Raw genomic sequence first — 115343 nt, 5'->3', positions numbered from 1 at the left:
CGACGGCACCCGGATCGTCCGGGCGGCCGTGCACCTGATGCCCGACCCGTCGATCCCGACCGAGGAGTCCGGCACCCGGCACCGCACCGCGGAACGGGTCGCCCGGCAGACCGGGTACCCGGTCATCTCGGTCAGCCAGTCCATGCGGATCATCAGCCTCTACGTCAACGGCCAGCGGCACGTGCTGGACGACTCGGCCGCGATCCTGTCCCGGGCCAACCAGGCGCTCGCCACCCTGGAGCGCTACAAGCTGCGGCTCGACGAGGTCTCCGGCACCCTCTCCGCCCTGGAGATCGAGGACCTGGTCACCGTACGGGACGCGGTCGCCGTGGTGCAGCGGCTGGAGATGGTGCGCCGGATCGCCGACGAGATCGCCGGTTACGTGGTGGAACTCGGCACCGACGGCCGCCTGCTCGCCCTGCAACTGGACGAGCTGATGGCCGGTGTCGACGCCGACCGGACCCTGGTGATCCGCGACTACCTGCCCACCGGACGCAAGGCCCGTACGCTCGACGAGGCCCTGGTCGAGCTCGACCTGCTGACCGCCACCGAGCTGATCGACCTGGTCGCGGTGGCGAAGGCGATCGGCTACCCGGGTGCCTCCGACGCGCTGGACGCGGCGGTCAGCCCGCGCGGCTTCCGGCTGCTCGCCAAGGTGCCCCGGCTGCCCGGCGCGGTGGTCGACCGGCTGGTCGGTCACTTCGGCAGCCTCCAGCAGTTGCTCGGCGCCACCGTCGAGGACCTCCAGGCGGTCGACGGGGTCGGCGACGCACGGGCCCGTGGCGTACGCGAAGGTCTGTCCCGGCTCGCCGAAGCGTCCATCCTGGAGCGGTACGTCTGACCCCGGCCCGCCGCCCAGCGTGAGTGGCGACCCAGGGTCGGTACCTGCTGAAGCCGGTGCTCAGTTGGTGATGGTGAACGTCACCGGGTCGCTGTGCTTGGTGCCGAGCCGAGCGAAGATCTGATACTCGCCGGCCTCCGCGTCCGGCCCGGCCGCCAGGGCACCGCTGCACTTGGTGTCCCGGTTGCCGTTCCAGTCGGCCTGGAAGGTGTGTTTGACGTTCGGTGCGAGCGACACCACGCTGGTGCCCTTCGCCCCGCAGGTGTCGGAGGACCAGACCCGCTCCGCACCGCGCTTGATGAACAGTTCCTGGAGGTCGGCGCCCAGGTCGCGGCTACAGGTCCGGTTCGACGTGTTCTTGACCTCGAGTTGCAGGCCGACCGTCCCGCCCTGCCGGATCGACTTGGCCAGCGGCACCGGCACCACCGAGATCTCCTCGTCGGTGCACGAACCGGCGGCCGGCGGCGGCACGTCCGGAATCGTCCCGGCCGGCGGGACCACCGGGTCACCGCCCGCCGGATCACCGCCAGCCGGCTGCTGCGGGTCCCCCGCTGCCGGGTCGACGCCGGCCGACGGGTCGACCGCCGGATCCGAGGCGGGCGCACCGCTCTCCGGGGTGAGTACCGACGAGGTGGGCTGCACCTCGGCCGGTGTCGTCGGCGTGGTGTTGGCCGCGTTCGAACCGGGCTTGTCCGGCTGCTGGGTGCACGACCAGAGCACGACGATGAGAAAGAGCAAACCCGCGCCGAGCACGACGGCTCGACGCCGCCAGTAGACGGCGGGTGACAGGGGGCCAACCGTCAAACGCATGATGCGTTCACCGTATCGGGGTGCACTCGGCGGACTCGGGCGACGCGCCGGGGTTCGCGGGGCCGGAATCGCCGGTTCGAGAGCCCGGAATCCCCTGTGGGCCAAGCCGATCCGCCCATGATCACAGGTAGACCTTACGTTGGTACACCGCGTGCGCACCGGCCACCCGGTCGAGAAACAGTAAACCGGCACAGTGGTCGATTTCGTGCTGCAACGCCCGTGCCTCGAAGCCGTCCGCCACCAGCCGGACCTGTTCGCCCGTACCGGGCAGTTCGCCGGTCACCACGAGCCGGCTGGCCCGTTTGACGTCACCGGTCAGGTCCGGCACCGACATGCAGCCCTCCCGGCCCGGCCGCCACCGACTCGCCTCGGCCACGGTCGCGTTGCAGAGCACGAAGGTGCCGTGCACGGTCACCGCCTTGGGGTGGCCGGTCACGTCGACCGCGAACACCCGCGCCCCGACGCCGACCTGCGGCGCCGCCAGCCCGACGCACCCGGGTGAGGCACGCATGGTGGCGATGAGGTCGGCGGCGAGCTGCACCACCTCGTCCGAGGTCGGGTCGACGGCGGCACCGGCCCGGCTCAGCACCGGGTCGGGCGCGCAGACGACGGGGAGCACGCGTCCCACCACACCGAGCGCAGTCAGCGTCGCTGGTGTCCAACCCGCCAGCCCGACGTCCTGTACGACCGCCGCCGGACTTCCCCCGGCCGGGGCCGTACCGCCGGCAGGCACCGCGCCGGTCTCCTCGGCGGTTTCCTCCGCGGTCACCTTGCCGGTGTCCTCGGCGGTCACAGCAGGTCCGAGTCGGCTCGCCGTAGCGTCACCTCGACGTCCAGGCCGGCGGCCACCTCGGTCAACCGGTCGGCCAGCGGGCCCGCCGTGCCGGGCGGCAGGTCGACCTCGGCCACAATCAGATAGAGCGGCCCGGTGAGCCGGGTGGTGAGGTCGGTGACGTTGCCGCCGTACTCGGCCAGCACCCGGGTCACCGTGGCGACGATGCCGAGGCGGTCGGCGCCGTGGACCGCGAGCACGTACGGCTCTCCGGTCGGCGGCTGCTCCCCGTCCGCCTGCACTGACCGTACGGTGGCGAGCAGTTGACCGTCCGCGCGCAGCGGGACGAGCGCGGCCTCGACCTCGTCGGCGGTCGGGCCGACGCAGATCAGCGTCATCGCGAAGTGCCCGCGCAACCGGGTCATGGTGGAGTCGGTCAGGTTGGCGCCGAGCCGGGCGAGCAGCTCCGCCACGTCGGCCACGATGCCGGGCCGGTCATGACCGATGACGGTGATCGCGAGCTGACTCATCCGGGCATTCTGCCCGATCGGCGCCCGTCTCCCGCCCCCGCCCGGCCCGCCCGTCCACGCTGCGGGACGGTGCCCGACGGCCCGGGCGCGTACCGGCCCGCTGTCGCACCCCCGACGGCCATGACAGGATCGGGCGCGATGTCCGAACCAACGCTCGCCACCGTGACCATCCGGTGGTACGACAAGAACGCCCGCGACCTGCCGTGGCGGGAGCCCGGCGTGACCGCCTGGGCGGTGCTGGTCAGCGAGGTCATGCTCCAGCAGACCCCGGTGGTACGCGTCCTGCCCGCCTGGCGGGCGTGGCTGGCCCGCTGGCCGGGGCCGGCCGAACTGGCCGCGGATCCACCCGGCGAGGCGATCAGGATGTGGGGGCGGCTCGGCTACCCCCGTCGGGCGCTGCGGCTGCGGGACTGCGCGGTGGCGCTGGTGGAGCGGCACGGTGGCGCGGTCCCGACCGATCTGACCGCCCTGCTCGCCCTGCCCGGTGTCGGCGACTACACCGCACGGGCGGTGCTCGCGTTCGCGTACGGGCAGCGGCACCCGGTGGTGGACACGAACGTACGGCGGCTGGTGGCTCGGGCGGTGGCCGGCGCGGCCGACGCCGGTCCGGCAACCCGCCCGTCCGACCTGGTCGCCACCGCGGAACTGCTTCCGGTGGAGCCGGCCAGGGCGGCTCGGGCCAGCGCCGCGTTCATGGAGCTGGGAGCATTGGTCTGCACCGCCCGCGCGCCCCTGTGCGTGGACTGCCCGCTCGCGGACCGCTGCGCCTGGCTGGCCTCGGGCGCCCTGCCGCCGACCGGCCCGTCCCGTCGCCCACAGGGCTACGCCGGCACCGACCGCCAGGTACGCGGCCTGCTCCTGGCTGTCCTGCGGGACGCGACCGCCCCCGTCCCGATCGCCCAACTCGACCTCGTCTGGGCCGACGACGCCCAGCGCGTCCGCGCCCTGAGCACCCTGGTCGAAGACGGCCTGGTGGCCGCTCTCCCGCACGCCACCTACGCCCTCCCCGGCCACCCGACGGCCGACCTGGTGCCCGACCTGAGCGAACAGAACACCTAGCCTGCGGAGTCAGGACCGGGCTCTTGCCCGTCGGGCCCTCCGTGGGACCGCGCCAAAGGCGGGACCTGGCCCGGACAGGCAGCGCGGGGTGGCTGACGCAGAGCGGCCCCGGACCGGGCTTTCGCCGCTGTCCGGGGCCGCTCTGGTGATGCTGTGGTGCTTACTCGTCCGCGCCGGCCGGGGCCGTGTTGCCGAGGTCGGCGGGCACCGCGTCGGGCACCGGCACCGGCTTCTCCGCACCGCGGAAGACCAGCTTGGACTTGTCGATGTTCTCCGGGTCGCCCTCGCAGTCCACCACCACGATCTGACCGGGGGTCAGCTCGTTGAACAGGATCCGCTCGGACAGGTTGTCCTCGATGTCGCGCTGGATGGTCCGGCGTAGCGGCCGGGCGCCCAGCACCGGGTCGAACCCCTTCTTCGCCAGGTACTTCTTGGCGTTGTCGGTGAGCTCGAGCCCCATGTCCTTGTTGCGGAGCTGAGTTTCGATCCGCTGGATCATGATGTCGACGATGTGCAGGATCTCGTTCTGGTTGAGCTGGTGGAACACGATCGTGTCGTCGATCCGGTTGAGGAACTCCGGCCGGAAGTGCTGCTTGAGCTCGTCGTTGACCTTCTGCTTCATCCGCTCGTAGTTCGACTCGGAATCCTCAGAGGCCTGGAAGCCCAGCGACACCGCCTTGGCGACGTCCCGCGTACCCAGGTTGGTGGTCAGGATGATGACCGTGTTCTTGAAGTCCACGATCCGGCCCTGGCCATCGGTGAGCCGACCGTCCTCCAGGATCTGGAGGAGCGTGTTGAACACGTCCGGGTGGGCCTTCTCGATCTCGTCGAAGAGAACCACCGAGAACGGCCGCCGACGCACCTTCTCGGTCAGCTGGCCACCCTCGTCGTAACCGACGTATCCGGGGGGCGCACCGACGAGCCGGGACACCGTGTAACGGTCGTGGAACTCCGACATGTCCAGCTGGATGAGGGCGTCCTCGCTGCCGAAGAGGAACTCGGCGAGCGCCTTGGACAGCTCGGTCTTACCCACACCCGACGGGCCGGCGAAGATGAACGAGCCGGAGGGCCGCTTCGGGTCCTTCAGGCCGGCCCGGGTCCGCCGGATCGCCTTGGACACCGCCTTGACCGCGTCCTCCTGGCCGACGACCCGCTTGTGCAGCTCGTCCTCCATGCGGAGCAGCCGGGAGGTCTCCTCCTCGGTCAGCTTGTAGACCGGGATACCGGTCCAGTTCGCCAACACCTCGGCGATCTGCTCGTCGTCGACCTCGGACACGACGTCGAGGTCGCCGGCCTTCCACTCCTTCTCCCGCTGGGCCTTCTGGCCGAGCAGCTGCTTTTCCTTGTCCCGCAGCTGCGCGGCGCGCTCGAAGTCCTGCGCGTCGATGGCGGATTCCTTGTCCCGACGTACCTGGGCGATCCGCTCGTCGAAGTCGCGCAGGTCTGGCGGCGCGGTCATCCGGCGGATGCGCATCCGGGCCCCGGCCTCGTCGATCAGGTCGATCGCCTTGTCCGGCAGGAAGCGGTCGGAGATGTACCGGTCGGCCAGCGTGGCCGCCGCGACCAACGCGGCGTCGGTGATGCTCACCCGGTGGTGGGCCTCGTACCGGTCACGCAGACCCTTGAGGATCTCGATGGTGTGGGCAAGCGACGGCTCACCCACCTGGATCGGCTGGAACCGGCGCTCGAGCGCGGCGTCCTTCTCCAGGTGCTTGCGATATTCGTCGAGCGTGGTGGCACCGATGGTCTGCAGCTCGCCACGGGCCAGCATCGGCTTGAGGATGCTTGCCGCGTCGATCGCGCCCTCGGCGGCGCCAGCGCCGACCAGAGTGTGGATCTCGTCGATGAACAGGATGATGTCCCCGCGGGTGCGGATCTCCTTGAGCACCTTTTTGAGGCGCTCCTCGAAGTCACCGCGGTAGCGCGAGCCGGCCACCAGGGCACCCAGGTCAAGCGTGTAGAGCTGCTTGTCCTTGAGCGTCTCCGGCACCTCGCCCTTGATGATCCGCTGGGACAGCCCCTCGACGACCGCGGTCTTACCGACCCCGGGCTCGCCGATCAGGACGGGGTTGTTCTTGGTACGGCGGGAGAGCACCTGCATCACCCGCTCGATTTCCTTCTCGCGCCCGATGACCGGGTCGAGCTTGCCCTCGCGGGCGGCCTGGGTCAGGTTCCGGCCGAACTGGTCCAGCACGAGGCTGGTGGACGGCGCGGCCTCACCCGGCGCGGCTCCGGCCGCGGCCGGCTCCTTGCCCTGGTAGCCGGAGAGGAGCTGGATCACCTGCTGGCGGACCCGGTTCAGGTCGGCGCCGAGCTTGACCAGCACCTGGGCGGCGACGCCCTCACCCTCACGGATCAGACCGAGCAGGATGTGCTCCGTACCGATGTAGTTGTGGCCGAGCTGCAGCGCTTCGCGCAGAGACAGCTCCAGCACCTTCTTGGCCCGCGGCGTGAACGGGATGTGCCCACTCGGCGCCTGCTGACCCTGGCCGATGATTTCCTCGACCTGCTGGCGGACGCCCTCCAGGGAGATGCCCAGGCTCTCCAGAGCCTTTGCGGCGACGCCTTCGCCCTCGTGGATGAGACCCAACAGGATGTGTTCCGTACCGATGTAGTTGTGGTTGAGCATCCGGGCTTCTTCTTGAGCCAGGACGACAACCCGCCGCGCTCGGTCGGTGAACCGCTCGAACATGCCCTCGTGCTCCTCACGTGCCGTGCGCCATTGATCTTGGCGGGGCCAGCGCCCGGGCGTCCAGGTGACACCCGTGCCATCACTCTATCGCCGCGAACCGACTCTTCTGAGGTCGTGTGTTGCTGGAATGCGCCACGTCCGCGACGTTTTTTCCCAACTGCCCGCGCTCAGAGCGTGTTCCCCGGCCCCCGGCTCTACGCGTAGAGCGAAATCCAGCGGGGCGGTCTGACGTCCACAGGCAGTCCCGAGTCCATCCACAGCTTGTGGATAACTCTTCCACTGCCTGTGGACAACGTCGGCGCCGCCCGGTTCGTTCCCGACGACCGCAGATCTTTCCGGACCCTCCGGGCGCCGGATGGGAGATCTCCGCCCGTCACACGGCGAGCACCCGGAGACCACACATGGACAAGCCCCCCGGTCCCGGCCAAGCGACCCCCGCCCCCCACCCCCCCCCCACCCCGTCCCCACCCGCGACGTAGACGATCTTGCAGTTGTGGCGCCCGAATCGTGGCCTTGATGGGATTTGTGAACAGCCACAACTGCAAGATCGCCGCGCTGCTTTTGCGTGGGGGTGGCGTGGGGGTGGGGTGGGGGGTGCAGCAGGTGGGGCGGGTGGGGTCTCGGTGATGGTGAGGGGCGCAGGGGGGCGTGTTCCTGGTGATGCCGCAAATCGCTCATATGGGATGCTGGGGGAAAAAGTCCAGCGCCGGGCCAGAAGCGTCGCATTCGCTCCGGACCCGGCGCGGGGAGCCGGTCAGACCGTAGCCTCAGCGGCCGGCCTTGGCGTGGTACTCGTCGACGATCTCCTGCGGGATGCGCCCGCGGTCGGAGATGTCCCGGCCTTCCTTTTTGGCCCAGGCCCGGATCGCCTTGTTCTGCTCCCGGTCCGCGGTGGCGCCACCACGACCGCGGGCAGCCCGGCCACCGACGACAACGCCACCACGACCGACCTTCGAGCCGGACGCGACGTACGGCGCAAATAGGTCCCGCAATTTCCCGGCGTTCTTCTTCGACAGGTCGATCTCGTACTGAACGCCGTCGAGCGAGAACTTGACAGTCTCGTCCGCGTCGCCGCCGTCAAGGTCATCGACAAGCTTGTGAATGATCTGCTTGGCCACGTGCCGTAATCCTCTCGAGCAGGGTGTTCCGCAAACAAGAGCACAATAGCCCGCAACGCGCTCGTTGCGTCAATAGGACCCGGAAATTACTCAACAGGACTTACGTGACTACTCCGCGCGGATCAAGGGGAAGAGGATGGTTTCCCGAATTCCGAGGCCGGTGAGGGTCATCAGCAGCCGGTCGATTCCCATTCCGACGCCGCCGGAGGGCGGCATTCCGTACTCCAAGGCGCGCAGGAAGTCCTCGTCCAGGCGCATTGCCTCATCGTCGCCCTTCGCCGCGAGTTGCGCCTGGGCGAGCAGGCGGGCCCGCTGCACCACGGGGTCGACCAGTTCCGAGTAGCCGGTGCCGAGTTCGAATCCGAGCGCGTACAGGTCCCATTTTTCGGTGAGTCCTGGCTGCTCACGGTGGGCGCGGACGAGCGGGCTGGTGTCCTCGGGGTAGTCCCGTACGAACGTCGGCTCACGCAGTCCGGGCACCACCAGCTCCTCGAACAGCTCCTCGGCGAGCTTGCCCGGCACCCACTTCGGATCGACCCCCAGGCCGACCTTTTCGGCGTACCGCACGAGCTGTGCCCGATCGGTGGAGACCGTCACCTCCTCGCCGAGCGCCTCCGAAAGCGAGCCGAAGAGCGTCGTCGTACGCCACTGGCCGCTCAGGTCCAACTCGGTCCCGTCGGCGTGCGTCACGACGTGCGAGCCGCCCACCGCGTACGCCGCCTCCTGCACCAGTTCCCGGGTGAGCTTGGCCATAGTGTCGTAGTCGCCGTAAGCCTCGTACATCTCGAGCATCGCGAACTCGGGAGAGTGCGAGGAGTCGATGCCCTCATTACGGAAGTTACGGTTGATCTCGAAGACCCGGTCGATCCCGCCCACCACGGCACGCTTCAGATAAAGCTCCGGGGCGATTCGCAGGTACAGGTCGGTGCTGAGTGCATTGCTGTGCGTCACGAATGGCCGGGCGCTGGCACCGCCGTGCAGCAACTGGAGCATCGGGGTTTCGACCTCGACGAAACTCCGGGCATGCAGAGAATCGCGCAGGCTCCGTACGGCGGTCGCCCTGGTACGAACGGTGTCGCGGGCCTGCGGCCGGACGATCAGGTCGACATAACGCTGCCGGACCCGCGCCTCCTCGCTGAGTGGCTTGTGCGCCACCGGAAGCGGTCGCAGGGCCTTGGCGGTGATCATCCACGAGCCGGCGAGCACCGACAACTCGCCACGCCGGCTGGTGATCACCTCACCGGTCACCCCCACGTGGTCACCGAGGTCGACCTGACGCTTCCACTCCTCCAGCCGCTCCGCACCGACCCGGTCGAGCGAGATCATCGCCTGGAGTTCGGTCCCGTCGCCGTCGCGCAGGGTGGCGAAGCAGAGCTTGCCGCTGTTCCTGATGAAGATCACCCGACCGGTCACCGCGACCGTGTCCCCGGTCTGGGTGTCGGTGGGCAGGTCGACGTACCCGGCGCGGACCTCGGCCAGGGTCGCGGTACGCGGATAACCCACCGGGTACGGCTCGACGCCGTCGGCGAGCAGGCGGTCCCGCTTCTCCCGCCGTACCCGCATCTGCTCCGGAAGGTCGTCCACGGGTTCGGCGGGGGCGGGGATGTGCTCGGTCACGGCAGGCTTCCTCAGGACAGTGAGTTCGGCAGAATTCCCCGAGCCTACTCAAGTGCCTTCCGACCGGGCAGCGGATAACCCGGGGATAGCATCGGACCATGGCTGATCTTGACCAGGCGCTGTCGTTCGGGGCGGCCGCGGAGACCTACGACCGCTTCCGGCCGACGTACCCGGTGGACGCACTCGCCTGGGCGGTGGACGCTCCCGCCCCGGTCCGGGTGGTGGACCTCGCCGCCGGGACCGGCATCCTGACCCGGCAACTGCTCGGGCTCGGGCACCGGGTCGTACCCGTCGAACCGGACGGGGGGATGCGGGCCCAACTGGCGGTCGCCACCCCGGGCACGACGGCGCTGGCCGGCAGCGCCGAGTCGATGCCGCTGCCGGACGGCGACGCCGACGCGATCGTGACCGGGCAGGCGTACCACTGGTTCGACCGCGACCGGGCGCACGCCGAGGCCGCCCGGGTGCTCCGCCCTGGCGGACGTTTCGCGCCGATCTGGAACAGCCGGGACGAGTCGGTGGCCTGGGTGGCCGCGCTCAGCCGGCTGCTGGCCGACTTCGCCGGCCGGACGAGCGTGGACACCGCACCCGACCTGACCACGTTCGGCGACGACTTCGAGCCGCTGGAACGGGCCGAGTTCCACCACGGCACCGAGCACACCGCCGACACCCTGGTCGGGCTGGTCGGCACCCGGTCCTACTATCTGACCGCCTCCGAGCAGCGGCAACACGACCTGGAAACGGCCGTACGCGACCTGGCCCTGCACCACCCCGACCTGGCCGGACGGGACACCTTCGACCTGCCCTACCGGACCACCGTCTACCGGGCCCGCCGCCGCTGACCCGGGCGGGTCAGAGATTGCGCTCGTAGACCATCCGCAGGCCGATCAGGGTGATCATCGGCTCGTGGTGGGTGATGGTGGCGCACTCACCGATGACCAGCGGCGCCAGGCCACCGGTGGCGATCACGGCCCGTACCTCGCCCAACTCCTGGGTCATCCGCTCGACTATCCGGTCCACCTGCCCGGCGAAGCCGAAGTAGAGCCCCGCTTGGAGGCACTCGACGGTGTTCTTGCCGATCACCGAACGCGGCTTGGTCGGCTCGACCTTGCGCAACTGGGCGGCGCGGGCGGCGAGCGCGTCGAACGAGATCTCGATGCCGGGGGCGAACGCACCGCCGAGGAACTCGCCCCGGCCGCTGATCACGTCGAAGTTGGTGGTGGTGCCGAAGTCGACCACGATCGACGGCCCCCCGTAGATCGTGTACGCGGCCAGGGTGTTCACCACCCGGTCGGCACCGACCTCCTTGGGGTTGTCGATCGCCAGCTGGACCCCGGTCTTCACCCCCGGCTCCACGATCACGCTCGGTACGTCGGCGTAGTAGCGGCCCAGCATGCTGCGCAGCGACCGCAGCGCCGCCGGTACGGTCGAACAGGCGGCCACCCCGGTGATCTCCACCGCGTCACCGGCGAGCAGCCCACGGAACTTCAGGCCCAACTCGTCGGCGGTCGACCGGGCATCGGTCTTGATCCGCCACGAGTGGACCAGTTTGTCGCCGTCGAACGTCGCCAGGACGGTGTTGGTGTTACCGATGTCGATGCAGAGCAGCATTCGTCAGCCCCGGTGCTCCAGGTCCGTACCCTCGTCCCGGCCGTGATCTGCCGGCCGGAGGTCTAGTGCGATGTCCAAGATAGGCGACGAGTGGGTCAGCGCCCCAACCGAAAGGTAGTCGACCCCGGTCGCCGCGTACTCGGCCGCCACGTCGAGGGTCAGCCCACCGGTCGCCTCCAGTTCCGCCCGGTCGCCGACAACCGCCACCACCTCGGCCAGCAGACCGGTGGTCATGTTGTCGCAGAGCAGGAACTTCGCCCCCGCCTCCACCGCCTCGACCGCCTCCGCGACGTCTGTCACCTCGACCTGAATCGGGACGTCCGGGAACACCTCCCGGACCCGCCGGTATGCCGGGGCGATCCCGCCCGCCGCGAGCTTGTGGTTGTCCTTGATCATCGCGACGTCGTACAGGCCCATCCGCTTGTTCGTGCCGCCGCCGGCCCGGACCGCGTACTTCTCCAGCACCCGCAGGCCCGGCGTGGTCTTGCGGGTGTCCAGCACCGTCGACTTGCTCCCGACCAGGGCGTCCGCCCAGGCCCGCGTGTGGGTCGCCACCCCGGACATCCGGGTGAGCAGGTTCAGCGCGGTCCGCTCGGCGGTCAGCAGGACCCGGGTCGGCCCGGTCACCGTCGCCAGCACGTCGCCGCGGGCCACCCGATCGCCGTCGCGGGCATGCACGACCACCTCGACCGTACGGCCGGACGCCTCGTCACCGACCAGCTCGAACACCGCCGCCGCGACGGCCAGCCCGGCCACCACCCCGTCGGCGCGGGCCACCACGTCCACCGTGTCGACCTGCCCGGCCGGAATCGTCGCCACGCTCGTCACGTCGACCCGGTCCGGCCCGAGGTCCTCCTCCAGCGCGGTCTGCACGATCCGGGTCACGACCACCGGATCCAGTCCGGCCGTACGCAACGCGTCCTCGGTAGCGGTCCTCACAGCGCCTCCCAGGTGTCCACCAGTTCGCCGGCCGGTCCGATCGAACCGACCAGATGACCCCGCCACTCGTCGCTCACCGTCGGGAAGTCCTCCCGCCAGTGGCAGCCCCGCGTCTCCTGACGGGCGTACGCCGCCGTCACCAGTGCCGACGCCACGGTGACCAGGTTCGTCGCCTCCCAGCTCGCGGTCCGGGGCGCACCCCGGCTCAGGGCGACCCCGGTCAGTTCGGCGGCGGTCGCCCGCAACGACTCCGCCGACCGGAGTACGCCGGCACCCCGGCTCATCGCCCGTTGCAGGGTGGTCCGGGTCTCCGGCTGCACCACCCAGCCGGTGCCGCCCTGCCAGGCCCCGCCCGGCGCCGGCTGCACCTGCGGCGGCAGGTTGTGCGCGATGTCGTCGGCGATCCGCCGGGCGAAGACCAGCCCCTCCAGCAACGAGTTGCTGGCCAACCGGTTCGCCCCGTGCACACCCGTGCAGGCGACCTCGCCGCAGGCGTACAGGCCCGGGATCGAGGTACGGCCGTGCAGGTCCGTACGGACACCGCCGGAGGCGTAGTGCGCGGCCGGCGCGACCGGGATCAGGTCGACCGCCGGGTCGATCCCGATCGCCAGGCAGGAGGCGACGATGGTGGGGAAGCGCTGGTTGAGGAACTCCGCGCCGAGGTGCCGGGCGTCCAGGTAGACGTGGTCCTCCCCGGAGGCCACCAGCACCCGATGGATGCCCTTCGCCACCACGTCGCGCGGGGCCAGTTCGGCCAGCTCGTGCTGACCCACCATGAACCGCTTGCCGTCCGCGTCGACCAGGTACGCCCCCTCGCCACGCAACGCCTCGGAGACCAGCGGCTGCTGGGCGGCACCGAGCACACTGGTCGCGTCGGCCGGGCTGATCAGGGCGGTCGGGTGGAACTGGACGAACTCGAGGTCGGTGACGGCGGCACCGGCCCGGATCGCCAACGCCACACCGTCCCCGGTGGAGACCGCCGGATTGGTGGTGGCGGCGAAGACCTGCCCCATTCCGCCGGTGGCGAGGACCACCGCGCGGGCCAGGATCGCACCGACCCCGTCCTCGCTGCCCTCACCGAGTACGTGCAGCGTGATGCCGCAGGCCTGGCCCGGTGCGTCCCCCCAGCCGGGTGCGCGCAGCAGATCCAGCACCAGCGCGTGCTCGACCAGCCGGATCCACGGGTCCCGGCCGACGGCGTCGTGCAGGGCGCGCTGCACTTCCGCACCGGTGGCGTCACCACCGGCGTGGACGATCCGGTTGGTCCGGTGCCCGCCCTCGCGGGTGAGCATCAGCGACCCGTCCGCGTTGCGGTCGAACTCGGCGCCGATCCGGATCAGTTCGCGCAGCCGGGCCGGGCCCTCCTCGACCAGCACCCGGACCGCCTCCGGGTCGCAGAGCCCGACCCCGGCGACCTCGGTGTCGTACGCGTGCGCGGCGGGAGTGTCCAGCGGGTCGAGTACGGCGGCGATGCCGCCCTGGGCCCAGCGGGTGGAACCGTCATCGATGTTGACCTTCGTCACGACGGTGACGTGCAGACCCGCCTCACGCAACTGGAGCGCGGCGGTCAACCCGGCGATACCCGACCCGATCACCACCACGTCGGTGGTCTCCACCCAGCCCGGTGCGGGTGCGCCGAGCAGCGTGGGCAACACCGGCAGATCCAGGGTCGGCACATGCATCAGCACAGTGAACCCCGCTCGATGCGCGGCCCGACCGCCGGGGGCGGCGAGGGTGATCTGGATCCGATCGGGTCGCCGATGCGGCTACTTGGTGGGGATGGGCAGCGCCGCGAGACCGGCGCCCCGCAGCGGGCGGTTGACCGTGCCGTCGCCGTACAGGTCCAGGTAGCAGCGGATGCCCCGGTTGCCTGCCTGCCAGTCGTCGCGGGTGGGCGGCAGGGGAACCACACCGGCGCGGAACGCGAGGTTGACGTCATTGGGCGTCCCGATGTGCGTCGCCATCAACTTCTGGCACTCGCCGAAGATCGGGACCCAGTCGAGGTCCTTGGTCGGGTAGTTCATCTCGGGCGCCTTCCATACCCCGACGAACTCGCTGTTGTGCGCCTTGGCGCAGTCGACGGCCACCATCCCGGTGATGCTCCGGTTCGCCGCTCGATTGATCGTGTAGCAGGTCAGACCCAGCGGGGACGGGGTTTTCAGGGCACCCCGTACGCTCGCCGTCCGGCTGGTGACGACGCCGTTGGTGGGCTCGACCCTGGCCACCTCCGCCATGTCGCACCGGAACCACCGCGCACCACCCGTCCAGGCCACCGGGGAGGGAAGGGCCACCTCCAGCCGGAGGCGGCCGGCCCGCCATTCGTTGCCGACGTATTCCCGCGCTTTCCCGTCGCATTCGCCGAAGGCGGTACGAATCTCCGGCGAACCCTCCACCGGCGGCGCCTCCCGGCCGGCGGCAACACCGGCGAAGGTGCCGACGTGCACCGTCTCGGTCCGGTGCGGCCCGGTGCAGTCGACCGGCTCGTACGACGAGAGCGGGGCGACCTTGACCGGGTCGGCCGGATGGCAGGTGCCGACCGGCGGGACGAACGGTTTCGCCTCCGCCAGCGGAGCCCAGTCGTCCATCAGCGAACCGTCGATCCCGGCCGAAGTCCCGCACCCGCTGAGCAGCACGACCGCCACTCCCACCGCGACGGGGACGCTCCACCAACGACGCATCGCGTCCCTCCCCCGGGGCGGCACCAGTATGGACGGCTGAGTCATAGCGTAGCCGTCCGGTGCCGTTGCGTCGCCTCGGCGAAGTGGTCGATCGTGCTCGACCCATCAGCCCGGTGTGCTCACCCGGCGTCCGCCACCAGGTCGCCCCGGACCAGATCGTCGGCCATACCGGGGGCCACCCCGGCCGGGTCGGCACCGAGTTCTATCACCCGGTTGTCCGCGTCCACGTGCACCACCCGAGGCTGGTACGACCGCGCCTCGGCGTCCTCGAACTGCCCGTACCCGATGATGATGACCAGGTCACCGGGGTTCACCAGATGGGCGGCGGCACCGTTGATACCGATCACACCCGTGCCCCGGGCACCGGGGATGGTGTACGTCTCCAGCCGCGCCCCGTTCGTGACGTCCACAATGGCCACCTTCTCCCCGGGCAGCAGGTCGGCGGCTTCGAGCAGCTCCTCGTCGATGGTCACCGAACCGACGTAGTGCAGGTCGGCCTGGGTCACCGTGGCGCGGTGGATCTTCGACTTGAGCATGGTGCGGAACATCAGATTTCTTCCTTCGGATCAACGGCCGGGTGGCCGAGCGAATCAGTGGCCGGGTCGGCGAGCCGGACGGCCAGGTTGTCGATCAGGCGGGTGCCGCCGACCCAGGCGGCCACCACCATCCGGGCCGGGCCGACGAACGGGGCCGGAGCCAGGTCGGGGTCGGTCAGGACCAGGTAGTCGAGCTTCGCGCCCGGCGTACCGGTGGCTTGGAATGCCTCGTGGGCGGCGGCGAGCGCGGCGTCGGGGCCGAGCCCGGCCGCCGCGGCCGCCGCGCCCGCGCGCAGGGCGGCGGACAGGCTCAACGCGGTCACCCGCTCGTCCGCCGACAGGTAGCGGTTACGACTGGAAAGGGCGAGTCCATCCGGTTCCCGGACGGTCGGCACACCGACGATCTCCACCGGTACGTTCAGGTCGAGCGCCATCCGGCGGACCAGCGTGAGCTGCTGGTAGTCCTTCTCGCCGAAGAACGCGAAGTCCGGCCGGACCACCTGGAGCAGCTTGAGGACCACGGTGAGGACCCCGTGGAAGAAACCGGGGCGGCTGGCGCCCTCCAGTTCCCCGCCGAGCGGTCCGGGGTCGACCCGGACCAGCGGCGCCCCGGTCGGGTACATCTCCTCGCGGGACGGCGCGAACACCAGCTCCACCCCGGCCGCCGCGCAGATCGCCAGGTCGGCGTCGAAGGTACGCGGATACTTGTCGAAGTCCTCGGTCGGCCCGAACTGCAACGGGTTGACGAAGATCGTCACCACCACGTGGTCGGCCCGCTCGCGGGCTGCGTGCAGCAGCGCCACGTGCCCGGCGTGCAGCGCGCCGAGTGTCATCACCACCGCGACCGTGCCCGGCAGCGCGTCGCGCGCCGCCGCCAACTCGGCCCGGGTGCGTACCACCTCGGTCATGCCCGCTCCTCGCTTCCCTGCCCGCCGGCGCTTCCCCGGCTCCCGACGCTGCCCTGCCCGTCGACGCTGCCCTGCGCGGCGAGGTCAACCCGGCCGGTTGTCATCAGACCGACTGCCGTTGCCGGTCGGCCAGCACGCCGAGCAGCGACACCGCGTCGACCGGGCGGAGCCGGCCGGCGGCGATCGCCCGGTCGGCGGTGCGCCGGGCCAGCGCCAGGTAACCGGCGACCGACTCGGGTGCGGTCGCGGCCAACCGGTCCAGGTGCTTGGCCACGGTGCCGGCGTCGCCCCGGACGACCGGGCCGGTCAGCGCCGCGTCGCCGAGCCGCAGCGCGTTGTCCAGGGAGGCGTGCAGCAGCGGCCCGAGCACCTTCTCCGGCTGCGCCACACCCGCGTCCCGCAACCGGTCCATCGCCTCGTTGACGAGGGTGACCAGGTGGTTCGCGCCGTGGGCGAGAGCCGCGTGATAGAGCGGACGGTCGCCCTCGGCCACCCACTCGGGGACCCCACCCAGGTCCGCCACGAGCCGGGCGGCGAGCGGCCGGAGGTCCGCCGGGACCGTCACGCCGTACGAGATGCCGGGCAGTCGGGCCAGGTCGTCGGCGGTACCGGTGAAGGTCATCGCCGGGTGGACCGCGAGCGTACGGGCACCGACGGCGGCAGCGGGTGCGAGCACCCCGAGCCCGTGCGCGCCGGAGGTGTGCAGGACGAGTTGGCCCGGACGCAGGGCACGGGTCTCCGCCAGACCGGACACCACGGCGGCGAGCGCGTCGTCCGGCACCGCGATGATCAGCAGGTCCACGCCGGCGCGGGCGACCTCGGCGGCGGGCAGGTTCACGGCGCCGGGCAGCAGATGGGCGATCCGGGCCTTGGCCGCCTCGGAGACACCGGAGGCGGCGCGCACCCGGTGTCCGGCCCCAGCCAGCGCGGCGCCGAGTACGGCACCCACCCGGCCGGTGCCGATCACACCGACGGTCAGCGTCCTGGCAGGTACGGCGGCAGCGGTGCGGTGGGCCGGCGCGGTCACCCCGACAGGGGTGGCCGGACGCGGGCGCGGCGATGCGCTCATGTCTTCGATCCAGTCCTCGATAAGTGGTACCGGTCGATCGCAATTATGCGCCGTTGTTACGGATCTGCGACAAGCATGTGTGAAAACCTTCACCGCCGCCGGAACGGCCGGAATGCGGGACCTGAGCCGAACGCATTCCCGCTGCTACAGGCCCGTTCCGCCACCCCGCCGACCGTGGCGCGGGTCACCTCGACATCGCCGTAGGGTCTGCACCGTGACCTGCACCGCAGAACGGACGAACCCATGCCGATGACCTGGCGGGCGGCGATGACCACCGCCCTGTACGGCGCCGACGGGTTCTTCGTCACCGGCGACGGCCCGGCGGCACACTTCCGTACCAGCGCGAACGCCGCACCGGTGCTCGGTGCCGCGCTGCTGCGCCTGCTCGACCGGGTCGACACCGCCCTCGGCCACCCGGACCGGCTGGACGTGGTCGACGTCGGGGCCGGCCGGGGCGAACTGCTCCGTACCGTGGCCGCGCTCGCCCCGGCCGAACTGGGCCGCCGGCTGCGCCTGACCGGGGTCGAACTCGCTCCCCGACCCGACCCGCTGCCACCCGATATCGAGTGGCTCGACACCGTGCCGAGCGGCATCGTCGGGCTGCTGATCGGCACGGAGTGGCTGGACAACGTACCGCTCGACCTGGCCGAGGCCGGGCCGGCGGGCTGGCACCAGGTCCTGGTCGACCCGGTCTCGGGCATCGAGTCCGCCGGTCCGCCGACCGCCGCCACCGACCTCGCCTGGCTCTCGCACTGGTGGCCGGACCAGCCGGGCGGGCCCGGTTTGCCGGAGGAGGGTGCGGCGGGGCCGCTGCCGGGTGCGCGGGTGGAGATCGGCCGAAGCCGGGACGCCGCCTGGGCCGCCGCCGTCGGCGCGGTCGACCGCGGGCTGGCCCTGGCCGTCGACTACGGCCACCTCCGCACCGGTCGCCCGATCGGCGGTACGTTGACCGGCTTCCGATCCGGCCGGCAGGTGCCACCGGTGCCGGACGGGTCCTGCGACCTGACCGCACACGTCGCCGTCGACTCGGTGGCGGCGGCCGGCGAGGTGGTTGCCGGTGTGGCGTACACGCTGGTCAGTCAGGGGGCGGCGCTGCGGGCGCTCGGGGCCGACGGCCGCCGACCGCCGCTCACCCTGGCCGGCACCGACCCGACCGGGTACGTCCGGGCGCTCGCCGCCGCCTCGACGGTGGCCGAGCTGACCGACCCGGCCGGGCTGGGCGGGCACTGGTGGCTGCTCCAACCGGTGGGGATCGAACCCGGCGGCCTGCTGCCGGAGCAGACGGCCGCCGGAACGAGGTGACCGGCTCAGCGGCGGGTCATCAAGGCGTTGACCGTGCCCCAGTCCAGCGCACCCACCAGAGCGTTGTACGTCCCGGTGCCGAACGCCTCCTCGGCCACCCGCCGGGCCACTCCGTACGCCGCCTCAGCGGGTCCGGAGCCGAGGCTCAGCCGGCTGACCCCGAGTTTCGCCAACTCCGGCAAGGACGGGGCGCCCGGACCGGCGAGGATGTTCACCGGGGCGGGGATGTCCCGTACCAGGTCGGCGACCAGTTCCGGATCCACCACCCCGGGTACGAAGATCCCGTCCGCCCCAGCGGCCAGGTACGCGTTCGCCCGCTCCACCGTCTCCGCCAACCCGCCCAGCCCGCGCAGGAAGGTGTCGACCCGGGCGTTGACGAACAGCGGGATGCCGGCGTCGTCCGCGACGGACCGGGCGGCCCGCAGCCGGGCACACTGGTCGTCGACGGGTCGCAGCGCCGGGGCTCCCCCGTGCACCGCGTCCTCGATGTTGACACCGACCGCCCCGGCCGTCAGCACCGCCCGTACGGTCTCGCCCACCTGGTCCGGGGTGGCGCCGAAGCCGGACTCGATGTCCGCGGTCACCGGTACGGAGACCGCGCCGACGATCCGGGCGACCAGGTCGACGGCCAGGTCGCGGGCGAGCATGTCGCCGTCCGGGGCGCCGAGGCTCCAGGCGACCCCGGCGCTGGTGGTCGCGATGGCGCGGGCGCCGGCCGCCTCCACGATCCTGGCGCTGGCCACGTCCCACGCGTTGACCAGGACAACCGGCTCGCCTGCGTTGTGCAGGCCGCGGAACTGCTCCGCTCGATGCTGTTGCCCGGTCATGAGGTTCTGCTGCTCAGTCATGACCGCCAGTCTCCGGCCGGCGCCGGCCCCCGTCGTACTGTTTAAGCCCCAGCTAAAACCCCCGGGTACGCCCGGACCCCCGTCACCGAGGCACCGCTCGCCGCCTCGGGCTGATGGCTTCCGGCCCCACTGTTGTCCGGTGAGCGTCGTCGTTTGTCCAGTTCACCCCGATCACCCGCGTGCCGTAAGCGGATAAAGGGGTAGAAGCACCGCATCCTATTGGGATGCATCAGACGGATCTGGACACGGCCGAGCCGCCCGCTGCCGATACTGTCGGCCCACTCGTCGGTCGGGCGACGCCCACCTTCGCCACCGCCATCGCCGGGTACGCCCTGCTGGCCGCGGTCGCCCGACCCCTGACCCTGCCCGCCGCCTGTGCCGTACTGGCACCCGGACTGGTCCTGCTCTGGTGGGGGGCGAGACGGGTGCCGCACCGTACGCTGTTCGCCGGCCGGGCGACCGCGGTGACCTGGGTGGGGCTCGGTGCCGCCTTCTGCGTCTGGGAGCTGGTTGCCCTGTTCACCGGCAACGACGCGGCACATCCGACGTTCAGCATCCTGGCCGACCCGTTCCTGGACACCTATCCCGGCCGGCTCGCCGGCTACGTGCTGTGGCTGAGCACCGGAGCCTGGCTGGTGACCCGTTGACCGCACGCGCCGTACTCGTCGTCGGTTTCGCCCTGATCATCGGCGCCATGATCCTGGTCGACCTCGCCGGACGCCGCCCGAACAGTACGGTCGCCCCGCTGGGCAGCGCGCTCATCGCCGCCATGCGCAGCGGAACCGGGCGGGTGATCGTGCTCGGGGCGTGGCTCTGGATGGGTTGGCACTTCCTGGCCAGATGAGGGCTGGCCAGGTGAAGCGGGCTCCTGCTGTTTGCCGCCCTCCCGGGCGGGAAGCCAGCGGACACGTCAAAAGCAGATTTTGTCATCCGAACTCCACGGGCCGGACGAAACGGCCGATCGCCCCAGCGGAGGAAAGATGCCCGTTTTCATCAAGAAAGTGTTTGCCTGGGGAGGCCTGGCCTTCCTGATCTTCTTCATCGCGTTCCGACCGGACAGTGCCGCGCACACCTTCAAGACCCTCGGGGCGGGCTGCATGATGCTCGCCCAGGGTTTCGGCGACTTCATCACCAGCCTGATGACCTGACCTCCCGTCAGGTCATCGCCAGCGTGACCAGGCTGCCCAGGATGAGGAACGGGCCGAACGGCAGGTGGCCGGACCAGCGGACCCGGCCGGCGACCAACAGGACGACGCTGGTCAGCGCGGCGGCGACAAACGCCACCATCAGCCCGAAGAACACCATCTCCCAGCCGAACCACCCGAGCACCGCGGCGCTGCTCAGCGCCAACTTGGCGTCGCCCAACCCGAACCCGCGCCGCCCCAGCAGCACCGTCGAGGCGGCGAAGACGAAGGCGACCGCAAGCCCGGCGAGCGCCGACCGCACCCAGGCCGTACCGCCGGCCGTTTCCGTACCGCCGGAGAGTGCCGCGAGGCCGAGCAGACCCCAGGTCCCGAACGCGGCGGCGTAGGTGAGTCGGTCCGGCAACCGGTGTACGGCCAGGTCGACGAAGAACAACGGCAGTGCGCAGAGCACCCACCAGGCGAAGGCGACCGTCTCAAACGCCGGCCGGGCGGCCAGGGCCAGCACCCCGATCGACACGAGCAGGGCCAGTTCCACAGTGGCGGGCGGGGCGCCGATCCGATGGCCGCAGGTGCCGCAGCGGGCGAGCGGGGAGAGTGCCCGCAGTGGTCCGGCGAGCCCGATCGGCGTACCGCACCCGTCGCATCCGGTTCGTCGCTCCGTGCCGCCCGGCACCGAGTCGGCCGCGACGATCCAACGGATCAGCGGGGCGACGGTGGCGGCCGCCAGCAGCCGCCCGTGACCGGTCCGCGCGGGACCGGCCGGCACCGGCCGGCGCTCGGTCAGCGACATGAGGGCCTCCGTTGTGGGGTGGAACGACCCGGCCGGGCCGGATCTTCGACAACACGGTGCGTAACTTCATGATCAGCCAAGAGCGATCTTCGATCGGCGCTCACCGCTGCCGCGCGGCCGGCCCGGCGCCGGTCCCGGCGATCACGCGCGGCAGCCGGGGATCCGCCTGTACCGCTTCCGGACCGGGGTACGGAAACGGCCAGACCACCGCCATCCGCTGTATTTCGCAGTGCATCCGAACGTGCATCAGCACGCGCAGGGTGATCCACCAACCCGGACCGGAGCCCGCGAGCGAGTCGATAGGTATCGACCATCATCAAAGGACCTCAATGGATATCAGGATGGAAGATGGTGACCGTACGTGTTCTCTGCAATTGCCTCTGTTGCATCGTCGGCGGTCAGCCTATGCTCGCCCCTTGGGTGAAGCGCAACCGTAGGGTAAAACAGATCAACCAGCTCATCCGGCAAAGAATTGGCACATCGGTAAGATCCCGTTCAGATTGACACAAGTAAATGTCCGTACGGTGGCGCCGGGCTCGACACGAGCCGTCCGGGGCGGCCGTAACGTGTCCGCACCCAGCGGACACACACCCCTCACCAGCACAGACCGGTGAGACCAGCAGTCCGGTGTTGAGAAAGGCGAGCGGCGGAAAGGATGGACACACCGTTGCGCGCACAGCGATTGGGCAGGTTCTCCGCCGTCCTCATCGTGATCCTGTCGGTCACCATGGGCACCGGCTGCGCCAAGGACCAGGAGCCCGGTGCACCGGCGTCTCTCGACGGCGCTCCCGCCGCGACCACCGATGCCGCGCCGGAGACCGCAGCCGCCTCGAAGGCCGCACTTGCCGCCTATACCGGCTATCTGGACGCCGCTCGAGAAGCGGAGAAATCGGCAAACCCACTCGATCCGGCGCTCAAGAAGTATCTGGCCGACCCCCTGCTGACCCAGGTCCGGCTTGCCATTCGTGATGCGAAGGAGCACGGCGCGATGCGTACCGGCACGCTCATCTCCGATCCGCGAGTGACCGACGTACGGCTGGACACCGTCCCGGCCACAGCCTCGATCCAGGACTGCCTGGACGGCACCGGCTACCGGCTGGTCTACACCAAGGACAAGTCCGTCGTACCCGGCTCCACCAGCGGCCGGTACCTGGCCACCGCGACCGCGACCCGCTACTCCGACGGCCGCTGGCTGATCAGCGCCGGCACCGCCCACCAGGACCAGCCGTGCTGAGCCGGCGCCTGCTCACGGTCGGCGCCCTGGCAACCCTGACGCTCGCCCTCGGTCTCACCGGCTCGGCCTCCGCCCGCGACCCCGGTGCCGGATGTCCGCCCTCGTCGACCAACTGCGACGTCTGGGACGACATCCCCGGTGGTGGCGGCGGTCCCGGTGGCGGCGGCCCGGGCGGTGGCGGCGGCAACGACGGCCCGGCCCGCAAGTGCGTCCGCAATGGCGTCCCGCTCCCCTGCTACGACGATGTGCTCGGCTGGTTCAACTCCCAGGACGGCTGCTACTACAAGGTCGCCGAGCCGCAGCCAGACAACGTGCCGGAAGGCTTGACCATGTATCAGGCGAGCTGCGGCGGGGATGGCCTGATCCCGCACCTGTTGGACGAACCGCCCCCGGGCTTCGGCGCTCCGCCGGACCCGGCGGAAATCGCCGCCGAACTCCTGGCCAGCCTCGATCTCAAGCACCCGCGCGTCGGAATCGCCCCGCATCCCAGCAAGGGGGCCGGTCTGGTCGGACTCCCGGTGTGGCTGTGGACGGATCCCGGACCGGCGACCTGGGGGCCGCAGGTGAAGAGGAAGTCGGACCGTGGTGTGACCGTCTGGATCAGGGCCGAGGTCGAGAAGATGGTCTGGGACATGGGCAACGGCGACAAGGTGACCTGCACGACTCCCGGCGAGGTGTACAACCCCGAGACCGACAAGAACACCAAACCACCGTGCGGCTACCCCAACGGCTACAGCAAGCCGAGTGGCGACAGCAAGTACAAGGTCAGCGGGACCACGTACTGGAAGGTGCCGTGGGGCGTCGGCAGTAACGACGACCCCGAAGGGGTGATGACCACCCAGCGGTTCAGCCCCGAGGTGGAAATCGAGATCGACGAGCTTCAGGTGGTGACGAGGTGACCGTGGCACCCACCCGCAACGTGTCCGGACCGGTCGACGCGCCGGTGGCACCACCCAAGGTGGTCCGGCAGAGGCGGATCCGACCGGGCCTGCTCGGCCTGGCGGTCCTGCTGGTGGCACTCGGCGGGCTGGGATCCGCCTTCGCCGTCACCTCGGTACGGGCCACCGGCAGCTACCTCGCGGTGGCCCGGCCGGTCCCGGTCGGCGCGATCCTGACCGCCGACGACGTCGTACGGGTCGAGGTGGCCGGCGGCCAGGGTCTGGCACCGGTGGCCGCGAGCCGGCTCAACGAGGTGGTCGGGAAGCGGGCGACGGCCTCGTTGACCCCGGGCACTCTGCTGACCGCGGCTCAACTGACCGACAAGCCGCTGCTCGGCCCCGGACAGCAGCAGGTCGCCATCAGCCTGGACGTCGAGGCCGTGCCGGCGAAGAAACTCCGCCCCGGCGACAAGCTCCTGCTGATCGGGTTGCCCGACAAGAACAGCACCGGTGGCGCCGACGCGGCGAGCACCCGGTTCGAGACCACCGTGATCGACACATCGCTCCCGGACAACAACACGGTCGTGATCTACCTGGCGCTCGCCGTCCGGGATGTGCCGGCGGTGGTGGCCCTGAACGCCAGTGACCGCATCGCGGTTGTCCTCACCGCGACGGCCTGAGCATGGCCGTCGTCGCCTTCGTCTCCGCCAAGGGCTCGCCCGGAGTCACCACCGCCGCCCTCGCCTGCACGCTCTCCTGGCACCACCGGGTGATCCTCGCCGAGTGCGACCCGTCCGGCGGGTCGGTGCTCGCCGGCTACCTGGGTGGGGCACTCAGCGGTCCACGGGGAATCGGAGAACTTGCCGTCGGCGAACTCCGCGACGGCAGCCTCGACAGCGCGTTCTGGTCCCAGTTGGTCGACCTGGACGCGCCGAAGCGGGAGCGGCTGCTGTTGCCCGGGGTGGTCGATCCGGCTCAGGCCGGCAGTGTCACCCCGCTCTGGCAGCGCTTCGCCGACTTCTTCACCGATCTCGACCGTGGGCAGCCGGCGTACGACGTGCTGGTCGACTGTGGCCGGTTGCAGGTGATCGCGCCACCGTGGCCGGTGCTACGGGCGGCCGCCATCGTGCTGGTCGTCAGCGGGGCCCACCTCTCCGACATCTCCAGCACCCGCTCGACGGTCAAGGCGATCGAGCGGGACTTCGCCGAGCACCGGGTCCCGCCCGGCTCGCTGCGACTGTTGCTGGTCGGCAACGGGCACAGCCGGGGCGAGGTGAGCAGGGCGCTCGGCCTGCCGGTGATCGCGCACCTCCCGCACGACCCGCGTACCGCCGAGGTGCTCAGCCACGGCGGCACCGTACGGGCGAAGCGACCGCTGATGCGCGCGGCCGGTGCCCTGGAGGTGCCGATCCGTACCCTGCTGGACCGCCGCCGGGCCCGACTCTCCTGGCCGGCCCCCGTCCAGGAGGTGCCGAATGCGGTTTGAGCCGGTCTCGCACGACCCGCGCAGCCGGGACAACGGTGCCACCTCGACGGTGCCACCGATCCCGGCGAACGGCCGGCACCAGCGCACGGCCATTCCCCCGGCCAACGGCACCGCCCCGCCGGTCGGCGGCAACCCTCCCTATCCGATCCAGGGTGCCCGGGTGCCCGGCCCCACCGGAGGCGGGACGGTGGCGGGGACGCCGACCCAACGCCCACGGATCGACTTCGCGGTGGTCCGCGAACTCCGACGCGAACTCAGCGAACGGCTGACCCTCTGGCAGCGCGGCCGGGAGTTCAGCGTCGACGAGGAGGACACCGAGCGGGCCCGGCTGGCGGTCGCGGTGGTCGGCGAGTACGCCGACGCAGCCCGCCGCGCCGGCACTCCCATGCATGCCAGCGAGGAGCGGATCCTGCTCGACCAGGTCAGCGCCGAACTGGTCGGGCTGGGACGGCTGCAGACCCTGCTGGTCGACAGCACCATCGAAGAGGTGCACATCCTCGGCTGCGACCTGGTGCGGATCACCCGGCACGGCGGCGGGGTCGACTGGGCCGACCCGATCGCGGACAGCGACGAGGAGCTGGTGGAGATCCTCCAGGCCGCCGCCCGCCGGGCCGGCTCCACCGAGCGGTCACTGTCCACCTCGAAGCCGACGCTCGACCTCCAGTTGCCCGACGGCAGCCGGCTGGCCGCGGTCTACCTGGTCAGCCACCGGCCGTACGCGGTGATCCGGAAGCACAACACCCTCGACGTGAGCCTCGACGAGATCGCCGGTGGGCGGGGCGACCTCGACGAGATGATCGATCTGCTGATCCGTGACTTCCTCCGGGCGACGATGGCGGCCGGGCTGAACATCATGGTCGCCGGGCTGGCGGGCGCCGGCAAGACCACCGTGATCCGGGCCCTGATGGACGAGATCCCGGCGGACGAGCCGTACGTGGTGCTGGAGGAGAGCCGGGAACTGCTCCCCACCCGACGGGGGATCAAGCACCGGGCGGTGATGAGCTTCGAGTCCCGCGAGGGACACGGCGAACGCGGAGCCGACGGTCGACCGGCCGGTGAGGTGACCATCGCCGACCTGATCCCGCTGTCGCTGCGGATGGGCGTACTGCGGATCATCGTCGGCGAGGTCCGCTCGCGGGAGATCGTCCCGATGCTCCAGGCGATGACCACCAGCCGGGGTTCGATGTGCACGATTCACGCCCGTACGCCGGCCGGGGTGGGCGAGCGGATCATCGAGCTGGCGCTGGCCCACGGCCGGGAGATGACGGTCGACCAGGCCCGTCGGATGGCCGGCAACGCGCTCGATCTGATCGTCTACGTCACGGTCGAGGACGAGACCGCGATCGGTGGCCGCAAGCACCGGTTCGTCTCACACATCGAAGAGGTCATCGGCGCCGGTGAGACCGGTCGGATCACCACCACCACGATCTTCGGCCCGGGACCGGACGGCCGCGCGGTCCCGAAGCACCTGCCGGAGCGGATCCGTGACCAGCTCCTTCGGATCGGGTACGACGCCCGCCTGCTGAGCCGCTACATCGAGGCCGGTACGGGTGCCTGGCGCCGTCCGCGGCGAACCCGGCTGGGACGGCGCGGATGAGCGGGACCGTGCAGACGATCGGGGCGAGCCGGTGATACCCCTCGGCAACGTCGAACTGATCGCGGTGCTCGCCGGAGCGGCCTGCATGAGCGGGCTGGTTCTGCTGGTCGTCGCACTGGTCGGCACCACCAAGCCGACCCCGCCGCCCGGTGGTTCCGACCAGTGGCTGCGTCGCCTCTGGCAGGGCTCCGGCACCAGCCGCGCGGAACACCGGCGGCACCAGGCGCTGCTCGGCGCGGCGGCGCTGGTGGGCGTACTGGCGTTCCTGCTCACCGGGCTGCCGGTGATCGGTCTGCTGTTCGCGATCGCGGTGCTGGGCGTCCCGTGGCTGTTCAACGCCGGTAGAGCCGAGCAACGGGTGATCGCCCGGATCGAGGCGGTCGGCGAGTGGACCCGCCGACTCAAGGACATGTCCAGCACCGGGCAGGGGCTGCAACAGGCCATCACCGCCACCGTCGCCACCGCGCCGCCGGAGATCGAGGAGGAGGTGCGGCTGCTCGCCGCCCGGTTGCAGGCCGGCTGGCTGGGCCGCCCCGCGCTGCTCGCCTTCGCCGAGGAGATCGGCGACCCGGTGGGTGACCAGGTGGTGGCCGCGTTGATCCTGCACCTCACGGATCGCGGCGAGCGGCTGGGCGACGTGCTCGGCTCGATCGCGACGGCGGCGGCGGCCGAGGTCGCCACCCGGCGGGAGGTGGAGGCGAAACGCTCCCAACCCCGGTTCGCGGTCCGGTTCCTGAGCGGGATGACCCTGGCGGTCCTGGTGTACGGGCTGCTGAACCCGGCCTACATGCGCCCGTACGGCTCCCCGATCGGACAGATCGTGATGATCGTCCTCAGCGCCTCGTTCATCGCACTCCTGGCCTGGGTCCGGTCGATGAGTCAGCCGCCCCGCCCGGCTCGCTTCCTCGCCACGCCGAAGCCGGAGGAGGTGCTCGCATGATCCTCAACTGGCAACTCACGATCGCCGTGACCGGTGGATCGGCCGTCGGCCTGGGCCTCTTCCTGTTCGTCCGGGAGTCGCTGCCGGCCACCCCGGCGTTGGGGCCGGCGCTACGCCGGCTGCACCAACCGGCCGGCCCGGCCGCCGGGCAGTCCAGCCGGAGCGAGTCGGAGTGGCTCACCGGCGTCGCCCGGTGGCTGAAACCACCGAGCCGCGACCTCGCCCTGCTGGGCCGAACGCCCGAGCAGTACGCCCTGTCGATCGTGCTCTCGGTACTGATCGGACTGGTGACCCCGGCGGCGGCCGGAGTGCTGCTCACCGTGGTGGGCATCACCCCACCACTGGTGGTGCCGGTGCTGGCAGCAGTGGGGCTGGCGGCACTGGCAGCGTTCATCGCACACCGCGATGTGCTCGCCAAGGCCAAAAATGCCCGGCGGGAGTTCAGCCGGGCGGTCTGCACCTACCTGGATCTCGTCGCGTTGCAACTCTCCGCGGCGCACGGACCGGTGCAGGCGCTGGAACAGGCCGCTGCGGTCTGCGACGGCTGGGTCTTCGAACGGATCAGGGAAGCCCTGCGATTGGCCCAGTTGCAGATGCATTCGCCGTGGGACGAAATCCGGGACCTCGCCGACGAAATCGGGGTGCCGGAGCTCGGCGATGTCGGGGCCATCATGCAGTCCTCCGGATCCGACGGGGCTCAGGTGCACGAAACACTCCGCCAGCGGGCCGACTCGCTGCGGGATCAGATCCGGACCGACGAACTGGCCCGAGCCGAGACGGTGACGAGCCGGCTCGACGTACCCGGTGCACTGCTGGTTTTTGTCCTCATCGGTTTCATCCTCTATCCCTTCGTCGCCCGACTCTGAATCCGAACTTGCCAGGGAAGGAAAGAGCAATGTTCGTCTACGCCTACGTATACGCCAAGAACAGGCTCGCGGAGCTACGCGAGCACACCGACCGGGGTGACGGGCCGGTGCCGACCGCCGTCATCATCGTCGGGCTGGCCATCATCGCGGCCGCCCTCATCGTCACGGCCACCAACTTCGTGACCGAATGGACCGACGAGCTTCCCGGTCCGAATGACGCGCCTCCGGTGGAGTAGTAGCCCGATGCGTCGACGTCAGCCCGCACTGCCGCCCCCCACCGTCACAGCGGTGGGGGGCGGCAGTGCGGGCTGCCCGCCCGGGAACGGTACGCACGGCGGCACCGAACGAGGGGCCACTCCGGTCGAGTTGGCGATCCTGCTGCCGGTGATCTTCATGCTGCTGATGATGTCGATCCAGGCCGGCGTGTACTTCCTCGCTCGGGCGGTGGCACTCAACGCCGCGCAGATCGGTGTCAATTCGACCCGCACGCTCGCCGGCGACTCGGAGGCGGTCGCCGAGGCGAAGGTATGGGCCTACATCAACGGCGCCCCGGACTGGCTCGTCGCGACCAGCGTCAACGTCGACCGGAACGAGGCGACGGGTGTGGCCACGGCGACCGTCGAGGGATCGGTGTTGCAGGTGATGCCCGGGATCAACTTCACGGTCCGGCAGAACGCGCGGGGCCCGATCGAACAATTCACCGCAGGAGACTGAGAATGGCCGGACGGATCAGAGGCCGCTGGCCGGAACGCGGGTCGGTCTCGGTGGAGGTCGCCATTCTCGCCCCGGTCTTCGTGCTTCTCTTCGGCATGGCGGTGGTCGCCGGCCGGCAGGCCATCGCCGAGAACGCGGTCTCGGCGGCGGCCCACGACGCGGCCCGCGCCAGCAGCATCTCGCGTACGGCGGCCCAGGCGCAGGCGGCCGGCGACACGGCGGTGACGGAGCGGCTGGCCGAGCAGGGGTTGAACTGCGATCCGGCCGCCGCTGTCACGCTCTCGGGCAGGTCGCCCCTCAGCGCAGGCACGGAATGGTCCCTGCAGGAGGCGTTCGCGCAGCCGCTCGGTGATCCCGTCTTCATCGTCGCCGAGGTCACCTGCGTGGTGTCGTACCAAGACCTGGCCGGGTTGGGGCTGCCGGCGCCAGAACCGGTGAGGGCGTATTTCGTATCGCCGATCGACCGCTACCGGAGCCGGGGATGACCGGGCGGTGGGACCGGGACGCCGGTCGGGTCAGCGCCTTCCTCGCGATCGCCATGCTGGCGATCTTCATGGTCGTTGCCCTGTCGTACGACGGCACCCGGCGGCTCATGGCGCTGCAGCGCGCGCACAATCTGGCAGCCGAGGCGGCCCGCACCGGCGGCCAGGCGATCGACCTGGGCGCGGCGATCGACGGTGGGCCGAAACGGCTCGACGTGGAGGCCGCCATCGCCGCCGTCAACGCGTACCGGGCTGCGGCCGGGGTCGGCGGTCCGCCGCCGGTGATCCAGGGCGAGCCGCCGAACCAGACGATCACCGTGACGGTCGAGTTCGACTACCAGCCGATCCTGCTCAGCGCGTTCGGCCAGGGTGCGGTGCCGATCGAGGGCACCGCCACCGCCCGGCCACTCACCGACGAACCGTAGATAGGGAGGCGACGTCATGCCCGCAGCGCGCGTATCGGCGGCCCGGCGAACCGGGCAGTTCCTCACCGGTCTCTGCTCGCTCCTCGTTCTGGTCGGACTGATAGCCGGGGCGCCGATCGCGCTGCTGGCCTTCGCCGGCAACCCGCTACCGGACCACGTACCGACCCTGACGGAGGTCGGCAACACGCTGACCAGCCGCGACGACGGGCAACTGTTCCTGCGGGCGTTGGCGATCGTCGGTTGGGTCGGCTGGGCGACGTTCGCGCTCTCCGTACTCGTGGAGTTGCCGGCCCGGATCCTGCGCCGGCCGGCGGTCCGGCTGCCGGGTATGCGCCGGCAGCAGCGGGCGGCGGCGGCCCTGGTCGGGGCGGTGGCGCTGATCCTGGTCGCCAGCCCGGCCGCGACCGCGGCGACCTCGGTGGCATCCGGAACGGTCGCGACCGCACCCCACTCACCGATCGCCCGGCCGGCTCTGGCCATCGCCGGTCCGACAACGGCGACCACCACCGAGTACGCCCCGACCGCCTGGGCGGCGGCACCGTACGGTCGGACAGCGGCTGCGCCGGCCGCCGCCCCGGTGACCACGGCAGCGGCGGCACCCCGTGCCCTGGCCGCGCCGAACACCCCCGCCGACGAACCCGCCCCGGTCTACCGGGTGGAGGACGGCGACTACCTCGGCACGATCGCGGATCGTTATCTCGGCGACTTCGAGCGCTACCAGGATCTGGCCCGGCTCAACGAGATCCGCAACCCGGACCGGATCAAGCCCGGTCAACTGCTGCACCTGCCGGCGGACGCCGCCGACCAGGGCATACGCAAGCACGCTACCGGCATGGTGGCGATCCCTCCGCCCGCCGGTGGGCATGGCGACGCGCCCACGAACGGGTGGCCGACACCGGAGAAGCCGCCCGCGCCGCCCGCTCCACCCGCGCCGCAGCAACCCCGTCAGTCGGGCGAGGTCAGCACGTACGCGGTCGGGGCGTCCCGGGCCAGCGAGGTGAACAACCTGAACCGTCCGCTCGCGGTCAGTGCGGTGATCGCGGTGGCCAGCATCGTCGGCGCCCAGATCGGCGCGGTGCTCGGGTTACGACGGCGGCCCGCGGCCGGCACCCTGAACGACGCCGCCGACGGCGGCCGGCACCGACGCGGCTGACCGGCAACGGCGCAGCCGGGCCAGCGGAATCGAACCAGCGCCGGCCCGGCCGAGCCTCCGTCAGGGCATCGCTCAGGGCACCCGTCAGGGCATCCGGATTTCCAGGACGCCGCTCATGATCCGGGTGGGCAGGGTCTGCTGGTCGGTGGCGGCCGGTCCGTGCACGACCTCGCCGTTGTCCAGCCGGAACGTGCTGCCGTGCCACGGGCAGACCACGCAGACGTGTCCGTCGACCTTGGTCACGTCACCGGCGCCGAGCGGTCCGCCCTGGTGGGCGCAGTGTTCGAGCATCGCGGTGACGTTGTCCCCGTCGCGGTAGACCAGCACCGGAATGTCGTTGATCTTCCGGGTGACCAGGCTCGCCTCGGGCAGGGCGGCCAGGTCGGCGACCGGGTGCCAGCCCTCGTCCATCCGGTGCAGCTCGGGCGTTGCCTGGTTGACCCCGGCGCCCATCTTGTACGCGAGGTGCCCCCCGAGGAACGCGCCACCGCTCGCCGCCGACAGTCCGGCCCAGCCGAGGATCCGACCGATGCCGTGCAGACCGCTGAGCCGGGCGCCGAGCGAGCTCCCGTAGAGCGCCAGTCCGACCACGTTGGCCGCGGCGTGGACCAGGCCGACCCGGCGTTGCGACTGGGAGAGCGAGGCCCAGTCGTTCCACCCGGCGACCGCCGCCGGCAGGGCGCCGAGGGTGCCGATCGCGACGAGCGTCGTCGAGGCCCTGCGCTGGTTGGGCAGCAGGTCGAGGATCGCGCTGGCGGTCCAGGCACCCACCGGCACCTGCACCAGCACCGGATGGAGGGGGTGGCCCAGCCACACCCCGTGGAGGAGGTCCCGCATCCACCGCCGGGGCAGCGCGGACCAGATCCCCCGCTGAATCTGATCGCCCACCCGGTCCAGTTGGTTCGCCTGCTCGAGTTTCGTCAACGCCGCTCGCATCCGAGCCGGATTCCCCAATGTCCACCCGGCAAACCGGGCTTGTCCGTCTGATCCCGTCCCATCCCGCAACGCAGTGCCGGTGCGTGCAGGGATCCCCGACCACCTGCCCGGCGTCGATGCTCCGCGCAGGGCATGACCGGGCGGCGGTCGGGTAGAGGTTGACATGAGGATCGCCATCACCGGGGCCACCGGCAACGTCGGAACCGCACTCCTGCGCCGGCTGGCCGGCGAATCGGACATCGAGCTGGTCGGCATCGCCCGGCGTCCGCCGCCGGAGGGGGCCGGTGCGCCGTACGCCGGGGTGCGGTGGCATGCGTTGGACCTCGGCGAACCGGACAACCTCCCCCGGTTGACCGACGCGCTGCGGGGGATCGACGCGGTGGTGCACCTGGCCTGGCAGATCCAGCCCAGCCACCGTCGGGTGCTGCTGCGACGTACCAATCTCACCGGGACCCGGCATCTGTTGCGGGCGATCGACGAGGCCGGGGTGGGCACGCTCGCGTACGCCTCGTCGTTCGGGGCGTACGCCCAGGGTCCGAAGGATCGGCGGGTGACGGAGAGCTGGCCGGCGACCGGGATCAGCGGTTCGGGCTACAGCACGGACAAGGCGGCGGTCGAGGCGCTGCTCGACGGGGTGGAGCACGACCACCCCGAGCTGCGGATCGTCCGGATACGACAGGCCCTGGTCTTCCAACGCGACGCGGGTGCCCAGATCAGGAGGCATTTCATCGGACGGATCGTGCCGGTCGGTTGGCTCGGTTCGGGGCGGCTGCCGATCATCCCCCGGAACAAGCGGCTACGCGCCCAGGCGGTGCACGCCGACGACCTGGCCGAAGCGTACGTGCGGGCGTTGCGCAGTGACCGGGACGGCGCGTTCAACATCGCCGGCGAACCGGTGCTCGACGGGCCGGTGCTGGCTCAGGAGTTGGGCGGCCGGAGCATCCCCGTACCGATCTTCCTGCTCCGGATGCTGGCCAAGGTGGCGTGGCGGCTGCGGCTGCTGCCGACCGAGCCTGGCTGGATCGATCTCACCGCCGGGGTGCCGCTGATGGACTGCTCGCGGGCGGAGCAGGAGTTGGGATGGCGTCCCCGGCACGACGCCCGGGAGGCGGTACGCGACGTCCTCGGCGGCATCGCGGTCGGTGCCGGAACCGGCAGTATGGTCCTGCGACCGGACCGCCGCGCCGCTTCCGAGCTGCGGGGCCGCCCGGCGACCAACTAGCCCCGGCCACCCGCCGACTCCGGCCACCGGTCAGCCGACCGACTCCGGAGGACACGCACTTGTTGACCTCCGGGCGTGGAGCCGGAGTGACCGGGGTGGGGATCAGGTCAGGTCGGCCTCGTCGTCCGCGATGGGGCCGGGCAGTTCGCCGGTGCCGTACGGGTCGAGCACCTGACGTACGCGTCGACCCCAGCGCTCGTGCGCGGCCTGGCGGCTGATTCCGGCCGCCCGTGCGATCAGCTCCCAGGTCACGCCCCATCTGCGGAGCCCGATCAGGCTGCCCATCGGGTCGATGCCGGTCTTCAGCTCGATCCGGAACCGGAGAAGTTGGGCGGCCACCTCGCGTTGGGCGCCGACCGGGCTGTCCTGCTCGGCCTGCCACTGCTCCGAGCCGGGTACGGGTCGACCGCCGAGCAGCAGGTCGGCCTGCTGGCTGGCCTCGTTGGCCGCCGCGTGCTCCGCGGCCAGGGCTGCCGGTGCCACGTCCACGGTCAGCGCGGTGCTCATCAACTGATCCACTACGTCAAGGTATCCCTGACGCGCCCGACTGTCCACTATTTACCGCAACAACCCGGACCCGAGTCAGCCCAGCCGCCACTTCTGGTTGGGCTCACCGGTGCAGTCCCAGAGCTGCAACCGGGCCCCGTTCTCCGGATTGCCGTCGAGCACGTCGACGCACCTGTCGGCCCGTACGTTCACCAGGTCGGCGGAGCTGTTGAGGGTGAAGTCCTGGGAGGCGCTGCCGTCGCAGTCGGCGAGTTGGACCGTCGCCCCGTTGGCGGTCGACCCGTCCGCCACGTCGAGGCACTTGTCCAGCGACCGGACCGTACCGTCGGCGGGAAAGGTCCAGAGCTGACCAGGGGGCTGGTGGCAGTCCCACATCTGCACCCCCACCCCGTCGGCTGCGACGCTGTCCGGGACGTCGACACACCGGCCGCTGCCGACGTTGACGATCGAGTTCCCCGCCGGCAGGTCGGTCGGCCTGAACGGCGGTGGCCGTCCCGGATCCCCCGGCTGCCCACCCTGGCCGGGCGGCGGTCGGCCCGGCGGACCGGGCTGGCCCGGAGGTGGACCACCCGGTCGACCCGGCGGCGGACCGCCCGGCGGCGCCAACTCGTGGAAACCATCCACGATCAGGGCGAGGGCGCCCCGGCTGGTCGCCCACTCGGCGTCCGCGGTGGTCCAACCGATCGTGTACGCCTGCCCGTTGAAGCTGACGAACGTACGGCTGATCGCGTGCATCAGCTCGCCGTTCTCGGCGGCGTACGTCCACTCCCGTTCCGCCGCCCGTACGTGATAGTTGATCGTGCCGAGGCGGATCCGGCGGTAGTCGGGATACCGCCCGGCGTCCTGTTCCGCCTTCTCCCGCGCCTGTAACTCGGCAACCAGGTCCGACTTGATCGACCGGAGCTCCTCGATGGCGAGCACCCGGCTGCCCTCCGGCTCACGGAACTCGATCCGGTCGCCGTCGCGGTGCGACTGCCAGCCGTCCGGCACCGGTACGACCAGATTGGGGCTGTCCCGGTAGTAGTGCCAGCCCGCGGCCGGTGGCGGGACCACCCTGTTCATCGACGCCTCGGAGAGACCGGACGGGGAGGTGTTCGGCTTGGTCGGCGAGTTCGGATCCGGCTCGCCGCCGAGGAAACCAACCGTGCCGCCGTCCATCAGCGGCACGGTCACCCCGAGTACGAGCAGCAACACCGCCACCAACGCTCCGACCAGCCAGCCGCGCCGTCTCCGGCCAGGTACGAGATCCGCCCCCGCACCGCCTCCGGCACCGGACAGACCGCTGCCGTCCGACACCGGAAGACCGGACGGCGCGTCCGCCGAGGGCATCTCAGACACGGACACGGACGGGGACACGGACGGGGACGGGGACGGGGACGGCCCGCCCACGGAACCGAGCGAACCCGGCGGGCCGAGCGAACCGAGCGAACCCGGCGAACCGAGCGAACCGAACGAGTCGGGTGGGCCGCCGCCCAGGTCCACCGATCCGAGCAGGCCGATCGGGTCGACCGGGTCGACGGAGTAGTACGCCGTGGCCCGGCGAAGAAGGCGGTCGGCCTCCTCGGCACCGAGCCGCCGCTGCGGGTCCCGGCGCAGCAGCCCTTCCAGCAGCGCGGTCAGCAATCCCGCGCGCTGGGGCGGGGGTGGAATTTCGGTCGCGAGCGCGGCCAGGGTGGCGATCGCCGTCGACCGGTTGTACGGCGTACGGCCCTCGACGGCGGAGTAGAGGGTGGCACCGAGCGACCAGAGGTCGGCGGCCGGTCCGACGATTCCGTCGGTGGCCCGTTCCGGGGCGAGGTACGCGGGTGAGCCGAGCACCATGCCAGTACGGGTCACGTGCGGATCACCGGGCACCGTGGCGAGGCCGAAGTCGGTCAGCACCACCCGTCCGTCGTCGGCGAGCAGGACGTTGGCCGGCTTGACGTCCCGGTGCAGCAGCCCGGCCCGGTGCGCTGCCCGTAGCGCCGCCAGGACGCCCAGTCCGATGTGGGCCACCCGAGCCGGTGGCATCGCCCCGTCGGTCCGGAGGACCTCGTGCAGCGAGCGCGACGGTACGAGTTCCATCACGATCCACGGGTCTCCGTCGGCAATGAGCACGTCGAAGATCCGTACGACGTTGACCTGGTCGAGACGGGCGATGGCACGTGCCTCGCGCAGGGAACGTTCGCGCATCTCCCGGCGTTCGTCGTCGGTCAGCCCGGGTGGTGGCACCAGTTCCTTGATGGCCACGTCGCGTTCGAGCATTTCGTCGCGGGCCTGCCAGACCCGACCCATACCGCCCTGCCCGAGCGGCCGAACAAGCCGGTATCGGTCGGCGATCAGCCGTTGGGGGGTGTCGGGCACGACAGGACCGTACCCGTCGGTGTTATAACGCCCAATTTTCGGGGCGGCCGGATTGTCGACAGTCGGAAAGCTCACACCGTACGGGTGTCGCTTTTCCGATCAACGGCTCGACCATCCCATCCGCATGATCTAGAGCCGCACCGAAATGATCACAACCTGATCGATCCCCGACGATTTCGAAACGGAGAGTTCGAGCATCCACAGTGGACACAGGACGACCACTGCCGGCGGTACGGGTGTGCCATGCTCGTACACCGTGGTATCCGACGAGACGATCATGGGCATCCTTGCCGCGCTACGGCCGATCACGTACGCGAAGGTGCCGATCGAGGGGCGCTGGTTGCCGTCACCGTTGCCTGAACGCGCGATCGGGGAGCGGGTGGTCGCGGTGCTGTGCGAGGACCCGGACGTGGCCAGCCTGGTGGTCGACCGTACCGACGGGACAGTCCTGATCACCACCGAGGACGAGGCACCGGTGGTGGTGAACCGGTCGCTGGACCAGCTCGTCGAGTCGTCCCGGATCTACTCCCGAGCGGCGCGCCGGGCCCGGCGCATCGACGAGGAGGACGACGAGGCGCTGGAGGCACTGGCCGTCGCCACCGCCGAGCAGATCGGCCGGATCGACCCCGACGCCGTACGGGACGAGAACCAGCTCTGGGCGGTTGCCGCCGAGGAACTCGGCTACGGCCTCTGACCCGTGTCCATTGCGTACTGCTGGCGGTAGGTGGCCTTCTTGCTGCGGTTGCCGCAGGTGGACATCGAGCACCAGCGACGGGTGGCGGCGGGCGAGTCGTCGAGGAAGACGCCCCGGCAGGTCGGTGCGGCGCATCGGCGTACCCGCAGGGGTGAGTTGCCGATCGCGTCGACCGCATCGCGGGCGACGTCGGCCAGGACCTGGTCGACCGAGGTCGCCCGGATCCGGCTGTACGGCTGCCCCGGCGGCGCCACCACGAGCTGCGGTACGGCACCGGGCCGACCGGCCCAGTCGTTGATCAGGGCCACGTCGTCCCGGTCCGGCTGCTCGGCCAGGCTGACCGCCCGGCCGGTGGCATAGATCGCCTCGCGCAGCTCCAGGGCCGGCGCGAGGGCGGCCGGGGGTGGTCCGGCGGGATCGGCGAGTTGCGCCTCGACCGCCCAGAGGAGCAGCGCCTCGACGCTGGTCAGCCGCTCGATCGGGGTCTGCGAACCCCGGTCGCCCAGGGTGGCGCAGTACGCGAACGCGAGCCGACCGTTGCCCCAGCGAAAGTTCTCCGAGCGTTGCGGACGACGCCAGTCACCAACCATGGAACCACCTTAGCCGGTTCCATGCGCTAGTCTCGTCCCGCCGGTGGCCGGCAGCCCGCCGCGATCGGCGTTGGGGCCGCCCGTCGGCACCCTCGGATCGCCGCGACCAGGAGCGTGACCACCATGAAGATCGGATTTGTCGGACTCGGTGCCATGGGCAGTGCCATGGCCGGGAACCTGCTCGACGCCGGCTACCCGGTCCAGGTCTGGAACCGCTCCCCCGATCCGGTCCGGGAACTGGTCGCGCGCGGCGCCACCGCCGCCACCGAGCTGGCCGAGATCTTCGGGTCGGAGGTGGTGATCAGCATGTTGGCCAACGACGCCGCGGTGATCGAGAACCTGCTCGACGACCGGCTGCTGGCTGCGGCGCCCACCGGCGCGGTACACGTCAACATGGCCACCGTGAGCGCGGACCTGGCGGGCCGGGCCGACCGGCAGCACCGCGCCCACGGGCTGCACTACGTCGCCGCACCGGTACTGGGTCGCACCGAGGTCGCCCGAGCCGGCAACCTGACCATTCTCGCCGCCGGCGACACCGCCGCCATCGCGAAGGTGCAACCGCTGTTCGACGTACTCGGTCGCCGGACCTGGACGGTGGGTGACCAGCCCGCGCACGCCAACCTGGTCAAGATCCTCGGCAACTACCTGATCGCCTGTTCGATCGAGGCGATGGCCGAGGCGACCACGGTCGCCGAGGCCGCCGACCTGGACCCGAAGCTCCTGGTCGACATCCTCACCGAGGGGCTGTTCACCGGGCCGGTCTACCAGGGTTACGGGGCGATGATCGCCGCCCGGGACTACGAACCGGTCGCGTTCAAGCTGGCGCTCGGCCGCAAGGACGTCGAACTGGCGTTGGACACCGCCCGCTCACACCGGGTCCCGCTGGCCTTCGGCGGTGTGCTCCGCGATCTCTTCACCGAGGCGGTCGCCCACGGTCAGTCGGACCAGGACTGGGTCGCGGTCACCGAAACCACCCGCCGCCACGCCGGCCTCGACCACCGCTGAGTCCGCCCGGCCAGGTCAGTCCCGGTCGGTCCCGGCCTGCCGGCGGGCCTCGGCGGCGAGCCGGTCGAAGGTGCTGACCAGGGTCGCCCGCCGCTGCGTCACGTAGTCGCCGGTCGGCTCCAGCCCACCGATGCTGTCGTCCCAGACGGCCAGGTAACGCTGCTTCCAGTCGGCGATCGTCTGCTCCGACGGCAGCTCGACGCCCACGTACCGCTGCTCCGACAGGAGGCAGAGCAGCTCCAGGTTGCACGGTACGGCGACACCCCAGTACTCGTCCGGCTCGATCTCGACCGGATCCCCGGACATCGCCTGGGCCACCTCGTCCAGCAGCCGACCGGTGACGGCGCCGAGATGGTCGGCGGCGGTATCGCTGTCGAAGTTTCCCCTGCCCCAGCTACCCATCCGGCCCTCCTCCGCATCGCCGCGACACTGCTCGGCCCCGGCGACACTACTGCCTCGAGGCGCTCACCGCTGCTCCCCGACCGGGGGACGGCGGAGCACGCGGGCGCGAGGTGGGCAAAACCACGCGGCCGGTTCCGCGGCCGGCGGGTCCGGGGCATCCTGGACCGATGGTCGTACGGGTGGAACGCAACGGTCCGGTGACGACGGTGGTCCTCGACCGGCCGGAACGTCGCAACGCGGTCGACGGGCCCACCGCCCGCGCCCTCGCCGACGCCTTCCGTGCCTTCGACGCCGACCCGTCCGCCTCCGTCGCCGTGCTCTGGGGCGCCGGCGGGACGTTCTGCTCCGGCGCCGATCTGAAGGCCATCGGTACGCCGAGCGGCAACCGGGTCGAACCCGACGGCGACGGGCCGATGGGGCCGACCCGGATGCGCCTCGGCAAGCCGGTGATCGCCGCCATCTCCGGGTACGCGGTCGCCGGAGGGCTGGAACTGGCCCTCTGGTGCGATCTGCGGATCGCCGAGTCCGACGCGGTGCTCGGTGTCTTCTGTCGACGCTGGGGAGTGCCCCTGATCGACGGGGGCACCGTCCGGCTGCCCCGGCTGATCGGCGAGAGCCGGGCGATGGACCTGATCCTGACCGGGCGCCCGGTGCCCGCCGTCGAGGCGTACGAGATGGGGTTGGTCAACCGGCTGGCCCCGCCGGGCGGTGCCCGAGCGGCGGCGGAGGAACTGGCCGCGCAGCTCGCCGATCTTCCCCAGACCTGCCTGCGCAACGACCGGCAGGCCCTGCTCGCGGGCGCCGGCCAGCCCGAACCGGCCGCGCTCGCCACCGAACTCGGGTACGGCATGCACTCGCTGGCCGCCGACGCGGCTGCCGGTGCCGCCCGGTTCGCCGCCGGAGCCGGCCGCCACGGCGAGTACGCCTAAACGACGACGGCGGCGGCGGACGGTCGCCCCCGATCGGGGGAGAACCGTACCGCCGCCGCCTGTCGACGTGGTGCCGCGATAACTAGAAGTTACCGGCCGAGTTGCACTTCACGCCCTGGTCGAGGCAGTTGCGGACCCGTGCGGCGAGCGCGTCGTCCTCCCACGCGTTGAAGAAGTCCGCGTGCATCGAGAACGAGGTGCCGGAGGCGAGGGTGATCCCGTCCGTGTTGGCGCTCAGCGGGTACGAGATCACGAACGACACCGAGGGGACCGGGACCGGGTGGCTCTTCGGGCAGGCCCCGGTGTGGTCACCGTTCGCCATGTGCGCCTTGTGGTCCGGGCTGTCCAGGTGCTTGCCGTCCCAGCAGTCCGGGAAGGTGATCTGGCGGACGATGTGCGCGGTCTTGGCGCAGACCGGGAAGGTGCCGTCGGCGCTCCGGCCGACCTCGCCGCCGATGCCGGCGCACCAGAAGTGGTTGCCCTGCTTGTCCGGGGTGTCGACCTGGTTCTTCGCGTCACCGACGATCATGCGCAGGCCGAACGGGAACGGCTGGGTCTTGCTCGGGTCCTTGAGGCGGGAACCGTAGTAGACGGTGATCTCGTCGGGGTCGACGACCTTGCCGTTCTGGAGCATCGTCGGCACCCAGTAGGCCGAGTGGTCCTGGGGCGAGTTGCACGTGGTGGCGGTGGCCGCCCGCAGCGACTCCGCGGTCGAGTTCGCGTTCGTCGACTTGTTGCCCCAGAACGTGTGGTTGTGCGAGGCACCGGCCAGGTTCGGCAGCACGATCGGGTCGTCGCTGTTGTGGTGGCTGGTCGTACAACCGACGTTGAACTCGGGCACCTTGACCGGGTTGCCGGTCACCGGCTTGGGCTTGCGGGCGAAGAACGCTGCGGTCGCGGCGGCCTGCGCGGCCGGGTCGATCTTGATCCAGCCACCGACCGAGGTGGGCGGGTTGGTGCCGGTCGGCGGGGTGGCCGACGTACCCGGTGCGCCCGGGGTGGCCGAGGTGCCCGGAGCGCCCGGCGTGGCCGAGGGGCTACCGGGAGCACCGGTGGTCGGCGCCGAGGGGCCGGTCGAGCCCATGCCGGTGTCGCCGGACGGACCGGACGCACCGGGGGTGCCCGGCAGTTCCTTGCATCCACCGGCGAGCGCGACGCTCAGCAGCAGCAGCGCGGTGACGGAACGACGTTGTCTGGGAGTGGGTCGCAAATTCATGTGGGGGGCACACCTTTCTTCCGAGAACGAACACTACGAGTGCACCCCCGCTCGATTCGAGTCGGAACGATTATTTCTCCCTTAAGTCTCGCTTAGCGATTGCCGGATCGGCTTAACGGAGTCGCCGACCTGTCGTATCAATCTCATTTCCCTGATTTTTTTCTAAAATCCGTAATCAGCGCTCGGCCGACGACTCCACAGTAAGGTCGGCTCTCTTACCCGACCGGCACTCGACGCATTACCGGCCACGGGCCGTAGGCTTCCGGGCGGTCATGACGGACGGGCTGTCGTGCCGACGGCCGTCGTGTCGGACGCGGAGGAGACGACTGTGGCACGGGCGAGCAGGATCTGGCGACTGTACGCCGGGAACGAGTTGCTGGGCGACCTCGTCGTCGACGGCGGAGACTTCCCCTGGCTGCACGCCCGGTTCGAGCCGGTGCCCGCGTACGGGCGGTTCCGGGCGCTCTTCGACGAGGACATCCGGCTGCTGAACAGCGTCGACGAGGACGTACCCGCGCAGGTCGCCTCGTACGAGCGGATGCTGGCGGCGGGGATCGGACTGGTCGACCCGGACGGTCTCCGGGTGCCGGAGTTCCTGCTGCACATCCAGGACGAGCAGGCGTGGTGGCGGTGGAGCGACGAACCGTTCGACGACGACTGATGTCCGGCGGCGGCCGGTGCCCTGTCGCGGCTACAGACTGGTCTGGCCCTTGCGCAGTGGGACGACATGTTCGTGTCGGCCGTTGCCGTCGGTCCAGGTGAGCTTCGCCTGGTAACGACGCACCCCGTGATAACGCTTGTCCCGCGCGGCGAACTGCACCGGATAGCGTCCACCACCGTCGAGCCGGCCGAGTGGAAACTCGTCCTTGTCGACCCCGGCGAGATCCACCACCCGGCCGTCGGTGTCCATGACGACCAGTCCGACACGCAATGCCGATGCCGGTCCCTGGTTCCACACGACAAGGTTGTAACCGACCTGCACCGGCTCCTGCCCGTCGCCCAATGACACCTTTGCGAATGCCGCGTTCCAATGGAAGTACGCGGTCACCCGGGCGGTCTGCACGTCCTCCCGCCGATGCCGATGGGCGACGTACGCGGTGAGCGCGGAAACGAGCAGCGCCGCCACCGCGACCACCACACCGAGCCAGGTTGCCACGACGTACTCCCCTCGCCGACGCACCGGCCCTCCATGGAACCAGTCCGGGTCCACCCTCGGCGGTCCTGAGTGGACCGGAAGCTCACCTGGGCTTGCGTTCGCCCAACTGGAGCATTGCCTCGTGGACCTGGTCCGGGGTGAGCGGGGCGACCGGGAGCGGGTGGGCGGCTCCGGTACGCAGTCCGTCGAGAATGAAGCCGATGGCCCGACGCCAGGCGTCGGGGGCGACCCCCGCGGTGGCCCGGACCAGGCCCTGGGTCGACCAGAAGACGAGGGGCAGATCATCGGGCGTGAAGTCGGGGCGGAGCGTGCCGGCCCGCTGTGCCCGTTCGATGATCTGCCGGCCGTGGTCCACCTGGCCCGTGCAGAGCGCCAGCAACTGCTCGGCCTCGGGGAACCTGCGGGACACGACGTCGTTCAACGCCGGGTCGGTTGCCTGGAGTTCGGACAGCTCGGTGACGTACTGGGCGAAGCCCTGCCAGGGGTCGGCGCAGGCGTGGGCGCGGGCCGCGACGGCGTCGAGCCTGGCCGCCACCAGCCCGGGTACCACCGCGTCGATGAGCGCCTCGCGGCTGCCGAACCGGTTGTAGAGGGTGCCGGTGCTGACCCCGGCCCGCTGGGCGATCTCCTCCAGCGGCGCGTCGAGCCCACGCTCCCGGAACACGTCCACGGCGGCAGCGGTCAACTTCTCCAGGTTGCGCTGCGCATCTCGGCGCAATGCCGGCTTTGATGCCGCATCGCCCGCTTTACCCGTGCTCACCAGTACCCCCTGATGCCTAACTTGACGCTAGCCTCAAGTTAGGTGCTACCGTTGCCCCGAACTTGAGGCACCCCTCAAGATATCTCTTCTCCAGAGGAGCATCCCATGTCCAAGGTCATAGCCGTCTTCGGCGCCGGAACCGGGCTCGGTGTCGCGGTCGCCCGCCGGTTCGGCCGCGAGGGCTACCGGGTGGCGCTCGTCGCCCGACGCCGGGAACGGCTCGACACCCTGGTCGAGCAACTCGCCACCGAGGGCATCGAGGCGGCAGCCTTCCCCGCCGACCTCACCGACAGCACCGCCGTACCCACCCTGATCGCGGCGATCCGGGCCCGCTTCGGCCGGATCGACGTCATCGAGTACGCCCCGATCGGGGTCACCGGCTTCACCCCGGCGGCCGAACTCACCGGCGAGGAGTTGACTACCCTCACCCACCTCTACCTGCTGACCCCGGTCGAGGTGATCCGGGCCGTACTGCCGGAGATGATCGAACGCGGCGACGGCGCGATCCTGGTCGGACACGGACTGTCGGCCGTCCGGCCGATGCCGTACCTGAGCGGTGTCGGCCCGGTGATGGCAGCCACCCGCAACTACCTCTACTCGCTCCACGGCGAGCTGGCCGACCGGGGCGTGTACGTCGGCACCCTGGCGGTCAGCGCACTGATCACCGGCAGCGAGGCCCACCAGGCCTTCACCTCCGGCACCGTGGCAATGCCCGACGGCATGGAACCACCACTGGTCAGCCCCGACGACCTCGCCGACCGGTACTGGGAGATGTACGGCAAGCGTGACCGGGTCGAACAGATCCACCCGCCGGTCGACGCCGCCCCGGCAGCCTGACCCGACCGGCTTCCGCCGAGCGGCGGTGCGGTGGCAGGCGTCCGTGCTGTGGTCAGCGCCAGCCGTAGCCGGCGCGCAACGCCTGGCAGACCCGGTCGAAGCGGCCACGGTCGAGCACCGCACCCTCGCGCCGGATGCTGTCCTCGCGCATGGTGAGCACACGGTCGAGGCGAAGGAAGCTCGGCCGGTGGTCGCGGTCCCACTCGCCGGGGCCGAGGGCCAACCAGTTCCGCTGGCCGTGGCGCTCGCTCTGGCTGGAGAGCATCAGGCCGTACAGGGTCCGGCTCTGCCGCCCGACGACCAGTACCGGACGGTCCTTGCCCTGGCGGGGGTCGTCCTCGTACGGCACCCAGGTCCAGACGATCTCACCCGGATCGGCCTGCCCGTCCAACTCCGGCGCGTACGTCAGCTCCCGCCGTTGCAGGGTCGCGAGCTGGCGCCGACGTGCGACCTGAGCCGGGGTGGGTTGGCCGGGAACCGGGGCGGGTCCACGCCTGGCCATCCGACTGACCCTGGCCGCCACGCCCCTCAAGAGATTCGCCACGGCGGCACCTTACCCCTGCCGGTTCCGAGCTACGCGGGTCCGGTGTGGCCGGGCTGCGGCGAACACTCGAAGCCGGCGCAACGAATACCCAGGCCCTCGGGCCGCGCCCTAGACGCCGCCCTCGGCAGTTCGTTGCTGTGTCCTCACCGTCTGTGGTTCGAAGCTCTTCATTGCAGGCTCAAGGTACTCATCGAGACCACGGACGACCTCAAGAACCTCGTCCGGCGAGAGATCGCCCTCCTCGCGGGTCGCCGACCAGTCGTTTGCGTCCACGTAGTAGCCGGCGCGGTTCTCCGCATCGTTCGCGCCGGACCGCCTTCGCCGAGCCCTGTGGGACCTCACGATGTGATCGCCCGCCACCGCTACCAGGTGGCTCACCTGTGCAATCAGCCTGTACATGAGATTCTGCTTCTCACCCCTCGCCACCGATTCCGCCACGGTCACGAACACCCCATCTCTAATTGATTGTATCTATCAGATGCAACCGAGTACCCCTATGCTTCTTCGGCACCTCCGTCAAGGTGTCGACGTGACGAGAGACGCATAAACTCGCGTACACGGAGGATGTAAAGACGGAACACATAGGCCGACATGATGCAGGAGATCAATACGAGGATCCCCCACCACCGGTTCGTCACACCCAATACCGACACCCCGTACGGCATAACGGAATCGTTCCAGCGGGGTACCACCGAACCGTTCTTGACGTCGTCGGTGGCTTTGAAGGCCATGTACAAAGCGCTGGCGGCAACCGAGATGAGCGTCGTGCCGACGAGGGCCAGCCGGGCGGTGAGCGTCGGCTCCAGCAGACGACGCGACGGTGCCTCGAAGCCCAGCCACGTGGCGGCGACGGCAGGAAACGCAAGAAGGAAAGCCGGCGCGTCCGTGCCGGGATCGTGGCCGTGGGACATCAGATTTCCCACGACCAGCACCAGCAGGAAGCACGCGGAAGACGCCACGGTCGCACGGAACAGTGAACCCGGGGGCACTTCGATGAAGGTGAAACGTATGCGGGGCGGAGGACGCAACGGCACATTGGGCACCTCGGCGAGGAACCGGGCGTAAAAATGTGCGTACGACTGCCCCAGCCTCTGCCGGAAGCGGTAGTAGGGCGGTGTGGGCGCCTTCGCTGCCCTCCGTTTCAGATATTCCTTCGCATCCACGAACTCCTGGCTGCGCAGATAGAGGCCCTCGGGGCTCTGCACCTTGAGGTGGTAGCTCCGGCCGGTGCCGGCGTTCGCGAGCGAGACCGCGAGCTGCACGGGCCGCGCGCCCAGCAGGATCCGCATCCTCCCACCGATCCAGCCCAACGGACTCCACTTGCCTCTCCTGCTGAGCCGCAACCTCGGGATGACCGTCGCCTCGTAGTGCACGACAAACCTGCCGTCACTCGGCCTGGGCAGCCGCACCACGATCACGTAGTTGTCGGAGAGCTTGCGCACCAACTCTGCCGCCAGTCGGAGCTCCTTCTTGTTCGGAGCGTCAAGTTTGCTCAGCAACTCGTGCGGAGAGACAGCATCCAGCAGCTGGGCGATGGCTTTCTTCTGGTCGTCGGACTCAGGCTGCACAAACATCCTGAGTAGCTGGACCTCGGACTTCCCATCCAGCCTGGCGAGCTCCTTCTCGAGCCGACGAGCCGATTCCTCCTCGTCCTCGTCCTCGTCCTCGTCTTCGTCCTCACGAGGCTGCCGTGACACGGGGGCATGATTGTTGGCCATGCTCTCCGGAAGGTTGCGCCTGATGATCCTGGTCAGTGCCCGGTTCTCCGCCTCCAGCACGTCGGCGGCGAGCGGAGTCCGTGAATTACCGAGGTTGTACGCCTTGAGCAGCAGCATACGCAGGACACTCGCGACGAATTGCAGGCATTCAGGGTACGAGAGGACCGGCAGGTAGGTCCCTTCGACGTCCGACACCACGAAGTTGTCGTGTAGTTCGCCCTTCCGGGCAATGATCAGTGGGAAGTGGAGCGAAAGATTCTCTTCGCCGCCAAGCGGCGGCGCGGGCACGCCCGGTCGACCTTCAGCGGATGGGCCGGCCGGCTGATCGGCCACACCGGCTCTGGACGGCTCGCCGTCCCGAAGGTAGGTCTTCACCAACGGCTTCGGGAGCTGGACCTCGACCGTCACCCGCCGGTGCAACGTACGCTGGCCGGGCTCGTAAAGTTCGACGACCCGCTCGCGCAACATGAATGGCGTGGAAATGGCAAGGGCGAACACACTGGCCTGACCGCTTCCGATGATCCGGTTGGCGGACGCCAGTCTTTGCAGCTCCCGAGCACGCCGGGTAGACACTTGGACAATTTTACGCGGGTGCGACCGAACCAGGGGACGGATGTAGACAAAGTTGTCGTAGATCAGAAGGACCGCAAGCACGAGGGTGACAGCAACCGTGGCGCGAACCCAAGGGTCAACGCTCCAAGCCCCTTGCTGGGGCACGATGAGCACTCCGAGCACCAGAACACATATCGAGACCTGAGAGATCCTAAATAACGTCGTACGCAGCATCAAGATCCCTTCTCCTGAGGTGGAGCGCGGTCAGTATGACGCCGAGTTTTTCTTGATCGACACAACCGAATAGTCGAAGGTGAATCAGTTACTCGACCGTCACGGACCGCCCAACCGAGGGTTTCCCCGATCCCGGCCACCTCGGGAAGCTCGACGTCCCTCGCGAATCGTCCGATTTCTGGTCAGCTCATCGATCCGCGCCCAACGCCGTCCGATCAGCCGACTCCCAGACCCCCGCCGACGCACCAAACCAAACACACCCCCCTCATCTGACGGAAACCCGACCCACCGCGTCACCGCCCGAAGATCACCCCTCTTGTAGAGAAAAAGTGGCTAACGAACGCCGAATAAGCACTCTTTCTCTACAAGAGGCGCCTTGTGGGGTGGGTGGGTGAGGGTGGTCAGGTGGTACGGAGGCGGTAGCCGAAGCCGCGCAGGGTCTCGATCACGTCCTCGCCCAGTTTCTTGCGCAGGGTGGAGACGTACACGTTCACCAGGTTGGTGCTGGGGTCGAAGTCGTAACCCCAGGCGTGCGAGAGCAACTGCTCCCGGCTGAGAACCCGGCCGGCGTGCCGGATCAGGGTCTCCAGCAGCGCGTACTCCCGTCCGGTCAGGGTCACGTCCCGGCCGTGGACGGTGACCCGCCGGGTCCAGAGATCCAGGCGTACGGGACCGGCGGTCAGCACCCGTGGCTCGTCCGACCCGACGTCGCGGAGTCGGGCCCGTACCCGGGCCAGCAGTTCCTCGAACCGGAACGGCTTGGTCATGTAGTCGTCGGCACCCGCGTCGAGGCAGTCGACCACGTCGTGGACCCGCGCCCGGCCGGTGAGGATCAGCACCGGCAACCGCAGCCCTCGGGTACGCAGGGACCGGAGCACCTCCAGGCCGCTGCGTACGGGCAGGCCGATGTCGAGGATGAGCAGGTTGAAGTCGTCGGTCGAGCCGTACTGCTCGGCCTGCTCCCCGTCGGTGACGTGCACGGTCTGCCAGCCGTTGGCCGCCAGCCCCTTCCGCAGGAAGGAGGCGATCCGCAGGTCGTCCTCAGCGATCAGAATCCTGGCCATGTTGCCAGCCCTCCCTTGTCTGCCGGGGTATCACCAGGGTGAAGGTGGCGCCGGCACCGGGCCGGCTGACGAGTTCGACCCGCCCGCCGTGTGCCTCGGCGATCGCCCGGACGATGGACAGACCCAGCCCGGAGCCGGGGTAGCGCAGGTGCGCGTGGGTGCCCCGGCGGAACCGGTCGAAGATGTGCGGCTGGTCGTCCGGGGGCACACCGCACCCGGTGTCGCGTACCCAGAGCCGGAACTCGGTCCCGGTCACGGCCGCGCCGAGGGCGACGGTCTCGGTGTCCTCGGTGTGCCGGACGGCGTTGTCGGCCAGATTGATCACCGCTTCGGTGAGCCGGTGCCGGTCCGCGACGACGATGCCGGCGCCGAGGTCGTCGACGTGCCAGCGTCGGGGGGCGAGCGCACTGAGTTTCACCGCCAGTTCCGCGACGAACAATTCGACGTCGATGCGCTCCGGCTGAAGGAATTGCGGATGGGCGACGTCGGCCAGCAACTGGAGGTCGCCGACGATGCGGCCCATTCGTTCCAGTTCGTCGGTGACCAGGGCGATCGTGGAACGCCATTCCGGACGGTCGGTGTCCTCGGGATCGAGCATGCTGAGATTGCCCATGGAGATGGTCAGTGGTCCGCGCAGTTCGTGGCTCGCGTCGAGGATGAATTCCCGTTCCCGGCGGAACACCGCCTCCAGACGGTCGAGCATGGCGTTGAAGGTGAGGGCCATCTCGGCCGCCTCGCCCTGCCGGCCGACCGGAATCCGCCGGGTCAGGTCCGACTGCGAGATCAGCCGGGCGGTCTCGGTGAGCTGCCGTACGGGACCGAGCACCCGGCCGGTGACCAGCCAGGCGCACCCCGAGGCGAGCACCAGCACGCCGAGGACCGCGCCGGCTCCGTACGTCTGTAGTTCGGCAATCTCCCGGCGCTGGCTCACCGGCAGCAACGTGACCACGAAGGCCCCGCTGCTGGCGCCGACCCGTACCGGGAGGATTCCGTAGTAGGCGTCACCTCGGGCGGTGTCGTACCGGTCGATCGCGGGGCGGCCGTCGGCGCGGGGGTGCGAGCGCGCCGAGGTGGCGAAGACGTGCATGGTGTCGTCGGGCAACCGCTCGATCGGGAACCGACTCAGCGCGGCATGGTGCAACCTCCCGTCGGCGAAGGCGAGTACGGCCTCCTCCTGACTCGGTACGTTGCGCCGGAAGTAGACGTCGAACACCCCCTGTACGGAGGTGAAGGCGTCACCCGTACGCGGATCGCGGCCGTCGGCGATCAGCCGGTTGATTTCCTGGAACTCCTGCTGCACGGCCTCGCTGATCCGGGTCTCCAGACGGATCATCAGCACCTCGTGAATGGCGACCGTGCAGAGTCCGCCGGAGAGGACAATCAACGCGATGTACGACAGCAGAATGCGCGTGTGGATGCTCCTGGCGACACGGGACCAGCCGGAGCGACCCAGCATCGAACAATCTCCTCCACGAAGCCATCCGGCGACTGTGACGGGCACAGCCGGCCCGCCTCCACGTGTCGGCGCCCTCACGCATCGTACGTCCGAAGTGGAGGCATCGGGATTCATCGAATGGCTCGACCGGCTCGACCGGCACTCGGACGCGAATGGCCGTTCCGACTACCCTCTCTTACCCAAAGTCCCGCCGTGGTTAATGTGTTGTTCAGTCCACGTTCACCTCAGACTCGCGTTCCGCTCATCCGGGTGCGCATGGCGAACCGCCCCCTCCGATGGGTTTCGGAGGGGGCGGCTCTGGTCGACCGGCCGAAGTCACCCGGCCGGTCCGGTAACCGGACGGGATCAGCCGAAGGTGATCACCAGTCTGGGCGGGTTGTCACTTCCCTTCTCCCTGCTGTTGAACGCCTGCTCCATCCCGTTCGCGTTCTCGGCACTGTCCCGGATCAGGAAACCGAAGTTGCCGGCCGCGTACATGCCGCCCACCTGACCGGGGACCACCCACTCGCGGTAGCCGTTGCCCGAGGCCGTGGTGGCCGCCGTACCGGTGGTCGCCGGTTGGTTGTTCCAGCGGACGTTCGCCTCCGACCAGGTCGCCGCGAGCGGAATCGCCTGCAACGTCCGCCCCGTCTTGTACGACCCGGAGTAGAGACGCAGCCGCGCGTCGGTGACCTGGCAACCCGACGGGATCGCCGGCAGGTTGAACCGGACCAGGACCCGGGCGTTGTTGCCCGACTTGCTGTCGACCTTGATCGACGAATCCTGGCCGTAGTTGCTGGACGACGAGGACTGCAACACCCAACTGTCCTGGTTCGCCCCGAGCGTCACCGAACCCGGTGCCGCACAGCTCGGCGGCGCCGAAACCGTCCAGGAGTACGTCGCCGGGGTGGCGTCGACGTTGCCCGCCGGGTCGGTTCCGCGTACCCGGAACTGGTGGGTTCCGGCGGTCAACCCGGTGTGGTTGACCGGGGAGACACACGCCCCGAACGCACCCGCGTCGAGGGAGCACTCGAACGTCGTACCGGGTTCGTTCGCGGTGAAGGTGAACGCCGCCGTCGGGCTGGTTGTCGTCGCCGGCGGGGTGCTGCCGATCGACGTCTCCGGTGCGGTCGTGTCCGGCGGCGGTTGCACCGTCCACTCGAAGACCGCGGGACTCTGGTCCCCGGCCCCACCACCGTTGACCGCCCGCACCTCGAAGCTGTGGTCACCGACCGCGAGGTTGGTGACCGTACGGGGCGAGGTGCACGGCGCGAACGCCGCCCCGTCCAACGCGCACTCGAAGGTCGAGCCCGGCTGGCTGGAGGTGAAGGTGAACGTCGCCGTGGTGCTGGTGGTGGCGAGGTCCGGTGCGGTCGCGATGGTGGTCTGCGGGGCGGTGGGCGTACCGGCCACCGTCCACGCGTAGCTCGCCGGGGTCAGGTCGACGTTGTCCTCCTGGTCGACCGCCCGCACCTCGAACACGTGCGGACCGGGCTCCAGGTTGGCCGGCAGATCCAGGTTCGGATAGCCGTGCGGGCTCACACACTCCACGAAATCGGCCTCGTTCTGGCTGTCGAGGCGGCATTCGAAGATCAGCCCGGCGGGAGCCGTGACGTTGTCGGTGCCGGCGAAGGTGAAGCTCGCCGTACCGACCGGGCTCGGGTTCGCCGGCCCGGTGTTGACCACCGTTTCCGGCGGGGTGGCGTCCGGACCCGGGACCACCGCCCACTCGTGCTCGGCCCACTCCTGTTCACCCGAGGTCACCCCGTCCAGGTCCACCGCGCGTACCCGCAGGTAGTGGTCGCCGATGGCCAGGTTGGCGAAGTCCGCCGGGGAGACACAGGTGGTGAACGCACCCAGGTCGAGCGAGCACTCGAACCGGGTCACCGGCTCGTTCGCGGTGAAGGCGAACGTGGCGGTCGTACTCGGATCCTCCGCCGGTGGGGCGACGACCAGGGTGACCACCGGCGGGCCGGTGATCGTCCACGCCCGGGTGGCCGGCGTCGGTTCGACGTTGCCCTCCGCGTCCCGCGCCCGGACCTGGAACTCGTGCGTGCCCGGCAGCAGATCCTCGTAGAACACCGGCGACACGCAGTCGGCGAACACCGACCCGTCCAACGAGCACTCGAACGTGGCGTCTCCCTCGTTGGCGAAGAAGGTGAACAGCGCGGTCCGCGCGGCGGTCTGGGCCGTCGGCCCGGCACTGATCGTGCTCACCGGCGGTACGCCGGGCGGTGACAACGCCACCACCCAGGTGTACGTGGCCGGCGTCGGGTCGACCTTGTCGGACAGGTCCACCGCCCGTACCTGGAAGGTGTGCGTACCCGCGGTCAGGTTGCCGTACGTCTGCGGGTTCTCGCACTCCACCCAGTCGGCCTCGTCGGTGCTGTCCAGGCGGCATTCGAACCCGAGGTCGAACAGCGAGGTGTTGTCGTCGATCCCGGTGAAGGTGAAGCTCGCCGACGTGCTGTTGCTCGGGTTCGCCGGCTCGTCGACGATCAACGTGTCCGGCGGTGCGACCTCCGGCGGTGTGGGCGCCGAACCGTCGCAGGAGATCTGGTAACACTGCATCGGTTCGGTGTTGCCCGAGGCCCGGTTGCCGCCACCGTCGACGTTCCCGGTCTCGGCGTAGATGCCCCAACCACCGTTGTTGTTGGCCGTGTTGGCCGAGATCCGGTGCCCGGCCTTGTTGACCGAGATGCCGTCACTGCTGTTGCTGCCGGTGGTGTTCCGGTCGATGATGTTGCCCGGCTCGGTGCTCTCCGGCAACACCTCCGCCTCGACCGAGATCCCCTCCGCCGAGTTGCCGCTGGCCGTGTTCAGGGTGACCACGTTGTTCAGCGACTCCGAACCGAGGGCGATGCCGGTCGACGAGGAGTCGCTGGCGTCGTTGGACTCGATCCGGTTGCCCGACGACTGGTGCAGCTCGATGCCGGTGCTGTTGAACCGCACGTCGTTGCCGCGCAGCACGTTGTTCAGCGCCGCCTCCAGGCTGATCCCGCCGTCGCTGTGGTTGGTGACGATATTCGCGATGGCGTCGTTGCCGCTGGACTCGACGATGTTGATCCCGGCTTCGCTCTCGGTCAGCTCGTTGCCCTCCAGCTTGTTGCCGTTGGACGCCGCCTCCAGGGTCACCGCCGCGTCGGAGTTGTCGAGGACCGTGTTGCCCACGATCGTGTTGTTGCTCGACCCCTCCAGCCAGAGGCCCGTACCGCTGGACCCGCTGACCCGGTTCTCCTCGATCCGGTTTCCGCTCGCACCGACCAGGTGGATGCCCTCCAGTGCGCTCCCGCTGATCGTGTTGTCCAGCAGCAGGGTGCCCTGGGTCCCGCCGGTCAGCACGATGCCGGCGGCGTTGCCGGTGAGCGTGTTGCCGCGTACGAGGTTGCCGGCGCTGCCGTTGTCCGCGTCGGCGAGCTGGATGCCCGCCTCCTGGTTCTGGGTCAACGTCAGGTTGGAGATGATGTTGCCGGCGGTGCCCGCGTTCAACTGGAGGCCGTAGTCGAAGCCCCCGATGGTGCCGTTCGTGACGGTCACCTGGTCGTGACCGTTGTTCCGGATCCCGACCCCCTGCCCGATGCCGTCGACACCGAACCCGTTCAGGTCGACCGTGATGCCGGCCGCCCCGATCACCAACCCGTCGTTACCGCAGTTGGTCAGGTTGTTGGTCAGCAACACGCTCTGGGTGAGCGTCTGACCGCAGGTCACCTGCGTCGGCACCGGTGCCGGACGGATCGTCCAGGCGTGTGCCGCCGGGGTCGGATCGGTGTTGCCCGCCGGGTCGGTGGCCCGTACCCGGAACTCGTGGTCGGTCGCCCAGAGCCCGACGTGGGCCACGGGTGACGTACACGCGGTGAACGCCGAACCGTCCAACGAACACTCGAACGTCGAGTCCGCCTCGCTCGCCGAGAAGGTGAAGCTCGCGTCCGTACTGACGGTGGTGGCGTCCGGGGCCGAGTCGATCGTCGTCTCCGGCGGGGTGCTGTCCGCCGGGGCCGGGGAGATCGTCCAGGTGTACGCGGCCGGCGTCGGATCGATGTTGCCGGCCAGGTCCACCGCACGCGCCTCGAAGGTGTGCACCCCCAGCGCCAACCCGGAGTACGTCTTCGGGCTCAGGCACGGCCCGAACGGCGCCGCGTCCAACCGGCACTGGTAACTGAGGTTCGGGCCGGGCGAGGCGTTGTCACTGCCCCGGAAGCCGAAAACGGCGACCGGGGTGGTGCTCGCCTGGTCCGGCGTGGAGAAGATGGTCGTGTTCGGCGGGGTCGAGTCCGGGCCGGGCGGAACCGCCGCAACCGTCCAGGTGTACGTCGCCGGGGTCAGGTCCACGTTGTCCGACGGGTCGATCGCGCGCACCTCGAACCGGTGCACCCCGGCGAACAGGAAGTGGTACGAGGTCAGACTCACGCACTCGACCCAGTTGTCGACGTCCGGCGGCTGCGGCGGGTCACCGGGATCCGGCTCCGGGGCCGGCGGGTCCGGTGGCGGGTCCAGCCGGCACTGGAAACGCAGTGCGGTCGGCGGGGCCGCGTTGTCCGTACCGGTGAACCCGAAGTGGATGCTGCCGAGGCTGCTGCTCGGGTTCGGTGGCGTCGACGTCAGTACGGTGTCCGGCCCGGTCAGGTCCGGTGCCGGCGGTTGACCCGGGGTTCCCGTACCGCAGACCACACCCCGGCACTGCTCCGGCTCACCGTTTCCGCTGGCGACGTTGCCGCCGCCGTCGATGGTGCCCTCCTCGGCGGCGTCGATTCCGAACGCGGCGTTGTGGTGCGCCACGTTGTCGGCCAACCGGTGCCCGGCCTCCGGGACCGAGATGCCGTCGCCCTGGTTACCGATCACCTCGTTGCGCTCGACCACGTTCGCGCCGAGCGGCACACCCTCCGGGTCGACCGCCGCGCCCTCGACCGCGATCCCGCCACCGGCCGAGCCGTTGACGACGTTGTCGAGGATCCGGTTGCGCAGCGAACCCGGCCCGACCGAGATGCCGGCGCCACCGGAGAAGCTGGCGTCGTTCCGTTCGACCAGGTTGTCGCTGGAACCCTCCAACTCCACGCCGCCCGGGTTGTATCGGACGTCGTTGTCCCGGACCACGCTGTCGCTCGACCCGGACAGTCCGATGCCGGAGTCCGCCGCCAGGTGCGAGACGTTCCCGATCACCTGGATCCCGTCGGAGTCCTCCACCGTCACCCCGGCGTCCCCGGTACGGGTCATCGTGTTGTCCTGCACCAGGGTCCGGTGGGACCCCTCGGTGATCAGGATCCCGCCGTCACCGCTGTCGGAGAGGGTGTTGCCGATCAGCCGGTTGTCGCGGGAGTCCTCCAGCAGGAATCCACCGTCGCTGCCGATCGTCGGGTCGGCGGTCACCCCGCTGACCGTGTTCTCCTCGATCAGGTGGCCGCTGGCGTCCTGCATCCAGAGCGCCACCCCGAGGTTCCCGGTGAAGGTGTTCTCCGCCAGGACGCTGTTCTCCGAGCCGTTGACCAGGGCAACCCCGATCTCGTTGGCGTCGAACGTGTTGCCGCGTACCTGGTTGGCGTTGCGGCCGTCGTCGGCGTTCGACAGCTCGATCCCGGCGACCGCGTTCTCGCGTACGGTCAGGTCCTCGTAGCGGTTGAACCGGGTGCCGGCCATCGCCGAGATCCCGTACTCGAACTGCCGCACGGTTCCGCCGGTGATGACGACGTTCTCGAAGCCGACGTTGCGTACGCCCGCTGGTCCGCCCAGTTCGGGCAGCTCGATCGGGGCACCCGGCTGGCCGGGGAAGTAACCCGGCCCATCGACGGTGTGCCCGTCGAGGTCGACCTCGATGTTCGGCGCCCCGATCACCAGCCCGTCCAGCGGGCAGTTGGTCAGGTCGTTGAGCAGCCGGGTGCTCTGGGTCAGCACCTGACCGCAGGTGACCGTGGTCGCGACCGGTGCCGGCGGCGCGGGCGGCTGCGGGGCCCCCGGACCGTCGAACCGGAGCACGAGCTGCGGCACCAGCGGCGGCTCGGCGAGGGTGTTGCGGGAGGCGAACGACGAGTCGTCGCCCTCGCCCTCCTCGGCGGAGTCCCGGATCAGGAAGCCGTGGTTCGGCGCCCCGCCGAGCATCGCCGTGACCTGCCCGGTCACGTTCCACTCCCGGAACCCGGAACCGGAGCCGGTGGTCGCCGCGGTCCCGACGGTGCCGGGCTGGTTGGCCCAGGTCACCTGCATCTCCGCCCACGCGGAGCCGATCGGGATCGCCTCCAGGGTCCGACCGACCTCGCCGTCCGCGTGCAGCCGCAGGGTCGCCCCGGTCAGTTCACAGGCCGCCGGTACGTCCGTCGGCAGCGGGAACCGGATCAGCGTACGGGCGTCCTCACCGGGTGCCCGCGAGCGGACACCGAGCGATTCGGAGATGCCGAAGTTCTCCTGGGTGTTCGACTCGTCGACCCAGGTGTCCGCGTCCGCCCCGAGGATCACGTTCGAGGTGTCGCAGTCGACCGGCGAACCCACCGTCCAGGTGTACGTCGCCGGGGTCGGGTCGACGTTGTCGCCCTCGTCGATCGCCCGTACCTGCACGGTGTGCGAACCGGTGGTCAGGTTGGAGAAGCTCCACGGGCTGGCGCACTCCAGCCAGGCCAGCTCGTCGGTGCTGTCGATCCGGCACTCGTACTCGAGCAGGTTGGTCGGGGTGAGGTCGTCGGTGCCGAGGAACGAGAACGTCGCCGTACGGCCCGCGCTCGGGTTCGGCGGGGTGCTGGCGAACGTCGTCTCCGGGGGCGTGATGTCCTCGCCACCGGTGAACTCCCAGACCGCCGGGGACTGGTCCACGTTGCCGGCCCGGTCGATCGCCCGTACCTCGAGGGTGTTCTGACCCAGCTCGATGTCGAGCACCTCGTACGGGTTCGGGCAGCCGACGAACATGAACTCCGGGTCCGGTGGTTCGGTCGGGTCCGGCGGGTCCGGCGGCTCGGTCGGGTCGTTGACCAGCACCCGGCACTCGTAGAGCAGCTCGCCGACCGGGGTGGTGTTGTCCGTCCCGGCGAAGGTGAACGTGGCCCGCTCGGCGGCGAACGTCGGACCGGACACCACCGAGGTCTCCGGCGGGGTCAGGTCGGCCGCCGGGAACGGTCCCTCGTGTTCGAGCGCGCCGATGTCGCAGGTGGTGTTCTTCGGTCGGGTGACTCCCCGCTGGTCGACGGTGGCGCACGGGGCGACGCCGCCGTCCAGGGCGAAGCTGTCGTCCTGGATCGCGTGGGTCATCGACGGGCCGCCGTTGTCGGCGATCGCGTCGATCCTCGGGTCGCCCGCGTTCGACCGGTCCCGGCTGCCGCGCAGGTAGCAGGAGTCGGCGCTGTCCAGGTTGCCGCCCTCGGAACCGACCGCGAAGCTGCACTCGGGGCTGTAGAGGTTGCCGGCCACGATGGTGTTGCGCAGGATCACCGACTGGCTCGGCTCGACCGGGAAGTTGACCGAGCCACCCGGCTCGTCACCGATGCCGGCGCCGTGCGGGGCGACGTTGCGGTTGATGGTCACGTTGACCACCCGCAGGCCGGCGTCCGCGTCGGTGTACAGACCGCCACCGGCGACCTGGGCCACGTTTCCCGAGGTGGTGGTGTTCTCGATCAACGCCTCGGCGTCGCTGGCGTTGTAGATCCCACCGCCGTACTGCTTGGCCCGGTTGTCCCAGAAGGTGGAGCCGGTGATCTGGAGGGTGCCGTCGGCGACGTTGGCGAAACCGCCACCGTGCTCGGCGGTGTTCTGGCTGACCGTGGTGTCGACGACCGAGAACGCGCCACTGCCCTGGCTCTCGATGCCGCCGCCGTCGGCCGCCGCGGTGTTCCCGGTGATGGTCAGCCGGGTCAGGGTGACCCGCTGACCGTCGTTCTCCACCCCACCGCCGCCGGCCTCGGAGGTGTTGTCCCGGACCGTACTGTCGCTGACCGTGACCGCTCCGCCGGAGTGGATCGCGAGCCCGCCGCCCTCGGCGATCGACTCGTTCTCGGTGAACGACGCCCCGGTGACCGTCGCCCCGCCGCTGCCGCCGAGGTAGAGGCCGGCACCGCCGCCGTCACCGGAGACCGGGTCACCGGCGGAGTTGCCGGTGAAGACGGTGTTGCGGATCGTGCTGGCCCGCTCCGAGTCGGCGAGTACGCCGCCGCCGCTGCCGTGCGCGGCGTTGCCGGAGACGGTGCCCCGGGTGACGGTCAGCCGGGTCTTGGAGACGCTGCTGAGCCCACCGCCGTCGGCACCGGCCGTGTTCCCGGTCAGCGCGGTGTCGGTCAGCGCCAGCTCGACCTCGTGCTGGTTGGAGATGCCGCCCCCGTCGCCACCGGTGGCGTTCCCCCGGATGGTCGAGCCGCTGATCTCGACCCGGCCCTCACCGTCGAGGTCGATGCCGCCGCCGGAGACCCCGGCGTAGCTGTCCAGCACCGAGACGCCCTGTAGGCGTACCACCCCGGAGGAGAGACTGAGTACGGCACCGCCCTGCTCGGAGTCGTACCCCTCGCGGAGGGTGACCCCGGAGACGGTGACGTTGCCGGCGGTGTCGTGGATCTCCAGCAGCCGGTCCAACCCGCGACGTTCGGCCGGCGCCCCGGCCGGCGGCTGTCCGCCGTCCACGATGGTCCCGGCGGCGCCGGCACCGATGATGGTCACCGGGCTGACGATGTCGAGGTCACCGGTGTCGTCGCCGTTGTCACCGGCCGGCGCCCGGGTGATCTGGTACGTGCCGGCCGGCACCTGGATCGTGTCACCGGGCAGCGTCGCGTTCGCCTCCTGGATCGCGGCGCGCAGCGTGCACGTGTTGGCGCTGGTCCGGCAGATGCCGTTGCCGATGTTGATGTCGACCGCGTCGGCGGTGCTGTTGACGGTGAACGTGACCGCCCAGACCGGCTGGACGGCGATCATGGTGGTCAACAGGGATGCCACCCCGATGACCGGAATCAGGATCCGGCGGCGTCTGGTTCTGCCGCCGGATCTGCGTTTTTTCGATGTGGTCGATGGTCTGCTGTCGCTCATGCCCGCCCCCACGGTCGGTCTGCTGCCAGTGGCCGCCAGTGTTCAGCGGGCGCGTAAGCCGACGCTCAGCCGAAGGTGAAAACTTCTTTATCTGGCGGCCCGCCGCTGACCTGGGAAGATCCGTCGATGAGAGGCTTCTCATCCGGCTCTCACCGGTTGGTCATTCCCGACCGGCAACCTTGGTCCGATGAGCACACAGAAGGTCGCCACCGGCATCGGGCTGGCGGCGCTGGTGGGCCTGCTCACCGGTGTCGGCCTGCCTGCGCTGCTCCCGCCCGACCAGGTTCCACCGATCCAGATCATCAGCCCGGCAGCTCAGACGAGGACCGACGATGGAGCCGACCCAGCCGGCAGCGCGAGCCTCGGCCCGGCCAACCCCGGAGGCGACGATGACAACGACGCCGGCCGGCCCGCCACCGGAGACGACGACCAGCCCGCCACCGCCGCCGACGACGACGGACCGGCCGGCGGAGACGACGACGGCGCAACCGGTCGAGACGACGACGGACCCGCCGGTGGAGACGACGACGGACCGGCCGGCGATGACGACACCGAGCCAGCCGGCGATGACGACGATGACGATGACGACCGGTCCGGCGACGATGACGAGGACGACGACGGGGACGGGGACGGGGACGACTGAGACGGTCGTACGACCGTGGCGCCGGCCGCTCGGCCTCGGGTTGCGGCTGCGGCTGTTGGGGTGGGCCCTGGCCCTGCTCGCGGTGGCCAGCCTCGCCTCGGTGGTGGTGATCCGCCAGGTCCTGCTCAACCAGCTCGAGAACCGGATCGGCACCGACATGCGCCAGGAGGTGACCGAGTTCCGGCGGCTCGTCGGCGGTCGTGATCCGGCGAGCGGGCAGCCGTTCGGCCCCGACCTGCGGGCCATCGCGGACACGTACCTGCTGCGCAACGAGCCGCAGGCCGGGGAGGCGGTGCTGGTGCTGGTCGACGGGGCGTTCTACCGGGCGACCGAGGCGCCACCGTACGACCTCAGCGGTGACACCGAGCTGATGCGCCGCTGGGCCGGGCTGACCGAAAGCGCGTACGGGCGGGTCGACGGGGGTCCCGGCGGTCCGGCGCGCTGGCTCGCCGTACCGCTGATCATCGACGGGGCGGTACGCGGTCAGGTGGTCGTGGTCGAGTTCGGTGCCGAACGGCGGGCCGACATCGACGACGCCGTACGCCTGATGGCGCTCGCCTGCCTGCTGGTGATCGTGGTCGTCGCCGCCGGCGGTTACCTGGCCATGGGCCGGGCGCTGCGTCCACTCCGTACGGTCACCGAGACCGCGCGGACGATCGAGGAGACCGACCTCTCCCGCCGGATCGAGGTCACCGGCACCGACGAGGTGGCCGACCTGGCGCACACCTTCAACGGGATGCTCGGCCGGCTGCACCGGGCATTCGCCGCCCAGCAGGCGTTCGTCTCCGACGCCGGACACGAACTCCGTACGCCGATCACCATCGTCCGGGGTCACCTGGAGCTGATGGGTGACGACCCGGACGACCGGGCCGAGACCATCGCACTGGTCACCGACGAGCTGGACCGGATGAACCGGATGGTGAACGACCTGCTCATGCTGGCCAAGGCCGAGCAACCCGACTTCCTGCACCCCGACCCCGTGGAGGTCGCGCTGATGATGCACGACGTGTACGCCAAAGCCGTCGCCCTGGGCGACCGGGAGTGGCGGATCGGCACCATCGAGGAGGTGACCGTGCTCGCCGACCGGCAGCGGCTGACCCAGGCCCTGATGCAGCTCGCCCAGAACGCGGTCCAGTTCACCGGCCCCGAGGACACCATCGAACTCTCCGCCCGGGTGGAGCATCCCGGTCAGGCCGAACCGGGCCGGGTGCTGCTCTCCGTACGGGACACCGGGGTCGGCATCGAGCCCGAGGACCGGGAACGGATCTTCGCCCGGTTCGCCCGAGCCGAACACGCGCACGCGCGGGCCGAGGGCGCCGGGCTGGGTCTGGCGATCGTGGCGGCGATCGCGGAGGCGCACCGGGGAACGGTCGCGGTGGACAGCATCCCCGGCGCGGGGTCGACCTTCACCCTGGTCCTGCCCGCCGCCTCGGTCGTACCGGGAGGCATTCGGTGAACCGGGTCCTGATCGCCGAGGACGAGCCGCGGATCGCCTCGTTCCTGACCAAGGGGCTGCGCGCGGCCGGGTACGTGACCACGGTGGTGACCAGCGGGGTCGAGGTCGCCGTGTCCGCCCGCAGCGGTGACTTCGACGTGTTGATCCTGGACCTCGGGCTGCCCGGCCAGGACGGGCTGGCCGCACTGGCGCAGCTCCGGGCGCGGGGCGAGCGGTTGCCGGTGATCGTGCTCACCGCCCGTGACGCGGTGCCGGACCGGGTCGCCGGGCTCGACCTGGGCGCCGACGACTACATGACCAAGCCGTTCAGCTTCGACGAACTCCTGGCCCGGGTCCGGGCCCGGCTGCGTGAACACGGCCAGGCCACCCCGACCGTGGTCCAGGCCGGCCCGATCCGGCTCGACCTGGTACGCCGTACGGCCACCGTGAACGGGGACCTGGTCGAGTTGACCGGGCGGGAGTTCCTGCTCGCCGAGACCCTGTTGCGCCACCCCGGTCAGGTGCTCAGCCGGGAGCAGTTGCTGGACCGGGTCTGGGGGCTGGCCCACGATCCCGGCTCGAACGTGGTGGACGTGTACATCGGTTACCTGCGTCGCAAGCTCGGCACCGACCGGATCCAGACCGTACGCGGGATCGGGTACCGCCTGGCCGGCTGACCGCCACCGGCACTTGACCTCAACCGTTGTTGAGGTTGCAGGCTCCGGGGACAGGAAGCGAGCCGACGCCGGAGGAGTGGTTATGCGTGCGGTGTGGTTGACCGGATTCGGCGGGCCGGAGAAGCTCGTCCCCGGCGAGGCCCCGGACCCGGTCGCCGGGCCGGGACAGGCCCTGATCGAGGTGGCGTTCGCCAACATCACCTTCGTCGAGACCCAGTTCCGGGCGACCGGCGCCGGCCCGTTCCGGCCGGAACTGCCGATGATCCCGGGCAACGGGGTCGGCGGAGTGGTCAGCGCGGTCGGCACCGGCGTCGACCCGGCCCTGGTCGGCCGGTCGGTGGTGAGCAGCACCGGCGGCTCCGGCGGGTACGCCGAACGGGCCTCGGTGGACGCCGCCGGTCTGCTGCCGGTGCCGGACGGGTTGGCGCTGGACGATGCGGTGGCGTTGCTCGCCGACGGGCGTACCGCGACATGGCTGGTCGGGTCGGCCGGGCTGGTCGCCGGCGAACGGGTACTGGTGGAGGCGGCGGCCGGTGGGGTCGGCTCGCTGCTGGTGCAGCTCGCCAGGGCGGCCGGCGCCACGGTTGTCGCGGCGGCCGGTGGCCCGTACAAGGTAGGGCTGGCCCGGGACCTGGGAGCGGATGTCGCGGTCGACTACCGGGAACCGGACTGGACCGATCGGGTGCGCGCCTCCGTCGGCGGGGTCGACGTGGTCTTCGACGGTGTCGGCGGTGCCGTCGCCCGCGCGGCCTTCGAGTTGCTGGACCGGGGTGGCCGGATGCTCAGCTTCGGCCTGGCCAGCGGCGAGTGGGTGGAGATCTCGGAGGAGGCCGCCGAGCGGCGTGGCGTACGGGCGTTCCGCCCGGCGATGAACCCGACGCAGATACGTGGCTTCGCACAGAGCGCCCTGGCCGAAGCGGCAGCGGGCCGGCTGCGACCGACGATCGGGCAGCGTTTCCCACTGGAACGGGCGGCGGACGCGCACGCCGTCATCGAGTCCCGGGCCGGCTTCGGCAAGACCCTGCTGGAGGTACGTCGACGCGGGAGCGCCGGCCACCAACTGACGTGATCACGCGTTGATCGACCTCAGTACGCTGCGGCGGTGAGCCGACCCCACCGCGACTCCCGCGCCTGGTGCCGCCCGTTCACCGGGCTTGACCTGACCTCGGCGGCAAAGCTCGGCTTGGTGGTGTGCTTCGGCGTCGCTCTCGTGGTGACCGGGGCCGGGCGGGCCTATGCGTTCGTCGCCGGGGTTCCTGGCAGGGTGACGGTCGTCGAATGCCACTTCGAATCCGGCGACAAGCGCGACGGTTGGGCCTGCCGTGGGGCGTTCACGGCCGACGACGGCAGCGTACGCATCGACCGGGTCCGGATCCACCCGTTGCTCCGTGACCGACCCACCGGCCCGGTTCCGGTCAAGGTCACCGGACCGGGGGCCTCCTCCGCCTGGGAGCCGGACCCATGGTCGCTACTGCCGGCCGGGGCGGGCGTGAGCGTCCTCGTGTTCTGCGCCGCCGGTTTCTGGTGGATCGGCCGTCCCGATCGGGAGGAGGCGGCCCGGCTCGCCGCCTCCCGCGCGGAAATGGACCGGGTGCGGCGGGAAGTCGCCAAGCTACGCGCCGAGCTCGACGATCTGCGGCACGACCCCGGCCCCGACCCGCCGCCCCCGACCCCCTAGATCGCGCCGACCTACTGACCGGGTGGGTCGAGCCGCTGGCCGAGGCCGCCGTCGACGGGGAGTTTCACCCCGGTGGTGTAGGTGGCGTCGAAGGCCAGGAAGAGCGCGGCGGTCGCCACCTCCTCCGGCGTACCGTGGCGTTTCATCGGGGTGATCTCGTCACCGAGCTGCGAGAAGGCCGCCTTCTCCGCCTCCGTGGCGTCCACCCCCATCGACGGCGTCCTGATGAAACCGGGACTGACCGCGTTGACCCTGATCCCCCGAGGCAGGAGTTCCGCGGCGAAGCCCTGGGCGAAGGACCAGAGCGCGGCCTTCGACCCGGAGTAGAGGATCAGACCGGGCGTGCCGCCGGTGTCGGCGACGGAACTGGTGAAGACCACCGACCCGCCGGTACGCAGCAGTGGGGCCAGCCGTTGCACGGTGAAGAACGCGCCCTTGGTGTTGACGTCGAAGGTCCGGTCGTACGACGAATCCGTGACGTCGGTCGACAGCTCCATCCTGGAGTAGCCGTGGTTGACGAACAGGGCGTCGAACGTACCGAACCGGTCGCCGACCTGCCGACCGAGCGCGTCGATGTCGGCCAGGCTCGCCGCGTCGGATCGCACCACCTGGACCGACGGGCCGAGGTCGGCACGCGCCTTCTCGATGTTCTCCTCGTTGCGGCCGGTGAGCAGCACCTCGGCGCCGCCGTCGAGCAGTGCCCGGACGATCGCCAGGCCGATTCCGTGCGTACCGCCGGTGATGACGGCCTTCCTGCCCGCGTACCTGGTCATGCCGGGGTTCCTTTCGTCGGTGCCGTGGACGTGAGTAGTTCGACCAGGACGGTGAGGTCGGCGTTTCCGTGGCCGCCGGTCACCCCCCGGTCGAGCAGGGCCTGCATCGGGGCCATCAGGTCCGGGCTCACGCCCTGGTCCCGGCTGGTCCGGATCAGGTTGGGGAAGGCGGTCGCCTGCATGCCGAGGTTGGACACCACGCCGGTGGTGTGGTCGCCGCTGTCGATCCGTTCGGCCCACTCCGGCAGACCGGCCAGCATGGCGTGCAGCAAGGGCGTCAGCAGGGCGACGAACCCGGTGGCCCGGATGTTCTCGCTGCCGGCCAGGGCGAATGCTTGGACGAATCCGGCGAACATGCCGTACACGCCGCTGAGCAGCGCCAGGTCGTGCAGGGCCGCCAGGCCGGGGTCGGTGCCGAGGTAACTGGCCGCCCCGAGCAGGTCCAGCTCCCGGCGGTACGTCACGAAGGCGTCCTCCGAACCGCTGTAGAGCAGGAACGCGGCCGAGGTGCCGATGCCGGACGGGACCGCCATGATCCCGCCGTCGAGGTAGTCGACGCCGTGTCCCGCCGCCCAGGTGGCGGTCTCCCGGGCCTGGGCCGGTGTTCCGTTGGTGAGATTGACCAGAACCCGCCCGGACAGGGCCGCCCCGATCGGGTCGAGCACCTCGCGTACGGCCGGGTAGTCCAGCACGCACGCGATCACCAGCGGGCTCGCCTCGACCGCAGCGGCAACCTCGGGCACCTCGACGGCTCCCCGCGACACCAGGTCACCGGCCCTGCCCCCGGTCCGGTTCCAGACCGTGGTGGGGTGCCCGGCGGACAGGTACGCCCCGGCCAGGGCGGTACCCATCGCTCCCAGACCGATGATCGTCACCGGTGCTCGTGAACTGTTCCCGTCAGACATCGAACTCCCCTCGTTCGTTCCGGTGCGCTTTCCGATCCCCACCCTGCCGAGCGGCCCTTCGGATCCACTTCGGGTGCGCTTCGGCCGCGGTCGGCAGGGCGGCCGGTCTGCGTACGGTGGGGTGGTGCGTTTCGGGGTGCTCGGACCGGTGGCGGTGTGGACGGCGGACGGTGAGCCGGTCCGGGTCCCCGAGCTGAAGGTCCGCGCGCTCCTCGCCGCCCTGCTGGCGGACCCGGGGCGACCGGTGTCGACCGACCGGCTGGTCGACGGCCTGTGGCCGGACCGGCTGCCGACCAACCCGACCGGCGCGCTCCAGGCCAAGGTCTCCCAGTTGCGGCGGGCGCTGGCGGACGCCGGGCCTGCCGGCCGGGACCTGGTGGTCTTCCAACCGCCGGGTTACCTGCTCCGGATCCCCGCCGACGCGGTCGACGCCGGCCGGTTCGCCGACCTGGTCGCGCGGTCCCGGACAACCCCCGATCCGGGTACGCGCACCGCGCTGCTCACCGAAGCCCTGGCACTCTGGCGCGGCCCGGCGTACGCCGACTTCGCCGACGAACCGTTCGTCCGGGCGGCCCGCGAACACCTGGACGAGCAGTGGCTACTGGCGATCGAGGACCGGGCCGAAGCCCTGCTGGCGCTGGGCGAGCACGCCCCGCTGATCGGAGAACTCGGCGAGTTGGTACGCCGGCACCCGCTCCGGGAACGGCTGCACGCCGGCTACCTGCGGGCGCTCTACCAGGCAGGGCGGCAGAGCGAGGCGCTCGCCGATTACCGCCGGTTGCGCGACCGCCTCGCCGAGGAGCTGGGGCTGGAGCCCGGCCCCGAGCTGAACCGCCTGCACGCGGCGATCCTCCGGCACGACCCGGCCCTGCTGGCACCACCGCGCGCCACGGCAATCGCCCGGCCCCAGCTACCCGCCCCGCTGACCGAACTGGTCGGCCGGACGGAGGCGGTCCGGGAGGTGAGCACCCTGCTGGCGAGCAATCGCCTGGTCACCCTCACCGGGGCGGGCGGCGTGGGCAAGACCCGGCTGGCGGTGGCCGTCGCCGCTCGGGTGGCGGCCACCCTCGCCGACGGCGTGTGGCTGGTGGAACTCGCCGGACTCGTACCCTGCGACGAGCTGGTCCGGCTGGTCGAGGTGGTAGCGGGCGTGCTGGGGATCGGCGACGAGACGAGCGGGCAGCGCGGGTCCGGCGGTGGACCGGCGGATCCGGTCGGTCGGCTCGCCGGGGCGCTGCGGGATCGGCGGGTGCTGCTCGTACTCGACAACTGCGAACACGTGGTCGGGTCGGTGGCGGAGCTTGCCGAACGGCTGTTGCGGGCCGCGCCGGAGGTGCGGATCCTGGCGACCAGTCAGGAGCCGCTGCGCTGTGCGGGTGAGGTCCGGTGGGGCGTACCGCCGCTGGCCCTGCCGGACCCGGCCACCGGTACCGACCCCGGCGCGCTGCTCCGGTCCAGCGCCGTACGGCTCTTCGTGGCGCGGGCCGCCGCCGCGGCGCCGGGCTTCGCGCTCACCCCCGCAAACGCCGACGCGGTCGGTGCGATCTGTCGGCGGTTGGACGGCATCCCGCTGGCGTTGGAGCTGGCCGCGAGCCGGGTACGGGTCCTCGGGGTGCACGAACTCGTGGCCCGGCTCGATGACCGGTTCCACCTCCTCGCCACCGGTCATCGGGGCGCTCCGGCCCGGCAGCAGACGCTTCGTGCGATGGTCGACTGGAGCTGGGAACTGCTGACCGAAGCCGAGCGGGTGGTGCTCCGGCGGTTGGGCGTACCGGCCGACGGGTGCACCCTGGACGCGGCCGAGACGATCTGTGCGGGTGCAGGCGTACGGCCGTCGGAGGTGCTCGACCTCCTGGCCCGGCTGGTGGACCGGTCGCTGGTGGTGGTGGACGACCCCGGCACCGGTGCACCTCCCCGGTACCGGCTGCTCGAATCGGTGGCCGCCTACTGCGGGGACCGGCTCCGGGAGGCCGGCGAGTCCAACGGGGTACGGCAACGCCACGCCCTGTACTACGTCGGGTTCGCCGAGCGGGCCGAGCCGGTGCTGCGCGGTCCGGCTCAGCGAGAGTGGCTGGAGCGACTCGACCAGGAGACCGCGAACCTCCGTACGGCGCTCGACGCGACGACCCGGCAGGGAGCGGCGGACCTGGCGTTGCGGCTGGTCAACGCGCTGGGTTGGTACTGGTTCCTGCGTGGACGGCTCAGTGAGGGGCATCGCTGGGCGGGTCTGGCCCTGGCTGTGGCCGGTGAGGTGTCCACCGTCCCGCGGACACGGGCGGAGACCTGGCAGGCGGCCCTGGCGATCCTGATCGGTGACGGGAACGACCTACCCGGTCGGGCCGAGCGGGCACTGAAGCGGTACGCCGACGTCGACGACCCGGCCGGGCAGGCGATGGCGGAGTGGTTGCTGAGCTACGCCCTGATCGGCTCCGGTGACCTGGCCGCGCGGGCGGACGGGGTGGATCGGGCGTTGGCCGGGTTCCGCGCCGGACATGATCGGTGGGGGGTGGCGGCGGCGCTGACCTCCCGTGCCGCCCAGGCACGGCCGTTGGGCGATCTGACCGCCAGCCGGCGGGACGCGGAGCGGGGCCTGACCCTGTTCCGGGAGCTCGGTGACCGGTGGGGGCAACTGAAGGCGATTGAGGTGCTGTGCTCCCTGGCCGAGATCGCTGGGGAGTACCACGAGGCCGACCGGCTGCACCGGGACGGGCTGCGGATGGCGGAGGAACTCGGACTGTGGATCGAGGTGTCGTACCAGCTCTCCGGGTTGGGGCGGATCGCCCTGTTGCGGGGTGATCATGTCCGTGCCGACGCATACCACCTGCGGGCGATGCGGTTGGCCGCCGAGCGGTCCCACCGGCGCGGGGAGCAGTTCGCCGAGATCGGGCTCGGCCTCGCCGCCCGACGACAGGGCCGGTTGGATGTTGCCGAGGCGCACCTGCACCGCTGGCTCGACTGGTGCCGGCAGGTGGACGGCGACCTCGGGGTGGCGTTGATCGTGGCCGAACTCGGGTTCATCGCCGAACAGCGCGGTGACGCCGAAGCGGCCCTGACCCTGCACCTGGAGGGACTCGACGCCGCCCGTACCAGCGGCGATCCCCGGTCGATCGCCCTCGCCCTGGAGGGTCTGGCCGGAGCCCGTGCGATGACCGGTCACCACGAGCAGGCGGCCCGCTGGCTGGGGACCGCCGCGTCCGCGCGGGACTCGGTCGGCGCACCGCTGCCGCCCGCCGAACGCGGCGACGTCGACCGGATCCGGTCGGTCGTGCGGACCGCGCTGGGCGACGAACGGTTCTCGACCGAGTACGACCACGGCCGTCTACAGGGGCTGGACACGCTGGCGAACTGGCCGGTGGGTGTCGTACCGGGGCGGTAGCGTCGGCGACGACCGATCAACGCAGCGTGATGGGACTGGTGATGGACACTCTGGAACCCGTGACCGACCTGGACGCCCGGTACAGCGACGACACCGCCGAGGCCACCGGCTGGGCCGAGGCTCGGGAGATCCTCACGGCCGCCGAACTCTACTGGCTGTCGACCGTACGCCCGGACGGGCGACCACACGTCACCCCGCTGCTCGGGGTCTGGCTGGCCCACGCCATGTACTTCTGCACCGGCCCCGACGAGCGCAAGGCCCGCAACCTCGCCGACAACCCGCACACCGTGCTGACCACCGGGAGCAACGCGCTGCACGAGGGTCTGGACCTGGTCCTGGAAGCTGAGGCGGTCCGGCTCACCGACGAGACGCGGCTGCGCCGGATCGCCGACGCCTACGTCACCAAGTACGGCGAAGACTGGCGGTTCGACGTACGCGACGGGATGTTCCACCACGCCTCCGGCGCCGGTACGGCACTCGTGTTCGAGGTCGCCCCGACCACCGCCTTCGGCTTCCGTAAGAGCCCCTACAGCCAGACCCGCTGGCGCTTCCCGCGCTGACCCGCCCGACGCTGAGCGGTTTCTCATCAGCGGCTCACCTGCCGCTCATCGCGCGCCGGGATCGTCGGCGGTATGTCGACGACCATCAGCACCGCCGGGCCGGGCGGTCACCCCGACCCCGATCCGAACCTGCTCACCGGGCCGGGTGATTGCTCCGACCCCGATCTGGACCTGCTCACCGGGCCGGGAGCCGAGCAGTTGCTGCGGACTGCCCTGCGACCGGCCGGTGGCGAACTGCTCGCCTGGCGGGCCGTCCAGGTCGAACACCAACCGGGGCGCCGGTCCACGGCCGCGTACCGGGTCCGGATCCGTTGGCCGGACGGATGGGTCCGGGAGGAACGGCTGGCGGCCTGCACCGGTCGTCCACCACGCGGCACGATGGTGCTGGAGGACGGGACCGACCGGGTGGCCGCCTGGCGTTTCCCGTACGACCCGGATCTGCCGGCGCTGCGCACCGCGTACGACGAGCGGGCGGTTGCCGTACTCCTGCGCGACCTCGGCCTCGGTGACGGCGGCCCGGTACGGCTGGGGGTACGGGCGTACCGGCCGCGACGGCGGGCGGTGATCGAGGCGATCGGGGGCCGGCACCGGCTCTTCCTGAAGGTTGTCCGCCCCGATCAGGTACGTGACCTGCACGAACGACACCGGCTGCTGGTCGATTCGGGCCTGCCGGTCGCGCCGAGCCTGGGCTACACCCCGGACGGGCTGCTGGTGTTGCAGGCGCTTCCCGGCCGTACGCTCCGGCAGGCGCTGCACGCCCGGCAGCCGCCACCGCCGGGGCGGGCGGTGCTGGCCATGCTCGACCGGCTGCCCGCCGAGTTGGCGGACGGTCGACCCCGGCGGTCCTGGCGGGAGAAGTCGCCGCACTACGCCTCGGTCCTCGCCGCCGCCCTGCCCAGCGTGGCGGAGCAGGCGCGAAGCCTGGCCGAGGCGATCATGTGCGAGTCCGGTCCGGAACCCGGCACCGTTGTGCACGGCGACCTGTACGAGGGCCAGTTGCTGGTTTCCGGCGGCCGGATCTGCGGCCTGCTCGACGTCGACACCGCCGGGCCGGGCGAACGGTTGGACGATCTTGCCTGCCTGCTCGGGCACCTCTCCGTACTGGCCCAGATGAACGGGGACCGGGCCGGCACCATCCTGCGGGCGGGGGCGGCGTACCTGGCCGCGTTCGAACGGGTGGTGGACCCCGCCGACCTGCGTTACCGGACCTCGGCGGTGGTGTTGTCCCTGGCCACCGGCCCGCACCGGGTGCAGGAACGGGACTGGCCGACCAACACCCGCGCCCGGCTGGACCTGGCTACCCGGTGGTTGGACAGCGCCCGCCGACTCCGCCCGCCCACCTGACCGCGCGGGTGCGGCTCGGGGCACGGATGAAGGAGGTCTCACGTTGCGTTCAGTCGCACCTCATCGACGGGGCCGAGGCTGGAGGCACAGGCAGACAGACACCGAGGAGGATGCCATGCACATCAATCGACCGTGGCGGATCATCGCCGGAGCGGGGGCCGCCGCACTGGTCGCCGGGCTCACGGCCGGCGCCGCGACCGCCGACGCCGGCATCGAACTGCGCGACAAGGTCAGCCCGATCCAGGTGAACACCCAGGTCGACCAGGTAGCCGCCGACGACTCACCGGAGTCCGCCGACAGCCCGTACCAGTCGCCGTTCGACTCCACGAACTCGGCGTCGGACAGTCCGGGTGACCCGCAGTGGGTGGATCCGTCACCCGAGTCGGCGGACAGTGCGAACGCCTCGGCCGCCGACTCCCCCGCCCCGCCGCCGGCCAAGAAGGCAACCGGGACGGGCGACAAGGGCAAGCCGGCGCCGGCCAAGCCGAAGGCGGGCAACGACAGCCCGGACGACTCGCCGGCCCCGGTGCGCAAGCGTGGCGGCGGGGGTGGCGATTCGGCGAACTCCGGCGGTTCCGCCGACTCCGGCGACTGACCGACCCCGGATCCCGGCCGCCCACGCGGTCCGACCATCCCGGTCGGGCCGCGTTGTCGTCAGAAAATTCCGGGTACGACGGTCGGGCCGAGCAGCCGGCCCAGTCCGTACAGCGCGAAGCCGATCGCGATCCCCAGGACGATGAGGAGCGCGAAGCCCTCGAAACCGTTGGAGCGCCTCCTCGCGATCGGCCCGTCGATGCCGACGAGTTCCTGCGCGAGCGCGGTCTGCGGCCCGTAAAGCCAGGGTTCCCGGGTGACCCAGGCCAGGACGCCCAACCCGAAGGGGATCCAGGAGAGCCAGAACCAGTACCACTTCGTACCCCGGATCGGCGCCGGCCCCGAGAACAGGGCGATCAGGAACACGGCCATCAGGGACACCGCGAGCCAGTACGCCGTACGGATGAGCGGGTGAACCACTCCCGTACCGTTGACGCCCGCCGCGGCCTGGAGTTCCGCGACGAGCGGGCGGCCCCGTGCCGGGATGCTCCCGTCCGGGGCGGCCAATGTCCCGTCGGGGTACCCGTAACCGACCTCGGTGTACCGGACCCTGCCGGTCTCCGTCGTCCAGGCGACCTGGCTTCCGTCGGGCCCACCTTCCAGGATCCGTTTCCGGCCCCAGAACTCACCGTCGTCCCAGTACGTTCCGATGTCGACACTCGTCACCGAGCCGGCGGCGATGTCCCGTCGCGCCTGGTCGGCGTCGGCCGGACGGGGTGCCGACCACCAGGCAAGCATCGCCCAGAGCAGCCAGAGCACCACCAGCGTTCCGCGTACGCCCACGACCAGGATCCGCCGCCAGTCGCGTACCGCCAGGTCCCGTGGCCCGATCGCGCCCGGAGCCGCCCCGCTCACCCCGCCCACCGCATGCCATCGATCACCACCCCAGGTTGTCAGCCCCCGGCCACCGACGCCGCCCCGCCGACCTCACCGGTCCGGCTGGAGCTTCGGCAGAAGTCGATCGACGTGGTGCAAGACTGGGCGACGTGCGGGATCACTTGCTCGATGACGCGGCGTTGGAGTCTTCGGCGGTGGTGGCCAACTCCGCGATGAACCGGGAACGTCAACTCGACGGTGTCAACAGCTACACCAGGGAGCTGGGCTTCAACCCGTTGGACTGGATGATCGCCCACGGCCGTCGCGGTCTGCCCGATCAGACCGCCGACGGGCCCGTTCGTTGGCTGGATCTGTGCTGTGGCACCGGACGAGCGTTGATCCAGGCGGCGAATCGGCTCCGCGCCGCCGACCTCGATCGCCGGGTGACCATCACCGGAATCGACCTGGTCGACTTCTTCGATCCGGTCCCGACGCCGAACCCCGCGCTCGAACTGATCTGCGCCTCGGTGACATCGTGGAACCCGTCGCACCGCTTCGACCTGATCACCTGTGTGCACGGCCTGCACTACCTCGGCGACAAGCTGGCGGTGCTCGCGCGGGTCGCGGACTGGCTGACCGAGGGCGGGCGGTTCGTCGCCGACCTGGACCTGCGCAGCGTACGACTTCCCGATGGCCGTCCCGCCGGGCGGAGGCTGGCCAGCGCCCTCCGCTCCGCCGGATTCACCGTCGACACCCACCGCCACCGCATCACCCGTACCGCCAACGCCACCGTCACCCTCCCCTACACCTACCTGGGCGCCGACGACCAAGCCGGCCCCAACTACACCAACCAACCCGCCATCAACTCCTACTACAACCCGCCCCCACCACGCCGTTGATCATGAAGTTAGCAACGTCGCCGGGCACATTTCTCGTCGCTAACTTCATGATCAACGAGGGAAGGGGGGTCAGGGGAGGGGGATGGTTTTGGCTTGGGTGGCGCTGGTGTGGGCGGCGGCGAGGACTTCTAGGCTGGCTACGGCGTCGCGGGGGTTTACCGGGACGGGGGCGGTGTTGCGTACGGCGGCGGCGAAGGCGGGGTAGTAGGTGTCCCACCGGCCGCGTTCGGTTGGTACGACGGTTGTCGTCTCGCCGCGGTGGATCCGGCCCCACCGGTGCTCGGGCTCCACGCCCCACCGGTCTGCCTCGGTGGCGGGCGACCGGCCGGCGATGAGCGCCTCCTCCTGCCCGTCGACCCCGTCGACCAGGTAACTGCCAGTGCTGCCGGTGACCCGGAACCGAGGACCGGGCGCACCCTGGGCCCAGCTACCCCACAGGTGGGACCGGACCCCGCCGGTGTGCTGCAACGCGACGAAGAAGTCGTCGTCGCGCCCACCGAGATCTTCCCGCAGCCGCATCTCGGCGTAGACCCGGTCGACCGGTCCGAACAGCGTCATCGCCTGGTCGACCAGGTGGCTGCCGAAGTCGAGCAGGGTGCCGCCACCGGCGGCGGGCGGTCCCGGCTGCGGGGCGAACCGCTCGAACCGCGACTCGAACCGGGTGACCGTGCCCAGTTCCCCGTCCGCAATGAGCTTACGTACGGTCAACAGGTCCGAGTCCCACCGGCGGTTCTGGTACACGCTCAGCACCACGCCGGTTCGCTCGGCCAACTCCACGGTCTCCCGTGCCGCGGCCGGGTCCAGCACGAACGGCTTGTCCACGACCACCGCCAGTCCGAGCCCGATCGCCTCCTGCGCCAGCGCCAGGTGGGTGGCCGCCGGGGTGGAGATCGCCACCGCCTCCACACCTTCCGCCACCAGGGCGGTCAGCGAGTCGAAGGCGGGCGTACCGGGCTGGTCCCGGGCCAGTTCCTCCCGCCGGGACGAGGAGGTGGTCACCACGCCGACCAGCTCGCACTCGGCGGCCGAGGCGAGCAGCGGCGCATGGAAGTAACGTCCGCCGAAGCCGTAGCCGACCAGGCCGAACCGTACCAGGGATGCTGACATACCGTGATCCTACGACCGGTCACCGAGCGTGACAGTCTGCCCCGACCTGCAGCGCGACACGACGGCCGGACGTGACGGTGCCGCCGGGAGGAATGACCTCCCGGCGGCACCTGGTTACCGCCTGACTACACCTGCCGTCCCCCGGTTACGGGTTGACGGTGATGGTGAAGGTCGACGTGGTGTTCCGGATGTTCTGGAAGTTGTTGCTGAACCGCAGGTTGTTGAAGGTGGCCGAACCGACCGCCGGGCCCTGACCGGGCTCGGGCAGCTCGTTCGCCCAGATGCCGAAGCCGGACTTGGCGTCGAACGCGTCACCGCTCTTCTGGGCACCGCTGATCGAGATGTTGGTGAAGACGGTGTCCGTGACGGCCTGGGTCGCCTGGCCGCCGCTGTAGTTCGACTGGAACATGATGCCGTGGTACGTCGGATCCACGATGTCCACGTTGTTGATGCGGATGGCGCGGAACTCCTTGGACGCCGCGAACATCCAGATCGCCGGGAAGGTCTGCGACCCCCAGAAATGACCACCGGCCCGGACGATCGAGGCGTTCTCGATCGTGGTGTACCCGGGACCGAATCCGATGAACGGGTAGCCGAAGTCCAGCGAGCTGACGGTGATGCCGGAGTAGGTCAGCATGTCCGCGATGTACAGGTTGCGGAACACGTTGTTCTGCCCGCCGTACACCGCCAGACCGGCGGCACGCCAGGTCAACGTGGCCGTCAGGTTCTCGAACACGTTGCCGGTGTTCGCCCCGCCACCGCCGTCGATCGCGGAGAAGAGCGCGAACGCGTCGTCACCGTTGGTCCGACCCTCGACGTTGCTGATCAGGTTGTTGTTGCTGCTGTTGGTCATGTTCAGGCCGTCGGCGTACGTGTTCCGGATCCTCGAGTTCTTGATCGTGGTGTTGGTGACCCCGAGACCCCAGAACATGCACATCTGGTGCTCCACCCAGATGTTGTCGAACGTCATGTTCGACGTACGGGACAGGTCGAAGACCTTGCCCGGACCGTCGTTGCGGCTGGTGTAGTTACCGAAGTACGAGAAGCCGGCGAAGGTCGAGCCGTTCGCTGACGCCTCGGCCCGGAAGCCGACGTCGGTGTTCTCCTGACCCGTGGGCGCGGCGAACCGGGTGTACCAGGGACCGGCCCCGACGACCTGGAGCGCCTTGCCGTACACCTGGAACTTCGACTGGGTCGGGTAGGTACCCGCCGGCAGGTAGACACCGATCAGGTTGGCGTCCTGCCGCGCCCGGTCCAGGGCGTTCTGCACGTCCTGGTGGGTGAAGCCGGCCGGTACGGCGTACCGCGCCGGATCCGGGTTGCCGGCCGCGGTGACCAGCTCCGTGTTGATGAAGTCGATCGCGTACGTGGTGGTGTTGGCGGCGTCCTTCTGGAGCTTGATCTTGCTGCCCGCCGGGATGGTGGCGTCCAGGAAGATGTTCGCCTCGTCGTAGATGTGCCGCGGGCTGCCCGCGCTCGGGGAGTTACCCGGGCTGGCCTCGGCGCCGTAGAGCCAGATGTACTTCGAGGTCAGCGGGAGCGCCTTGTGGAACACGTTGTTGACGTAGACGTTGATCGTCGAGTTGATCCCGCCACCGCCCGGCGCGTCCGGGATGGAGAAGCGGGTGACCAGCGTGTTCGTGCTGGCCTTGGTGGTGAACTCGACGAAGTTGCCGGTCGAGTTCAGGGTGACCGCCCGACGTCCGGACGCCTCACCGGCCAGGTCGCCGATGATCCGGTTCGGCCCGACGACCTGGGCCCCGCCGCCGACCACGCCGTCCTCGGCCTCGTACATCTCGTACGGCAGGTTCGCCCCACGACCGGAGAAGAACCCGGTGACGCTGGTGTTGTTGGTGCGCTTCACCGGCAACTCGTTCGCGTCGTCGGCGAGGACCACCCGGACGTCGTACCTGCCGTTGACGGCGGTCCAGGTGCCCAGGTTGACCGGGGCGGTGGTGGCACCCGCCGCGATCGCACCGGTGTACGAGCCGGTCAGTGTACGGACCACCGCGCCGTTGGCCGGGTTGACCACGGTGAGCGTGATGCCGTGGGCGCCACCGGCGGAGGCGATCGTCCCCTGGTTCTTGATCGCCACCGTGAAGGTGACCGTGCTACCGGCCGCCGGGTTGCTCGGCGACCAGCTCACGTTGGCCACCAGGTCGGAACTGGCCACCTGCGCGACGACCAGCGACGACGGGTTGGTGTAGCTGTTGTTCGCGTCGTTCTGCTCGATCACCGTGTTGGCCTCGTCGACCTTGGCGCTCAGCGGGTACGTACCCGCGTCGCGCGGACCGACGTTCGCGGTCACCGTGCTGGTGGCACCCGCCGCCAGCGCGCCGACCGAGGCGGTCCCGGCCAACGTCGTACCCAGGTAGAAGTTGACGTTGGTGGCCGCCGAGGCCGCGGACCCGCCGTTGCGGACGGTCGCCGACAGGGTGACCGCGTCGGTCTCCACCGGCGAGGCCGGGGTGAACGACATGCCGGTGATGGTCAGGTCCGGGTTCGGCGCGGGCACGCCGATGATCTGGAACTCCGCCACCTGTCCAGCCGGAGCGCCGGAGTTCGTGGTGATCTGGAGCCGGACGTCCGCGACCGTGGCGCTGACCGGGATGGTCACCGTGTTACCGGTGGACGGGTTGAAGCTGTACGACTGCGCGGCGGCCAGGCTGGTGAACGTGCTGCTGCTCTGCTCACGCCCGAGCACCTGGATGGTCTGCGTACGCGGACCCCACGAGCTGTCCGGGTTGAGCTTCACCACGACCGAGCTGACGCTCGCGTTGGCCCCCAGCGCCACGGTCAGCACGCTCGGGTAGTTGTTCCCCTCCCAGTAGGTCGCGGTGCTGTTGTCGTTCGCGTTGGTGGGCACGAAGGTGAAGATCGAGCCCGACGCGGTGACCGGCTTGCCGACGGCCAGGTTCGACCCGCCGGGGTTGGTGCCGGTACGGGTGACCGTGTTGCTGTTGCCGGAGACGTTGCCCGCCGCGTCCTTCGCCCGTACGTAGTACGAGACCGTCGCGGTCGCCGGCTGGCTGTCCGTGTACGTCAACACGTTCCCGGCCACGCTCGCCCGCACCGTTCCGTTGGCGTAGATGTCGTACCCGGTCACGGCGGTGTTGTCCGAGGACGCACCCCACGCCAGTCGGATCTGACCCGAACCCGGCTCGGTGAACGACAGCGTGCCCGGCGTGGTCGGCGCCTGCGTGTCCCCGCCCGGCGTGCCGGTACGGGTGACCGTGTTGCTGTTGCCGGACTGGTTGCCCGCCGCGTCCTTGGCCCGTACGTAGTACGAGACCGTCGCGGTCGTCGGCTGGCTGTCCGTGTACGTCAACACGTTCCCGGCGACGCTGGTGCGCAGCGTCCCGTTGGCGTAGATGTCGTACCCGGTCACCCCGACGTTGTCGGTGGAGGCGTTCCAGGTCAACCGGATCTGACCCGACGCAGGCTGGGTGTACGCCAGGCTCCCCGGCGCCGACGGTGCCTGGGTGTCGCCCTCGGTCGGCCCGTAGACCTCGAACTCCGAGAGCTGACCGGCCGGCCAACCGGTGTTACCGGTGATGTTCAGCCGGACGTACCGGGCGGTGGTCTGGTTGAAGTTGATCGTCACGGTGTTGCCCGAGGCCGGGTTGAAGGTGTAACCGGCCGACGCGACGATGGTGGAGAACGGGCCGGTGCTGGTGGTGCTGCTGCCCTGCACGCTCAGCGTCTGCGTACGGGTCGCCCACGCGGAGGCCGGCGGCAGCTTCAGCACCACCCGGTTCACCGCGACGGCGGAACCGAGGTCGGCCTGGATCCACTGCGGGAACGCGTTGTTCGCACTCTCCCAGTAGGTGTTGGCGTTCCCGTCACCGGCGTTGCCCGCCCCGTAGACGTCGGCGAAGCTGCTGGCGCTCAACGACACCACCGCTGCCGCGGCGGCGAGGTTGACGTTCGACACCGCCGCCGGGTGGACCTCCAGCTCGGCGAGCTGACCGGCGGAGGCGGCGCTGTTCGCGGAGATGTCGGCCCGCACGTACCGGGCGTTGGTGGCCGGGAACTTGACCGTCACCAGGTTGCCCGAGGTGGGGCTGAAGGTGTAGCTGGCCGAGCCGACGATCGTGCTGTACGACGTACCGTCGGGGCTGCCCTGGAGGGCCAGGGTCTGGGTCCGCTTCGCCCAGCCCTTGGGCAGTTTCAGGGTGACCCGGTCGATGCTCTTGCTGCTGCCGAGGTCGACCGCGGCGGCCTGCGGGAAGGCACCGGTGCCCTGCCAGTAGCTGCCCTGGTCGCCGTCCTTGATGTTCGCGGCGGCGTGACCGGTGCTGGCGCTGGTTGCCGCGGCGGTCTTGCCGGCGGCGAGGTTGGTCGCACTCGCCTGGCCGGCGGGTGCGGCGGAGGCGGGGATCGCCGGGGCGAGCGCCGCGACCATGCCGGTCGCGAGGATCGCCGCCAGCGGGCGCCAGGGGACGGGGTTGGTTCTCATTGCGTTCCTCCAACTTCGGGCTGGAACGTCAGATGGGGGTGGTGGTGCGTAAGCCCGCAGGGGGCGGCGGGGCGGGCGGACGTTGCCCGATCCCGATTACTGCTGAACCTGGACATACGAGACAGCACCTTCCTGCGCCGGGTACACCGACGGCACTCTCCGAACCGATGGGTGTGATCCGGTCCCCTCCCGCCACCGAGGGTGGCGGGAGGGGACCGTGCCGTACGCCTAGACGGCGTAGACCTCGTACTCGGAGAGCTGGCCGGCGGGCCAGCCGGTGTTGCCGGTGAAGGTCAGGCGCAGGTACCGCTGGGTGGTCGCCGCGAAGGTGACCGTGGCGGTGTTACCCGAGGCGGGGTTGAAGGTGTAACCCGCCGACGCCCTGACCGTCGTGTACGACGATCCGTTGGTGGAGCCGAGCACCGACAGCGTCTGCGTACGGGTCTGCCAGGCGGCCGCGGGCGGCAGCTTCAGCACCACCCTCGACACCGACCGGGCCGACCCCAGATCCACCGTGATCGACTGCGGGAAGGCGCTGTTGGCGCTCTCCCAGTACGTGTTTGCGTTGCCGTCCACCGCGTTGCCACCGCCGTACACGTCGGCCACGCTGGTCACCGTCGTCGGCCGACCGGTGGCCAGGTTGACGTTGGCCGGAGGCGTGGTGGGCGGCGGGGTGGTGGGCGGGGGCGTCGTCGGCGGAGGCGTGGTCACCGGCGGGGTGGTGGGCGGCGGCGTGGTGCCGCTGCCGTACACCTCGAACTCGGAGACCTGTCCGGCCGGCCAGCCGGTGTTGCCGGTGAAGACCAACCGCAGGTAGCGGCGGTTCGCCGAGGGCAGGACAACCGACACCGAGTTACCCGAGGCCGGGTTGAAGGTGTAACCGGCCGCCGGGACGATCGGCGGGAAGCTCCCGTCCGTCGAACCCTGCACCGCGAACGTCTGGGTACGGGTCTCCCAGCCCGGTGGCAACTTCACCACCACCCGGTTGGTGTTCACCACCGCACCGAGGTCGACCGTCAACGACTGCGGGAAGGCGCCGTTCGCGCTCTCCCAGTAGGTGGCGGCGTTCCCGTCGTTCGCGTTCTGCGCCACGTACCCCTGCGACGTGCTGGTCGCCGTGATGACCTTGCCCTGGGCCAGGTTGCCGTTGGTCGGCGGCGTGGTCGGAGGGGTCGTCGGCGGCGTGGTCGGAGGAGTGGTGGGCGGGGTGGTCGGCGGCGGCGTACCGGTCGGCGGCGGGCTGGTCGGCCCGTTGTTCCAGATCGGTGTCGGCCACGGGCCGCAGTCCGGGGTGGCGGTGTACCAACCCGAGTTGCCCGCGCCCTGGGTGATCTGGAAGCCGCTGCCGACGCAGTTGTGCATCGGCTTGGGCTGGGCGATGCCGCTGGCCCGTACGTTGGTGAAGGAGACCTGACTGGCCGCCTGCACCTGGAGCGCGTACGTGCCCGCGCCGACGATGTTGACGTTGTTGAGGAAGATGCCGTTGGTCTGACCCTCGATCCAGTGCAGCGCCGCGTACGAGCTGTCCAGGATGTCGGTGTCGGTGATGTTGATGGTGGGGTTCTGGAACCCCTGGTTCAGCGCGGAGAACCAGATCGCCCCGACGCCGAAGTTCCAGTTGTAGTCGGAGTTGCCGTTGCGGATCAGGGTGTTCCGGGCGATCGTCCAGGTGCCCAGGACCGAGGTCGCACCCTGTACGCCGGGGTAGCGGTTGGCCACGTGGATGCCGCCGCCGTTGGTGAGCGAGTCGGCGGTCACGTTGTCGGTGATCTTGATGTCCCGACCGCCGTAGCTGACCAGGTGGTTCGCCAGCAGCGTGACCCCGATGGTGTTGTGGGTGAACGAGTTGTTGACGTTCGGTACGTTCTGCGCCCACATCGCCAACGCGTCGTCACCGGTGTTGCGGACGAACGTGTTGGTCACCGTGGAGTTGGTGACCCCGGTGTGGAAGTTCACCCCGTCCGCGGTCTGGTCCAGGATCCGGCTGTTGCGGATGGTGAAGTTGTCCATCGGGCCGTCCATCCAGGCGCCGACCTTGGTGTGCTGCATCCAGATGTTGTCGATGACCGAGTCGGTCATCGCCCCACCGAACGCGTTCACCTGGTCGTCGTCGATCCGCTCCTGGATGTCGCCGATGATGGCGAAGTCCCGTACGGTCACGTTCCGGCTGGGACCGTTCGCCTCGTGCGGGCGTACCCCTCCGGTGTAACCGCCGCCGGGGACGTACTTGCCGTAGATGCCGGCCGCCCGGTTGCGCTGGGTGGGATGCCGACCGCCGAGCACCGAGTACCACGGGCCGGCGCCGCGCAACGTCACCCGGTCGACCACCACGTGGTCCCAGAGGGTGAAGTTGCCCTGCGGAATCCAGACCGCCCGGCCCTGCGCCGCCCCCGCGTCGACGGCCGCCTGGAAGTCGGCGGTGGAGTCGGTCGCACCGGTCGGGTCGGCACCGAAGTCGGTCACCACGTCGATGACGTTCGCCGGCTTCGCGATCGGCCCGCCGACCAGCTCGAAGTCGGCCAGGTCGATGGTGAACGTGGGTGACTGGGCGGTGGAGCTGACCTGCAACCGGACCTTGGTGCCGGCCGGGTAGGTCGACCCGAACAGGGTCCGGGCCTCGTCGTAGAAGTGGTGCGGGTTGGTGTCACCGGGGTTGTTGTTGAACGGGTAACCCCCGTAGTACCAGCCGTACTTCGAGGTCACCGGGACGGCCTTGACCACGTTGCCGTTGATCCGCAGGTCGATGCTGGCGTCCCGGCCGGTGCCGGACGGGCTGTCCGGGATGCTGTACCGGAAGGTGACCGCGTCGGCCGGCTTGGTCAGGGTGAACTCGACGTACTCGCCGACCGCGTCCAGGGTCACCGCTTCGCGGCCGGAGGCCTCGGACGGGAGCTGACCGTAGTAGCGGGTCGGGCCGATCTTCGAACCGTTGTGGGCGACGTTCTCCGCCTCCTGCTCGACGAAGGGCACGGTGGCACCGCGACCGACGATGTCGAACGGGGAGAGGCCGGCGGCCTGGGCGGGCGCTGCCGACGTGAGGGTGAGAACACTGATCGAGGCCGCGGCCATCGCGGTGCTGGCGAGAACGGCCAGCCCGACCCGGGCGCGGTTGTTGCGTGGTGCGGTGGCGGTGCCGGGCGTGGGCGCGCCGGCGGTATGGATGGCCATTGGATCCCTTTCGTCAGGAAAACCAATTCCCCCGTGCGTGGAGCCGCGTGGAGCCGCAGTCAGCAATGGTTCAGGGCGCGTAGACCTCCCGTTCGGTTACCGGCCGGTGGAACGGCCGGTGCTGGTGGCGGCGACGGTGACGTCTTGCACCGCTGCCGGAAAAATTCGGGGGTACGGCGTGTCCGCCGACGGTGGGGTCGGCGTCCCCACCCCCGGCGGACACCACCGCGCCGTCGCACTCGGCCCGGGTGGGCCCGGGGCCGAGCTGGACGTACCCGGCGACCCACTGACCCGCGTACGCCGCCGGCGACCGCCGGTGGGAACCGCACACCGCTGTCCCGGTGCTGCGCTCGACGACGTGTACGCGGGTCATGTCTAGACCGTTCCGGTCCGCAGCCAGACGGCCGTGTCCGGGGGAAGCAGGTCTCCGTCGAGCGGCCCGCTGGCCAGCAGTCGGAGTTCGTGCGCCGGCAGCGGCACCGGTACGCCGGACAGGTTCACCACGCAGGCGAATCCGTCGCCGCGGCTGAAGGCGAGCACGTCGTCCGGTGCGTCGAGCCAGCCCATCGGGCCGTCACCGAGACCGGTCTCGGCCCGCCGGATCCTGATCGCCGCCTGGTAGAGCGCCAGCATCGACGACGGGTCACCGGTCTGAGCCTGGGCGGTACGGCCCTTCCAGTCCGCCGGCTGCGACAGCCACGGTGCGGTTGTCGCGCCCTCGGGGCTGAAGCCGAACGGGGGCGCGTCACCGGACCACGGCAACGGCACCCGGCAGCCGTCCCGGCCCGGGTCGACGTAACCGGAACGGGGCCACATCGGGTCCGTACGCTCCCCCGGCGGGACGTCGACCTCCCAGAGCCCGAGTTCCTCGCCCTGGTAGACGTACGTGGCCCCGGGCAGGGCGAGCGAGAGCAGGGCCGCCGCGCGGGCCCGTACGGTGCCCAGTTCGAGGTCGGTGAAGATCCCCTCGCGCTTCTTGGCGAAGCTGAACGTGGTGTCCTCCCGCCCGTACCGGGTGACGTGCCGGGTGACGTCGTGGTTGGAGAGGACCCAGGTGGCCGGGGCGTTGACCGGGGCGTGTGCGTGCAGCGTCCCGTCGATGCTCTCGCGCAGCGCGGAGGCGTCCCAGGCGCAGCCGAGGAAGTCGAAGTTGAACGCGGCGTGCAGCTCGTCCGGGCGTAGGTAGTTGGCGAACCGCTGCCGGTCCGGCATCCACACCTCGCCGATCAGCGCCCGGTCACCGGGGTACTCGTCGGCGATCCGCCGCCAGGCCCGGTAGACGTCGTGCACCCCGTCGAGGTCCCGGAACGGGTGCGGCCGGTCCGGCAGGGTCTCCGGCAGGGTGCCGTCCTTGACCAGCAGACCGGCCGAGTCGATCCGGATGCCGTCCACGCCCCGGTCGAACCAGAACCGGAGGATGTCCTCGAACTCGGCCCGTACCAGTGGGTGTTCCCAGTTGAAGTCCGGCTGTTCGGCGGTGAACAGGTGCAGGTACCAGTCACCGGGGGTGCCGTCCGGGTTGGTGGTCCGGGTCCAGGTCTCGCCGCCGAACTCGCCGACCCAGTCGGTGGGCCGCTGGTCGCCGTTCGGGCCCCGGCCGGGGCGGAACCAGAACAGGTCCCGCTCGGGTGCGCCGGGTCCGCCGGCGAGCGCGGCCTGGAACCACGGGTGCTGGTCGGAGCAGTGGTTGGGCACCACGTCGACGATGGTCCGGATGCCGAGCGCGTGCGCCTCCGCGATCAGCGCCTCGGCCTCGGGCAGGGTGCCGAAGATCGGGTCGATGTCCCGGTAGTCGGCCACGTCGTAACCGGCGTCGGCCATCGGGGACGGGTACCAGGGGCTGAACCAGATCGCGTCGACGCCGAGCGCGGACAGGTGATTCAGCCGGGACCGGATGCCGGCGATGTCGCCGATGCCGTCGCCGTTGCCGTCGGCGAAACTACGTGGATACACCTGGTAGATCACCGCTCCACGCCACCACGGACTGTTGTCTGCTGTGGACACGAGCACCTGCTTTCTGCGTCAGTACGTCGGCGGGTTCGCCAGACCTGGATGTGTTCGGGCGAACGGTCGTTGTCCGCCGCGGGAGGTAACGCGAGGCCTATCCCTTGAGGCTGCCCGTGGTCAGACCGGACATGATGTTCCGCTGGAAGACCAGGAAGATGATGACGGTCGGGATCGCGGCGATGACCGAGGCGGCGATCACCACGTTCATCGGCGTACCACCGGCGAAGGCGTAGATGCCGACGCTGACCGTACGGGTCTCGGGTGAGGGCATGACCAGCTTCGGCCAGAGGAAGTCCTTCCAGACCGCCGTCACCGCGAAGATCGACACCACGCCGAGGATGGGACGCGACATCGGCAGGATGATCGACCAGAGCGTACGCAGCGGCGTCGCCCCGTCCATCAGCGCCGCCGCGATCAGGTCCTCCGGAATCGAGTCGAAGAACCGCTTCAGCAGGAAGATGTTGAACGCGTTCGCGACCAGGGGCAGCCAGATCGCGAACGGCGAGTCGAGCAGGTTGATGTGCACGATCGGCAGGTCGATCACGGTCACGTACTGCGGGACGATGAGGACCATCGCCGGGATCATGAGCGTGGCCAGCATCGCGCCGAGGATCACGTTGCCGAAGATCGGCCGGAGCTTCGACAGCGCGTACGCCGCGGCGGTGTCGAAGACGAGCTGGAGGAGCACCGCGCCGGCCGCGTAGTAGAACGTGTTGAACAGCAGCTTGCCGAGGTCCAGGTTGTTCCACGCGTCGGCGTAGTTCTGCCACTGCGGATCCCGGGGAAACAGCGACGGCGGGGTCTGTGCGACCTCCTGGCCGGACTTGAGCGCGCCGGTGACCATCCAGTAGAGCGGCCCGAGGAAGACGAGCGTGAACCCCACCACGACGACGGTGAGCAGCGTCCAGTAGATGACCTTGCCGCGCCCCCGACTGAGCTGGGCATGGGAGATGAGTGTCCGGGTCCCGGAGTCCTGTGCCATGGGTCGCCGTCCTAGTCCTGTTTCGCAGTCAGTCGCACGTAGACGGCGGAGAAGCCGGCCAGCACCACGAGCATGATCACGCCGAGCGCAGCGGCGCCGTTGAGGTCGTTCTGGAAGAACCCGTGCTGGTAGATGAGGTACGCGACCGAGGTCGCCGAATCCTCGGCGCCCGCGCCGTTGGCAAGGATCAGCGGCTCGATGAAGAGCTGCATCGTGGCGACGATCTGGAGCATGGCCAGCAGGGCGAGGATCAGCCGGGTCTGCGGGATGGTCACGTTGACGATCCGTCGCCAGAGCCCGGCGCCGTCGAGTTCGGCCGCCTCGTAGAGTTCGCCGGGTACGTTCTGCAGCGATGCCAGGTAGATCAGCACCGCGCTGCCCATGTTCATCCAGGTGGACGCGATCACCATCGCCGGAATCGTCATCTCGGGCGACTGCATCCACTGCGACGTGGGCAGGTGCAGCGCCTTGAGGATCGCGTTGAACAGCCCCGCCTCGCTGGGGTCGTACGCGTAGAACTTGAACAGGAACAGCGCCGAGGCCGGCGGCAGCATCACCGGCAGGTAGACCAGGATCCGCAGGTAACCCTTGGCGTGGCGGAACTCGTTGAGCAGGATCGCCACGAAGAACGGCAGGGCGTACCCGAGGACGAGCGCGAGGACCGTGAAGTAGAACGTGTTCTGCCAGGCGGTCCAGAAGCTGGGGTCGGCGACGATGCGGACGTAGTTGTCCCAGCCCACCCAGGAGGTCTCCCCGCGCCGGGTGCGCTGGAAGCTCATCACCACGCCCCGGATCATCGGGTACCAGGAGAAGACGACGAAGCAGAGCACCGCCCCGATGAGGAACGCGTGACCGGTGAGGTTGTCCCGTACCTTGCGGCCGAGGCTCGTACGCTTCGGCCGTGCCGTGTACGGCGAGGTCGGGCGTCCCGGTTTCCTGGTGGCCTCCGGGACGGTGGTGATCGCCAAGGCAACTCCTGGGTGAGTCAGTGACACCGATGGTGCGGCGCGGATGGTGTGGGGGCCGGCGCACCGACCCCCACACCCTCGGATCAGCTCTCGGCGGCGAGAAGCTGGTTGACCTTCTCTTCGGCCGTCTTGAGCAGCGCGTCGATGTTCGAGTTCGGGCTGGTCAGCACCCCGGACATCGCACCGTCGAGCACCGCGTAGATCGCCTGTGCGTTGCGCGGCTCACCCTTGATCGGCACCGGGGTCGCCTCGAAGATCGAGAAGTTGGCGGTGTCGACGTTCGCGTTCGCCTTGCGCAGCTCGAGCTCCTGCTTCTGCGCGTCGCTGCCGTTGGCGAACAGCAGCGGCTGGGGCAGACCCACCGGGTAGTTCTGCGGCTTCGCCCGGACGTAGTCGAACTGACCCTTGCCCGGCGTCAACTTCTGGTACGCGATCCACTTCAGACCGGCCTTGACCTGCTCGGGGGTGAGGTCCTTCTTGAAGAAGTAACCCTCGCCACCACCGAGCGTGCCCTTGGCCGCGCCGTCCTGGCCGGGCAGCGGGGCCATCGCCCAGTCCTGGAACTTGCCCTGGAACTGGCTGACGATCGCCTGGGTGGCGTCGGGGGCGCCGATGAACATGCCGACCTTGCCGGCACCGGCGTTGGTCAGCAGGTCGCCCCACTGGAGGAGCTGGCGGTCGCCCATGCTGTTGTCGCCGTACCGCATGTCCTTGAGGTTCTGCAGGACCTGCTTGCCGGCGGCGTCGTTGAACGCGGCCTTCTTGCCGTCCGCGCTCAGCACCTGGCCGCCCTGGGAGTAGAGCAGGGCGGTGAAGTGCCACCCGCCGGTGTTGCCCGCGCTGTACTCCGAGTAGCCGGCGATGCCGTTGCCGAGCGCCGAGATCTTCTTGGCCGCGGCCCGGACCTCGCCCCACGTCTTCGGCGGGCTGTTCGGGTCGAGCCCGGCCTGCTGGAACAGGACCTTGTTGTAGACCAGGCCCATCGAGTAGTTCTTCACCGGTACGGCGTAGAGCTTGCCGCCGTCGGTGAAGACCTCCTTGAGTGCCGGGTCGACGCTGTCCCAGGTGGGGATCGAGTCCTTGCCGACCAGGTCGGTGATGTCCTTGGCCTGACCGGAGTCGAGCACCTGCTGGAGGTCGGTCATGTACCCGTAGAACAGGTCGGTCACGGTGCCACCGGCCAGGCGGGCGGTGAAGTCCGGCGGGTTGTTGCACTGCTCGCCGACGCTCACGCTCTTGACGACGATGTCCGGGTTCTGCTTCTGGAACTCCACGACATCGTCGTTCCAGTTCTTCAATATCTCTTTCTGAGCGCCGACCGGCTGGCAGTCGACGGTGATGGTGACCTTGCCGCTCGCATCGCTCGATGCGTCGTCACTCTTCGTGGAGCACGCCGTAAGGCTGAGCCCCAGGCCGGCTACGAGCGTCAACGCCGCAGCCTTCCGCAGCCTGGATCCGTCCATGGAGAACACCCTTCCCTGGGTGGGCACGCGGGATTGTGATCTAGCTCTCTTGCATGCAATGTTTCGTGGCGATGACGATACAAAGTCGAATCGCTCCCCGCAAGAACTAGACGGAAATTCGAAAGACTACGACTGTTTGCCCCAGGTGGGCGGCGGTCCCGCTCCCCCGCCCGGCGCACCGGACGCGAAAGGGCGGACCGGTGGCCGGTCCGCCCTGGTGGTTCGCGTCGAGGCAGGTCAGAGGGTTGTCGGGGGCAGGGAGTTGATCAGCGCTCCGGCCGGACGAGGGCCCGGGAGCGCGGGATCAGCGGGTCGGTACGGGCGCGGTCGAGCCGCGTACCACCAACTCGGGCTCGAAGAGCAACTCGTCGTGCAGCACCCCGACCCCCTCGATCATCGTGACCAGCAGGTCCACCGCCGCCTGCCCCATCGTCTCGATCGGCTGCCGGACCGTGGTCAACGGCGGGTCGGTGCAGGTCATGAACGCGGAGTCGTCGAACCCCACCACGGAGATGTCCGCCGGCACCGAACGGCCCAGCCGGCGGGCCGCCCGGATGGTGCCCAGGGCCAACACGTCGCTGGCGCAGATGACGCCGGTCACCCCCCGCTCGACCAGCTTGGTCGCGGCGACCCTGGCCCCCTCCATGGAGAAGCTGGACCGCTCGACGCACTCCTCGTCCGCCGCCCAGCCCGCGACCTGCGCCATCGCGGCCAGCTTGCGGCGGGACGGGATGTGGTCCTCCGGGCCGAGCACCATGCCGATCCGCTCGTGGCCGAGCGAGCGCAGGTGGCCGTACGCCTGCTCCACCGCCACCGCGTCGTCGGTGGAGACCCGGGGGAACTCCAACTCGTCCACGCCCGCGTTGACCAGAACCACCGGGAGCCCCCGGTCGGTCAACCGGCGGTAGTGGTCGTGCCGGGCGTCGGCCAGCGCGTACGAGCCACCGGCGAAGATCACCCCGGAGACCTGGTGGTCCAGGAGCATCTCGACGTAGTCCATCTCCGAGACACCACCGATGGTCCGGGCGCAGAGCGCCGGAGTGAAGCCGCGCTGGGCGAGCGACCCGGTGACCACCTCGGCGAGCGCCGGGAAGATCGGGTTCTGCAATTCGGGCAGGACCAGGCCGACCAGCCGGGCGCGTTCACCCCGCAGCTTTGTCGGCCGTTCGTAGCCGAGTACGTCCAAAGCCGTGAGCACCGCGGTCCGAGTGGCCTCGGAGACGCCATCGCGACCGTTGAGCACCCGGCTCACCGTGGCCTCGCTGACGCCGGCCTTCTTTGCTACTTCGGTGAGGCGTTTAGTCACGGCCGCAATGGTACGGCAATTTCTTGCAAGAAATTAACTGGAATCTGCCCGGGTGGCCGCTTCGGCTGCCGTGCCGCTACTTGAGATTGTTCAGGGCGTCACCGATGGCCCGATGGAAAGTCGGGTAGGCCCAAATCATCTGGCGCAGTTGGGCCACCGGGACCGCCGCGTGCACCGCCACGGCCAGCGCACCCAGCACCTCGCCACCCGACGGACCGGCCGAGGTCGCGCCGATCAGGACGCCCCGTTCGGCATCCGCGATCAACTTGATGAATCCCTCGTTGCCGACCTTGTGGATCCAGCCCCGCGAGGAATCCGGCAGCCGGGTCTGCCCCACCCGGATGCGCAGCCCAGCGTCACGAGCCTGTCGCTCGGTCAACCCCACCGCACCGATTTCCGGATCGGTGAACGTGACCCGGGGCAGTGCCCGATAGTCCGCGCGCGGCACCACCCGATCGCCCACTTCCGGAGCCGAGCCGCCACCGCTCAGGATGTCCTGGATCACGATTCCGGCCTGGTACATCGCCATATGCGTGAATGCGCCATGACCGGTCACGTCGCCGACCGCCCAGATGCCGTCGGCCACCCGCATCCGGTCGTCGGTGTCGAGATAGCGCTGCTCCGAATCCAGCCCGACGCTGGACAGACCGAGTTCGTCCAGCCGGGCCCGCCGGCCGCTGGCGACCAGCAGCCGGTCCGCGCGTACGGTGCCGTCGCCGGTCAGGTGCAGGGTGAAACCGTCCGCACCGTGGTCGACCCGCTCGGTCCGCATCCCGGTGTGAATCTCCACCCCGTCGGCCCGCAACGCGGCGGTGGCCAGTTCCGACGACTCCGGCTCCTCCATCGCCAGCAGCCGGTCGGACCGCTCGACCACGTGCACCCGTACGCCGAACCGGGCGAACACCTGCGCCAATTCCAGACCGATCGCCCCGCCGCCGAGGACCGCGATCGACCGGGGCAGTTCGGCCGTCTCGATCGCCTCGTGGTTCGTCCAGTACGGGGTGGCGGCCAGCCCCTCCACCGGTGGGATCACCGGGGTCGTACCGGTGCCGATGACGATGCCCCGGCGGGCCCGGTAGCGGAGCCCGTCGACCTCGACCAGACCGGGACCGACCAGCTCGGCCGACCCACGGACCAGCCGACCGCCCTTGCCGGTGAACCGGTCGGCGGCCCGCCTGTCGTCCCAGTTCGTGGTGGCCTCGTCCCTGATCCGGGCCGCCACCGGCGCCCAGTCCGACACGACCTCCGCCCGGCCGCCCAGCACCCCGACCCGGTTCGCCTCGGCCAGCGCGTTCCCCGCCCTGATCATCATCTTGCTCGGAATGCAGCCCCAGTACGGGCACTCGCCCCCGACGAGCCGGCGCTCGATCCCGAGTACGGAGAGACCGGCCTGCGCCAACCGCCCGGCGGCCTCCTCGCCGCCGACACCGAGTCCCATCACGATCACGTCGAACTGCTCCGGCTCCGTCACCCCGTCAGCATCTCGCACCTGGCAGACCCGGACCCGGCTACCGCTCACATATCGTGTGTCGGCGGACCGGGGCAGGGGCCTACCGTGGTGCGGTGAGCGGAGACCGGGTACGTGAAGATCGGGTGGACGGCGACTGGGACCGGCGTTTTGTCGCCGTACGGGACGCCTTCGCGGCCCTGTTGAGCGACGAGCGTCCGACTGAAAATCGGAAGGTCGGCGGAACCGGTGACCCGGCCGGGACCGGGCGGCTCGCAGGCGCGGCCGAGACCGGGGCGTCGCTCGCCGTCTGGCATCGCGGTCGACCGGTCCTCGACCTGGTCGGCGGCTGGCGGGACACCGCCCGGACCCGGCACTTCAGCCCGGACACCCTGGTCAACGTCTACTCGGTGGGCAAGCCGGTCGCCGCACTCTGCCTGCTGCTGCTGGTCGAACGGGGCCGGATCGGGCTGGACGACCCGGTGGTCCGGCACTGGCCGGAATTCCGCGCCACCGGGGCGACGGTCCGGCACGTGCTGAGCCACACCGCCGGGCTGCCGGTGTTCCCGATGCCCCGACCGGAACAGGCCCTCGGCGACTGGGACCTGCTCGCCGGTGACCTGGCCGACGCCGAACCGGTCTGGGCGCCGGGGACCGTCGCGGCCGAACACGCGCTGGCCTACGGGCACCTCGTCGGTGAGCTGGTCCGCCGGGTCGACGGCCGGTCGATCGGCCGCTTCCTGGCCGACGAGATCGCCGGGCCGTGGCGGCTCGACCTGCACTTCGGGCTCTCCCCGGCCGACCAGGCCCGCTGCGCCGACCTGGGCTACGGGGACCCCGACTGGCCGGTCACGATCCTCGGCGCGCCCGGTTCACTGCGCGCCCGCGCGCTCGGCAACCCGGCCGGCTGCCTGGACCTCGCCGTACTCAACGGGCCGCTCTGGCGGTCGGCCGAGGTGCCCGCGGTGAACCTGCACGCCACCGCCGCCGGCCTGGCCCGGCTCTACGCCGGGCTGCTCGCCGGTGGTGAGCTGGACGGCGTACGGCTGTTCGGTGCCGAACTGGTGACCGAGCTGACCCGCGCCCAGTACGTCGGCGACGACCTGCTGCTGGAGCGCCCGGCACAGTGGACGCTCGGCATGCAGCTCGAAGACGACGGGAGCTGGGGCATGGGCGGGATCGGCGGCAGCGTGGCCTGGGCCGACCCGGTACGCGACTACACGTTCGCGTACGCGACCCGGCACCTGGCCAGCTTCAACCGGGTGGAGGGGCTGGTCGACGTACTGCACACCTGCCTCGACGGCTAGCCGGCCGGACCGGGCAGGGGTACCGGGGTGCCGGGGCGGGTCAGGAGTGCCCGCAGGGCCACCGCCGCCCGGCGCCGGTTCGGTACGGCGGCACGCCGGACGAACACGTCGTAACCGGCGGCGGCCACCTCGTCCAGGATCCCCCCGTAGAGCAGGTACGCGGTCCGCATGCACGCCTGCGAGGCGGGGTTGAGCAGCACGATCCCCGGCGCGGCGGCGGCGTAGTGCCCCTGGGCACGCGTCACCTCGTACGCGATCAGCTCCCGGATCGGTCCGCTCGCCCGGCACCGGGCGGCGGCCTCGACCAGGTCGTCCCGGCTGACCCCGAACCTGGCGAGGTCCTCGTCCGGCAGGTAGGTACGGCCACGATCCAGGTCCTCGGCGACGTCCCGGATGAAGTTGGTGAGCTGGAACGCGAGGCCGAGCTGGCGGGCCGGTTCGCGGGCGGCGACCGGGTCGGACGAACCGAGGATGGGCAGCATCATCGTGCCGATCACCGCCGCCGACCCCTCCATGTAGTCGAGCAGGTCGTCGTAACGGGCGTACGAGGTGACCGTGAGGTCCATCGCCATGCTGCGCAGGAACGACGCGAAGTCGTCCGGGTCGAGGTTGAAGGCGGCGATGGTGTGCAGGACCGCGGGGAGCAGCGGGTCGTCGACCGGGGCACCCCGCAACCCGGCGACGAACCGGTCGGACCAGTCGGTGAGCTGGGCGGCCCGGACGGCGGGCGGCAGGTCGTCGGTACGGTCGACAATCTCGTCCGCGTACCGGGTGAAGCCGTAGAGGGCGTGCACGTGCCGCCGCTTCCACGCCGGGAGCAGCCGGGTCGCGAGATAGTAGGTGCGACCGTGCTGTTTGTGCAGCTCACGGCAGCGGGCGTAGGCCGCCGCGAGATCGGTTCCCGCAACCGCCTCCCGGTCCACCGCGCCCCGTTTCTGGTCCACCGTCCCCGTCCTCCGAGTCCCTCGCCGGACAGCCGACGTCTCCGCCGACAATCGACGCACCAATCGACGCAACTCGTAACCCTAAGGTACGCTCCAGCAACGGCCAAGGACCCGGGCCGCACCACAATCGCCCCCGCACTTACCCGTCTTGCTGTGGTAACGACTCATCGGCGGGCATGATGAGGGATCGCAGCAAGGAGGTGGTCGCGTGCGGACCGTGAGTGGACGGACCGATCGGGTGGTGGTGGTCGGGGCGGGACTCGGCGGCCTCGCCTGCGCCCTGCACCTGGCCGGCAGCGGCCGGCAGGTCACCGTGCTGGAACGCGAACCGGTGCCGGGCGGCCGGGCCGGGCGGCTCAGCCTCGACGGGTACGAGTTCGACACCGGCCCGACCGTGCTCACCATGCCCGACCTGATCGCCGAGGCGCTGGACGCGGTCGGCGAGGAACTGACCGACTGGCTCGACCTGATCCCGCTGGACCCGGCGTACCGAGCGCACTACCCCGACGGCTCCACCCTCGACGTGCACACCGAACCGGCCGCGATGGCGGCCGAGATCTCCCGCGTCTGCGGTCCCCGGGAGGCCGACGGTTACCTGCGCTTCGTCGACTACGCGCGCAACCTGTGGCAACTCGAGCGCACCGACTTCATCGAGCGCAACCTCGACTCGCCGACCGACCTGCTCACCGGCAACCTGCTGAAGCTGGTCGCGGCCGGTGCCTTCCGCCGGCTCCAGACCAAGGTCAACCAGTTCTTCCGCGACCCCCGGACCCAGCGGATCTTCTCCTTCCAGGCGATGTACGCCGGTCTCGCCCCGCACGACGCGCTCGCCATCTACACCGTGATCTCGTACCTCGACTCGGTGGCCGGGGTCTACTTCCCACGCGGCGGCATCCACGCGGTCTCCCGGGCGCTGGCCGGTGCCGCCGAGAAACACGGCGTCCAGATCCGGTACGACACCACCGTGACCCGGGTGGAGACCTCGGCCGGTCGGGCCACCGCGGTCACCACCGCCGACGGCGAGCGGATCCCGGCCGACGTGGTGGTCCTCAACCCGGACCTGCCGATCGCCTACCGCGACCTGCTGCCACCGGCCCGGCAGCGCCGGTTGCGCTACTCACCCTCGTGCGTGGTGCTGCACGTCGGTTCGAGTCAGGCGTACTCGGGGATCGCCCACCACAACATCCACTTCGGCCGGTCCTGGCGGGGCACCTTCCAGGAGGTGATCAAGCGGGGTCAGTTGATGTCGGACCCGTCCCTGCTGGTCACCAACCCGAGCCGGACCGACCCGTCGGTCGCACCGGCCGGACGCCACTCCTACTACGTGCTCGCCCCGGTGCCGAACCTCGAGTCGGCCCCGCTGGACTGGCGCGGCGACCTGCCCCGGCGGTACGCCGCCGAGCTGACCGCCACCATGGAGAGCCGGGGGTACGTCGGATTCGCCGACGGGATCGAGGTCTCCGAGGTCGTCACGCCCGCCGACTGGGCCGACGCCGGGATGGCCGCGGGCACCCCGTTCGCCGCCGCGCACAGTCTTTTCCAGACCGGGCCATTCCGTCCCACGAATCTGCACCGCACACTCTCCAATGTGGTGTTCGTCGGTTCGGGTACACAGCCGGGAGTGGGTGTTCCGATGGTGCTGATCTCCGGAAAGCTGGCCGCGGCCAGGGTCACCGGCGGTGGTCGATGACCACCGCGCGGGAACAACACCTGGTCGAGCTGGTCGACGACGGCGGCGCGGTGGTGGGCGAGACCACCGTCGCGGCGGCGCACCAGCCTCCGGGGCAACTGCACCGGGCCTTCTCGGTGCTGCTGGTCGATTCGGCCGGGCGGGTGCTGCTGCAACAACGGGCCGCCGTCAAGACCCGGTTCCCGCTCCGGTGGGCCAACTCGTGCTGCGGTCACCCGGAACCGGGCCAGTCCCTGCGTACGGCGGCCAACCGGCGGCTGGTGGAGGAGCTGGGCGTCGGTCCGGTCGGGCTGACCGAGGTCGGGGTGCACCTCTACTTCGCCGAGGACCCGGCCACCGGACGGGTCGAATTCGAGTACGACCACGTACTGCGCGCGGACTTCGCACCGGACCAACCGCTGCGGCCGGATCCGGCGGAGGTGGCCGACCTGCGTTGGGTCGACCCCGAGGAGCTGCGCGCCGACATCGACGCCAACCCGGACGGGTACGCCCCCTGGCTGGTCGGCGTGATCGACCGCTACCTCCTGTCCGTACCGGCGACCGCCGGTCCCGTCGGCACGACCGGGGTCCCGGCCAGCGCCGCTGCCGGGCTGGTGGACAACGCGGCGGAGCCGCCGGGTGGGCGATGACGGACTGAGCGCGGGGGCGGTGGCGCGCCGGCTCGGCGTGGCGGTCACCACCCTGCGCACCTGGCACCAGCGGTACGGCCTCGGGCCGAGCCGGCACGTGCCCGGCCAACACCGGCGCTACACCGCCCAGGACCTGGCCCGACTGGAGATCATGCGTCGGCTCACCACCGAGGGGGTGGTGCCGGCGGAGGCAGCCCGCTGGGCACAACGGGCACCCGACGTGGCGGACCGTGGCGAATCGGGGCGTGGTGCCCGCCCTGCTGTTGACGTACCCGATCGGGACCGTGCCCGGCCGACGCGCCGGACGATGATCCGACCGCGCGACGGCGGCGGGCGGACCATCCCGGTCCACCCGGCCGGTCCGGCCGCCCGCGGCCTGGCCCGTGCGGCGATGCGACTCGACGCCGCCGGTGTGTACGAGACCGTCGAGCGGGTGGTCGCGGTCGACGGTGTGGTGGCCGCGTGGGACGGGCTGCTGCGCCCGGTGCTCGCCGGGCTCGGCGAGCGGCACGCCGCCACGGCCGGTCTGATCGAGGTCGAACACCTGCTCTCGCGCTGCGTGTCCGAGGTGCTCGCGGTGGTCACCCGGAGCGCGGCACGCAGCGGTCCACCACGGATCCTGCTCGCCTGCGCCGACGAGGAACAGCACAGCCTGCCGTTGGAGGCGCTCGCCGCCGCGCTGGCCGAGGTCGGCGTGGCCACCAGGCAACTCGGCGCCCGGGTGCCGGCGGCGGCGCTGGTCGACGCGGTCGCCCGGACCGGACCGGCAGCGGTGGTGCTCTGGTCGCACGCCCGGTCCACCGCCGATCCGGCCCAGCTCCGGGCGGTGCTGGCGAGCCCGCACCGACCGGTGCTGCTGGTGGCCGCCGGGCCCGGCTGGCGGGCCGAGACGCTGCCCGTCGGGGTGCCGCTGCCGACCAGCCTGCGCGAGGCTCTCTCGCTCACCGTGACGCTGGGCGCGTCGGCAGACCGGTCGCTCACCGGCTGAGCAGCACGTCCTGATCGATCGACGGAAATCGAGGCCCGGCGGGGCCACGATCGATTCCCGGGTGGGCTAGCGTGAGCGCCTGCCCCGATGCTCCCTCGCCCGATACCCCTCGGGAGTCGACGATGATCCGACCCGCCGCGCTCGCGGCCGGGCTGGTCCTGGTGGCGCTGTTCACCGGCGCCTGTGCCAACGATCAACACGGCCTGGCGGCCCCACCCAGTTTCGCGCCGTTCACCCCGGCCACCAGTGCACCGGAAGTCACCCCCACCGCACCGGCCAGCCCGTCGGCCGTCCCGCCGGCCCCCACCGTCGCGCCGCCGCCGAGCCGCCCGCCCGCCCCGCGCGGGACCGTCGGCCCGTACGACGCCAGGCGGCTGACCGGGGTCAAGGGGGTGGCGTTGACCTTCGACGACGGCCCCTCCCCGGACTGGACCCCCAAGGTCCTCGACCAGCTCCGGGCGGCCAGGGTCAAGGCGACCTTCTGCCTGATCGGCTCGAAGGCCCGCAAGTACCCGCAGTTGGTCGCCCGGATCGTGCGCGAGGGCCACAACCTGTGCAACCACAGTTGGCAGCACGACCTCAAGCTGGGTGAGAAGTCGGAGGGGGAGATCCGGTCCGATCTGCTCCGGACCAACCGGGAGATCCGGCGGGCGGTGCCGGGCGCCAAGATCGGCTACTACCGGCAGCCGGGCGGCGAGTGGACCCCGGCGGTGGCGCGGGTGAGCCGGGCACTGGGCATGACCCCGTTGCACTGGGACGTCGACCCGAAGGACTGGGACAAGCCCGGTGCCGCCGCGATTAGCAAGCGGGTGATCACCCAGGCCCGCCCGGGGTCGATCATCCTGCTGCACGACGGGGGTGGGGACCGCAGCGGCACGCTCACCGCATGCCCCACCCTGCTAGCCAGTTTGAAACAGAAGTACGGAATCGTACGGCTGAAGTAGGTTTTGGGGGCATTCTGCCCCCGCCCAGTACCGGTTTGATCCAGCCGGCCGCGATCACGTATGCTTTCCAAGCCTCCGGCGGGGCCGGATGGGTGCAACTGCTTGAGTTGTCTTGTGCAATGATGGCGGGGCCGCCCTCATCGTCTAGTGGCCCAGGACGCCGCCCTTTCAAGGCGGTAGCACGGGTTCGAATCCCGTTGGGGGCACGTGCACCACCCGGCCAGCCGGCCGGTGCAAGACCGTAAGAGCTAGATGCAAGAATGTACGAGCTAGGTCCTGTGGAGCAGTTGGAGTGCTCGCCGCCCTGTCAAGGCGGAGGTCGCGGGTTCAAGTCCCGTCAGGACCGCCAGCGCCGCTCGCCGCGCGTAACAACGCGCGGCGTTCTGCGTTTCGGAGCATGTCACCCGTGCTGCGGCCATCCCGCCGGACAGGTAACATGAGCCGAGCAGTAACCAGGCCAGGTAGCTCAGTTGGTACGAGCGTCCGACTGAAAATCGGAAGGTCGGCGGTTCGACCCCGCCCCTGGCCACATAGCCTTTCGCCGGGCTATCAGAGCAGCCCCGACCAGCGGTAACGCCGGACCGGGGCTGCTCTATTTTCATGCCCAATTCCAGTCGGGCGGATCGACCACCGCCCGAGTGGAAGGTGTAACCATCGGACGAGCCGGGATCAGGCAGGCCGGTAGTCCTGGTGCGGAGTCGCCCGCTCCCACACCGCCTCGAACGCCGATGCGCAACGCTCTATCACGGCCGGATCTGTGACCGTCTCGGTACCGAGCCACTCACCCTCTCCGCTGAAGTGGTTCACCACGAGGTCATCGCCGTCGAACAACCAGAAGTCGTTGCCCGGCAACGCCAGCTCCGTCGCCTGCCGCCGGGGAAGCCAACGCACCTGCTCGCCCGCTGCGACGTTAGGGAAAGTGACGTCGTACTCGTACCGGATGTACTCGCTGAGCGGCTCGGACACCACCCGCGCCCGGCGCACCTCCACACCCCGCTCGACCATCGCGGAAACGGTGTCGAGCCACGGCCGCCACCACGCTGCCCGGTCCGCCGGGTCGAGCCGGTGACCGCCCTGCCAGGCAATGAACGCCGGGTCGTCGCGCATGTACCCGTCCCGCAGCTCAAGGTGAACCGCGGACCGACGACAGCCGCCCAGCAGATCATCGAGCGTGGTTGCCATGTCTCACCTCGGTGAAGATCCGCATCATGGGTTTGGGAACTCAAATTCGGTCTCGTTACCGGCGACATCCAGCTAAGCAAGGCGCTCGGGTCCTTGTCGGGAAACCGTAGCGTCATGACGGTTCCGATCGCCTCGAAGAACGGTTGTGGGGGTCGGGCCAGTCAGATCCGCCGCCGATGCTTGCGTACCGGTGCCGGGGGCTCGTGTGCCCAGCCGACAAACCGGGCCTCGGCCTGCTCGGCGGTCAAGCCAATGGCGGGTGCGGCCCGATCGCGGAAGTGGCGCATGAACACGACCAGGCGGTCCCGGTCGTTGCGGTAGAGCGACCACATGCGTCGCCGGAAAACAGGGCACGGCCATTCCTCGCCGTCGTCACGACACCGCCAGTCGTCGCCCGGCCGGTGCGGAGCACCCAGGCCATTGTCTTGCTGATCGTGCTCCACCCGTCGCCTCCGATCAGAGCAGGTGTACCCGGTCAACGCCCCCGTCAGGGTTCTGCAAGATGAGGCTCCCGCCGCTGCGTTCCATCAGCTCCAGGACCAGGTGGTAGACGACCAGGGCACGGTTGATCGTGTCCGTCTTGGTGTCCCTGGTACGCCTACAACCGGCATCGAGCGCGTCCACCGCGCGTGGGGTGAGGTTGACGGTGACCTTTACCAGTGCACGTGTTTCCCCAGTGGTGGTGACCTCCGCGGCTGACCGGGTGGTCACAAGCCGGCCAGCAGCGCTGGCAGCACGGATGCCGCCTTGCCGCCGATCCGGATCGTGACCGCCCAGTCGAGCTGCTTGCACCTGTCCGGGCCGCATTGCGGGCAACGACGGCCGTTGGTGTGCCCTTGGAGAGTCGTCTTGGCGGCGTCCCAGATCCCGGCCCGCGTGAGCGGCTCATCCTGCCGGCTCACCAGACGACGCCTTCGACGTCGGCTCGAAACCGGACGACGATCTCTCGGACCACCGCCGGCTCAGGAATGGGCGACGGCTGGTAGTCGTCGCCCAGGGCCTCCAACACGAGGCACGCTCGGACAAACCCCGTGCATGTTCGCCCCAGGATGCAACGGGGGCACCGACCGTTGACCGGCCAGTGCCGGCGCAGCAGCTTCCGCGCCCGTAGCTGGGTGAGCCGGAGCCGCTGGTGCGGCAGGAGTGCGCTCACCACTCACCCGGCTTCGTCAGCCCCTGCGCGGAAACGAGAGCGGGGCATTCGTTGTCGCCCGTACAGCCCTGCTCCGTGCACCGTCCGGCTCGATTGTGCTGGGCAATGACCCGCAGCGCCGTCCGAATCGTCTCTTCGGCATTCATGACGACCGCCACCAGCTGGCCTGCCGGGCGTTGAGCCGGCTCCGTGTCTCCGCATCGACCAGTCGTCGGGTCGCGCCGGTCCTCGCCGCTCCGCCCAGGGCGGGACGGACCGTCTCGACCGGGGCCGGCACGGGCTTGGGAATTGCCTGCTCGACCGGTGCCGGATCAGGGTCAAAGAAGTACTTCCGTCGTGTGCTGTTGATGAACATCGCCCACCTCCGTCGACTAGGGAGGGTGGCCAGCGCAGAGTGCCTACCCCTAGAACAACTGTCCGTGCTGGCCACCTAACAGGAAGCTACACCTGTATATACTGCCCGTCTAGATAGGTTGATGGAGGAGATGCCGAACGTCCGAAGCGCGTTGATCGAAGGTACGGTGACGAACGTGCCTACCCCGCACGAGCGGCCACGATATCGACGAGTCGCCGATGAGCTGCGCCGCCGGATCATGTCCGGCGCGATCCCGGCTGGGTCCATCCTGCCGTCCGAGACAGCCATCATGGCCGAATTCGAGGTGTCACGCGGCACCGCACGTGAAGCGGTCGCTCTACTGCGGTCGGAGGGCCTGGCCGTGACAGAGATGGGCCGGGGCACCTTCGTCCGACCCGCCCTGCCAGTCCGGCGTCTCGGCTCCGAGCGGTACCGCCGAGAACTGGACCAGATCCGCGGCGATCTCCCACCCGAGACGTCGTTCACCGTCGACCGTGGGGTCAGGTGGAACGACTACCGGTTGGACAAGGCGTTCCAGGACGTGCCCGCCGACGTCGCCACCGCCGAACTGTTCGGCGTACCAACCGGCACCATGTTGCTGGAGCGCCGGTTCGTGTTCCACGCAGACGGTGTCGCCCAGCAGATGTCGACGTCCTGCTACCTGCTCAGCATGGTCGCAGGCACACCGGTTGCCGAACCGGATCGAGAGCCGTGGCCCGGCGGGAACACCGCCCAGTTGTTCAGCCTCGGCGTGGTCATCACCGGTATCCGCGAGGAAGTGCGGGCACGGATGCCCGTTGCCGACGAGGTTAAGACGCTGCACATCCCGAGCGGTACCCCGGTTGTCACGATCTCCCGGCAGACGTACGCCGGAGATCGGGTGGTCGAGGTGGCCGACATTGTGATCCCAGCAGACCGGGTGTCGCTTGGCTACTGGATCGACCTCACCTGACGGCGACCGGTCGGGTACGGCACGAACCCCCGACCGGCGGCGGATGCCGGGTCGGGGGTTCGTGGGCTAGCGCCAGATTGCCGGGACGTTCGATGGTCTGATCCCGCCCAGAAAGCGGGCACCGGAATCAGACCTGCTTCACCTGCTCCTGCGGCAGCGGGTAACGGCGGATCAGCGCCAGCCCCAGTACGGCGACCGCGCGGGTCAGGTACAGGGTGGCCTTCAGCGGGGACTGGCTGGGCGTACCGGCCGCTCGTGGGCGCATGGCGACCGGGACCTGCAACACCCGGAACTTGGACCGGGCGGTGTGCACCACCGTCTCGATGGTGTCGCCGAGGTACTCCACCGGGTAGGCGTGCGCGAACATCTCGATGACCCGCCGGTTGGCCGCCCGGAAGCCGGAGGTGGTGTCGCTCAACCGGGTGCCGGTGATCCGGCTCAGCACGATCGCCAGCAGGCGCATCGCGTACCGGCGGGGTCCCCGTACGGTGTAGTCGCCGGTACCGGCGAAACGGGCGCCGATCACCAGGTCGGCGTGGTCGAGCGCGTCCACGAGCTGGGGTACGAAGCGCGGGTCGTGCTGCCCGTCCGCGTCGATCTGGATCGCGACGTCGTAACCGTGGTCCTCGGCGTACCGGTAGCCGAGCCGCATGGCCCCGCCCACACCGAGGTTGTACGGCAGCCGCAGCACGTGGGCACCGGCCCGGCGGCCCTGTTCGGCGGTGCTGTCCATCGAACCGTCGTCGACCACGAGTACGTCGACCGTCGGCAGTTCCCGCTGGACCTCGTGTACGACGTCCGCGATCGACTTCTCCTCATTCCAGGCCGGAATGATGATGAGAACCTTTTTGTCCAGCATCACGAAAGGCTCTTTTCCCTGTTGAGTTCGCCGCGCAGCAGCGACACCTCTTCGGCGAGCACCCGGGTCTCCTCTTCCAACCGGCTGAGTTCCCAACTCAGGTGGATGGTGACCAGCAGGAGGAAGACGACCCCGCCGAACAGCACCAGGCTCACCCCGTTGACCACCCCGAGCAGGTCGGCCAGACGGTCGGGCAGGCGGGGAAAGAATGCGAGCGGCAGCGCGATCACGGCCACGGTGATCAGCAGCGCCGCGTACTTCTCTCGTAGTTGACGCCGTCGGAGCAACTCGACAACGAAGGCGATGAGGCAGATACCGACAACGGCGGTAAGGATGGTAAGGCGCATCAGGGGGCGGGTTCCTCTCGAACCTGCGAGCCAACAGCGGTACCGAGCGGTACTGATCTCCCGATCAGTTGCCGGATCGCAGAGATCACGCACGTGAGAGTAGTCCACGTTTGACGGTCCGCGGGTGCCGCCCGATTTCGGCGGTGACCGGTGGCCGTAGTGGTCAGCGGTCGACGGTCGAACTCAGAGCGCCACGACCGGCACCCCACGGCCTTCGTACTGGTCGGGGCGGCAGGTGACCACCAGACCGGTCGCTCCCTTCGCCTCGAACACCGCATGCCGTACGGCGAGTTCACCGGTGCCGCCGGAGATGGCCACCGCCACGTGCTCGGTCAGCGGCAGGCAGATCACGTCGGGCAGGTTGAGCAGGGCGTACCAGGAATCCCAGCCGATCGGTAGCACCGAGTTGGCGTCATGGATGACGGTGGTGGGGAAGCCCAGCAGGATCCGGCCGTGTTCGGCACGGCGGTAGAGGCGTACGAGTGGGTCCCGGTTGTTGAGGAATCCGATGAGCGCGGAACTGTCGAAGACGTGGAGTTGCTTCACGCGGCTGCCTGGTCGGGGCCGCCACCGTAGATGCGCTGCGCCTCCTCGTGGGCCCGCGCCAGCGCCTCGTCCAGCCGTCGTTCGGCGTCCGGGTCGTCGAGGAGTTCGGTCTGCCCGAGGAGTTCCCGTACCCGCTGGAGGCGGGCCGCCAGCGGGATCTGCTGGAAGTCCCGGCGGCCGGGCCACTGCCGGTCGTAGTCGGCGACGATCAGCGAGGCGAGGTACCGCTCGGGCGTGGTGTGGCTGGTCAGGGCGAGCTGGTTCAGCAGGTCGCGGGTTTCGGCGTCGAGCCGGATGCGCTCGTCCGCCTGTCCGGCCGGTCGGTCGCGCAGGTCGTCGGTGGTCAGGTAGCCGAGCGCCACCAGCGCGTCGGCCGGCTCGATGTCGAGGGTGACCAGGACCGACCGGACCCGGCTCGTCGGCTCCGAGCCGCGCAGGTCGCCCTCTTCCCAGGCCTGGATCAGGTCCTCGGGGAGCCCGGACCGCTCGGCGAGGGTCTGCTGGGTCCAGCCTTTCCGCAGGCGGGCGTCGTGCACGAGGTTCGCGAAGCCTTCTCCCCGTGCCGCCTGGTCGTCCGCCATGCTCGGATCCTAACCAGGACGGCATCGACCGCGCCGTACCTGTCGGCGCGTCGCCACCGCCGGCCCTCCACTGAAACGTGACATTCAAGAGGCCGCTCGGGCGTAGCGGTCGATAGCGCCCGCTGACCACACTGCCAGTTATGACCTATCCATACCCGCAGCAGGATCCGTGGGCGGATCCGACGGAGACGCATCCGCCCCCGCCCCCGCACCTGCCGCCGACGCTGCCGCTCCCGCTGCCCGCGGACCACCACCCGCCGGCCCCCACCTCGCCGCCGCAGCAGCACCCGCCCGCACCGCCGCAGTACGCACCACCCCCGCCGCACTATCCACCCGCGCCGGCCCACCCACCCGTGCAGCAGTACGCACCGGGGCCGCAGTACGCACCGGGGCCGCAGTATCCGCAGATGGGCCTGCCGCAGCCGGTTTATGCCGTACCGGTGGTGCCGAGCAAGTCCACCGGGGCGGCGGTCGCGTGGGAACTGCTCCCCGGACTGCTCGGCGTCTTCGGGATCGGGAACCTGTACGCCGGTCGGGTCGGCGTCGGCCTCACCCTGATGCTGACGTACTGGGTGCTGTTCTGGATCAACTTCGGGCTGTTCTTCGTCGGCATCGGGTTCGTGACGATGCCCCTGACCTGGGTCGTTTACATGATCATGGGTCCGCTGCTGGCCGCCCGAGGGGTGGCGGAGCACAACTCGGGCATCGTGGTGCGCTGAGCCCGGCGACGTGCCGGACGGACCGCCGGGGCCGACCGGCGTCACCGCCGATCGGCCCCGTCCCGGGTACGTGGATCGGTCAGCTCCCGTTCCAGACGTACACCTTGGGGTTCGCCGGGGTGAGCTGTGCGGCCGCCGCCGCGCTGCCGGCGAAGAGCGAGTTGACCCTGGCCGCCTCGGCCGCGCTCGGGTTGGCGTTGGCGCAGGAGACCGGTGCGCTGCTGCCGGACATCAGGTCGGAGCAGCGACCGGTCCGGTTGTCGGGCAGGCCGAGGATGTGGCCGATCTCGTGGGTGGCGATCCTGGTCCGGTTGTACCCGTCGTTGACCGCCTCCCAGCCCATGTAGACCCGGCCGGAGCCGAGTCCGGTCACGTACGCCCGGGGCCACCCGTTGTCGACGTAGATGACCAGGCTCGCCGGGGTGCCGGCGACCAGGCGTACGTTGCTCACCCGGCTGTTCCAGATCTGGGCGGCCTGGGTGAAGTTGGTGGTGAACTCGCCGGCCCGGCTGGCGTCGTAGTAGACGGTGCGTACGGCGATGTTGGCGTCCGCCGCCGCGGGCGATCCGGTGGCGGTCTGTACGCCGATCATGGAGCAGGCCGCCACCAGCGCGGCCACGGCGGTACGGAGGAATTGTCGTCTGACCATCGCTGGCTCCCAACTCGACGGGACACGGAGCAGATCTCCGCTTTAATCGATGGCGATTAATCTAGTGCGGGGGCCGTCGACGGTCCGCATAGCACTTGCCCCATATCGAGCGCGTCCGTCGAGACATCGACCACCACCCATCGCGACAACGGGTGACCGCACGCTCGGCGCAGCGATTCAACCGCTGGTCGGCTGGACGCTGCGCAGGGCTTCGGTGGCCGGTATGGTCCGGGCCTATGGGACAGGAGACCACCGGCCCGGGCGGCATCCACCAGGACGTGGCCAGGTACTCCCTGCGCAGCACCCTGCGGGTCCCGGCCTCACCCGAACACGCCTTCGCCGTCTTCACCGGCGGGCTCGCCGACTGGTGGGTGATGGAATACACCTGGTCCGGACCGACCGCCCTGGCCGCGATCGGTTTCGAGCCGCGCGCCGGTGGGATGGCGTACGAGATCGGGCCGCACGGTTTCCGCGCCGACTGGGGCCGGGTGGTCCTCTGGCAGCCCCCGCACCGGCTCGTCTTCACCTGGCAGATCGGACCCGACCGGGTTCCGGTGCCCGACCCGGCCAACGCCAGCGAGGTCGACGTCCGGTTCGACCCGGAGGGCGACGACCGGACCAGGGTCGAGGTCGAACATCGCGGTTTCGACCGGCACGGCGAGGCCGCCGAGGGCTACCGCGAGGCACTCACCGCCGGCTGGCACGAGCTGCTTTCCCGGTACGCCGCCTCGGTCAGCTCGATCACCAACTGACGGCCGTCGCGCCGCCCATCCTGCCGGTCAAGCCCCGGGACGTCGACCGGAGAAACCCGTACCGTCCCTGGTGGACCGGCCCGCGACGGCGGCGGCGCCACCGGCTCGTACGCCCGTACCGCCCAGGTCGGCGCGGCGGCCGGCCTCGGCGCCCTGACCCGCGCCGCCACCGGCCAGTCGACGGGCCGACGCGGTACGCAACCGCGGGTACACCTCGGCCAGCCGCCGCTCCACCCGCGTGCTCCGATCGGCCAGCACGAGCGCCATCGACGTCTCCCCGACCCCTTCACCGGACGGGTCCGCCGCGGCTGCCGCCTCGGCCGCCCGCAACCGTTCCGACACCGACCAGGCGAACCCGGCCAGCCAGGAACGCCGGAACGCGGCCGGCTGGTCACCCGGTGGCACCGGGGTCCCGGCGAGCCCGTGCGCGGCCTGCACCAGCAGGGAGGTGAAGAGCAACTCCACCCGCTCCAGATCGCTCGCGAACCCGAACAGGTGCATCTCGAAACCGGAACCGGCCCGCCGACGTACGCTCCGGCACCGCAACGCGCCCGCCACCGCCGCGAGCAGGCCCGCCTTGTCCAACGCGTACGGGGCCAGCAGTTCGACCACCCGGTCGCCGACCGGGTCGGTGGCCGGGTCCCGGGCGGCGAGCAACGCGCGGTCGACCCCGTACCGGGCGATCAGGTCGGTGGCCTTGGCCATGAACGCCGCTGCCTCGGCCTCGGTGCAGGCCGGGTCCTCGGCCATCGCCAGCAGCTTGCGCACCTTGTCGAGCATTCCCCCAGGCTCCCATCCACGACCGGGAACCGGGACGCGCGGGGCCGAACCGGGAACCGGTGGCGCGGTCGGGACCTGCCGGTAGCGCGGGCTACGGCTTGCGGTGGCGGGGGTAAGGGCTTGCGGTGGCGCGGGTTACGGCTTGCGGTGGCGCGGGTTACGGCTCGCGGTGGCGGATGGTTGCCACGGCCGAACCGGCGAGGGTGAGCAGGCAGTCGGGGAGTTGGCCGTCGGTCAGCGCGGCACCGAAGAGCGCCTCGGCGGTGTCGATGTCGGAGTTCGCGTACGCGCTGACGAACCGGGCCACCCAGCGGGCGTCGTAGTTGGCCTCGTCGATGCCGGGAAACTCCAGCGTCCAACTGCCGCGCGGCACCTGCTCGCCGACCATGGTGGCGGCAAGACGCCAGGCCACCTCGTACGCCCCAGCGACACCGGACCGGTCCACCACCGCGTCGAAGGTGCCAACCACGGCGTCACTGTCACCGACCAGGGCGGACCGCAGCACCGCGTTGGCGTCGTCCAGCGTGTCCTGGGGTTCGTCCATCACGTGCGGAAGGGTATGCCGCCAGGTCAAGCGGGCGCTCGGGAATGCCCGAAAGCTATCGGCCGGCGTATATTACCGCCGGGTAAAAGATCGATCTACGACCGCAGTCACATGGTCGGCCGGACGCACGCTAGTGTGCGCAGCGGACCTTCGGGGAGGAAGGACGACCTCATGCTCGTACCACGCGGTTCGCGCGGTGCTGCACTTGCCGCCTGCGCGACGCTCCTGCTTGCCACCACCGCTTGCGGCGGGGACAACGCGGAGGAGTCGACCGCGACTCCGACGCGCCTCTACGGTACGGACGGCAACATGCAGAACTCCTTCGTCAAGGAGTTCGACGGGCAGACCAAGCTGCTGGACGGCATGAAGGGCACCATCCCACTCACCCCGCTGTCCAAGGACTTCGTCAGCCGGGTCACCGCCATCGACCCGGCGCTCACCGACTTCCTCTACTCCGCCGAGGTCTACGACGCCATCGCGGTGAGCGCGCTCGCGGCGCAACTGGCCGGCTCGACCGCTCCGGCCGATATCGCCAAGCAGATCAACGGCGTGACCGTGGGCGGTCAGCGGTGCGACTCGATCGGTGCGTGCCTGACCATCGCCCGCACCGGTACGGACATCGAGTACCGGGGCGTCTCGCTCAACCGAGGCGGGTTCACCGACGCGGGTGAGCCGTCCACCGCGAGCTACGCCACCATGCACTTCGGCGAGCAGGCGAAGATCGACGACGGCAAGACCGAGTTCGTCGGCGCCGGTGACGAGTCGGCGGCCAGCACCCAGGCCCCGCCCCCGCCAAAGAAGCAGGTCGGCGGCAAGAACGACAAGCGCGACGGGTCACCGCTCAAGATCGGCGGGCTGCTGCCGAAGACCGGTGACCTCGCTCTGGCGTACCCCCCGATCGCGGCCGGCGCGAAACTGGCCATGAAGGAGATCAACGAGGCCGGTGGTGTGCTCGGCGAGCCGGCGGTCTGGGTCGACGGTGACGACGGCACCAACCCGGACGTCGCGAAGGCGACCGTCGCGCAACACGTCGCGGCCGGCGTACACGTGATCATCGGTGCCGCCGCGTCCGGGATCTCCCGCGCGGTGCTGCCCGACGTGGTCGCGGCCGGTCTGATCCTGTTCTCCCCGTCGAACACCGACGCGGGTCTGACCACCATCGACGACCAGGGACGCTACTTCCGTACCGCACCCTCGGACATCCTCCAGGGCCGGGCGCTGGCAGACGTGATCATGCGGGACGGACCGCACCGGATCGCCCTGGTCGCCCGGAAGGACTCGTACGGCGAGGGCCTGCAGGGCAACGTCAAGGCCGAACTGGAACGGGCCGGGTTCGCCGCCGACCGGGTCAAGCTGCTCACCTACGAGCCGCCGGCCAAGCCGGACTCCCCGCCGGTCGACTTCACCAGCGGCGCGCAGGAGATCAAGCAGTTCGGTGCGGACGCGGTCCTGGTCATCGGGTTCGCCGAATCGGCGCAGGTCATCAAGGCGCTCTCGGCCGCCGGGGTGCAGATCCGGCACTGACGGCGTACGCGGCCGTCCTCGGGCCGGCATCGGTCTGGCACGTTTCCGGGAGCAATCGGGGCCCCCGGCCGCCATACGGTCTTCCTGACACCGGACGAGCCGACCGAAGGGCACCAGACGATGAGCGACTTCACCGACAACCCGCTGGCCGAGGAGACCAACTTCGGCTCCACCGACGGGCAGGAGGGCTTCGGGCCCGAGATCGACCCGGGACCCGAACTGCCCGCGTACGACCTGGCGGCCTTCCACCCGGAGACGGTGGTCGAGCACCACGTCGACGGCTCCACCGACGTGCTCACCGACTTCGACGGCGACGGGGTCGCCGACCTGGTCCAGCAGGACCTCGACAGCGACGGCACCGCCGAGACCACCCTGATCGACGGTGACCACGACGGTGCGCTGGACACCATGCTGCGTGACTACGACGACAACGGCACGGTGGACCGGATCATCGGTGACGGCAACGAGGACGGTGTGATCGACCGGGTCGCCACCGACACCAACAACGACGGCCTGATGGACCAGGTGGTCCGCGACACCGACCTCGACGGCGAGCCGGACAACTGGGTACGGGACGTCAACCACGACGGGCGCCCCGACCACACCGTCACCGACCTGGACGAGGACGGCCGCCCCGATCAACTCGTCGTCGACACCGACTTCGACGGAGTGGCGAACCAGGTCGCCTACCTCGACTCGGACAGCAACCCGTACGGCAGCCGCTGATCGGCGCGCCCACGTCGACGGCGACGACGCCCGTCAGCGGTTCTTCCGGTCCAGGAACTCGGTCATCCGGCGGTGCTTCTCCGGATCCTCGAAGAGCACCGCCTGGCTGACCAGGTCGAGTTGCGGATGCGCGGCGGCGGGCGCGTCGACCGCGAGTTTTGTCAGCCGCAGGGCCAGCGGCGACGCCTTGGCGATCTCGTCCAGCAGCTCGTGGGCGGCCCCGAGCAGGTCGGCCGGTTGGTCCACCACCCGGTTGACCAACCCGATCCGCAGCGCCTCGGCGGCGTCGATCCGGCGACCGGTGAAGAGCAGTTCCTTGGCCCGGGTCTCACCGACCAGTGCCGGCAACCGGTGCGTGGCACCCGCCCCGGCGATGATGCCGAGTCGTACCTCGGGTTGGCCGAACGAGGCGCGTGACGTACAGATCCGCAGGTCGCAGGCGTACGACAGTTCCGCCCCGCCGCCCAGGGCCGGGCCGTCGACGGCGGCCACGGTGGGCAGCGGCAGCGCCCGGAGCCGGGCGAAGACGGCCTGGTTGATCGCGGCGAGTGCGTCGAGCCGGTCCCGTTCCCGCAGTTGGGCGATGTCCGCGCCGGCCGCGAAGATGCCGTCCGTACCGCCGGTGAGCAGGAGCAGTTTCGGGTCCCGCTCCAGCCGCCCGCAGACCTCGTGCAGGGCGGCGACCAGGTCGGCGTCGATCGCGTTGCGCTTCTCCGGCCGGTCCAGGGTGACCACCAACCGGTCGGCCCGCTCCTCGATCCGCAGACCGGCGGATTCCACTGTGCTCACTGCTTGACCCCGTCCACCCAGCGGTAGAAACCCTGGCCGGACTTCTTGCCCAGCCGACCCTGCTCGACCATCGTCTCCAGCAGCGGCGGCGGCGCGAACCGGTCGCCGTACGCCGATCGCAGGGTACGGGCGATGTCCAGGCGTACGTCCAGCCCCACCAGGTCGGTGAGTTCGAGCGGCCCGACCGGGTGCCGGTAACCGAGTGTCATCGCCTTGTCGATGTCGGCCGGGCTGGCCACCCCGTCTTCGACCATCCGGATCGCCTCCAGCCCGAGCGTGACGCCGAGCCGGGAGGTGGCGAAGCCGGGCAGGTCGCGTACGACGACGGGGTCCTTGCCCAGGCGGCCGGCGAGGGCGACGGCCGCCGCGGTGGTCTCCTCGGCGGTCGCCGGCCCGACCACGATCTCGATCAACGCCATCGCCCAGACCGGGTTGAAGAAGTGCAGACCGATGAAACGGCCCGGGTCGGGCACTGCGGTGGCCAGGGCCGCGATGGGGATGCTGGAGGTGTTGGTGGCGAGCAACGCGGGCTGGCGCGCCGCTGCGGCGGCCAGCACGTTCCGCTTGAGGTCCGGCCGCTCCGGCACGGCCTCCACGATCACGTCCGGTCCGTCGGCCACCTCGGTCAGGTCGCGCCGGAGCACCAACCGGGTACGCGCGTCCGCTGCCGCGTCGGCGGCCAGTTTGCCCCGCTCGACCGCCCGGTCCAGGAGTTTGCCCAGCGCGGCACCGGCCGCCTCGGCCCGCCCGGCGTCGACCTCGACCAGGTCCACCCGGTAACCGGCGGTGGCCGCCACGTACGCGATGCCGAGCCCCATCGTGCCGGCGCCGACGACAACAAAACGCTCGTTCATGGTGGCGACCCTATGTCGCCGCTAACGTATGCGGGACCGCGGTCCTGGGTACTGCGGACCTGCACGCCTCAGTCAGCCGGAGAAAGGGCTTCCCTTCATGAGCGAGTCGCAGGCGACCACCGAGTCGCAGGAGATCGTCGAGACGCGGGGTGACGAGCGGGTCGACCTGATCCGCGCGGACACCAACAACGACGGCAAGGTCGACCTCTGGGTGGCCGACACCGACGGCGACGGCAAGGCTGACCTGTTCCAGTTCGACACCACCGGCGACGGCACGGTGGACATCACCATGGTCGACCTCGACGAGGACGGCACGCCGGACGAGGTGGTCGACGGCGACGGTGGCCACCCCCCGACCCCGGCCCCGCCGACCGTCACGGTCTGAACCCCACACCCTGGTCATGCGAAGCGGGGCGCCTTCCGGTCAAAAAGGCGCCCCGCTTCTGCCGTAGCGGCTCAGGAGCGGCCGGTCAGGGCCTGGTCGGTCTCCGGCCGGATGACGTCCGGCGGGACGGACGCGGTCAGCCACACCCCGTTGTCGCTCCGGTAGAACTCGTGCCCCCGAGCGGCCAGCTTCGCCGCGTCGACCACCAGCACCGACACCGACCCGCCCCGGCGCCGACCGACCGTCACGGCCGTCGCCACGTCGACGGACAGGTGTACGTGATGCCGCCGCCCCGGCCGCAGCCCCTGCGCCAGAATCGCCGGTACGTTGACCGCGCCGGTGCCGTGGTACAGCAGCTCGGGCGGGGTGACCGGGGTCAGCGCCAGGTCCACCGCCACCCGCGCCGAGTGCCCCTGGCTGGCCCGGATCCACGCCACCCCGTCCGGTCCCGTACGCACGGCGAACCGCTGCTTGTCGTTGTCGGCCACCACGGCGTCCAGTTCCTCCGGGGTGATCCGCCGGCCGTGCCGGGACAGGGCGGCGAGCAGGTCCGCCACCGGCACCCAGCCGTTGGCGTCCAACGTCAGCCCGACGCTTCCCGGCGCGTGCCGCAGCACGAGCGACATCCGTTTGCTGACCGAACGCAGCTCGGCCGGTTCCATCAACCCGCCAGCCGCAGCGTGGCCAGGTAATACGGGGCATCGGCGTCGTCCACGTCGACCAGCCGCCAGGCGCTGCCCCGGATCAGCTCGGCCAGCTCGTCCGGCGTACAGACCAGGTAGTCGAACCACGGCGTACCCAGCTCGCGGTAGCGCAGCCGCAGGCGCAACTGCCCGCCGAGCCGGCCCCGGGCCCGGTTGCGCTCGTGGTAACCGGTGTGCACCGGGTCGGTGGTGCCGTACGGGTCGGTGCCGTGGGCGATGATCTCGGCGCCCGGGTTCGCCAGGGCGGCCAGCGCGGCCAGGAACGCCGGTGCGCGGTCCCGCCCCTCGATCAGCCCGAGGTTGTTGCCGAGCAGGAGAAAGGTGTCGAACCGGTGCCGGTTGGTGGCGTACTCGTCGACCGTGCCGAGGACCAGGTCCCGTACGCCCCGCTTGCGGGCGACCCGGATCGCACCGGGGGAGATGTCCAGCCCGGTGACCGGCACCCCGCGTTCCTGCAACTCCAGCGCGATCCGGCCGGCGCCGACACCGATGTCGAGCACCCGACCCCGGACCCGGTCGACCGCCCGGTGGTCGTACGGCTGCCAGTCGGCGGGTTCGTCGAGGTAGTGGGCGGACGGGGCGCCGTTGATCAGACCGTCGTCGCGTTCGATGATCTCGATCACCGGTCGGGGCAACCGGCCCCCGACCAGGGGACGTGGCCCGACCCCGGTCGCCACCGCGAGGGTGTCCCGCAGCAACTCGCCGAAGACGTCGCCGACCTGCGGCTCTCCCACCATGGGGTAGACGCTAGCGGGCGGCGCGGGGACGCTCGTCGTCGTACCCTGCGAGGGTGAGCGACCTGCCGACGGCACGGTCGGCATCCGGATCGTCCTGCCTGAATGAGCTGGTAGCCTTGCGCTCCGCCGTTCTGCAACGAGTGGATCTCGATTAGGTATTCGTTACATCACGAACCCTCGGTTCGGAAGATTTCTGACGACGCCAGCGAACCTTTTTGACCCCCTCACCAATCAGGTGCGGTGAGGGGCGGTCGATCACGTCGCCCGGACGGGCAACGAGGGGACGCGGTGGAATGAGGCTGGTGCTACGGCGCGCCCGTGCAGTGAGGGGCCTGCTACTCGCGGCGACCGGGGCGACCCTGATCGCCGCCGCACTGCTCACCGGCCTCGCCGGATACAGCCGGCAGGTCGTCGACACCGGCACCGCCAGCGCCATCGACTCCTCCGCCCCGGAGGAACGGTCGATCCTGGTACGGGGCTCGACCGGCGGGTCCGCGGACGCCCTCCGGGACCGCGACGCGGCGTTGCGCAGGGAGGTCTCGGCCGGTCTCGCGGGGCTACCCGCACCGGTCTCGGCCGCCGGATACGCCGCCGGCCGGCAGCTCTCCGGCCCGGTCGGCAAGGCGGTGCCCGACGGCGACGGGGTCGTCTTCGGTTCCGTGGTCTTCCTCGACAACCTCGCCGAGCACGCCGAACTCAGCTCCGGAAACTGGCCCCAGCCGGGCGCCAACCCGGTGCAGACCGCACTGGCAGAGCCGGTCGCCAAGATCCTGGGCGTCGCGGTCGGTGACCGGATACCGGTCACCGACCGGGTCACCGGGCGGGTCAGCAACCTGGCGGTGGCCGGCATCTGGCACCCCCGCGATCCCGAGGCCGCCTACTGGCGCCTCTCACCGGACGTCGCGGAAGGCCACGCAACGCAGTCGTCCACCTACGGCCCGTTGACCGTCGACCGCGCCGACTTCATCAACCACTTCGCCGCCAACGCCAGCGCTGCCTGGCTCGTCGAGCCGGACCTGAACGGTGCGAGCGTGGCCCAGCTCGGGCGGCTCGCCGACACGGTCCGCGGGCTCACCGCCGAACTCCCGAAGGCCGCCGGGCTCGGCACCTCCGGCATCACCACCACCGCCGTCGACCGGCTGGCCGAACGCCTCGAACGGGCGAACCTGGTCGGCCGGTCCGCCCTGGTCACCCCGATGCTGCTGGTGATCGTGCTCGGCGGCTACGCCCTGGTGCTGGTGGCCGCGCTCCTGGTCGAGCAGCGCCGGGGCGAGAACTCGCTGCTGCGGGCCCGTGGCGCCGCCCGCAACCAGCTCACCGGGCTGGCCGTACGGGAGGCGACGCTGGTCGTACTGCCGGCGGCGCTGCTCGCACCACTGCTGGCAACCGAGGGCCTGCGCCTCGCCGACCGGGTGCCGATGCTGGCCTCGGTGGGACTCCGGTTCGATGCCCAACCGGCACCGTTGACCTGGCTGGTCGCCGCGCTCGCCGCGATCGGCTGTGCCCTGGCCATCATCGGCCCGTCGCTACGCCGCAGCGGCACCTACGTCGCCGAGCTGGCCAGCCGGTCCCGCCCCAGCCGGCGGGCCGTCGCCCAGCGGGCCGGCATCGACCTGGCGCTGATCGCCCTGGCGGTGCTCGGCTGGCTGCAACTGCGGCAGTACTCCTCGCCGCTGGCGGGGGCCCGTTCCACCGGTCAGCTCGGCATCGACCCGCTGCTCGCGGCCACCCCGACGCTGGGCGTACTGGCCGGGGCGGTGCTGGCCCTGCGGGTGCTCCCGCCGATCACCCGGCTCGCCGAGCGTTTCGTCGACCGCAAGCCGTGGACCGCCACCATGTTCGGCACCTGGCAGGCCGGGCGACGCCCGCACGCCGGCCCGGTCCTGCTGCTCGCCCTCGCCGTCGCGGTGAGCACCCTGGCCTGGTGCCTGGCCAGCACCTCCGAGCGCTCCCTGCGTGATCAGGCCGCCCACCAGGTCGGCACGGACCTGCGACTGGTGGAGACGAGCGACGCCCCGCCGGCCGGACGCGCGGAGGCCCTCGCCGGCCTACCGGGCGTACGCGAGGTCCTGCCGGCCTGGCGGGAGAGCCTGCGCCTGGGCCCGGACGCGCAACCGGCATCGCTGCTCGCGATCGACACCCGAGCCGGAGCCGACTCGATCAACATCCGGCAGGACATGGTCGACACCGGATCCCCCGCCGACCTGCTGCGCGAGGTGGGCGGGCAACGCGTCGAGGCGCCGTACACCGAACTGCCGGCCGGCGCCCGGAAGCTCTCCGGGACGGTGCGTACGACCTCCGGCCCGATCCAGTTCTCCGACGAGATCCGGACCGACGCCGTCTTCGCCGAACCGAACGGCGGTTTCCGCAGGGTGCCCCTCGGCACCAGTCGCAACGGTCGGGCGCTCCGCTTCGACATCGACCTCCCGGCCGGTCCCGCCCCGGTACGGCTGGCCGGATTCGTCGCCGACACGCTCGGCCAGAACGGCATGCGGATCGACTGGACCCTGAGCCAGCTCACCGCCGGCACCGGTGACGCCGCCGGCACCCCGGTCGACCTGACCACCGGCGGAAGCTGGCAGACCGTGGACCGGATCGACCGGCAGTCCACGGCCGCCGCCGGCATCGGCGGCATGTCCACCCAGTACGAGGTCAACGACGACGCGAGCTGGGGCGCCACCACGGTACGCGTGGCCATGGTCCGCCAGGCCGACACGGCGCCGATCCCGGTGCTGGTCACCCCGGCGGTGCTGGACGCGTTGCGGCTCAAGGTCGGCGACGAGACCGGGCTCGCGTTCGGGCTGGCGGACGCCCGAGTCAAGATCGTCGGAACCGTCGCCTCGATCCCCGGCGACACGGAACCGGCCGCGATCCTGACCGACCTCCCCTCGCTGAGCAACCGGTTCTTCTTCGACCACGGCATCGTCCGGACGAACGAGGAGTGGTGGGTCACCACCGACCCCGCGCAGGCGGGGGCCGCCGCACAGGCCGCCGCCCAGCTCGGTGGGCTGGAGGTGCTCAACCGGCAGGCGATCGCCGACCAGCTCGACCCGTACGGGGTGGGTGCCCGGGGCGCATTGTTCGCCGCCGCACTGGGCGCGTTGCTGCTCGCCGCCGTCGGCATCGGCGTCGACGTGAGCGCCACCGCCCGCCGCCGGGTGAACGAACTGGCGGTGCTGCACACCCTCGGCGCCGGGCACCGGCTGCTGGCCCGGTCACTCATCGCCGAGCAGGCGTTCCTCTCCGGGATCGGCGTACTGGTGGGCCTCGGGGTCGGGGTCGCGGTGGCCGCCACGATGGCACCCCTGGTGATCCTCACCCCGTCGGCGGACCGACCATCGCCGCCACCACTGCTCTCCATCGACTGGCCACCGGTGATCGCGACCACGGTCGGCCTGCTCCTGCTCGCGCTCCTGCTGAGCGGGCTGATCGCCACCACCCTGCGGCAGCGCCTCGTCGCCGCCCAGCTCCGGATCGGAGACGACCGGTGAGCAACGGAACACAGGGATCGGTGGACGGCACCGGGTCCGGACCAGCGCAGGCGAGGAAGAGGTCGATGAGAGCCAACAGGTCCGGGCCGGTACGCCGGCTGCGCGCCTTCGCCGGGCAGGTCGGGCTGCTTGCCGTACTGGGGCTGGCTTCGGCGGCGCTGCTCACCGGTGCCCCCCGACTGGCCAACGAGTACGCCGACCGGGGACTGGCCGCCGACGTGGCGGAGCTGCCGTACCAGGTCCGGGACATCTCGTTGCCGATGCCCGCCAGCATCGACAGGGCCAAAGCCACCCAGGTCGGAATCGAGGACCTGGACCCGTACCGGGAGAAGCTGCCGCAGCCACTGCCCGGTCTGATCACCGACCAGTGGTACTCGGCCGGGATCGAACCCGAGAGGGTGGGCGCGTCGGGCGACTTCCCTCCGTTCAACGGCGACAGCCAACCGGGGCTCGGCCTGCGGGCGCAGACCGGGGTGGACGAGGCCGTCCGGATGGTCTCCGGCACGTGGCCGGACGCGACCGCCGGGTTGCCGGGCGGGCGGATCCCGATCGCGGTGTCCCAGCGGACCGCGAACGCGCTCATGCTGGCCCTCGGCAGCCGGTTCGACATCGGTGCTCTGATGGGCTCCGCCAAGGTCCCGGTGGTGGTGGTCGGGATCTTCGAGCCGCTGGACACCACCGCGCCGATCTGGAACGCCATGCGGCTGGCCGTGGACCCGCAGATACCGATGATGGACGGCGAGCGGTTCCGGGCAATCGCGGTGACCGACTGGGCCGGGATGAATGCGGCCGGCCCCCGCCTCGGCTCGGTCACCCTCGACTGGCACTACCGGATCGACGAGAAGCGGCTCGACGCCAGCAAGGCCAAGGCGGTGACCGACGCGGTGGTACGCCTGAAGCGGGCCTCCCCCGCGCCGGGTACCACGGTGGTCACCTCACTGGACGTCTCCCTGATCCAACTCGGCGAACGGCTCGCCTCCGTACGGGCGCTGCTCGCGGTGGTGGAGACCGGGGTGCTGGCCAGCCTGCTCGGGCTGATCCTGCTCGCCGCCCGGCTGTCGCTGGAACGCCGCCGCGAGGAACTGGCCCTGTTGCGGGCCCGGGGAGCGTCGACGGCGACCATCGGTAGACGCACCCTGGCCGAGTCGGTGCTGGTCCAGCCGTTCGCCGTACTCGCCGGGTGGCTGCTCGGCACCCTGGTTCCCGGTCGGTCCGCGCTGACCGAATGGCTGGTCCCGGTGCTCGCCGTGATCACCACTGCGGCGGTGCCGGTGCTGGCGATGTCGAGCCAGCGTCGGGTGACGTTCGTGGTCCGCCGGCAGGACCTGATCCGGCAGCGCCCGTCGGCCCGCCGGCTCACCGCCGAGATAAGCGTGCTGGTGCTGGCCGGGCTCGGGGTGTTCCTGCTCCGGCGACGCGGGCTGGTGCCGGACGGC

The 115343-nt window shown here is 70.4% G+C and carries 106 protein-coding genes, 3 tRNA genes and 1 pseudogene (2 of these 110 only partly in view); 52 read left to right on the top strand and 58 right to left on the bottom strand.

Annotation, left to right across the window (positions count from 1 at the left end; translation table 11 throughout):
• On the top strand, positions 1-841 hold the 3' portion of the coding sequence (gene disA / locus ACWEFB_RS09500) for a DNA integrity scanning diadenylate cyclase DisA (RefSeq protein WP_326562185.1). 344 nt of this gene lie to the left of the window's left edge; only the last 841 of its 1185 coding nucleotides appear in the window; its start codon lies beyond the left edge, outside the window; it ends in the stop codon at positions 839-841.
• Between the two features lie 60 nt (positions 842-901).
• On the opposite strand, the gene ACWEFB_RS09495 is transcribed toward disA, so the two are convergent.
• The 3 genes from ACWEFB_RS09495 to ACWEFB_RS09485 all read right to left on the bottom strand — a co-directional run bounded on the left by ACWEFB_RS09495 (position 902) and on the right by ACWEFB_RS09485 (position 2953).
• A complete protein-coding gene (locus tag ACWEFB_RS09495) occupies positions 902-1651 on the bottom strand; it encodes a hypothetical protein (protein WP_452283878.1) in 750 nt (249 codons plus the stop codon).
• A gap of 121 nt (positions 1652-1772) precedes the next feature.
• Positions 1773-2321 (bottom strand): peptide deformylase, encoded by a 549-nt coding sequence (locus ACWEFB_RS09490; protein ID WP_452284068.1) that lies wholly within the window; start codon positions 2319-2321, stop codon positions 1773-1775.
• A 119-nt stretch (positions 2322-2440) separates the two neighbouring features.
• Complete coding sequence (locus ACWEFB_RS09485) at positions 2441-2953, bottom strand: glycine cleavage system protein R (protein ID WP_326562183.1); 513 nt, start codon at positions 2951-2953, stop codon at positions 2441-2443.
• Positions 2954-3091: 138 nt separating this feature from the next.
• Between ACWEFB_RS09485 and ACWEFB_RS09480 the strand changes: the two genes are divergently transcribed.
• Positions 3092-4012 (top strand): A/G-specific adenine glycosylase, encoded by a 921-nt coding sequence (locus ACWEFB_RS09480; protein ID WP_452283876.1) that lies wholly within the window; start codon positions 3092-3094, stop codon positions 4010-4012.
• Between the two features lie 160 nt (positions 4013-4172).
• Here ACWEFB_RS09480 and ACWEFB_RS09475 read toward each other — a convergent pair whose 3' ends face one another.
• The 3 genes from ACWEFB_RS09475 to lysS form a co-directional block, all read right to left on the bottom strand.
• Positions 4173-6704, bottom strand: coding sequence for an ATP-dependent Clp protease ATP-binding subunit (locus ACWEFB_RS09475; protein ID WP_326562181.1), 2532 nt, complete (start codon positions 6702-6704; stop codon positions 4173-4175).
• A gap of 767 nt (positions 6705-7471) precedes the next feature.
• Entirely contained in the window at positions 7472-7822 is a 351-nt protein-coding gene (locus ACWEFB_RS09470) for a histone-like nucleoid-structuring protein Lsr2 (RefSeq protein WP_326562180.1), read from the bottom strand.
• Positions 7823-7930: 108 nt separating this feature from the next.
• Complete coding sequence (gene lysS / locus ACWEFB_RS09465) at positions 7931-9385, bottom strand: lysine--tRNA ligase (RefSeq protein ID WP_452284066.1); 1455 nt, start codon at positions 9383-9385, stop codon at positions 7931-7933.
• Positions 9386-9537: 152 nt separating this feature from the next.
• On the opposite strand from lysS, the gene ACWEFB_RS09460 reads away from it, so the two are divergent.
• Positions 9538-10281 carry a class I SAM-dependent methyltransferase gene (locus ACWEFB_RS09460; RefSeq protein ID WP_452283873.1) on the top strand — a complete coding sequence of 248 codons (744 nt, stop codon included), beginning with the start codon at positions 9538-9540 and terminating at the stop codon, positions 10279-10281.
• A 10-nt stretch (positions 10282-10291) separates the two neighbouring features.
• Here the strand turns inward: ACWEFB_RS09460 and ACWEFB_RS09455 are convergent, their stop codons facing one another.
• The 7 genes from ACWEFB_RS09455 to ACWEFB_RS09425 all read right to left on the bottom strand — a co-directional run bounded on the left by ACWEFB_RS09455 (position 10292) and on the right by ACWEFB_RS09425 (position 17180).
• On the bottom strand, positions 10292-11050 hold the full coding sequence (locus ACWEFB_RS09455; protein WP_326562178.1) for a type III pantothenate kinase: 759 nt from the start codon (positions 11048-11050) through the stop codon (positions 10292-10294).
• A gap of 3 nt (positions 11051-11053) precedes the next feature.
• Positions 11054-11989 (bottom strand): carboxylating nicotinate-nucleotide diphosphorylase, encoded by a 936-nt coding sequence (gene nadC / locus ACWEFB_RS09450; protein ID WP_452283871.1) that lies wholly within the window; start codon positions 11987-11989, stop codon positions 11054-11056.
• On the bottom strand, positions 11986-13671 hold the full coding sequence (locus ACWEFB_RS09445; RefSeq protein ID WP_452283869.1) for an L-aspartate oxidase: 1686 nt from the start codon (positions 13669-13671) through the stop codon (positions 11986-11988). Before ACWEFB_RS09445 ends, nadC begins: the two co-directional genes overlap by 4 nt.
• 84 nt (positions 13672-13755) lie before the next feature.
• A complete protein-coding gene (locus ACWEFB_RS09440; RefSeq protein ID WP_452283866.1) occupies positions 13756-14667 on the bottom strand; it encodes a septum formation family protein in 912 nt (303 codons plus the stop codon).
• 119 nt (positions 14668-14786) lie between these two features.
• Positions 14787-15215, bottom strand: a complete 429-nt coding sequence (gene panD, locus ACWEFB_RS09435) for an aspartate 1-decarboxylase (RefSeq protein WP_452283864.1) — start codon at positions 15213-15215, stop codon at positions 14787-14789.
• Entirely contained in the window at positions 15215-16111 is an 897-nt protein-coding gene (gene panC, locus ACWEFB_RS09430) for a pantoate--beta-alanine ligase (protein ID WP_452283862.1), read from the bottom strand. Before panC ends, panD begins: the two co-directional genes overlap by 1 nt.
• Before the next feature lie 103 nt (positions 16112-16214).
• The gene (locus ACWEFB_RS09425; protein ID WP_452283860.1) at positions 16215-17180 is read right to left on the bottom strand and encodes a Rossmann-like and DUF2520 domain-containing protein; all 966 of its coding nucleotides are present in this window, start codon (positions 17178-17180) and stop codon (positions 16215-16217) included.
• Positions 17181-17423: 243 nt separating this feature from the next.
• Between ACWEFB_RS09425 and ACWEFB_RS09420 the strand changes: the two genes are divergently transcribed.
• Positions 17424-18482, top strand: a complete 1059-nt coding sequence (locus ACWEFB_RS09420; RefSeq protein ID WP_452283858.1) for an SAM-dependent methyltransferase — start codon at positions 17424-17426, stop codon at positions 18480-18482.
• Between the two features lie 5 nt (positions 18483-18487).
• Here the strand turns inward: ACWEFB_RS09420 and ACWEFB_RS09415 are convergent, their stop codons facing one another.
• Positions 18488-19330 carry an isocitrate lyase/PEP mutase family protein gene (locus tag ACWEFB_RS09415; protein ID WP_452283856.1) on the bottom strand — a complete coding sequence of 281 codons (843 nt, stop codon included), beginning with the start codon at positions 19328-19330 and terminating at the stop codon, positions 18488-18490.
• 224 nt (positions 19331-19554) lie between these two features.
• Between ACWEFB_RS09415 and ACWEFB_RS09410 the strand changes: the two genes are divergently transcribed.
• From ACWEFB_RS09410 to ACWEFB_RS09400, 3 genes are all read left to right on the top strand, one after another.
• Positions 19555-19977 (top strand): hypothetical protein, encoded by a 423-nt coding sequence (locus tag ACWEFB_RS09410; protein WP_326562169.1) that lies wholly within the window; start codon positions 19555-19557, stop codon positions 19975-19977.
• Positions 19974-20174 (top strand): DUF6186 family protein, encoded by a 201-nt coding sequence (locus ACWEFB_RS09405; RefSeq protein WP_326562168.1) that lies wholly within the window; start codon positions 19974-19976, stop codon positions 20172-20174. The genes ACWEFB_RS09410 and ACWEFB_RS09405 overlap by 4 nt, the downstream gene beginning before the upstream one ends.
• Positions 20175-20310: 136 nt before the next feature.
• Positions 20311-20478: a hypothetical protein gene (locus tag ACWEFB_RS09400; RefSeq protein ID WP_363596625.1), complete on the top strand. Its 168-nt coding sequence runs from the start codon at positions 20311-20313 to the stop codon at positions 20476-20478.
• A 7-nt stretch (positions 20479-20485) separates the two neighbouring features.
• On the opposite strand, the gene ACWEFB_RS09395 is transcribed toward ACWEFB_RS09400, so the two are convergent.
• Complete coding sequence (locus ACWEFB_RS09395) at positions 20486-21265, bottom strand: prepilin peptidase (protein ID WP_452283853.1); 780 nt, start codon at positions 21263-21265, stop codon at positions 20486-20488.
• A 727-nt stretch (positions 21266-21992) separates the two neighbouring features.
• Between ACWEFB_RS09395 and ACWEFB_RS09390 the strand changes: the two genes are divergently transcribed.
• The 12 genes from ACWEFB_RS09390 to ACWEFB_RS09335 all read left to right on the top strand — a co-directional run bounded on the left by ACWEFB_RS09390 (position 21993) and on the right by ACWEFB_RS09335 (position 31040).
• Positions 21993-22499, top strand: coding sequence for a hypothetical protein (locus ACWEFB_RS09390; protein ID WP_452284064.1), 507 nt, complete (start codon positions 21993-21995; stop codon positions 22497-22499).
• A complete protein-coding gene (locus ACWEFB_RS09385; protein WP_452283851.1) occupies positions 22493-23398 on the top strand; it encodes a hypothetical protein in 906 nt (301 codons plus the stop codon). The genes ACWEFB_RS09390 and ACWEFB_RS09385 overlap by 7 nt, the downstream gene beginning before the upstream one ends.
• Positions 23395-24057, top strand: coding sequence for an SAF domain-containing protein (locus tag ACWEFB_RS09380; protein ID WP_326562164.1), 663 nt, complete (start codon positions 23395-23397; stop codon positions 24055-24057). The genes ACWEFB_RS09385 and ACWEFB_RS09380 overlap by 4 nt, the downstream gene beginning before the upstream one ends.
• 2 nt (positions 24058-24059) lie before the next feature.
• A complete protein-coding gene (locus ACWEFB_RS09375) occupies positions 24060-24863 on the top strand; it encodes a ParA family protein (protein ID WP_326562163.1) in 804 nt (267 codons plus the stop codon).
• Positions 24853-26460: a CpaF family protein gene (locus tag ACWEFB_RS09370; protein WP_452283848.1), complete on the top strand. Its 1608-nt coding sequence runs from the start codon at positions 24853-24855 to the stop codon at positions 26458-26460. Before ACWEFB_RS09375 ends, ACWEFB_RS09370 begins: the two co-directional genes overlap by 11 nt.
• Before the next feature lie 85 nt (positions 26461-26545).
• Positions 26546-27400 carry a type II secretion system F family protein gene (locus tag ACWEFB_RS09365; RefSeq protein WP_452284062.1) on the top strand — a complete coding sequence of 285 codons (855 nt, stop codon included), beginning with the start codon at positions 26546-26548 and terminating at the stop codon, positions 27398-27400.
• Positions 27400-28266 carry a type II secretion system F family protein gene (locus tag ACWEFB_RS09360; RefSeq protein WP_452284060.1) on the top strand — a complete coding sequence of 289 codons (867 nt, stop codon included), beginning with the start codon at positions 27400-27402 and terminating at the stop codon, positions 28264-28266. The genes ACWEFB_RS09365 and ACWEFB_RS09360 overlap by 1 nt, the downstream gene beginning before the upstream one ends.
• A 29-nt stretch (positions 28267-28295) precedes the next feature.
• Positions 28296-28502 (top strand): hypothetical protein, encoded by a 207-nt coding sequence (locus tag ACWEFB_RS09355; RefSeq protein ID WP_452283846.1) that lies wholly within the window; start codon positions 28296-28298, stop codon positions 28500-28502.
• 52 nt (positions 28503-28554) lie between these two features.
• Positions 28555-28980, top strand: a complete 426-nt coding sequence (locus tag ACWEFB_RS09350) for a TadE/TadG family type IV pilus assembly protein (protein ID WP_452283844.1) — start codon at positions 28555-28557, stop codon at positions 28978-28980.
• A 2-nt stretch (positions 28981-28982) separates the two neighbouring features.
• A complete protein-coding gene (locus ACWEFB_RS09345) occupies positions 28983-29465 on the top strand; it encodes a TadE/TadG family type IV pilus assembly protein (protein ID WP_452283842.1) in 483 nt (160 codons plus the stop codon).
• The gene (locus ACWEFB_RS09340) at positions 29462-29887 is read left to right on the top strand and encodes a hypothetical protein (protein WP_452283840.1); all 426 of its coding nucleotides are present in this window, start codon (positions 29462-29464) and stop codon (positions 29885-29887) included. Before ACWEFB_RS09345 ends, ACWEFB_RS09340 begins: the two co-directional genes overlap by 4 nt.
• Positions 29888-29903: 16 nt before the next feature.
• Complete coding sequence (locus tag ACWEFB_RS09335; protein ID WP_452283838.1) at positions 29904-31040, top strand: LysM peptidoglycan-binding domain-containing protein; 1137 nt, start codon at positions 29904-29906, stop codon at positions 31038-31040.
• 84 nt (positions 31041-31124) lie between these two features.
• On the opposite strand, the gene ACWEFB_RS09330 is transcribed toward ACWEFB_RS09335, so the two are convergent.
• Positions 31125-31976, bottom strand: coding sequence for a Rieske 2Fe-2S domain-containing protein (locus tag ACWEFB_RS09330; RefSeq protein ID WP_452283836.1), 852 nt, complete (start codon positions 31974-31976; stop codon positions 31125-31127).
• 163 nt (positions 31977-32139) lie between these two features.
• Between ACWEFB_RS09330 and ACWEFB_RS09325 the strand changes: the two genes are divergently transcribed.
• Entirely contained in the window at positions 32140-33198 is a 1059-nt protein-coding gene (locus ACWEFB_RS09325; protein WP_452283834.1) for an NAD-dependent epimerase/dehydratase family protein, read from the top strand.
• Positions 33199-33300: 102 nt separating this feature from the next.
• On the opposite strand, the gene ACWEFB_RS09320 is transcribed toward ACWEFB_RS09325, so the two are convergent.
• Together ACWEFB_RS09320 and ACWEFB_RS09315 are read right to left on the bottom strand one after the other, a co-directional pair.
• Positions 33301-33717 carry a hypothetical protein gene (locus ACWEFB_RS09320; RefSeq protein ID WP_326562153.1) on the bottom strand — a complete coding sequence of 139 codons (417 nt, stop codon included), beginning with the start codon at positions 33715-33717 and terminating at the stop codon, positions 33301-33303.
• Between the two features lie 63 nt (positions 33718-33780).
• On the bottom strand, positions 33781-35979 hold the full coding sequence (locus tag ACWEFB_RS09315) for a protein kinase domain-containing protein (protein ID WP_452284058.1): 2199 nt from the start codon (positions 35977-35979) through the stop codon (positions 33781-33783).
• A 325-nt stretch (positions 35980-36304) separates the two neighbouring features.
• Here ACWEFB_RS09315 and ACWEFB_RS09310 point away from each other — a divergent pair, with 325 nt between their 5' ends.
• Positions 36305-36742 carry an SUKH-4 family immunity protein gene (locus tag ACWEFB_RS09310; protein ID WP_452283832.1) on the top strand — a complete coding sequence of 146 codons (438 nt, stop codon included), beginning with the start codon at positions 36305-36307 and terminating at the stop codon, positions 36740-36742.
• Here ACWEFB_RS09310 and ACWEFB_RS09305 read toward each other — a convergent pair.
• A complete protein-coding gene (locus ACWEFB_RS09305; RefSeq protein WP_452283830.1) occupies positions 36730-37332 on the bottom strand; it encodes a CGNR zinc finger domain-containing protein in 603 nt (200 codons plus the stop codon). The genes ACWEFB_RS09310 and ACWEFB_RS09305 overlap by 13 nt on opposite strands.
• Before the next feature lie 114 nt (positions 37333-37446).
• On the opposite strand from ACWEFB_RS09305, the gene ACWEFB_RS09300 reads away from it, so the two are divergent.
• The gene (locus ACWEFB_RS09300; RefSeq protein ID WP_452283828.1) at positions 37447-38337 is read left to right on the top strand and encodes an NAD(P)-dependent oxidoreductase; all 891 of its coding nucleotides are present in this window, start codon (positions 37447-37449) and stop codon (positions 38335-38337) included.
• A gap of 15 nt (positions 38338-38352) precedes the next feature.
• Here the strand turns inward: ACWEFB_RS09300 and ACWEFB_RS09295 are convergent, their stop codons facing one another.
• Complete coding sequence (locus ACWEFB_RS09295) at positions 38353-38739, bottom strand: DUF4259 domain-containing protein (protein ID WP_452283826.1); 387 nt, start codon at positions 38737-38739, stop codon at positions 38353-38355.
• 167 nt (positions 38740-38906) lie between these two features.
• On the opposite strand from ACWEFB_RS09295, the gene ACWEFB_RS09290 reads away from it, so the two are divergent.
• A complete protein-coding gene (locus ACWEFB_RS09290) occupies positions 38907-39668 on the top strand; it encodes a crotonase/enoyl-CoA hydratase family protein (RefSeq protein WP_452283824.1) in 762 nt (253 codons plus the stop codon).
• Between the two features lie 82 nt (positions 39669-39750).
• Here ACWEFB_RS09290 and ACWEFB_RS09285 read toward each other — a convergent pair whose 3' ends face one another.
• Positions 39751-40884, bottom strand: coding sequence for a DUF1996 domain-containing protein (locus ACWEFB_RS09285; RefSeq protein WP_452283822.1), 1134 nt, complete (start codon positions 40882-40884; stop codon positions 39751-39753).
• A gap of 328 nt (positions 40885-41212) precedes the next feature.
• Between ACWEFB_RS09285 and ACWEFB_RS09280 the strand changes: the two genes are divergently transcribed.
• Positions 41213-41545, top strand: coding sequence for a hypothetical protein (locus ACWEFB_RS09280; RefSeq protein WP_452283820.1), 333 nt, complete (start codon positions 41213-41215; stop codon positions 41543-41545).
• A 30-nt stretch (positions 41546-41575) separates the two neighbouring features.
• On the opposite strand, the gene ACWEFB_RS09275 is transcribed toward ACWEFB_RS09280, so the two are convergent.
• Positions 41576-42040, bottom strand: a complete 465-nt coding sequence (locus ACWEFB_RS09275) for a hypothetical protein (RefSeq protein ID WP_452283818.1) — start codon at positions 42038-42040, stop codon at positions 41576-41578.
• Between the two features lie 82 nt (positions 42041-42122).
• A complete protein-coding gene (locus tag ACWEFB_RS09270; RefSeq protein WP_452283816.1) occupies positions 42123-42725 on the bottom strand; it encodes a TetR/AcrR family transcriptional regulator in 603 nt (200 codons plus the stop codon).
• Positions 42726-42905: 180 nt separating this feature from the next.
• Between ACWEFB_RS09270 and ACWEFB_RS09265 the strand changes: the two genes are divergently transcribed.
• Positions 42906-43637 carry an SDR family NAD(P)-dependent oxidoreductase gene (locus ACWEFB_RS09265; protein ID WP_452283814.1) on the top strand — a complete coding sequence of 244 codons (732 nt, stop codon included), beginning with the start codon at positions 42906-42908 and terminating at the stop codon, positions 43635-43637.
• Between the two features lie 52 nt (positions 43638-43689).
• Here ACWEFB_RS09265 and ACWEFB_RS09260 read toward each other — a convergent pair whose 3' ends face one another.
• From ACWEFB_RS09260 to ACWEFB_RS09235, 6 genes are all read right to left on the bottom strand, one after another.
• Positions 43690-44181 (bottom strand): type II toxin-antitoxin system PemK/MazF family toxin, encoded by a 492-nt coding sequence (locus tag ACWEFB_RS09260; protein ID WP_452283812.1) that lies wholly within the window; start codon positions 44179-44181, stop codon positions 43690-43692.
• Positions 44182-44289: 108 nt separating this feature from the next.
• The gene (locus ACWEFB_RS09255) at positions 44290-44631 is read right to left on the bottom strand and encodes a hypothetical protein (RefSeq protein WP_452283810.1); all 342 of its coding nucleotides are present in this window, start codon (positions 44629-44631) and stop codon (positions 44290-44292) included.
• A gap of 44 nt (positions 44632-44675) precedes the next feature.
• Complete coding sequence (locus tag ACWEFB_RS09250) at positions 44676-46685, bottom strand: hypothetical protein (RefSeq protein ID WP_452283808.1); 2010 nt, start codon at positions 46683-46685, stop codon at positions 44676-44678.
• A 401-nt stretch (positions 46686-47086) separates the two neighbouring features.
• Positions 47087-47749: a response regulator transcription factor gene (locus tag ACWEFB_RS09245; protein WP_326562142.1), complete on the bottom strand. Its 663-nt coding sequence runs from the start codon at positions 47747-47749 to the stop codon at positions 47087-47089.
• Positions 47727-49205: an ATP-binding protein gene (locus tag ACWEFB_RS09240; RefSeq protein ID WP_452283806.1), complete on the bottom strand. Its 1479-nt coding sequence runs from the start codon at positions 49203-49205 to the stop codon at positions 47727-47729. The genes ACWEFB_RS09245 and ACWEFB_RS09240 overlap by 23 nt, the downstream gene beginning before the upstream one ends.
• A gap of 345 nt (positions 49206-49550) precedes the next feature.
• A complete protein-coding gene (locus ACWEFB_RS09235) occupies positions 49551-58079 on the bottom strand; it encodes a right-handed parallel beta-helix repeat-containing protein (protein ID WP_452283804.1) in 8529 nt (2842 codons plus the stop codon).
• Between the two features lie 4 nt (positions 58080-58083).
• Here ACWEFB_RS09235 and ACWEFB_RS09230 point away from each other — a divergent pair, with 4 nt between their 5' ends.
• The 6 genes from ACWEFB_RS09230 to ACWEFB_RS09205 all read left to right on the top strand — a co-directional run bounded on the left by ACWEFB_RS09230 (position 58084) and on the right by ACWEFB_RS09205 (position 62602).
• Positions 58084-58248: a hypothetical protein gene (locus ACWEFB_RS09230; protein WP_452283801.1), complete on the top strand. Its 165-nt coding sequence runs from the start codon at positions 58084-58086 to the stop codon at positions 58246-58248.
• A gap of 108 nt (positions 58249-58356) precedes the next feature.
• On the top strand, positions 58357-58812 hold the full coding sequence (locus ACWEFB_RS09225; RefSeq protein WP_452283799.1) for a hypothetical protein: 456 nt from the start codon (positions 58357-58359) through the stop codon (positions 58810-58812).
• Positions 58772-60268 carry a sensor histidine kinase gene (locus tag ACWEFB_RS09220; protein WP_452283797.1) on the top strand — a complete coding sequence of 499 codons (1497 nt, stop codon included), beginning with the start codon at positions 58772-58774 and terminating at the stop codon, positions 60266-60268. The genes ACWEFB_RS09225 and ACWEFB_RS09220 overlap by 41 nt, the downstream gene beginning before the upstream one ends.
• Entirely contained in the window at positions 60265-60924 is a 660-nt protein-coding gene (locus tag ACWEFB_RS09215) for a response regulator transcription factor (RefSeq protein ID WP_326562136.1), read from the top strand. The genes ACWEFB_RS09220 and ACWEFB_RS09215 overlap by 4 nt, the downstream gene beginning before the upstream one ends.
• A gap of 82 nt (positions 60925-61006) precedes the next feature.
• On the top strand, positions 61007-61993 hold the full coding sequence (locus ACWEFB_RS09210; protein WP_452283795.1) for a zinc-binding dehydrogenase: 987 nt from the start codon (positions 61007-61009) through the stop codon (positions 61991-61993).
• 33 nt (positions 61994-62026) lie between these two features.
• Positions 62027-62602, top strand: coding sequence for a hypothetical protein (locus ACWEFB_RS09205; protein WP_452283793.1), 576 nt, complete (start codon positions 62027-62029; stop codon positions 62600-62602).
• 11 nt (positions 62603-62613) lie between these two features.
• On the opposite strand, the gene ACWEFB_RS09200 is transcribed toward ACWEFB_RS09205, so the two are convergent.
• Together ACWEFB_RS09200 and ACWEFB_RS09195 are read right to left on the bottom strand one after the other, a co-directional pair.
• The gene (locus tag ACWEFB_RS09200) at positions 62614-63375 is read right to left on the bottom strand and encodes an SDR family oxidoreductase (protein WP_452283791.1); all 762 of its coding nucleotides are present in this window, start codon (positions 63373-63375) and stop codon (positions 62614-62616) included.
• Positions 63372-64250 (bottom strand): NAD(P)-dependent oxidoreductase, encoded by an 879-nt coding sequence (locus ACWEFB_RS09195; protein WP_452283789.1) that lies wholly within the window; start codon positions 64248-64250, stop codon positions 63372-63374. Before ACWEFB_RS09195 ends, ACWEFB_RS09200 begins: the two co-directional genes overlap by 4 nt.
• 154 nt (positions 64251-64404) lie before the next feature.
• Here ACWEFB_RS09195 and ACWEFB_RS09190 point away from each other — a divergent pair, with 154 nt between their 5' ends.
• The 4 genes from ACWEFB_RS09190 (at position 64405) to ACWEFB_RS09175 (ending at position 70155) form a co-directional block, all read left to right on the top strand.
• Positions 64405-67656 (top strand): BTAD domain-containing putative transcriptional regulator, encoded by a 3252-nt coding sequence (locus ACWEFB_RS09190; RefSeq protein WP_452283786.1) that lies wholly within the window; start codon positions 64405-64407, stop codon positions 67654-67656.
• A 41-nt stretch (positions 67657-67697) separates the two neighbouring features.
• Entirely contained in the window at positions 67698-68216 is a 519-nt protein-coding gene (locus ACWEFB_RS09185; protein WP_452283784.1) for a pyridoxamine 5'-phosphate oxidase family protein, read from the top strand.
• Positions 68217-68288: 72 nt separating this feature from the next.
• Positions 68289-69560 carry a phosphotransferase family protein gene (locus tag ACWEFB_RS09180; protein ID WP_452283782.1) on the top strand — a complete coding sequence of 424 codons (1272 nt, stop codon included), beginning with the start codon at positions 68289-68291 and terminating at the stop codon, positions 69558-69560.
• 115 nt (positions 69561-69675) lie between these two features.
• A complete protein-coding gene (locus ACWEFB_RS09175; protein ID WP_452283780.1) occupies positions 69676-70155 on the top strand; it encodes a hypothetical protein in 480 nt (159 codons plus the stop codon).
• Positions 70156-70214: 59 nt separating this feature from the next.
• Here ACWEFB_RS09175 and ACWEFB_RS09170 read toward each other — a convergent pair whose 3' ends face one another.
• Entirely contained in the window at positions 70215-71009 is a 795-nt protein-coding gene (locus ACWEFB_RS09170; protein WP_452283778.1) for a hypothetical protein, read from the bottom strand.
• Positions 71010-71140: 131 nt separating this feature from the next.
• On the opposite strand from ACWEFB_RS09170, the gene ACWEFB_RS09165 reads away from it, so the two are divergent.
• Positions 71141-71869: a class I SAM-dependent methyltransferase gene (locus tag ACWEFB_RS09165; protein ID WP_452283776.1), complete on the top strand. Its 729-nt coding sequence runs from the start codon at positions 71141-71143 to the stop codon at positions 71867-71869.
• A gap of 69 nt (positions 71870-71938) precedes the next feature.
• Here ACWEFB_RS09165 and ACWEFB_RS09160 read toward each other — a convergent pair whose 3' ends face one another.
• The 10 genes from ACWEFB_RS09160 to ACWEFB_RS09115 form a co-directional block, all read right to left on the bottom strand.
• Positions 71939-72976, bottom strand: coding sequence for a Gfo/Idh/MocA family protein (locus tag ACWEFB_RS09160; protein ID WP_452283774.1), 1038 nt, complete (start codon positions 72974-72976; stop codon positions 71939-71941).
• Between the two features lie 145 nt (positions 72977-73121).
• Positions 73122-77435, bottom strand: a complete 4314-nt coding sequence (locus ACWEFB_RS09155; protein ID WP_452283772.1) for a galactose-binding domain-containing protein — start codon at positions 77433-77435, stop codon at positions 73122-73124.
• A 228-nt stretch (positions 77436-77663) separates the two neighbouring features.
• Positions 77664-80603, bottom strand: a complete 2940-nt coding sequence (locus ACWEFB_RS09150) for a galactose-binding domain-containing protein (protein ID WP_452283769.1) — start codon at positions 80601-80603, stop codon at positions 77664-77666.
• Positions 80604-80673: 70 nt separating this feature from the next.
• Positions 80674-80976 (bottom strand): hypothetical protein, encoded by a 303-nt coding sequence (locus tag ACWEFB_RS09145; protein ID WP_452283767.1) that lies wholly within the window; start codon positions 80974-80976, stop codon positions 80674-80676.
• Positions 80977-80978: 2 nt separating this feature from the next.
• Positions 80979-82607 (bottom strand): glycoside hydrolase family 13 protein, encoded by a 1629-nt coding sequence (locus ACWEFB_RS09140; RefSeq protein WP_452283765.1) that lies wholly within the window; start codon positions 82605-82607, stop codon positions 80979-80981.
• A 97-nt stretch (positions 82608-82704) separates the two neighbouring features.
• Complete coding sequence (locus ACWEFB_RS09135; protein ID WP_452283763.1) at positions 82705-83592, bottom strand: carbohydrate ABC transporter permease; 888 nt, start codon at positions 83590-83592, stop codon at positions 82705-82707.
• Between the two features lie 11 nt (positions 83593-83603).
• Positions 83604-84560, bottom strand: a complete 957-nt coding sequence (locus ACWEFB_RS09130) for a carbohydrate ABC transporter permease (protein WP_326562120.1) — start codon at positions 84558-84560, stop codon at positions 83604-83606.
• Between the two features lie 83 nt (positions 84561-84643).
• Positions 84644-86023, bottom strand: a complete 1380-nt coding sequence (locus tag ACWEFB_RS09125; RefSeq protein ID WP_452283761.1) for an ABC transporter substrate-binding protein — start codon at positions 86021-86023, stop codon at positions 84644-84646.
• Between the two features lie 304 nt (positions 86024-86327).
• Positions 86328-87329: a LacI family DNA-binding transcriptional regulator gene (locus tag ACWEFB_RS09120; RefSeq protein WP_326562118.1), complete on the bottom strand. Its 1002-nt coding sequence runs from the start codon at positions 87327-87329 to the stop codon at positions 86328-86330.
• A gap of 76 nt (positions 87330-87405) precedes the next feature.
• Complete coding sequence (locus tag ACWEFB_RS09115; protein ID WP_452283758.1) at positions 87406-88800, bottom strand: dihydrolipoyl dehydrogenase family protein; 1395 nt, start codon at positions 88798-88800, stop codon at positions 87406-87408.
• 92 nt (positions 88801-88892) lie between these two features.
• On the opposite strand from ACWEFB_RS09115, the gene ACWEFB_RS09110 reads away from it, so the two are divergent.
• Entirely contained in the window at positions 88893-90083 is a 1191-nt protein-coding gene (locus ACWEFB_RS09110; protein WP_452283756.1) for a serine hydrolase domain-containing protein, read from the top strand.
• Here ACWEFB_RS09110 and ACWEFB_RS09105 read toward each other — a convergent pair.
• Positions 90080-91027 carry a phytoene/squalene synthase family protein gene (locus tag ACWEFB_RS09105; RefSeq protein ID WP_452283754.1) on the bottom strand — a complete coding sequence of 316 codons (948 nt, stop codon included), beginning with the start codon at positions 91025-91027 and terminating at the stop codon, positions 90080-90082. The genes ACWEFB_RS09110 and ACWEFB_RS09105 overlap by 4 nt on opposite strands.
• A gap of 208 nt (positions 91028-91235) precedes the next feature.
• Here ACWEFB_RS09105 and crtI point away from each other — a divergent pair, with 208 nt between their 5' ends.
• From crtI to ACWEFB_RS09070, 7 genes are all read left to right on the top strand, one after another.
• The gene (crtI, locus tag ACWEFB_RS09100; protein ID WP_452283752.1) at positions 91236-92717 is read left to right on the top strand and encodes a phytoene desaturase family protein; all 1482 of its coding nucleotides are present in this window, start codon (positions 91236-91238) and stop codon (positions 92715-92717) included.
• The gene (gene idi / locus ACWEFB_RS09095; RefSeq protein ID WP_452283750.1) at positions 92714-93346 is read left to right on the top strand and encodes an isopentenyl-diphosphate Delta-isomerase; all 633 of its coding nucleotides are present in this window, start codon (positions 92714-92716) and stop codon (positions 93344-93346) included. Before crtI ends, idi begins: the two co-directional genes overlap by 4 nt.
• Entirely contained in the window at positions 93336-94334 is a 999-nt protein-coding gene (locus tag ACWEFB_RS09090; RefSeq protein ID WP_452283748.1) for a MerR family transcriptional regulator, read from the top strand. The genes idi and ACWEFB_RS09090 overlap by 11 nt, the downstream gene beginning before the upstream one ends.
• A 122-nt stretch (positions 94335-94456) precedes the next feature.
• Positions 94457-95278, top strand: a complete 822-nt coding sequence (locus ACWEFB_RS09085; protein ID WP_452283746.1) for a polysaccharide deacetylase family protein — start codon at positions 94457-94459, stop codon at positions 95276-95278.
• 133 nt (positions 95279-95411) lie between these two features.
• Positions 95412-95484, top strand: a tRNA-Glu gene (locus ACWEFB_RS09080).
• 66 nt (positions 95485-95550) lie between these two features.
• A tRNA-Asp gene (locus ACWEFB_RS09075) sits at positions 95551-95627 on the top strand.
• A gap of 106 nt (positions 95628-95733) precedes the next feature.
• Positions 95734-95807: transfer RNA gene (locus ACWEFB_RS09070), tRNA-Phe, on the top strand.
• A gap of 140 nt (positions 95808-95947) precedes the next feature.
• Here ACWEFB_RS09070 and ACWEFB_RS09065 read toward each other — a convergent pair.
• The 4 genes from ACWEFB_RS09065 to ACWEFB_RS09050 all read right to left on the bottom strand — a co-directional run bounded on the left by ACWEFB_RS09065 (position 95948) and on the right by ACWEFB_RS09050 (position 97362).
• Positions 95948-96460, bottom strand: coding sequence for a DUF6879 family protein (locus ACWEFB_RS09065; RefSeq protein ID WP_452283744.1), 513 nt, complete (start codon positions 96458-96460; stop codon positions 95948-95950).
• A gap of 161 nt (positions 96461-96621) precedes the next feature.
• On the bottom strand, positions 96622-96903 hold the full coding sequence (locus ACWEFB_RS09060) for a hypothetical protein (protein ID WP_326562110.1): 282 nt from the start codon (positions 96901-96903) through the stop codon (positions 96622-96624).
• Between the two features lie 13 nt (positions 96904-96916).
• Positions 96917-97084 (bottom strand): hypothetical protein, encoded by a 168-nt coding sequence (locus ACWEFB_RS09055; protein WP_452283742.1) that lies wholly within the window; start codon positions 97082-97084, stop codon positions 96917-96919.
• Positions 97085-97167: 83 nt separating this feature from the next.
• A complete protein-coding gene (locus ACWEFB_RS09050) occupies positions 97168-97362 on the bottom strand; it encodes a hypothetical protein (RefSeq protein ID WP_326562108.1) in 195 nt (64 codons plus the stop codon).
• Between the two features lie 727 nt (positions 97363-98089).
• Between ACWEFB_RS09050 and ACWEFB_RS09045 the strand changes: the two genes are divergently transcribed.
• The gene (locus ACWEFB_RS09045; protein ID WP_452283739.1) at positions 98090-98920 is read left to right on the top strand and encodes a GntR family transcriptional regulator; all 831 of its coding nucleotides are present in this window, start codon (positions 98090-98092) and stop codon (positions 98918-98920) included.
• Positions 98921-99047: 127 nt separating this feature from the next.
• Here ACWEFB_RS09045 and ACWEFB_RS09040 read toward each other — a convergent pair whose 3' ends face one another.
• From ACWEFB_RS09040 to ACWEFB_RS09025, 4 genes are all read right to left on the bottom strand, one after another.
• Positions 99048-99779, bottom strand: coding sequence for a glycosyltransferase family 2 protein (locus ACWEFB_RS09040; RefSeq protein ID WP_326562106.1), 732 nt, complete (start codon positions 99777-99779; stop codon positions 99048-99050).
• Positions 99779-100126, bottom strand: coding sequence for a DUF2304 domain-containing protein (locus tag ACWEFB_RS09035; RefSeq protein WP_326562105.1), 348 nt, complete (start codon positions 100124-100126; stop codon positions 99779-99781). The genes ACWEFB_RS09040 and ACWEFB_RS09035 overlap by 1 nt, the downstream gene beginning before the upstream one ends.
• A gap of 183 nt (positions 100127-100309) precedes the next feature.
• Entirely contained in the window at positions 100310-100672 is a 363-nt protein-coding gene (locus tag ACWEFB_RS09030; RefSeq protein ID WP_326562104.1) for a hypothetical protein, read from the bottom strand.
• Positions 100669-101253: a helix-turn-helix domain-containing protein gene (locus ACWEFB_RS09025; protein ID WP_452283737.1), complete on the bottom strand. Its 585-nt coding sequence runs from the start codon at positions 101251-101253 to the stop codon at positions 100669-100671. The genes ACWEFB_RS09030 and ACWEFB_RS09025 overlap by 4 nt, the downstream gene beginning before the upstream one ends.
• Positions 101254-101393: 140 nt before the next feature.
• Here ACWEFB_RS09025 and ACWEFB_RS09020 point away from each other — a divergent pair, with 140 nt between their 5' ends.
• Entirely contained in the window at positions 101394-101972 is a 579-nt protein-coding gene (locus tag ACWEFB_RS09020; RefSeq protein ID WP_452283735.1) for a hypothetical protein, read from the top strand.
• 127 nt (positions 101973-102099) lie between these two features.
• On the opposite strand, the pseudogene ACWEFB_RS09015 reads toward ACWEFB_RS09020, so the two are convergent.
• A pseudogene (locus tag ACWEFB_RS09015) lies at positions 102100-102621 on the bottom strand (snapalysin family zinc-dependent metalloprotease); the annotation flags it as partial.
• A gap of 236 nt (positions 102622-102857) precedes the next feature.
• On the opposite strand from ACWEFB_RS09015, the gene ACWEFB_RS09010 reads away from it, so the two are divergent.
• Positions 102858-103373, top strand: coding sequence for an SRPBCC family protein (locus tag ACWEFB_RS09010; protein ID WP_452283733.1), 516 nt, complete (start codon positions 102858-102860; stop codon positions 103371-103373).
• A gap of 27 nt (positions 103374-103400) precedes the next feature.
• Here ACWEFB_RS09010 and ACWEFB_RS09005 read toward each other — a convergent pair whose 3' ends face one another.
• Positions 103401-104153, bottom strand: coding sequence for a DUF2786 domain-containing protein (locus tag ACWEFB_RS09005; RefSeq protein WP_452283731.1), 753 nt, complete (start codon positions 104151-104153; stop codon positions 103401-103403).
• A gap of 157 nt (positions 104154-104310) precedes the next feature.
• Complete coding sequence (locus tag ACWEFB_RS09000) at positions 104311-104700, bottom strand: hypothetical protein (protein WP_452283729.1); 390 nt, start codon at positions 104698-104700, stop codon at positions 104311-104313.
• 168 nt (positions 104701-104868) lie between these two features.
• On the opposite strand from ACWEFB_RS09000, the gene ACWEFB_RS08995 reads away from it, so the two are divergent.
• Together ACWEFB_RS08995 and ACWEFB_RS08990 are read left to right on the top strand one after the other, a co-directional pair.
• Positions 104869-106221 (top strand): ABC transporter substrate-binding protein, encoded by a 1353-nt coding sequence (locus ACWEFB_RS08995; protein WP_326562098.1) that lies wholly within the window; start codon positions 104869-104871, stop codon positions 106219-106221.
• A gap of 120 nt (positions 106222-106341) precedes the next feature.
• Positions 106342-106947, top strand: coding sequence for a hypothetical protein (locus tag ACWEFB_RS08990; protein ID WP_452283726.1), 606 nt, complete (start codon positions 106342-106344; stop codon positions 106945-106947).
• Between the two features lie 33 nt (positions 106948-106980).
• On the opposite strand, the gene ACWEFB_RS08985 is transcribed toward ACWEFB_RS08990, so the two are convergent.
• Positions 106981-107757, bottom strand: a complete 777-nt coding sequence (locus ACWEFB_RS08985) for an enoyl-CoA hydratase/isomerase family protein (RefSeq protein ID WP_452284056.1) — start codon at positions 107755-107757, stop codon at positions 106981-106983.
• Positions 107733-108590: a 3-hydroxyacyl-CoA dehydrogenase family protein gene (locus ACWEFB_RS08980; protein ID WP_452283724.1), complete on the bottom strand. Its 858-nt coding sequence runs from the start codon at positions 108588-108590 to the stop codon at positions 107733-107735. Before ACWEFB_RS08980 ends, ACWEFB_RS08985 begins: the two co-directional genes overlap by 25 nt.
• A gap of 97 nt (positions 108591-108687) precedes the next feature.
• Between ACWEFB_RS08980 and ACWEFB_RS08975 the strand changes: the two genes are divergently transcribed.
• Positions 108688-108975 (top strand): hypothetical protein, encoded by a 288-nt coding sequence (locus ACWEFB_RS08975; RefSeq protein ID WP_452283722.1) that lies wholly within the window; start codon positions 108688-108690, stop codon positions 108973-108975.
• A 71-nt stretch (positions 108976-109046) separates the two neighbouring features.
• Here ACWEFB_RS08975 and ACWEFB_RS08970 read toward each other — a convergent pair whose 3' ends face one another.
• Positions 109047-109637, bottom strand: a complete 591-nt coding sequence (locus ACWEFB_RS08970) for an RNA 2'-phosphotransferase (protein ID WP_452283720.1) — start codon at positions 109635-109637, stop codon at positions 109047-109049.
• Entirely contained in the window at positions 109637-110416 is a 780-nt protein-coding gene (locus ACWEFB_RS08965; RefSeq protein WP_452283718.1) for a class I SAM-dependent methyltransferase, read from the bottom strand. Before ACWEFB_RS08965 ends, ACWEFB_RS08970 begins: the two co-directional genes overlap by 1 nt.
• Before the next feature lie 323 nt (positions 110417-110739).
• Here ACWEFB_RS08965 and ACWEFB_RS08960 point away from each other — a divergent pair, with 323 nt between their 5' ends.
• Both ACWEFB_RS08960 and ACWEFB_RS08955 read left to right on the top strand, forming a co-directional pair.
• Positions 110740-113907, top strand: coding sequence for an FtsX-like permease family protein (locus ACWEFB_RS08960; RefSeq protein ID WP_452283716.1), 3168 nt, complete (start codon positions 110740-110742; stop codon positions 113905-113907).
• Positions 113908-113972: 65 nt separating this feature from the next.
• Positions 113973-115343, top strand: the 5' portion of a protein-coding gene (locus tag ACWEFB_RS08955; protein ID WP_452283714.1) for an FtsX-like permease family protein. It continues 1353 nt past the right edge of the window; 1371 of the gene's 2724 nt are visible here — the first part of the coding sequence; the start codon lies at positions 113973-113975; the stop codon falls past the right edge of the window.

It is taken from the genome of Micromonospora sp. NPDC004704, from assembly GCF_053601675.1.
The sequence above is the reverse complement of the archived record's forward strand: the minus strand, read 5'-3'. Positions and strand labels throughout refer to the sequence as shown.

Coding starts and splice junctions, on each gene's coding strand:
- ACWEFB_RS09495 (WP_452283878.1), bottom strand. CDS start 1,651: ATGCGTTTGACGGTTGGCCCCCTGTCACCCGCCGTCTACTGGCGGCGT.
- ACWEFB_RS09485 (WP_326562183.1), bottom strand. CDS start 2,953: ATGAGTCAGCTCGCGATCACCGTCATCGGTCATGACCGGCCCGGCATC.
- ACWEFB_RS09480 (WP_452283876.1), top strand. CDS start 3,092: ATGTCCGAACCAACGCTCGCCACCGTGACCATCCGGTGGTACGACAAG.
- ACWEFB_RS09475 (WP_326562181.1), bottom strand. CDS start 6,704: ATGTTCGAGCGGTTCACCGACCGAGCGCGGCGGGTTGTCGTCCTGGCT.
- lysS (WP_452284066.1), bottom strand. CDS start 9,385: ATGCGGGTACGGCGGGAGAAGCGGGACCGCCTGCTCGCCGACGGCGTC.
- ACWEFB_RS09460 (WP_452283873.1), top strand. CDS start 9,538: ATGGCTGATCTTGACCAGGCGCTGTCGTTCGGGGCGGCCGCGGAGACC.
- ACWEFB_RS09455 (WP_326562178.1), bottom strand. CDS start 11,050: ATGCTGCTCTGCATCGACATCGGTAACACCAACACCGTCCTGGCGACG.
- ACWEFB_RS09445 (WP_452283869.1), bottom strand. CDS start 13,671: ATGCATGTGCCGACCCTGGATCTGCCGGTGTTGCCCACGCTGCTCGGC.
- ACWEFB_RS09440 (WP_452283866.1), bottom strand. CDS start 14,667: ATGCGTCGTTGGTGGAGCGTCCCCGTCGCGGTGGGAGTGGCGGTCGTG.
- panD (WP_452283864.1), bottom strand. CDS start 15,215: ATGTTCCGCACCATGCTCAAGTCGAAGATCCACCGCGCCACGGTGACC.
- panC (WP_452283862.1), bottom strand. CDS start 16,111: ATGACCGAGGTGGTACGCACCCGGGCCGAGTTGGCGGCGGCGCGCGAC.
- ACWEFB_RS09425 (WP_452283860.1), bottom strand. CDS start 17,180: ATGAGCGCATCGCCGCGCCCGCGTCCGGCCACCCCTGTCGGGGTGACC.
- ACWEFB_RS09420 (WP_452283858.1), top strand. CDS start 17,424: ATGCCGATGACCTGGCGGGCGGCGATGACCACCGCCCTGTACGGCGCC.
- ACWEFB_RS09415 (WP_452283856.1), bottom strand. CDS start 19,330: ATGACTGAGCAGCAGAACCTCATGACCGGGCAACAGCATCGAGCGGAG.
- ACWEFB_RS09410 (WP_326562169.1), top strand. CDS start 19,555: ATGCATCAGACGGATCTGGACACGGCCGAGCCGCCCGCTGCCGATACT.
- ACWEFB_RS09400 (WP_363596625.1), top strand. CDS start 20,311: ATGCCCGTTTTCATCAAGAAAGTGTTTGCCTGGGGAGGCCTGGCCTTC.
- ACWEFB_RS09395 (WP_452283853.1), bottom strand. CDS start 21,265: ATGTCGCTGACCGAGCGCCGGCCGGTGCCGGCCGGTCCCGCGCGGACC.
- ACWEFB_RS09390 (WP_452284064.1), top strand. CDS start 21,993: ATGGGCACCGGCTGCGCCAAGGACCAGGAGCCCGGTGCACCGGCGTCT.
- ACWEFB_RS09375 (WP_326562163.1), top strand. CDS start 24,060: ATGGCCGTCGTCGCCTTCGTCTCCGCCAAGGGCTCGCCCGGAGTCACC.
- ACWEFB_RS09370 (WP_452283848.1), top strand. CDS start 24,853: ATGCGGTTTGAGCCGGTCTCGCACGACCCGCGCAGCCGGGACAACGGT.
- ACWEFB_RS09365 (WP_452284062.1), top strand. CDS start 26,546: ATGAGCGGGCTGGTTCTGCTGGTCGTCGCACTGGTCGGCACCACCAAG.
- ACWEFB_RS09355 (WP_452283846.1), top strand. CDS start 28,296: ATGTTCGTCTACGCCTACGTATACGCCAAGAACAGGCTCGCGGAGCTA.
- ACWEFB_RS09345 (WP_452283842.1), top strand. CDS start 28,983: ATGGCCGGACGGATCAGAGGCCGCTGGCCGGAACGCGGGTCGGTCTCG.
- ACWEFB_RS09340 (WP_452283840.1), top strand. CDS start 29,462: ATGACCGGGCGGTGGGACCGGGACGCCGGTCGGGTCAGCGCCTTCCTC.
- ACWEFB_RS09335 (WP_452283838.1), top strand. CDS start 29,904: ATGCCCGCAGCGCGCGTATCGGCGGCCCGGCGAACCGGGCAGTTCCTC.
- ACWEFB_RS09330 (WP_452283836.1), bottom strand. CDS start 31,976: ATGCGAGCGGCGTTGACGAAACTCGAGCAGGCGAACCAACTGGACCGG.
- ACWEFB_RS09325 (WP_452283834.1), top strand. CDS start 32,140: ATGAGGATCGCCATCACCGGGGCCACCGGCAACGTCGGAACCGCACTC.
- ACWEFB_RS09315 (WP_452284058.1), bottom strand. CDS start 35,979: ATGGGTCGGGTCTGGCAGGCCCGCGACGAAATGCTCGAACGCGACGTG.
- ACWEFB_RS09305 (WP_452283830.1), bottom strand. CDS start 37,332: ATGGTTGGTGACTGGCGTCGTCCGCAACGCTCGGAGAACTTTCGCTGG.
- ACWEFB_RS09295 (WP_452283826.1), bottom strand. CDS start 38,739: ATGGGTAGCTGGGGCAGGGGAAACTTCGACAGCGATACCGCCGCCGAC.
- ACWEFB_RS09290 (WP_452283824.1), top strand. CDS start 38,907: ATGGTCGTACGGGTGGAACGCAACGGTCCGGTGACGACGGTGGTCCTC.
- ACWEFB_RS09285 (WP_452283822.1), bottom strand. CDS start 40,884: ATGAATTTGCGACCCACTCCCAGACAACGTCGTTCCGTCACCGCGCTG.
- ACWEFB_RS09265 (WP_452283814.1), top strand. CDS start 42,906: ATGTCCAAGGTCATAGCCGTCTTCGGCGCCGGAACCGGGCTCGGTGTC.
- ACWEFB_RS09250 (WP_452283808.1), bottom strand. CDS start 46,685: ATGCTGCGTACGACGTTATTTAGGATCTCTCAGGTCTCGATATGTGTT.
- ACWEFB_RS09245 (WP_326562142.1), bottom strand. CDS start 47,749: ATGGCCAGGATTCTGATCGCTGAGGACGACCTGCGGATCGCCTCCTTC.
- ACWEFB_RS09240 (WP_452283806.1), bottom strand. CDS start 49,205: ATGCTGGGTCGCTCCGGCTGGTCCCGTGTCGCCAGGAGCATCCACACG.
- ACWEFB_RS09230 (WP_452283801.1), top strand. CDS start 58,084: ATGACCGGAATCAGGATCCGGCGGCGTCTGGTTCTGCCGCCGGATCTG.
- ACWEFB_RS09225 (WP_452283799.1), top strand. CDS start 58,357: ATGAGCACACAGAAGGTCGCCACCGGCATCGGGCTGGCGGCGCTGGTG.
- ACWEFB_RS09220 (WP_452283797.1), top strand. CDS start 58,772: ATGACGAGGACGACGACGGGGACGGGGACGGGGACGACTGAGACGGTC.
- ACWEFB_RS09210 (WP_452283795.1), top strand. CDS start 61,007: ATGCGTGCGGTGTGGTTGACCGGATTCGGCGGGCCGGAGAAGCTCGTC.
- ACWEFB_RS09200 (WP_452283791.1), bottom strand. CDS start 63,375: ATGACCAGGTACGCGGGCAGGAAGGCCGTCATCACCGGCGGTACGCAC.
- ACWEFB_RS09185 (WP_452283784.1), top strand. CDS start 67,698: ATGGACACTCTGGAACCCGTGACCGACCTGGACGCCCGGTACAGCGAC.
- ACWEFB_RS09180 (WP_452283782.1), top strand. CDS start 68,289: ATGTCGACGACCATCAGCACCGCCGGGCCGGGCGGTCACCCCGACCCC.
- ACWEFB_RS09175 (WP_452283780.1), top strand. CDS start 69,676: ATGCACATCAATCGACCGTGGCGGATCATCGCCGGAGCGGGGGCCGCC.
- ACWEFB_RS09160 (WP_452283774.1), bottom strand. CDS start 72,976: ATGTCAGCATCCCTGGTACGGTTCGGCCTGGTCGGCTACGGCTTCGGC.
- ACWEFB_RS09155 (WP_452283772.1), bottom strand. CDS start 77,435: ATGAGAACCAACCCCGTCCCCTGGCGCCCGCTGGCGGCGATCCTCGCG.
- ACWEFB_RS09150 (WP_452283769.1), bottom strand. CDS start 80,603: ATGGCCATCCATACCGCCGGCGCGCCCACGCCCGGCACCGCCACCGCA.
- ACWEFB_RS09145 (WP_452283767.1), bottom strand. CDS start 80,976: ATGACCCGCGTACACGTCGTCGAGCGCAGCACCGGGACAGCGGTGTGC.
- ACWEFB_RS09135 (WP_452283763.1), bottom strand. CDS start 83,592: ATGGCACAGGACTCCGGGACCCGGACACTCATCTCCCATGCCCAGCTC.
- ACWEFB_RS09125 (WP_452283761.1), bottom strand. CDS start 86,023: ATGGACGGATCCAGGCTGCGGAAGGCTGCGGCGTTGACGCTCGTAGCC.
- idi (WP_452283750.1), top strand. CDS start 92,714: ATGACCACCGCGCGGGAACAACACCTGGTCGAGCTGGTCGACGACGGC.
- ACWEFB_RS09085 (WP_452283746.1), top strand. CDS start 94,457: ATGATCCGACCCGCCGCGCTCGCGGCCGGGCTGGTCCTGGTGGCGCTG.
- ACWEFB_RS09065 (WP_452283744.1), bottom strand. CDS start 96,460: ATGGCAACCACGCTCGATGATCTGCTGGGCGGCTGTCGTCGGTCCGCG.
- ACWEFB_RS09045 (WP_452283739.1), top strand. CDS start 98,090: ATGGAGGAGATGCCGAACGTCCGAAGCGCGTTGATCGAAGGTACGGTG.
- ACWEFB_RS09040 (WP_326562106.1), bottom strand. CDS start 99,779: ATGCTGGACAAAAAGGTTCTCATCATCATTCCGGCCTGGAATGAGGAG.
- ACWEFB_RS09035 (WP_326562105.1), bottom strand. CDS start 100,126: ATGCGCCTTACCATCCTTACCGCCGTTGTCGGTATCTGCCTCATCGCC.
- ACWEFB_RS09025 (WP_452283737.1), bottom strand. CDS start 101,253: ATGGCGGACGACCAGGCGGCACGGGGAGAAGGCTTCGCGAACCTCGTG.
- ACWEFB_RS09020 (WP_452283735.1), top strand. CDS start 101,394: ATGACCTATCCATACCCGCAGCAGGATCCGTGGGCGGATCCGACGGAG.
- ACWEFB_RS09010 (WP_452283733.1), top strand. CDS start 102,858: ATGGGACAGGAGACCACCGGCCCGGGCGGCATCCACCAGGACGTGGCC.
- ACWEFB_RS09005 (WP_452283731.1), bottom strand. CDS start 104,153: ATGCTCGACAAGGTGCGCAAGCTGCTGGCGATGGCCGAGGACCCGGCC.
- ACWEFB_RS08995 (WP_326562098.1), top strand. CDS start 104,869: ATGCTCGTACCACGCGGTTCGCGCGGTGCTGCACTTGCCGCCTGCGCG.
- ACWEFB_RS08990 (WP_452283726.1), top strand. CDS start 106,342: ATGAGCGACTTCACCGACAACCCGCTGGCCGAGGAGACCAACTTCGGC.
- ACWEFB_RS08980 (WP_452283724.1), bottom strand. CDS start 108,590: ATGAACGAGCGTTTTGTTGTCGTCGGCGCCGGCACGATGGGGCTCGGC.
- ACWEFB_RS08975 (WP_452283722.1), top strand. CDS start 108,688: ATGAGCGAGTCGCAGGCGACCACCGAGTCGCAGGAGATCGTCGAGACG.
- ACWEFB_RS08970 (WP_452283720.1), bottom strand. CDS start 109,637: ATGGAACCGGCCGAGCTGCGTTCGGTCAGCAAACGGATGTCGCTCGTG.
- ACWEFB_RS08965 (WP_452283718.1), bottom strand. CDS start 110,416: ATGGTGGGAGAGCCGCAGGTCGGCGACGTCTTCGGCGAGTTGCTGCGG.